General features: G+C 72.7%; 93 protein-coding genes (1 of these 93 only partly in view). 48 read left to right on the forward strand and 45 right to left on the reverse strand.

What is annotated here, in order from left to right:
- Nucleotides 1-48 precede the first annotated feature (48 nt).
- Nucleotides 49-708 (forward strand): DUF1707 domain-containing protein, encoded by a 660-nt coding sequence (locus tag ABZ836_RS12330; RefSeq protein WP_361141599.1) that lies wholly within the window; start codon nt 49-51, stop codon nt 706-708.
- Between the two features lie 267 nt (nt 709-975).
- Nucleotides 976-2,271, forward strand: coding sequence for a globin domain-containing protein (locus ABZ836_RS12335; RefSeq protein ID WP_361141601.1), 1,296 nt, complete (start codon nt 976-978; stop codon nt 2,269-2,271).
- Between the two features lie 185 nt (nt 2,272-2,456).
- Here the strand turns inward: ABZ836_RS12335 and ABZ836_RS12340 are convergent, their stop codons facing one another.
- Complete coding sequence (locus ABZ836_RS12340; protein WP_361141603.1) at nt 2,457-3,224, reverse strand: GNAT family N-acetyltransferase; 768 nt, start codon at nt 3,222-3,224, stop codon at nt 2,457-2,459.
- 498 nt (nt 3,225-3,722) lie between these two features.
- Here ABZ836_RS12340 and ABZ836_RS12345 point away from each other — a divergent pair, with 498 nt between their 5' ends.
- The 5 genes from ABZ836_RS12345 to ABZ836_RS12365 all read left to right on the forward strand — a co-directional run bounded on the left by ABZ836_RS12345 (nt 3,723) and on the right by ABZ836_RS12365 (nt 8,988).
- Nucleotides 3,723-4,646 carry an SDR family oxidoreductase gene (locus ABZ836_RS12345; RefSeq protein ID WP_361141605.1) on the forward strand — a complete coding sequence of 308 codons (924 nt, stop codon included), beginning with the start codon at nt 3,723-3,725 and terminating at the stop codon, nt 4,644-4,646.
- A 160-nt stretch (nt 4,647-4,806) separates the two neighbouring features.
- Nucleotides 4,807-5,295 carry an SRPBCC family protein gene (locus tag ABZ836_RS12350; protein ID WP_361141607.1) on the forward strand — a complete coding sequence of 163 codons (489 nt, stop codon included), beginning with the start codon at nt 4,807-4,809 and terminating at the stop codon, nt 5,293-5,295.
- Between the two features lie 110 nt (nt 5,296-5,405).
- The gene (locus ABZ836_RS12355) at nt 5,406-7,043 is read left to right on the forward strand and encodes an NAD(P)/FAD-dependent oxidoreductase (protein WP_356129482.1); all 1,638 of its coding nucleotides are present in this window, start codon (nt 5,406-5,408) and stop codon (nt 7,041-7,043) included.
- A gap of 207 nt (nt 7,044-7,250) precedes the next feature.
- Nucleotides 7,251-8,249, forward strand: a complete 999-nt coding sequence (locus tag ABZ836_RS12360; RefSeq protein WP_356129480.1) for a dihydroxyacetone kinase subunit DhaK — start codon at nt 7,251-7,253, stop codon at nt 8,247-8,249.
- 19 nt (nt 8,250-8,268) lie between these two features.
- Nucleotides 8,269-8,988, forward strand: coding sequence for a DAK2 domain-containing protein (locus tag ABZ836_RS12365; protein WP_361141609.1), 720 nt, complete (start codon nt 8,269-8,271; stop codon nt 8,986-8,988).
- 144 nt (nt 8,989-9,132) lie between these two features.
- Here ABZ836_RS12365 and ABZ836_RS12370 read toward each other — a convergent pair whose 3' ends face one another.
- A complete protein-coding gene (locus ABZ836_RS12370) occupies nt 9,133-9,288 on the reverse strand; it encodes a DUF6131 family protein (protein ID WP_356129476.1) in 156 nt (51 codons plus the stop codon).
- 72 nt (nt 9,289-9,360) lie between these two features.
- The gene (locus tag ABZ836_RS12375) at nt 9,361-10,740 is read right to left on the reverse strand and encodes a deoxyribodipyrimidine photo-lyase (protein WP_361141612.1); all 1,380 of its coding nucleotides are present in this window, start codon (nt 10,738-10,740) and stop codon (nt 9,361-9,363) included.
- 329 nt (nt 10,741-11,069) lie between these two features.
- Here ABZ836_RS12375 and ABZ836_RS12380 point away from each other — a divergent pair, with 329 nt between their 5' ends.
- Nucleotides 11,070-12,191 carry a winged helix DNA-binding domain-containing protein gene (locus tag ABZ836_RS12380; protein ID WP_361141614.1) on the forward strand — a complete coding sequence of 374 codons (1,122 nt, stop codon included), beginning with the start codon at nt 11,070-11,072 and terminating at the stop codon, nt 12,189-12,191.
- A gap of 50 nt (nt 12,192-12,241) precedes the next feature.
- Here the strand turns inward: ABZ836_RS12380 and ABZ836_RS12385 are convergent, their stop codons facing one another.
- Together ABZ836_RS12385 and ABZ836_RS12390 are read right to left on the reverse strand one after the other, a co-directional pair.
- On the reverse strand, nt 12,242-12,616 hold the full coding sequence (locus ABZ836_RS12385) for a hypothetical protein (RefSeq protein ID WP_361141750.1): 375 nt from the start codon (nt 12,614-12,616) through the stop codon (nt 12,242-12,244).
- A 151-nt stretch (nt 12,617-12,767) separates the two neighbouring features.
- On the reverse strand, nt 12,768-13,343 hold the full coding sequence (locus ABZ836_RS12390; RefSeq protein ID WP_361141752.1) for an MFS transporter: 576 nt from the start codon (nt 13,341-13,343) through the stop codon (nt 12,768-12,770).
- Here ABZ836_RS12390 and ABZ836_RS12395 point away from each other — a divergent pair.
- From ABZ836_RS12395 to ABZ836_RS12425, 7 genes are all read left to right on the forward strand, one after another.
- Nucleotides 13,320-13,928, forward strand: a complete 609-nt coding sequence (locus ABZ836_RS12395) for a TetR/AcrR family transcriptional regulator (protein ID WP_361141616.1) — start codon at nt 13,320-13,322, stop codon at nt 13,926-13,928. The two genes, ABZ836_RS12390 and ABZ836_RS12395, sit on opposite strands and share 24 nt — an antisense overlap.
- Before the next feature lie 752 nt (nt 13,929-14,680).
- Nucleotides 14,681-15,655 (forward strand): phosphotriesterase, encoded by a 975-nt coding sequence (locus ABZ836_RS12400; protein WP_361141618.1) that lies wholly within the window; start codon nt 14,681-14,683, stop codon nt 15,653-15,655.
- A 50-nt stretch (nt 15,656-15,705) separates the two neighbouring features.
- The gene (locus tag ABZ836_RS12405) at nt 15,706-16,662 is read left to right on the forward strand and encodes a phosphotriesterase (protein ID WP_356129464.1); all 957 of its coding nucleotides are present in this window, start codon (nt 15,706-15,708) and stop codon (nt 16,660-16,662) included.
- Nucleotides 16,663-16,788: 126 nt separating this feature from the next.
- Complete coding sequence (locus tag ABZ836_RS12410) at nt 16,789-17,979, forward strand: NAD(P)/FAD-dependent oxidoreductase (RefSeq protein WP_361141620.1); 1,191 nt, start codon at nt 16,789-16,791, stop codon at nt 17,977-17,979.
- Nucleotides 17,980-17,984: 5 nt separating this feature from the next.
- A complete protein-coding gene (locus tag ABZ836_RS12415) occupies nt 17,985-18,908 on the forward strand; it encodes an alpha/beta hydrolase (RefSeq protein ID WP_361141622.1) in 924 nt (307 codons plus the stop codon).
- Nucleotides 18,909-18,929: 21 nt separating this feature from the next.
- Nucleotides 18,930-19,868: an MBL fold metallo-hydrolase gene (locus ABZ836_RS12420; RefSeq protein WP_361141624.1), complete on the forward strand. Its 939-nt coding sequence runs from the start codon at nt 18,930-18,932 to the stop codon at nt 19,866-19,868.
- 75 nt (nt 19,869-19,943) lie between these two features.
- Nucleotides 19,944-21,671 carry a CocE/NonD family hydrolase gene (locus ABZ836_RS12425; RefSeq protein ID WP_361141626.1) on the forward strand — a complete coding sequence of 576 codons (1,728 nt, stop codon included), beginning with the start codon at nt 19,944-19,946 and terminating at the stop codon, nt 21,669-21,671.
- A 98-nt stretch (nt 21,672-21,769) separates the two neighbouring features.
- On the opposite strand, the gene ABZ836_RS12430 is transcribed toward ABZ836_RS12425, so the two are convergent.
- The 3 genes from ABZ836_RS12430 to ABZ836_RS12440 form a co-directional block, all read right to left on the reverse strand.
- Nucleotides 21,770-23,029: a hypothetical protein gene (locus ABZ836_RS12430; protein ID WP_361141628.1), complete on the reverse strand. Its 1,260-nt coding sequence runs from the start codon at nt 23,027-23,029 to the stop codon at nt 21,770-21,772.
- A 195-nt stretch (nt 23,030-23,224) separates the two neighbouring features.
- Nucleotides 23,225-24,313, reverse strand: coding sequence for an acyltransferase (locus ABZ836_RS12435; RefSeq protein ID WP_361141630.1), 1,089 nt, complete (start codon nt 24,311-24,313; stop codon nt 23,225-23,227).
- Nucleotides 24,314-24,453: 140 nt separating this feature from the next.
- The gene (locus tag ABZ836_RS12440) at nt 24,454-24,774 is read right to left on the reverse strand and encodes a GNAT family N-acetyltransferase (protein WP_356129450.1); all 321 of its coding nucleotides are present in this window, start codon (nt 24,772-24,774) and stop codon (nt 24,454-24,456) included.
- Nucleotides 24,775-25,085: 311 nt separating this feature from the next.
- On the opposite strand from ABZ836_RS12440, the gene ABZ836_RS12445 reads away from it, so the two are divergent.
- On the forward strand, nt 25,086-26,387 hold the full coding sequence (locus tag ABZ836_RS12445) for a low temperature requirement protein A (RefSeq protein ID WP_361141632.1): 1,302 nt from the start codon (nt 25,086-25,088) through the stop codon (nt 26,385-26,387).
- Between the two features lie 97 nt (nt 26,388-26,484).
- Here the strand turns inward: ABZ836_RS12445 and ABZ836_RS12450 are convergent, their stop codons facing one another.
- The 9 genes from ABZ836_RS12450 to ABZ836_RS12490 form a co-directional block, all read right to left on the reverse strand.
- The gene (locus ABZ836_RS12450) at nt 26,485-27,282 is read right to left on the reverse strand and encodes a hypothetical protein (RefSeq protein ID WP_361141634.1); all 798 of its coding nucleotides are present in this window, start codon (nt 27,280-27,282) and stop codon (nt 26,485-26,487) included.
- Nucleotides 27,282-28,820, reverse strand: coding sequence for an MFS transporter (locus tag ABZ836_RS12455; RefSeq protein WP_361141636.1), 1,539 nt, complete (start codon nt 28,818-28,820; stop codon nt 27,282-27,284). Before ABZ836_RS12455 ends, ABZ836_RS12450 begins: the two co-directional genes overlap by 1 nt.
- Before the next feature lie 93 nt (nt 28,821-28,913).
- Complete coding sequence (locus ABZ836_RS12460) at nt 28,914-29,615, reverse strand: HAD family hydrolase (protein ID WP_356129443.1); 702 nt, start codon at nt 29,613-29,615, stop codon at nt 28,914-28,916.
- The gene (locus tag ABZ836_RS12465; protein WP_361141638.1) at nt 29,612-30,580 is read right to left on the reverse strand and encodes a pseudouridine-5'-phosphate glycosidase; all 969 of its coding nucleotides are present in this window, start codon (nt 30,578-30,580) and stop codon (nt 29,612-29,614) included. The genes ABZ836_RS12460 and ABZ836_RS12465 overlap by 4 nt, the downstream gene beginning before the upstream one ends.
- A gap of 17 nt (nt 30,581-30,597) precedes the next feature.
- Nucleotides 30,598-31,278, reverse strand: coding sequence for a transglutaminase-like domain-containing protein (locus ABZ836_RS12470; protein WP_361141640.1), 681 nt, complete (start codon nt 31,276-31,278; stop codon nt 30,598-30,600).
- A gap of 15 nt (nt 31,279-31,293) precedes the next feature.
- A complete protein-coding gene (locus ABZ836_RS12475) occupies nt 31,294-32,427 on the reverse strand; it encodes an acyl-CoA dehydrogenase family protein (protein WP_356129437.1) in 1,134 nt (377 codons plus the stop codon).
- A gap of 53 nt (nt 32,428-32,480) precedes the next feature.
- Nucleotides 32,481-32,855, reverse strand: a complete 375-nt coding sequence (locus ABZ836_RS12480) for an ectoine synthase (protein ID WP_356129435.1) — start codon at nt 32,853-32,855, stop codon at nt 32,481-32,483.
- A 109-nt stretch (nt 32,856-32,964) separates the two neighbouring features.
- Nucleotides 32,965-33,264, reverse strand: coding sequence for a phosphopantetheine-binding protein (locus tag ABZ836_RS12485; protein WP_361141643.1), 300 nt, complete (start codon nt 33,262-33,264; stop codon nt 32,965-32,967).
- Nucleotides 33,261-34,748, reverse strand: a complete 1,488-nt coding sequence (locus ABZ836_RS12490; protein WP_361141645.1) for an AMP-binding protein — start codon at nt 34,746-34,748, stop codon at nt 33,261-33,263. Before ABZ836_RS12490 ends, ABZ836_RS12485 begins: the two co-directional genes overlap by 4 nt.
- Nucleotides 34,749-35,132: 384 nt before the next feature.
- On the opposite strand from ABZ836_RS12490, the gene ABZ836_RS12495 reads away from it, so the two are divergent.
- On the forward strand, nt 35,133-36,344 hold the full coding sequence (locus tag ABZ836_RS12495; RefSeq protein ID WP_361141647.1) for a transposase: 1,212 nt from the start codon (nt 35,133-35,135) through the stop codon (nt 36,342-36,344).
- Here ABZ836_RS12495 and ABZ836_RS12500 read toward each other — a convergent pair.
- Nucleotides 36,305-38,311, reverse strand: coding sequence for a helix-turn-helix domain-containing protein (locus ABZ836_RS12500; protein ID WP_361141649.1), 2,007 nt, complete (start codon nt 38,309-38,311; stop codon nt 36,305-36,307). The two genes, ABZ836_RS12495 and ABZ836_RS12500, sit on opposite strands and share 40 nt — an antisense overlap.
- A gap of 255 nt (nt 38,312-38,566) precedes the next feature.
- Between ABZ836_RS12500 and ABZ836_RS12505 the strand changes: the two genes are divergently transcribed.
- Together ABZ836_RS12505 and pabB are read left to right on the forward strand one after the other, a co-directional pair.
- Nucleotides 38,567-39,298, forward strand: coding sequence for a methyltransferase domain-containing protein (locus tag ABZ836_RS12505; RefSeq protein ID WP_356129426.1), 732 nt, complete (start codon nt 38,567-38,569; stop codon nt 39,296-39,298).
- A 175-nt stretch (nt 39,299-39,473) separates the two neighbouring features.
- Nucleotides 39,474-41,576, forward strand: coding sequence for an aminodeoxychorismate synthase component I (gene pabB / locus ABZ836_RS12510; RefSeq protein ID WP_361141651.1), 2,103 nt, complete (start codon nt 39,474-39,476; stop codon nt 41,574-41,576).
- An 88-nt stretch (nt 41,577-41,664) separates the two neighbouring features.
- Here pabB and ABZ836_RS12515 read toward each other — a convergent pair whose 3' ends face one another.
- The 3 genes from ABZ836_RS12515 to ABZ836_RS12525 form a co-directional block, all read right to left on the reverse strand.
- Nucleotides 41,665-42,570, reverse strand: coding sequence for a transaldolase family protein (locus tag ABZ836_RS12515; RefSeq protein ID WP_356129422.1), 906 nt, complete (start codon nt 42,568-42,570; stop codon nt 41,665-41,667).
- A gap of 210 nt (nt 42,571-42,780) precedes the next feature.
- Nucleotides 42,781-43,134 (reverse strand): hypothetical protein, encoded by a 354-nt coding sequence (locus ABZ836_RS12520; protein ID WP_356129420.1) that lies wholly within the window; start codon nt 43,132-43,134, stop codon nt 42,781-42,783.
- Nucleotides 43,135-43,230: 96 nt separating this feature from the next.
- A complete protein-coding gene (locus tag ABZ836_RS12525; RefSeq protein WP_356129418.1) occupies nt 43,231-43,998 on the reverse strand; it encodes an SDR family oxidoreductase in 768 nt (255 codons plus the stop codon).
- Between the two features lie 93 nt (nt 43,999-44,091).
- Between ABZ836_RS12525 and ABZ836_RS12530 the strand changes: the two genes are divergently transcribed.
- Nucleotides 44,092-44,703: a TetR/AcrR family transcriptional regulator gene (locus ABZ836_RS12530; RefSeq protein ID WP_356129416.1), complete on the forward strand. Its 612-nt coding sequence runs from the start codon at nt 44,092-44,094 to the stop codon at nt 44,701-44,703.
- A 174-nt stretch (nt 44,704-44,877) separates the two neighbouring features.
- Here ABZ836_RS12530 and ABZ836_RS12535 read toward each other — a convergent pair whose 3' ends face one another.
- The 6 genes from ABZ836_RS12535 to ABZ836_RS12560 form a co-directional block, all read right to left on the reverse strand.
- The gene (locus tag ABZ836_RS12535) at nt 44,878-45,369 is read right to left on the reverse strand and encodes a MarR family transcriptional regulator (protein WP_361141654.1); all 492 of its coding nucleotides are present in this window, start codon (nt 45,367-45,369) and stop codon (nt 44,878-44,880) included.
- Between the two features lie 101 nt (nt 45,370-45,470).
- The gene (locus ABZ836_RS12540) at nt 45,471-46,388 is read right to left on the reverse strand and encodes an NADP-dependent oxidoreductase (protein ID WP_361141656.1); all 918 of its coding nucleotides are present in this window, start codon (nt 46,386-46,388) and stop codon (nt 45,471-45,473) included.
- 87 nt (nt 46,389-46,475) lie between these two features.
- On the reverse strand, nt 46,476-46,868 hold the full coding sequence (locus tag ABZ836_RS12545; protein WP_361141658.1) for a cupin domain-containing protein: 393 nt from the start codon (nt 46,866-46,868) through the stop codon (nt 46,476-46,478).
- Nucleotides 46,865-47,662, reverse strand: a complete 798-nt coding sequence (locus tag ABZ836_RS12550) for a cupin domain-containing protein (protein WP_361141660.1) — start codon at nt 47,660-47,662, stop codon at nt 46,865-46,867. Before ABZ836_RS12550 ends, ABZ836_RS12545 begins: the two co-directional genes overlap by 4 nt.
- Nucleotides 47,659-48,915, reverse strand: coding sequence for a sedoheptulose 7-phosphate cyclase (locus tag ABZ836_RS12555; protein ID WP_356129406.1), 1,257 nt, complete (start codon nt 48,913-48,915; stop codon nt 47,659-47,661). The genes ABZ836_RS12550 and ABZ836_RS12555 overlap by 4 nt, the downstream gene beginning before the upstream one ends.
- A gap of 417 nt (nt 48,916-49,332) precedes the next feature.
- Nucleotides 49,333-49,776 carry a MarR family transcriptional regulator gene (locus tag ABZ836_RS12560; RefSeq protein WP_356129404.1) on the reverse strand — a complete coding sequence of 148 codons (444 nt, stop codon included), beginning with the start codon at nt 49,774-49,776 and terminating at the stop codon, nt 49,333-49,335.
- Nucleotides 49,777-50,192: 416 nt separating this feature from the next.
- Between ABZ836_RS12560 and ABZ836_RS12565 the strand changes: the two genes are divergently transcribed.
- From ABZ836_RS12565 to ABZ836_RS12585, 5 genes are all read left to right on the forward strand, one after another.
- On the forward strand, nt 50,193-51,260 hold the full coding sequence (locus tag ABZ836_RS12565; protein WP_361141662.1) for a VOC family protein: 1,068 nt from the start codon (nt 50,193-50,195) through the stop codon (nt 51,258-51,260).
- A gap of 207 nt (nt 51,261-51,467) precedes the next feature.
- Nucleotides 51,468-52,211 carry a hypothetical protein gene (locus ABZ836_RS12570; protein WP_361141664.1) on the forward strand — a complete coding sequence of 248 codons (744 nt, stop codon included), beginning with the start codon at nt 51,468-51,470 and terminating at the stop codon, nt 52,209-52,211.
- Nucleotides 52,212-52,422: 211 nt separating this feature from the next.
- Nucleotides 52,423-54,147 (forward strand): FAD-dependent oxidoreductase, encoded by a 1,725-nt coding sequence (locus ABZ836_RS12575; protein WP_361141666.1) that lies wholly within the window; start codon nt 52,423-52,425, stop codon nt 54,145-54,147.
- A gap of 105 nt (nt 54,148-54,252) precedes the next feature.
- Nucleotides 54,253-55,509 (forward strand): acyltransferase, encoded by a 1,257-nt coding sequence (locus ABZ836_RS12580; protein ID WP_361141668.1) that lies wholly within the window; start codon nt 54,253-54,255, stop codon nt 55,507-55,509.
- Between the two features lie 123 nt (nt 55,510-55,632).
- Entirely contained in the window at nt 55,633-56,862 is a 1,230-nt protein-coding gene (locus tag ABZ836_RS12585; RefSeq protein ID WP_361141670.1) for an MFS transporter, read from the forward strand.
- 76 nt (nt 56,863-56,938) lie between these two features.
- On the opposite strand, the gene ABZ836_RS12590 is transcribed toward ABZ836_RS12585, so the two are convergent.
- The 9 genes from ABZ836_RS12590 to ABZ836_RS12630 all read right to left on the reverse strand — a co-directional run bounded on the left by ABZ836_RS12590 (nt 56,939) and on the right by ABZ836_RS12630 (nt 67,007).
- Nucleotides 56,939-57,841, reverse strand: a complete 903-nt coding sequence (locus ABZ836_RS12590) for an alpha/beta fold hydrolase (protein ID WP_361141672.1) — start codon at nt 57,839-57,841, stop codon at nt 56,939-56,941.
- 69 nt (nt 57,842-57,910) lie between these two features.
- Nucleotides 57,911-58,882: an acetamidase/formamidase family protein gene (locus ABZ836_RS12595; RefSeq protein WP_356129390.1), complete on the reverse strand. Its 972-nt coding sequence runs from the start codon at nt 58,880-58,882 to the stop codon at nt 57,911-57,913.
- Nucleotides 58,879-59,205, reverse strand: coding sequence for an extradiol ring-cleavage dioxygenase (locus ABZ836_RS12600; protein ID WP_361141674.1), 327 nt, complete (start codon nt 59,203-59,205; stop codon nt 58,879-58,881). Before ABZ836_RS12600 ends, ABZ836_RS12595 begins: the two co-directional genes overlap by 4 nt.
- 13 nt (nt 59,206-59,218) lie before the next feature.
- A complete protein-coding gene (locus ABZ836_RS12605; RefSeq protein ID WP_356129386.1) occupies nt 59,219-60,085 on the reverse strand; it encodes a hypothetical protein in 867 nt (288 codons plus the stop codon).
- 29 nt (nt 60,086-60,114) lie between these two features.
- Entirely contained in the window at nt 60,115-61,878 is a 1,764-nt protein-coding gene (locus tag ABZ836_RS12610) for a hydantoinase B/oxoprolinase family protein (RefSeq protein ID WP_361141676.1), read from the reverse strand.
- A 14-nt stretch (nt 61,879-61,892) separates the two neighbouring features.
- Nucleotides 61,893-63,986, reverse strand: coding sequence for a hydantoinase/oxoprolinase family protein (locus tag ABZ836_RS12615; protein WP_356129382.1), 2,094 nt, complete (start codon nt 63,984-63,986; stop codon nt 61,893-61,895).
- 204 nt (nt 63,987-64,190) lie between these two features.
- Nucleotides 64,191-64,931, reverse strand: coding sequence for an IclR family transcriptional regulator (locus ABZ836_RS12620; RefSeq protein WP_356129380.1), 741 nt, complete (start codon nt 64,929-64,931; stop codon nt 64,191-64,193).
- Nucleotides 64,932-65,183: 252 nt separating this feature from the next.
- The gene (locus tag ABZ836_RS12625) at nt 65,184-66,713 is read right to left on the reverse strand and encodes a UDP-N-acetylglucosamine 1-carboxyvinyltransferase (RefSeq protein WP_356129378.1); all 1,530 of its coding nucleotides are present in this window, start codon (nt 66,711-66,713) and stop codon (nt 65,184-65,186) included.
- 102 nt (nt 66,714-66,815) lie between these two features.
- Nucleotides 66,816-67,007 (reverse strand): DUF4236 domain-containing protein, encoded by a 192-nt coding sequence (locus ABZ836_RS12630; RefSeq protein WP_356129376.1) that lies wholly within the window; start codon nt 67,005-67,007, stop codon nt 66,816-66,818.
- 303 nt (nt 67,008-67,310) lie between these two features.
- Between ABZ836_RS12630 and acnA the strand changes: the two genes are divergently transcribed.
- The 10 genes from acnA to ABZ836_RS12680 all read left to right on the forward strand — a co-directional run bounded on the left by acnA (nt 67,311) and on the right by ABZ836_RS12680 (nt 82,744).
- Nucleotides 67,311-70,028 carry an aconitate hydratase AcnA gene (acnA, locus tag ABZ836_RS12635; RefSeq protein WP_356129374.1) on the forward strand — a complete coding sequence of 906 codons (2,718 nt, stop codon included), beginning with the start codon at nt 67,311-67,313 and terminating at the stop codon, nt 70,026-70,028.
- Nucleotides 70,029-70,456: 428 nt separating this feature from the next.
- Entirely contained in the window at nt 70,457-71,923 is a 1,467-nt protein-coding gene (ngcE, locus tag ABZ836_RS12640) for an N-acetylglucosamine/diacetylchitobiose ABC transporter substrate-binding protein (protein ID WP_356129372.1), read from the forward strand.
- Nucleotides 71,924-72,022: 99 nt separating this feature from the next.
- On the forward strand, nt 72,023-72,949 hold the full coding sequence (locus tag ABZ836_RS12645; RefSeq protein WP_356129370.1) for a sugar ABC transporter permease: 927 nt from the start codon (nt 72,023-72,025) through the stop codon (nt 72,947-72,949).
- A gap of 5 nt (nt 72,950-72,954) precedes the next feature.
- Nucleotides 72,955-73,902, forward strand: coding sequence for a carbohydrate ABC transporter permease (locus ABZ836_RS12650; protein WP_356129368.1), 948 nt, complete (start codon nt 72,955-72,957; stop codon nt 73,900-73,902).
- A gap of 162 nt (nt 73,903-74,064) precedes the next feature.
- On the forward strand, nt 74,065-75,267 hold the full coding sequence (locus ABZ836_RS12655) for an ROK family transcriptional regulator (RefSeq protein ID WP_356129366.1): 1,203 nt from the start codon (nt 74,065-74,067) through the stop codon (nt 75,265-75,267).
- Between the two features lie 127 nt (nt 75,268-75,394).
- On the forward strand, nt 75,395-76,498 hold the full coding sequence (locus tag ABZ836_RS12660) for a substrate-binding domain-containing protein (RefSeq protein WP_356129364.1): 1,104 nt from the start codon (nt 75,395-75,397) through the stop codon (nt 76,496-76,498).
- Nucleotides 76,499-76,770: 272 nt separating this feature from the next.
- Complete coding sequence (locus ABZ836_RS12665; protein WP_356129362.1) at nt 76,771-77,562, forward strand: ATP-binding cassette domain-containing protein; 792 nt, start codon at nt 76,771-76,773, stop codon at nt 77,560-77,562.
- Nucleotides 77,559-78,857 (forward strand): sugar ABC transporter permease, encoded by a 1,299-nt coding sequence (locus ABZ836_RS12670; RefSeq protein WP_356129360.1) that lies wholly within the window; start codon nt 77,559-77,561, stop codon nt 78,855-78,857. Before ABZ836_RS12665 ends, ABZ836_RS12670 begins: the two co-directional genes overlap by 4 nt.
- Before the next feature lie 222 nt (nt 78,858-79,079).
- Complete coding sequence (gene dxs, locus ABZ836_RS12675) at nt 79,080-81,005, forward strand: 1-deoxy-D-xylulose-5-phosphate synthase (RefSeq protein ID WP_356129358.1); 1,926 nt, start codon at nt 79,080-79,082, stop codon at nt 81,003-81,005.
- 230 nt (nt 81,006-81,235) lie between these two features.
- Nucleotides 81,236-82,744 carry an amino acid permease gene (locus tag ABZ836_RS12680; RefSeq protein WP_361141682.1) on the forward strand — a complete coding sequence of 503 codons (1,509 nt, stop codon included), beginning with the start codon at nt 81,236-81,238 and terminating at the stop codon, nt 82,742-82,744.
- A gap of 102 nt (nt 82,745-82,846) precedes the next feature.
- On the opposite strand, the gene ABZ836_RS12685 is transcribed toward ABZ836_RS12680, so the two are convergent.
- On the reverse strand, nt 82,847-83,224 hold the full coding sequence (locus ABZ836_RS12685) for an NTP pyrophosphohydrolase (RefSeq protein WP_361141684.1): 378 nt from the start codon (nt 83,222-83,224) through the stop codon (nt 82,847-82,849).
- A gap of 173 nt (nt 83,225-83,397) precedes the next feature.
- On the opposite strand from ABZ836_RS12685, the gene ABZ836_RS12690 reads away from it, so the two are divergent.
- A complete protein-coding gene (locus tag ABZ836_RS12690) occupies nt 83,398-84,486 on the forward strand; it encodes a hypothetical protein (protein ID WP_361141686.1) in 1,089 nt (362 codons plus the stop codon).
- Between the two features lie 358 nt (nt 84,487-84,844).
- Nucleotides 84,845-88,696 carry a bifunctional glycosyltransferase family 2 protein/CDP-glycerol:glycerophosphate glycerophosphotransferase gene (locus ABZ836_RS12695; RefSeq protein WP_361141688.1) on the forward strand — a complete coding sequence of 1,284 codons (3,852 nt, stop codon included), beginning with the start codon at nt 84,845-84,847 and terminating at the stop codon, nt 88,694-88,696.
- 1 nt (nt 88,697) lies between these two features.
- Here the strand turns inward: ABZ836_RS12695 and ABZ836_RS12700 are convergent, their stop codons facing one another.
- A complete protein-coding gene (locus ABZ836_RS12700) occupies nt 88,698-89,615 on the reverse strand; it encodes an endonuclease/exonuclease/phosphatase family protein (RefSeq protein WP_356129348.1) in 918 nt (305 codons plus the stop codon).
- A gap of 104 nt (nt 89,616-89,719) precedes the next feature.
- On the opposite strand from ABZ836_RS12700, the gene ABZ836_RS12705 reads away from it, so the two are divergent.
- Entirely contained in the window at nt 89,720-91,213 is a 1,494-nt protein-coding gene (locus ABZ836_RS12705; RefSeq protein ID WP_361141690.1) for a hypothetical protein, read from the forward strand.
- A gap of 91 nt (nt 91,214-91,304) precedes the next feature.
- Nucleotides 91,305-92,441 carry a hypothetical protein gene (locus ABZ836_RS12710; RefSeq protein WP_361141692.1) on the forward strand — a complete coding sequence of 379 codons (1,137 nt, stop codon included), beginning with the start codon at nt 91,305-91,307 and terminating at the stop codon, nt 92,439-92,441.
- 101 nt (nt 92,442-92,542) lie between these two features.
- Here ABZ836_RS12710 and ABZ836_RS12715 read toward each other — a convergent pair whose 3' ends face one another.
- From ABZ836_RS12715 to ABZ836_RS12735, 5 genes are all read right to left on the reverse strand, one after another.
- On the reverse strand, nt 92,543-94,672 hold the full coding sequence (locus ABZ836_RS12715; RefSeq protein WP_361141694.1) for a 3-hydroxyacyl-CoA dehydrogenase NAD-binding domain-containing protein: 2,130 nt from the start codon (nt 94,670-94,672) through the stop codon (nt 92,543-92,545).
- Nucleotides 94,669-95,886, reverse strand: a complete 1,218-nt coding sequence (locus ABZ836_RS12720; protein ID WP_356129340.1) for an acetyl-CoA C-acyltransferase — start codon at nt 95,884-95,886, stop codon at nt 94,669-94,671. Before ABZ836_RS12720 ends, ABZ836_RS12715 begins: the two co-directional genes overlap by 4 nt.
- A 202-nt stretch (nt 95,887-96,088) precedes the next feature.
- A complete protein-coding gene (locus ABZ836_RS12725; protein ID WP_361141696.1) occupies nt 96,089-97,390 on the reverse strand; it encodes an HRDC domain-containing protein in 1,302 nt (433 codons plus the stop codon).
- Between the two features lie 89 nt (nt 97,391-97,479).
- Entirely contained in the window at nt 97,480-98,139 is a 660-nt protein-coding gene (locus ABZ836_RS12730) for a response regulator transcription factor (protein WP_356129336.1), read from the reverse strand.
- A 431-nt stretch (nt 98,140-98,570) separates the two neighbouring features.
- The gene (locus ABZ836_RS12735; RefSeq protein ID WP_356129335.1) at nt 98,571-99,281 is read right to left on the reverse strand and encodes a DUF3000 domain-containing protein; all 711 of its coding nucleotides are present in this window, start codon (nt 99,279-99,281) and stop codon (nt 98,571-98,573) included.
- A 193-nt stretch (nt 99,282-99,474) separates the two neighbouring features.
- Here ABZ836_RS12735 and hemE point away from each other — a divergent pair, with 193 nt between their 5' ends.
- Nucleotides 99,475-100,524 carry a uroporphyrinogen decarboxylase gene (gene hemE / locus ABZ836_RS12740; protein ID WP_356129751.1) on the forward strand — a complete coding sequence of 350 codons (1,050 nt, stop codon included), beginning with the start codon at nt 99,475-99,477 and terminating at the stop codon, nt 100,522-100,524.
- A 66-nt stretch (nt 100,525-100,590) separates the two neighbouring features.
- Here hemE and panD read toward each other — a convergent pair whose 3' ends face one another.
- Entirely contained in the window at nt 100,591-101,010 is a 420-nt protein-coding gene (panD, locus tag ABZ836_RS12745; RefSeq protein ID WP_356129333.1) for an aspartate 1-decarboxylase, read from the reverse strand.
- Nucleotides 101,011-101,436: 426 nt separating this feature from the next.
- Between panD and ABZ836_RS12750 the strand changes: the two genes are divergently transcribed.
- The 4 genes from ABZ836_RS12750 to ABZ836_RS12765 all read left to right on the forward strand — a co-directional run bounded on the left by ABZ836_RS12750 (nt 101,437) and on the right by ABZ836_RS12765 (nt 109,816).
- Nucleotides 101,437-103,632: a discoidin domain-containing protein gene (locus tag ABZ836_RS12750; protein WP_356129331.1), complete on the forward strand. Its 2,196-nt coding sequence runs from the start codon at nt 101,437-101,439 to the stop codon at nt 103,630-103,632.
- A 283-nt stretch (nt 103,633-103,915) separates the two neighbouring features.
- Nucleotides 103,916-106,081: a discoidin domain-containing protein gene (locus ABZ836_RS12755; RefSeq protein WP_356129329.1), complete on the forward strand. Its 2,166-nt coding sequence runs from the start codon at nt 103,916-103,918 to the stop codon at nt 106,079-106,081.
- 83 nt (nt 106,082-106,164) lie between these two features.
- Nucleotides 106,165-107,256, forward strand: coding sequence for a DUF1996 domain-containing protein (locus tag ABZ836_RS12760; RefSeq protein ID WP_361141700.1), 1,092 nt, complete (start codon nt 106,165-106,167; stop codon nt 107,254-107,256).
- A gap of 118 nt (nt 107,257-107,374) precedes the next feature.
- On the forward strand, nt 107,375-109,816 hold the full coding sequence (locus ABZ836_RS12765) for a glycoside hydrolase family 3 C-terminal domain-containing protein (RefSeq protein ID WP_361141702.1): 2,442 nt from the start codon (nt 107,375-107,377) through the stop codon (nt 109,814-109,816).
- Between the two features lie 12 nt (nt 109,817-109,828).
- On the opposite strand, the gene ABZ836_RS12770 is transcribed toward ABZ836_RS12765, so the two are convergent.
- Nucleotides 109,829-111,151, reverse strand: a complete 1,323-nt coding sequence (locus ABZ836_RS12770) for an ROK family protein (RefSeq protein ID WP_356129323.1) — start codon at nt 111,149-111,151, stop codon at nt 109,829-109,831.
- Nucleotides 111,152-111,344: 193 nt separating this feature from the next.
- Between ABZ836_RS12770 and ABZ836_RS12775 the strand changes: the two genes are divergently transcribed.
- The 4 genes in view from ABZ836_RS12775 to ABZ836_RS12790 are tightly spaced (at most 57 nt apart) and all read left to right on the forward strand, a layout consistent with a single transcriptional unit that may run on beyond the window.
- Complete coding sequence (locus ABZ836_RS12775; protein WP_356129321.1) at nt 111,345-112,661, forward strand: extracellular solute-binding protein; 1,317 nt, start codon at nt 111,345-111,347, stop codon at nt 112,659-112,661.
- A gap of 14 nt (nt 112,662-112,675) precedes the next feature.
- Entirely contained in the window at nt 112,676-113,668 is a 993-nt protein-coding gene (locus tag ABZ836_RS12780) for a sugar ABC transporter permease (protein WP_361141705.1), read from the forward strand.
- A 28-nt stretch (nt 113,669-113,696) separates the two neighbouring features.
- On the forward strand, nt 113,697-114,536 hold the full coding sequence (locus ABZ836_RS12785; RefSeq protein WP_361141754.1) for a carbohydrate ABC transporter permease: 840 nt from the start codon (nt 113,697-113,699) through the stop codon (nt 114,534-114,536).
- 57 nt (nt 114,537-114,593) lie between these two features.
- Nucleotides 114,594-115,343, forward strand: the 5' portion of a protein-coding gene (locus ABZ836_RS12790; protein WP_361141707.1) for a GH1 family beta-glucosidase. Its footprint extends 606 nt past the window's final position; the window shows 750 of its 1,356 coding nt (coding positions 1-750); its start codon is at nt 114,594-114,596; the stop codon falls past the right edge of the window.

Consider the following 115,343-nt stretch of genomic DNA (forward strand, 5'->3'; position numbering starts at 1 on the left):
CGGCGCCGCACGCGCCGCACGCAGTTCGACAGGAACGGGACGGAAAGCATGTCGGGAGAGATCTCGTCCACGGGGGAGTCCGGTCGCACCGGGTCCGGACCGGCGCCCGAGGTGCGGGCCTCGCACGCGGACCGGGACCGGGTGGTGGACGTGCTGCGCGTCGCGGCGGGTGACGGCCTGCTGACCGCGGAGGAGCTGGACGAGCGCCTGGAGGTCGCCCTGTCCGCCCGTACCCTCGGTGAGCTGTCCGGCCTCACCGCCGACCTGCCGCCCGTGTCGGTCACCGGCGGCGCGGTCCGGGGCGAGGTCAAGGACCTGGTCCGGATCGAGCAGGCGTTCAGCGGCGGGGTCGAGCGCGAGGGGCGGTGGGTGGTGCCGCGGACGCTGGAACTCGCCGTCACCTTCAGCGACGTGACCCTCGACTTCACGGACGCGGTGATCACGCACGACACCCTGCGGATCGACCTCCGCATGACGGGCAAGACGCTCACGCTGATCACCCGTCCCGGCATCGAGGTCGACACCGACGAACTGCAGCTGGTGCACAGCCGGGTCAGCCGCCGCCGGGCCGCCACGGCCCCCTACGCGCCGGTCGTCCTGCGCGTGGAGGTGACCGGCCAGAAGACCCACGGCCGGGTCGTGATCCGGCCGCGGCGGCGGACGTTCACCCAGTGGCTGCTGCGGAGACCGGCGGCCGACGGTTCCTGAGCGGGCGGGTCCGGCTCGGGGCGGACTGCCGCCGGCCGGGGACCTCCGGCGGACGACGAGGGACCTTCGGCAGGTGACGGAGGGACCATCGGCCACGCCGGCCCACCTCCCGCTCATGATCGTATTGCGCCCGGGAAGCCACGCGCACATGCAGGGAAGTGATGACATGCGTCCGCCCATCTGGCCGCCGTCCGCCCGTCCGGGCAGGGCGAACCGCGCCGAGCAGGGCCTTTCACCCACCGGTGGACCCCGAGGGGCGGACGGGCGGTGAAGGACTACCACGCCCTGCTGGCCCGCCAGGAGGCCATGCGGTTGCGACAGCAACTCCTCGCCCCGTCCGGCCCGGCGGCATCGGGCGACGACGGCCGCCACGGCCCGGACCCGGACCTCTACGACGGCGCCGCCGACCAGGCGCTGATCGTCCGCGACCTGCCGCTGGTGACGCCCCTCGCGACGCTGATCGACCGGCTCTACGAGGCGATGTTCACCCGCCACCCCTATCTGCGGCAGCTCTTCCCGGAGTCGATGGCGTTCCAGCGCACCCACTTGGAGCGCGCCTTCCGGTTCTCCGTGGAACACCTCGACCGGCCCGCGGAACTGGCCGACTTCTTCAGCCGGCTCGGCAGCGGCCACCGGCGCCTCGGCGTGCTCCCCGCCCACTACCAGGTCTTCGAGGAGTCCCTGGTCGAGGCGCTCCGGACGACGGCCGGGGACGCCTGGCCGGTGGAGACCGAACAGGCGTGGGTGCGCATGCACCGGTTCGTCACCGCCGCTATGGTCGACGGGGCCGCCCGGACCGCCCGTGAACCCGGCCGGTGGCGCGCCACGGTCGTGCGGCACGAACTGCGCGCCCCCGACCTGGCGGTCCTGCGGCTGCGCCCCGCCGAGCCGTTCCGTTTCCGCGCGGGCCAGTACGTCCCCGTGCAGAGCCCGGTGCTGCCGCACACCTGGCGCCCCTACACCGTCGCCGGAGCCCCGGCGGGCGACCTCGAACTGCACGTGCGGTGCGTGGCGGCCGGCGGGGTGAGCGAGGCGCTGGTGGCCCGCACCGCGGCGGGCGACGACCTGTCCCTGGGCCGCCCCGAGGGCAGCACCGTCCTCGACGACGACCTCGACCGCGACGTGCTGATCGTGGCCGGCGGCACCGGCTGGGCGACGGCGAAGGCGCTGCTGGAGGAGCTGGTCCGCCGCCGCCCCCTGGGCCGCAGCGCCCACGTCGTCGTCGGCGCCCGCAGCGCGGCCGAGTTCTACGACGACACGGCGCTGGCCCGCCTGGAGGCCCGGGCCCCGTGGCTTCGGGTCACCCGCGTCACGGACGCCGACGGGCCGGGCTCCCTGCTCGCCGAGGTCGCGCGGCACGCGGACCGGGGCGGTGTCACGGCCTACCTGAGCGGTCCGCCCGGGCTGGTCGCCGCCGGGGCCGCGGTCCTGCGGCAGGCCGGCGTCCCGGGCCACCGCGTGCGGCACGACCCCTTCCCCGTGGGCGCAGGCGCGGAGGGCGCGGGCCCGGTGGCACCCCACTTCGGAAGGCCGTCGGACCTGGTGGGCCACCGGGCGCGCTGACGACCGGACCGGAGCCGCCTGGAGCCACCCGGTGCTGCCCGGTGCCGTCTGGAGTCACCGGGAGCCGCCCGGAGCCGTCCGGCGCCGCCTGGTGCCACCCGGAGCCGCCTGGAGCCGTCCGGTGCCGCCCGGAGGTACTCGCTAGCCGCCCGGAGGTCCCCGGGCGGCCGGAGGGCCGGGCGCGGTCAGTCCCGCTCGGCCGTGGGCAGCGAGACGTACAGCCGGGTGCCGCGCGGGCGGAAGCCGACGCGTTCGTAGACGCGGCGCGAGCCCTCGCCGGAGTACTCCAGCCAGACGGACCGCGCGCCCGCCTCGAACATCGTCCCGGCCAGGGAGGCGGTCACCGCGGCGGCGACGCCGTGGCCGCGATGGGCGGGCCGGGTGCCGACCCCGCTCAGCTCGGCCGTGCCCTCGGCCGGCGCGGAACAGGACGCCCCGCCGGCCACACCGCCGTGCGGGTCGCGCACGAAGCGGACCGCGCCGCCGCCCTCCTGGGTCCGGCGCAGGCGGGCGGCGCCCTCCGCGGAGGGCGGGAAGAGTCCGCCGAACGCCTCCGCCAGAGCCGCGTCGAGCCGCAGGAACTCCTCGTCCGTCGCCGGGGTCTCCACCCGCGGCGACCCAGCGTGCCGGGGCGGCGCCAGCGTGTCCGGTGCGCACACCAGGTACTCGTGCACCGCCTCGGTGGTGAACCCCGCGGCGCGCAGGGCCGGTTCCACCTCCGGTGCGGCCTCCGGCGCGAACTCCAGCCGGGGCAGCAGACCGCGCTCCCGGAAGAGCCCGATCAGCGCCGTGACGTCCTGCCGGGTCGGCCGCGCACCGGGCAGCGGGGTGGCGTAGTTGATGTAGGGGCTGTCGGTGCCCGGGACGAAACCGGCGACGAACCCGCCGGCCTCGACGGTCTCGGGACGGCGGCGGAGGTTGGCGACGGCAAAGCTCTGGACCTGCATGTCCATGGTGGTGGTGACCTCACGGAAGTCTCGGAGAAGCCCTCGGCGCACAGGGACCTGCGGTCCGGCGCGGGGCGCGGGAGAGCGGCGATGCCTCGGGCATCGCGTCGTGGGGCCGCCGTGCGGAAGGACCGTACGGGAGCGTGTCAGGCGGAGCCGGGGCCGGACGGCCTCGGGCTCAGTGCCGACGGCGGCCGCTGCGGGACGCCGAGAACAATGGCTTTCGTTCCTCACCGTGGAAGCGCCCGCGGGAACGCGGACGCGGGCCACCCTCCCACGCCGCCCTCCCCGCGGGCAAGCCGCCGACGGTGCCGCGCGGGCCGCCCCGGTGCCGGCCCGGCGGCCGGTGGCGCTGCGCACCGGAACGCGGCCCATCCGGGCCCGGCCGCCGCTTGGTGGCGGGGACGCGTGGTCGCGGATCGCGCGGGAGGTCGCCGGAGGGGACCGGTGCCCGGGTGCGTAGGCCGCCGTCCGCGGGGGACCCGGGCGGCGGAGGCGAGGCTCGTGGAACAGTCCTTGCGGTACGGAAGACGGCGGCCCGGTGCCCGCAGGCCGCTCGAGGGCAGGATCGCGGTGGTGACCGGTGCCGCGCGCGGCGTCGGAGCCGCGCTGGCGCGGGACCTCGCGGGGCGCGGCGCCCACGTGGCGCTGCTGGGACACGGCCGGGAGCGGCTGGAGCGCCTGGCGCGGGAACTGCCGACCCCCGCGCTGCCGGTGGAGACGGACGTCACCGACGACGCCGGCATGGCCGCGGCGGCCCGTGAGGTGCGGGAACGGCTCGGGCCGCCGTCCGTGGTGGTGGCCAACGCCGGGATCGCGGAGGGCGGGCCCTTCGTGACCTCCGACCCCGCGCTGTGGCGGCGTGTGATCGACGTGAACCTCACCGGCAGCGCGGTCACCGCGCGGGCGTTCCTGCCGGACCTGCTCCGCACCCGCGGCTACTTCCTGCAGGTCGCCTCGCTGGCGTCGTTCGGCTCCGCGCCCATGATGAGCGCGTACTGCGCCTCCAAGGCGGGCGTCGAGGCCTTCGCGCACAGCCTGCGCGCCGAGCTCGCCCACCAGGGGGTGGGGGTGGGCATCGGCTATCTGAACTGGACCGACACCGACATGATCCGGGACGCCGACAGGTACCCCGTGCTGCGGGAGCTGCGCGGGCACATGCCGGCGCCGGCCCGGAAGGTGTACCCCGCCCCCGAGGTCGCCCGGCGGCTCGGGGACGCGGCGGAGCGGCGTCGTGCCACCACCTACATCCCCGTGTGGCTGCGGGCCGTCCAGGGGATCCGCGCCGCGCTGCCGGCCGTGGTCACGGCGGTGTCCCGGTACGAGTTGCCGCGGCTGGAGGCGGAGGGGCCGCTGGAGCCCACCGGCCCGCTCGGGGCCGGCGGCGCGGCCGACCGGGCCGCCCGGCCACCGGCACGGGGCGCCTGACCCCACCGGTCCCGCCACCCGCGCCCCCGGCCTTCCGCAGCCCGCACCCGCGCCCGCCGCCGGAACCGCCCGGGTTCGTCCCCCGCGCTACGGGGCACCCGGCCCGCGACCGTCGGCAGCAGGGGGACGGACCGAACAGGACGCGGAGGCGGGAGACGGCATGGCCAAGCGGCACCGGTTGATCAGGGCGACGCCCGGACAGGTCTGGGAGGTCCTCGCGGACGGCGAGCGGTACGCGGACTGGGTGGTGGGCACCTCCCGTTCGAAGCCGGTGCGGGGCCAGTGGCCCGAGGTCGGCGCGGCGATCTCCTACGAGGTGCGCATCGGCCCGGTCCGGCTGCACAACGAGACCGTGGTGCGCCGCTGCGTGCCCGGCCGCGAACTCGAACTCGAGGCGAAGGCAGGGCCGCTGGGCACCGCGCGGATCGCCATCGACGTCCGCTCCTGGGGCGACGACAGCCTGGTCGTCGTCGACGAGCACCCCCTCCAGGGGGCCGGCGGGAAGATCCACAACGTGGGTGTGGAGGCGCTGATCCAACTCCGCCACCGGGAGATGCTCCGGCGGCTGGAGGAGGTCTGCGAGGAGGCCCGCCGCCACCCCGGCGGCGGACGGTCCGCACCGGGCCGGCCCGAACCCGCCGGAGCGTGACAGCGGCGGAGCCCGCCGGAGCCGCCCGCTAGCGGCGGAGCCCGCAGGAGCGTGACAGCCGCGGAGTCCGCGGGCCGGAGCCCGGGAGCCGGGCCGGAGGAAGGAGTGCCATGCCCGACGCCGTGGTGATCGGAGCCGGCCCGAACGGGCTGGTCGCGGCCAATCTGCTGGCCGACGCCGGCTGGAGCGTCGTCGTCCTGGAGGAGCAGCCCGAGCCCGGCGGGGCGGTGCGGCACGACCGGGGCGTCGACCCGGAGTTCGTGCACGACCTGTTCAGCGCGTTCTACCCGCTCGCCGCCGCCTCCCCGGTCGTGGAGAGCCTGCGGCTGGAGCGGTACGGGCTGCGCTGGCGGCACGCCCCCCGGGTGGTCGCCCACCCGCTGAGCGACGGCCGGTGCGCCGTGCTCGGCCGGACCCTCGGGCAGACCGTCACCTCCCTGGAGGCTTTCGCGGAGGGCGACGGCGAGGCCTGGCGCGAGCTGCACACCGTCTGGGACCGGCTGCGGCCCGACCTGCTGGACGCGCTGTTCACCCCGTTCCCGCCGGTCAAGGCCGGCGCCCGGCTGGCCTGGAAGCTCCGCGGCACCGGCGGGCTGCGGATGGCGCGCAGCCTGGTGCTGCCGGTACGGCGGCTGGGGGAGGAGGAGTTCGACGCCGAGGGCGGCCGGCTGCTGCTGGCCGGCAACGCGCTCCACGCCGACCTGGCCCCCGAGGCGGCGGGCAGCGGCGGCTTCGGCTGGCTGATGGCCATGCTGGGCCAGAGCTACGGCTTCCCGGTGCCCGAGGGCGGCGCCGGCGGGCTGATCGCCGCCCTGGTGGCACGGCTGGAGGACCGCGGCGGCGTCGTGCGCTGCGGGGAGCGCGTCGCTGAGGTCGTGGTGCGGCAGGGCACCGCCGTCGCCGTGCGCACCGCCGGGGGCGACACGGTCGACGCCCGGCGCGCGGTGCTGGCCGACGTCTCCGCCCCCGCCCTGTACGGCGGGCTCGTCGCCCCCGAGCACCTGCCCGGCGAACTGCTCGAGGACCTCAAGCGTTTCCAGTGGGACTTCGCCACGGTCAAGGTCGACTGGGCGCTGGACGGCTCCATCCCCTGGACCTCGCCCGAGGCGGGGCTCGCGGGCACGGTGCACCTGGCGGACGGCGTGGACGAGCTCACCCGGTTCGCCGCGCAGCTCGCCATGGGCCGCGTCCCGGACCGGCCGTTCTGCGTCCTCGGCCAGATGACGACCACCGACCCGACCCGCTCGCCGGCCGGCACCGAGTCCGCGTGGGCGTACACCCACGTGCCGCACGAGGTCCGCGGCGACGCCGGCGAGGAGGGCATCACCGGCGCCTGGGACGCGGGCGAGGGGGAGCGGATGGCCGACCGGATCGAACGCGAGGTGGAGCGCTTCGCCCCCGGCTTCCGCGACCGGATCCGCGCCCGCCGCGTGCTCACCCCGCCCACCATGGAGGCCATGGACGCCAACCTGCACGGCGGTGCCATCAACGGCGGCACCACGGCCATGCACCAGCAGCTGGTGTTCCGCCCGATCCCCGGCACCGGACGTCCGGAGACGGCCGTGCGGCGGCTCTACCTGGCGTCCGCGGCCGCCCACCCCGGCGGCGGCGTGCACGGCGCGCCCGGCGCCAACGCGGCCCGCGCCGCACTGCACGGGCGGCGCCCCGCGGGCACGGCCCGCGCCCAGCGGCTGCTGACCCGGCGGAACCGCAAGGGCGAACGGAGCCCCGTGCCGGACGAGTGGTGAGCGACGGCGGAGGGACGGCGGTACGGCGCGGCGCAGCGGCGGCCGTCCCGATTGCCCGCGGTGGGCCGCGGGTGCCCGCGGTTGCCGGAGGCCCGGCAAGGATCCAGCATGAGGGCGGGCCTGTCCGGGCAGGATGGCTTGGGCGGGTCCGCCCGCCCGCGGGCGGACCGCGGGCCGAGGCGCGGCCCGTGAGGAGGGAGACCCCCGATGGCCGCGTACTTCGGCAACGCCGCCGAGGACCTGGTGCCCGACGCGCTGGCGGGCTTCGCCCGGGCCCACGCGCACTTGGTCACCTACGACTCCCGGCACGGATACCTGCTGGCCCGGGACACCGCGCCCGGTCGCCGGGTCGCGCTGCTCTCGGGCGGCGGCTCGGGGCACGAGCCGATGCACACCGGGTTCGTCGGGCGCGGGATGCTCGACGCCGCCGTGCCCGGCCGCGTGTTCGCCTCGCCGCACAACCGCTCCGTCCACGAGGCGTCGGTGGCGGCCGCCCGGGAGGAGGGCGTGCTGCACATCGTGAAGAACTACACCGGCGACCGGATCAACTTCGGCATCGCCGCAGAGCGCCTGGCCCGCCGCGGCATCCCCTGCGCCCGGGTCCTGGTCGACGACGACCTCGCCTCGGACTCCGAGGACATCCGCGCCGGGCGGCGCGGCACCGGCGGCACCGTGCTGGTCGAGAAGATCCTCGGCGCGGCCGCCGACAGCGGCCTCGGGCTGAAGGAACTGGCCGAACTGGGCGGCGAACTGGTGTCCCGCTGCCGCACCCTGGCGGTCGCCTCGCGGGCCCACACCGCGCCGACCACCGGGCTCCCGGCCTTCGAACTCGACCCGGACCGACTGGAGTTCGGCGTCGGCATCCACGGCGAGCGGGCCGACCGCGCCCGCGCCCACGGGCCGTCGCGCGAACTCGTGGGGGAGATGACCGCCGCCCTGCTCCAGGCGCTCGGCGCGGCCCGCGGCGACACGGTGATCGCCCTCGTCAACGGCCTGGGTTCGGTCACCCCGCTCGAACTCTACGGCGTGTACGGCGAGTTGGGCCGCCTGCTGGACGACCGGGGCATCACCCTCGCCCGCTCGCTGGTGGGCGACTACGTCACGGCCCTGGACATGCGGGGCTTCTCGATCACCCTGATGGTGGCCGACCCCCAGGCACTCGAGCGGTACGACGCCCCCGTGCGCACCGCCGCACTCAACTGGTGACCCCTCCGGGAGGCAAGCGATGACCACGGCCCCGCACGACGGCGCCCCGCACGACGGCGCTTCGTTCGACGGCGCGTTCACCGACGGCTGGCTGCGCCGCTTCGCGGACGCGGCGCGCGCCACCGAACCCGAACTCACCGCCCTGGACCAGCAGTCCGGGGACGGCGACTTCGGGGTGAACCTCAACGCCGGCACCACCGCCGCCCTCGTGCGCCTCGACGCCCTGGACGAGACCGGCCGCGGCCCCGCCGCCGGTCCGCTGGACGCGGCGGCGTCCGCCTTCCTGGACGAGGTCGGCGGCACCAGCGGCCCGCTCTTCGGTCTCCTCCTGCAGTCGCTCGCCGCGTCCGCCGAGGCTGCCGGAGCCTCCGACGGCCGGCTGACGACGCCCGCGCTGGCCGAGGGCGTCGCCGAGGGCCTGGCCGCGATCCGCCGGGTCGGCGACGCGGAACCGGGGGACAAGACGCTGGTCGACGCGCTCCACCCGGCGGCTGGCGCGCTGGCCGCCGCGGGCCCGGACACCCCGCCCGACGAGGCCCTCCGGCATGCCGCGGAGGCCGCGTGGCAGGGCGTGCGGGACACCGCCGGGCTGCGCGCCCGCCAGGGGCGCGCCAGCTACCTGCGGGACCGTGCCACCGACGTGCCCGACCCGGGCGCCGTCGGCGTCGCGCTGTTCCTCACCTCGGCGGGGAGCACGGTCACCGCGCTGACCCCGTACCTGTCGCCCGCCATGAGCTGAACCGCGCCGAGTCGCCGAGTCGCCGAGCCGTGGTGCCGCCGAGCCGCCGGGCCGTGGGGCCGCCGGGCCGTGGGGCCGCATGGCCCCGCCCCGCCGGCCCCGAACGGTGGGCCGGCGGGCGTCGCGCGGCGCCCGGTCACGGCGTCAGAAGTAGTGCTTCCGGCCGCCCACCGCATGGCCCAGGGCGCCGGCGATCCACAGCGCCACGCCGACGACCAGCAGGATGATGCCGATCGTCCAGAGGATCGACAGATCGACGAGGGCGCCGATCACCAGGAGGATGATGCCGAGGAGGATCATGACCGCCTCCGTTGGGGAAGATGGTGCCCTTCCAGTGTGCGCCCGCGACCGGCGGAACGCAGTCCGGCCCCCTCAGCCCTCGTCCCGCCCGCGTGCCCGGCGGAAGCGGGCCAGGCCGTCGGCGAGGTCGACCAGCGGCGGCGGGTAGCCGAGGGCGACGCGGCGCTCCTCGGGGAGCCGCCACGGCTCGTGCACGAACCGGTCCTCCACCTCCCGCAGCTCCGGAACCCACCGCCGCACGTAGGCGCCGCGCGGGTCGAACCGCCTGCCCTGCACCACCGGGTTCAGCACCCGGTGCGGCCGGGTGTCCGTCCCCGTGCCGGCGACCCACTGCCAGTTCATCTGGTTGTTGACGATGTCGCCGTCCACCAGCAGGTCGAGGAAGTGGCGCGCACCGATCCGCCAGTCCACGTACAGGGTCTTGGTCAGGAAGCTCGCCGCCGGCAGCCGCGCCCGGTTGTGCGTCCAGCCCTCGTGGCGGAGCTGGCGCATCGCCGCGTCGACCAGCGGGTAGCCGGTGCGGCCCTCCCGCCAGGCGGCGATCTCCTCGTGGGCCTCGTCCTCGCCGCGCCACCGGTCGCCGCGGGTGCGGTAGTCCCGGAACGACGCGTCGGGGCGGGCGGCCAGCACCTGGTGGTGGAAGTCCCGCCAGCACAGCTGCCGGACGAACGCCTCCGCGCCCGGACCGCCGTGCTCGCGGGCCCCGCGGACCAGCTCCACCGGGGAGAGGGCGCCGAAGTGCAGGTACGGCGACAGCCGCGAGGTGGCGTCCCCCGCCAGATCGTCCTGGCGTTCGTGGTAGGCGTCCAGCCCTTCCCGCAGCCACCGCGCGAGCCGCTCGCGTCCCGCCGTCTCACCCCCCGGCGGCAGCCCCGGCGAGACGCCCGCCGTCCCGTCGCGCGACGGCAGCGGTTCGCCGCGTACCGCGTCCGGGACCCGTACGGAGCGCGGCGCGGGGAGGACGTCGCGCAGGCCCTCGGTGGACCAGCGGCGGAAGTAGGGGGTGAAGACCGCGTAGTGGTCGGTGCCCGACGGGGTGAGGGCACCGGGCGGGACCGCCGTGGTCACCGCGCCGTGGGCGCGCACCTCCACGCCCCGTCCGCGCAGCGCCTCCCGCAGCCGTTCCTCGCGCCGGTGGGCGTACCCGGTGACCCCGGCCGCCAGGTGCACCTCGGTGGCCCCGCACTCCGCGGCGACCGCCGCCACCTCCCGCTCGACCGGCCCGGACCGCACCACCAGGCGCCCGCCGCGCCGGCGCAGCGAGGCGTCGAGGTCCGCCAGGCAGTCGGCGAGGAACGCGGCGCGGTTGGGCACGTCGAACCCGGCTGCCGCCACCCCCGGGTCGCGGACGAAGAGCGGCACCACCTCGTCCGCCGCGGCCCTGGCAGCGGCGAGCGGGGGATGGTCGTGCAGGCGCAGGTCCGCGGTGAACAGGACGACCGCCACGGTCATGTTCGTATCCCTCCCGGGTGTCCTCACGTCACCACCGGGTGCCGCCGCGCGGCCCGTCGCCCGCGTGCCCACCCGTCCCGGCGAGCATCGCCGCGTGCGCCGCGGGAGCACGGACGCCACGCCGGACGGACGCGGAACCGACGGGCCGGTCCAGCCCCGCGCCGCCCGCAGGGCGCCGGCGGGAGGAGGCGCGGCAAGGGACCGGGGGAAGCCGGCGGCGCATTGAGGACGGAAAGTGGCCGCAAGGGCCCCTATCGTCGAGGAGAGGAAGAGGGAGAAGGCGCGGGACGGCTCCCGTCGCGACCCACGGCTGAAGAGGACGGCACCGCATGGCGATCACCTCGACGCGTCCGGACACCCTGTCCCGGCGGGCCCTGAACCGGGCCTTCCTGGCCCGCCAACTGCTGCTGGAACGCTCCCCGCTGACCACCCTCGAGGTGCTGGAACACCTCACCGGCCTCCAGGCACAGGCCCCGCAGGCCCCCTATGCCGGCCTGTGGACCCGGATGCGCGCCTTCGCCCCCGACGACCTGTCCGCCCGGCTGCTCGACCGGTCCGCGGTGCGCATCGTCCTGATGCGCGGCACCGTGCACCTGGTGACCGCCGGGGACTGCCGATGGCTGCGCCCCACCGTGCAGCCCGCCCTCGACCGGGCGCTGGGCCCGCGGTGCTGGCGGACCCTGGAAGGGGTCGAGCCCGCCGAGCTGGTGGCGGCCGGGCGGGCCTGGCTGGACGAGGCGCCGCGCAGCGCGGCCGAGTTGACCCGGCTGCTGGAGGAGCGGTGGCCGGGCCGGGACCGGTCCCTGCTGACGAACGCGCTGCGGGTGCTCGTCCCCATGGTGCAGACCCCGCCGCGCGGAGTGTGGGGGCGTTCCGGGCAGCCGGTGTACGCGACGGCCGAGACCTGGCTGTCGGCGCCGCAGGCGTCCGCCGCCGACCGGGCGTCCCTGGTGCGGCGCTACCTCGCCGCCTTCGGCCCCGCCTCGGTGGCCGACGTGCAGACCTGGTCCGGGCTCACCCGCCTGCGCGAGACCGTCGACGCCCTCCGCCCGGAGCTGCGGGTCTTCTCCGACGAGGCCGGGACCGAGCTCTTCGACCTCCCCGACGCCCCGCGCCCCGGCCCCGACACCCCCGCCCCGGTGCGGTTCCTCGCCGAATTCGACAACGCGATCCTCTCCCACGCCGACCGGACCCGGATCATCGGCGCCGCGGAGCAGCGGCGGATCATGACCAGGAACGCGGTGATCCCCGGAGCGGTCCTGGTGGACGGCTTCGTCCGCGGCGCCTGGAGCAAGGTCAAGGAGGGCGGGACGACGCGGCTCGCCGTCACCCCCTACGCCCCGCTGTCCGCGCGGGAACGGGCCGAGGTGCGGCGCGAGGGAGCCGCCCTGCTGTCCTTCCTCGCGCCGGACGCGGGGGAGGAGGACGTCATGATCCTCCCGGCACGGTGACCCGCACCGCTCACCCGCCCCGGGCGACCGGGAGACGGCGAGACCTCCTCTCAGCCGAAGACGAGGCCGACGTCCTTCTCCACGCAGTACCGCAGGACGGCGACCAACTGACGCAGGTCGTCGAGGTGTTGCCGGACCACGGGGTCGCTCTCGTCGGCGGGGCGCCCGTCGAGAAGCGCCTCCAGACGCGGCAGCATGGCCGCGCAGCGGTCGGGTGCGAGATCGGGGCCGCCGTCGTCCGGGTGGTGGAGCAGCGGCGTCAGCGTGGTGGAGACGTCGTTCCACCGGCGCTCCCCGCCGAAGCCGTCCATGTCGGCCAGCGCGAACCCCTCGGTCCGGGCCAGCCACCGCCTGAACATGCCGAAGCCGGTGAAGGACCAGGAGACGTCCGGGCTCGCCACGTCACCGTCGCCCGGGAAGAGCATCAGTCCCACCGTGTCCCCCTTGACGCCTTGCCGCCTTGCCGCCGCAGACCGAGCGTGTCCCGTCCCCGCAGGAGACGCACCCACGCGGTCGTCGCCCTGATGGTAGGCCCGGTGCGGTGCGGGTGGATCGGGTATTCCGGCCGGTTCCCGGTCAGTGCACGGCCTCATGGGTGCGGGCGGTCCGGATCGCCAGGGCGGCGAGCAGGGCGCAGGCGCCACCGAGCCGGAGCACGCCGTGCAGCGTGAGCGTGTCGACGACGATGCCGCCGGCCAGCGCGCCGAAGCCGATGGACAGGTTGAACACCGCGACCCACAGCGAGGAGGCCGCCTCCACCGCCTGCGGGGCGGCCTTGATCATCCAGGTCTGGAGGCCCACGGACACACCGCCGAAGGCCAGCCCCCAGACGATCAGCAGGACCGCGCCGCCGGTCGGGGTCCGGCCCAGGAGGAGGAAGAGCGGCATCGCGGCCGCCATGGCCACGGCGACCACCAGCACGCTGCGGTGCACGCGGCGGGAGAGCGCCGCACCAGCCGTGAAGTTGCCGATCATGCCTGCCGCCCCGAACCCGAACAGCAGCGGACCGACATGGCGCTCGTCGATCCCCGACAGGTCCTGCAGCGCCGGGCTGACGAAGGTGTAGGCGGCGAAGTGCCGTCGACCGAGCGGCCTCGGTGTCCGGGGGCCGCCGGTAGGATCCTGGCCATGGCGAACCTTCGTGAGGCGCAGAAGCGGATGACGCGCCGGCTCCTGCTGGAGTCAGGGCTCGAGCTGTTCAAGGCGAAGGGGTACGCCGCCACCACGGTCGACGACGTCGCGAAGGCGGCGGGCACCACCCGCGTGACCTTCTACGCGTACTTCCCGTCCCGCAGCCGGCTGATGAAGGCGCTGATCGACGAGCAGCTCAACGAGTCGCTGCAGCGCGTCCGTTCGCCCGAGCACGGGTCCACCGCCCAGGACCTGGTGGCCACCGTCGCCGAGGGCACCCCGGAGGCGATCGGCGCCTGGCTGCGGCGGACCGCCGAGGCGTGGCCCGCGATCCGGCCGATCATCCGGATCGGCCGGGAGGCCGCGGTGATCGAGCCGGACCTCGAGGACCTGGTGGACCGCTGGCTGGAGGAGGCCATCGGCGACATCGAGGACGGCCTGGAGCGGGCCGGCCGCTTCGAGCCCCATCAGCGCCGGTTCCGCGGCGTCCTGGCCATGGCCGAGCTGGACTTCGTCGCCCAGCACTGGGACGGATCCGACTGGAAGCTCACCCGGGACCAGATGCTGGACGAGCTCGCCGCGAGCTGGGTGCGCCTGCTGACCTGAGCCGCCCCCGCGTGCGGCGGCGGCGTCGGAGCGCTCCCGGACGACGTCCAGGAGCGGCGCCCGGAGCCGCTTCGCGAAGTACCGGTCGGCCGGACGCGGGTTCCACGCCATGTCGCCCCCGGCCGGCCTGGTGCGGGGCGCGCCGCTCGGCCGGCGCCGACGGGGCGGCTGGGCGGTGAGCGGCAGGCCGAGCGCACTCGCCTCCGGCGGGATGTCCGGGCCGCGGGGTGCCCGGGCCGGCGGCAACGGGCTGACGAGTCATGCGCCTGACGTGCACGCGCTGACGAGTCCGCGCTGACGTGCACGCGCTGACGTGCACGCGCTGACGTGCACGCGCTGACGTGCACGCGCCGGCTGTGCGGTGACGGGCCCGTCGTCCGGTGGTGCGCGGGCGTGCCCCTGACCCCGCGCCGGCCTGCGGGCCCACCACGAAGGCCGTGCTGGTGGCTGCGACGGTCACGGCGGCGCGATCGGCACCCCGCGCCCGCGGCCGGTCGTCGAGCGGGCCCCGTGCCGCACCCTGCGGCCGTGCGCCATCGCGGTCACTTCCCGCCGTACCCGCGCGAGCGGCTCGCAGTCGGGGGACCGGGGTGCGCGCCCCGTGAGTGCTGACGAACCGTGTTCAGGCAACCCCTGGACAACGAATTTTTCGTGGCGTTCATTTCATTGACTCACTGTAAAGCGAATGGCTAGCGTGACGGCAGCCACAGGGTGCGGCGCTGCGCACCCCACACCGGACACGTGAGGCAGGCATGAGCGTCAGTACCCCCACCGTGAACACCGTCCTGGGACCCGTGCCGGCCGACGAGCTCGGGGTCGTCCAGGTGCACGAGGCGCTGCTGTCGGTGGTCCCGGGCGCCGAGCACGCCTTCGACATCACCCTCGACCGCGCCGAGATCTTCGAGATCCTCGCCGCCAGGCTGACGGACTTCCGCGCGCACGGCGGCGGCACCGTCGTCGACAGCACCGGCATGTTCCACGGCCGCGACGTCCGCCTGTACGAGACGCTGTCCCGCGCGACCGGAGTCCACATCGTCGCCTCCACCGGCCAGGGACCCGAGGAGCTGCTCGGCGGCTACTTCCTCACCCCGCAGACCGATCCGCCCACGCCCTGGCCGGCCGACCGGTTCGCCGAACTGTTCACCCGGGAGATCACCGAGGGCATGGTGGTCCCGCGCGTGGAGCGGCGCGGCGCCGCCGGCCTGGTGGCCACGACCGCCACCGCCGAGGGCATGACCGCCACCGACGAGAGCCTGTTCCGTGGTGCCGCCCGCACCGGCCTCGCCACCGGCGTGGCCGTCTCGATCCGCTACGGCGGCGACCCCCTCCACGGCCTCGAGGTCGTCCTGGACGAGAAACTGCCCGCCGACCGCGTGGTCGTCGGCGGCCTCGACCGCAAGGACGCCGTCGCCGCCGGCGCCCCCCTGGAGACCGCCCGGCGCGGCGCCTACGTCGCCCTCGACCACGTCGGCACCGAGGACGCGCACCATGTCACCGACGCCGAACGTGCCGCCCTGGTCGTCGAGTTGGTGCGCGCCGGGTTCGGCGGCCGGCTGCTGCTCTCCTGCAGCGCGACCGGTGTCGCCAAGGGCCACCCGGCCAACGACCTGCCCTACAGCCACGTCCTGACCGACTTCGCCCCGCTCCTGCGTGCCCGGGGCCTCGGCGAGGAGGACGTGCGGCGGATCCTCGTGGAGAACCCGCGCGACCTGCTGTCGGTGCGCTGAGCGCGCACGTCCGAGCAACCCCCAACCCCTTTTTCCCTTAGGTGAGTTCTGTGTCGCGAGTGAACACCGTCCTGGGGCAGGTCCCGACCGAGGAGCTCGGTCCGGTGGCCGTCCACGAGCACATCGGCTACGGCATGCCCGGCTCCGAGCTGGACACCACGTGGTGGAAGACCCCCGAGCAGCGGTACGAGGAGACCGTCCCCAAGCTGCGCGCCTTCCACGAGTACGGCGGCGGCACCTTCGTCGACGCGACCGGCATCTGCAACGGCCGCGACATCGACTACTACCGCTCCCTCTCCGCGAAGACCGGCGTCCACATCGTCGCCTGCACCGGCTTCGTCGGCGGCGACACCGCCCTGCCGCACTTCGCCCGGGCCGACGTCGACTACCTGATGCGGCAGTTCGTCCACGAGATCACCGTGGGCATCGGCTCCACCGGGGGCCGCGCCGGCGTCATCAAGGTCGGCGTCAGCCGCGGCGGCCGCATGACCGAGCTGGACAAGCGCATCTACCGCGCAGCCGCCCGCGCCGCGCTGGCCACCGGCGCGCCCATCCTCACGCACCTCGCGATCGACGCCGAGAACGCCGTCGCGATCTTCCACGAGGAGGGGCTGCCCCTCGACCGCGTCCTCTTCGGCCACGTCGACGACGGCGTGAACGCCGACCGGACCCGCGACGTGTGGATCGCCGAACAGGGCGGCCGCATCGGCTTCGACACCTTCGGCTACGAGACCGAGCTGCCCGACCCGCCGTTCTGGGCCCGCCCCCGCCGGGAACGCCTCGACCACTTCCTGCGGTTCGTCGACGGCGGCCGCCGCCTCCACCAGGTCCTCGCCTCCGCCGACGCCAACTGCAGCCCGCTGGGCTGGCCGGGCGTCAAGGGCCACACGGTCAACTACATCTTCGAGGACCTCATCCCGGACCTCCGTGCCGCCGGTTTCGACGAGGCCGCCATCCGCACGATCTTCGTCGACAACCCCGCCGACTTCCTCACGCTCCAGAAGTAGCGCCGCCCTGCCCCGTACCGCCCCGCCCTGTACCGCCCCGCCCTGTACCGCCCCGCCCCGTACTGCCCGTCCCGCCTCACCACGCCTCGCCTCGCCCCTCGTTCCGCCGAAGCAAGAGAGACCACCATGCAGTCATCGGACCTGAGCAACCTGAAGATCGCCGTCGTCGGAGCGGGGTACGGCGGCGCGGCCGCGGCCAAGGCCCTGAGCCTGCTCGGCGCCGACGTGACCGTCTACGAGCAGGCGAGCCGGATCCGGGAGGTGGGCGCCGGCATCGGCCTGCGGCCCGCCACCATGAACCGCTTCCGCGAGTGGGGCGTCTTCGACGCGATCGCCGGGGTCAGCTCGCCCAGCCGGTACTTCGAGATCCTGACGGCCGACTGCGCCCCCGTGCTGAAGGAGGCCTGGCCCGCCGACGGCGAGCAGGTCCACACCCACCTCGTCCACCGCGGCGACTTCATCGACGCCCTCCTCGGCGTCCTCCCCGAGGGCATGGTGCGGCTCGGCCACCGGCTGGAGACCGTCGAGGACAAGGGCGACGGCGCCGTCCTCACCTTCGCGGGCGGCCGCCGCGTCGAGGCCGACCTCGTCGTCGGCGCCGACGGCATCAGGTCCGTCGTGCGGCGGCAGCTGTTCAGCGACGCGCCCCCCGTCTTCTCCGGCGAGCACGCCTACCGCGCCGTCATCGACGTCGACGCCGCCCACGGCATGGTCACCGACGACAACCTGCGGATGTACATCGGCCGCGGCACCAAGGTCTACCTGCTGCCGCTGCGCCACCGGAACCAGGTCTCCTTCGACATCACCGCCCTGTGCCCGGACGGCACCTGGACGCCCGAGGTCACCAAGGACGACCTGCTGGCGACCGTCGAGGGCTTCGACGAGCGCCTGGTGGCCATCACCCGCGACCTCGACATGGACACCGTGAACATCCGCGCCGTCTACGACATCGACCCGGTCGGCACCTGGCACTCGGACTCCGTCGTCCTGGTCGGGGACGCCGCCCACTCGATGCTCCACCACCAGGGCCAGGGCGCCAACTCCGCCATCGAGGACGCCGGGGCGCTCGCCGACGCCCTCCGCGAGGCCGCCACCCTGCCCGAGGCGCTCGCCCTCTTCCAGGCCACCCGCAAGCCGGTCACCGACGCGCTCCAGCGCATCTCGCGCCAGGGCTGGAGCGAGGACGAGATCGACGACGTCTTCCCCGGCCAGAAGCCCGCGAGCCAGACCTCCGCCGCCCCCGCCGACTCCGCCGCCCCTGCAGCCTCGGCGGTCCCCGCCGCCCCCGCCGCAATTCCCGCCGCCACCGAGGAGTGACACCCATGCCGCTGCACCCCGAGATCGCCTCGTTCCTCGCCACCTTCCCCGCCCCGCCCGAGGGCCCGCTCGACCCCGTAGCCATGCGCGCCGGCGACGAGGCGCACGTCCCGCCCCTCCAGGAGCGCCTGCCGCTGCACGCCGTCGAGGACCTGACCGCCCGGACCGCCTCCGGCGCGGTCCCGGTGCGGATCTACACGCCCAGCGCGGCCGACTCCCACGGCGTGATCGTCTACTTCCACGGCGGCGCCTTCTTCCTCGGCAGCCTGGAGACCCACGACCACGTCGCCCGCTCGCTGGCCGCGGAGACCGGGCTGAAGGTCGTCTCCGTCGGCTACCGCCTGGCGCCCGAGGCCGCCTTCCCGGCCGGCCTCGACGACTGCCACGCGGTCGTGCGATGGGTCGCCGAACAGGGGGAGACCCTCGGCTGGGACGGCCGGACCCTGGCCGTCGCCGGCGACAGCTCCGGCGGCAACTTCGCCGCCGCCGTGGCCGCCCGCGCCCACGACGAGGGCTTCGACCGGATCACCCACCAGATCCTCTACTACCCGTCCCTCGACCTCGACTTCGACGTCGACCGCTACCCCTCCCTGCGGGAGAACGCCGTCGGCAACGGCCTGGAGACGGCCGGGCTCAAGCCCTTCAACGCCTTCTACCTCGACAGCGGCGCCGACCCGGCCGACCCGCTGGTCTCGCCGGTCAAGCGCCCCGACCTCACCGGGCTCCCGCCCGCCCTCGTCGTCACCGCCGAGTTCGACCCCCTGCGCGACGAGGGCGAACTCTACGGGCGGCGCCTGCGGGAGGCCGGCGTGGACGCGACGGTCGCCCGCTACCCGGGCGCCGGCCACGGCTTCGTCCAGCACTTCTCCTGGATCCCCGAGTACCACGAGGTCTTCGCGCGCACGCGGGACTTCCTCGCCGGGCACTGACGCAGGAAGGCCACGACCCCGATGACGCACACCGTCGACGTCCACCCCCTGGTCTCGCCCTGGGGACGGTTCGGTCTCTACAGCTTCTACGTCGACGCCCCCGAGCCGGCGATCGTCGACACCGGCATCGCCTCCTCGCCCGCCGACGGCATGGCGCCGGCGCTGGAGGCGATCGGCCGGCGCATCGAGGACGTGCGCTGGATCCTGCTGACGCACGGCCACATCGACCACGTCGGCGGGGCCCACGCCCTGTGGGAGATGACCGGCCGGCGGGCCCGCGTCGTCATCCACGAGGCCGACGCCCCGATGCTCCGCTCGCGCGGGGCCCACGTGGAGGAGTACCGCGAAGGGCGCGGGCGGTACCTGGCCGACCCCGAGGGCGAGGCCAAGGTGACGGCGGCCGCGAACACCGTCGTCTCGGGGGAGATGGAACCCTCCGTGCTGCTGCGGGGCGGCGAGTCCATCCCCCTCGGCGGTGGCGTCACCGTCACCGCCCACGCGGTCCCGGGCCACACCCCCGGATCGGTCGCCTACGTCCTCGACGGCCAGGGCGCGGTCTTCACCGGCGACGCCGTCCAGGTCCACGGCGCCGCCAACGGCTTCCCCGGCTACACCGACCCGGCCGCCTACCGCCGCAGCCTCCTGTACCTGCGCGACGAGATCCGCCCCCGGCGCCTCTACCTCGGCCACCCCTACCGCCGCGCCGACGGCACGCCCTACGGCGTCGAGCTCGACGCGGCGCAGGCCGCGGAGGCCCTCGACCAGAGCCTCGCCGCCGAGGGCCGCGTCACCGACGCCGCCTGCCGCTGCCTGGAGGCGGGACCGCGGGAGAGCGACTCGCCCTACTCGCCGTTCGCCCCCGTCGCCGAGGAACTCGGCTACACCGGCGACCCCACCCTCGAGCCGTCCCCGTTCTTCACCTCCCTGCACGGCTACCGCACACAGCGGCAGCGGACCTGACGGCCTTCACGGCCGACGCGGCCCTCACCGCCTCACGATCCTCTCGACCTTCCTGAACCCGGGAGCACGCCCCCCATGACCGACCCGCACACCATCCGCGCCGGGAAGCGGACCCTCACCGTCCGCAAGGACCTCCGCGTCCCGATGCGCGACGGCGTCACCCTGGCCGCCGACGCCTACGCCGGCACCGACGACACCCCCCGCCCCGCCCTGGTGGCCCTCAGCCCCTACGGCAAGGAACTGCAGGCCCTCGCCCTGACCACCCCGCCGCAGCGTCGCCCCAGCCCCCTGTGGGACGGCTGCATCGAGGCAGGCGACATCGCCCGCGTCGTCGAGGAGGGGTACGTCCACGTCATCGGCGACCTCCGCGGCTCCGGCGCCTCCGAGGGCGAGCACATCGGCAACTACAACGCCGGCGGCGTCCCCCTCGGCCAGGACGCCTACGACTTCATCGAGTGGGTGGCCGCCCAGCCGTGGTGCGACGGCAACGTCGGCATGATCGGCATCTCCTACTTCGGGTCCATGCAGGTGCTCGCCGCCGCCGAACGGCCGCCGTCCCTCAAGGCGATCTTCGTCAGCGGCGGCCACTACGACTTCTACGAGACCACGTACCACGGCGGCGTCATGTGGTTCATGCCGCGCGCCGCCCGCGAGGGCCGAGGCGGCGACTCCGGCTGGGCGTTCACCGACAGGGTGAGGTCCCGCATGCTGGAGACCTTCTCGCCCGAGGAGATCGAGGAGAAGGTCGCCCGGCGCCTGGCCGACCCGGACGTGGCCGCCTGGCCCAACCTGGTCCACGTCCTCAACTACCCGCAGAACCACGAGGCCTGGTTCGACATCGTGATGAACGAGGTCGACGGCGAGTGGTACGAGGAGCGCAACCCCGTCACCCTCGCCGCGGCCGTCGACATCCCGGTCTGGCTCCAGATCGACCAGGGCCGCGGCTGGACCCTGGACGGCACCCTCGAGCTCTACCACCGGCTCAAGGGGCCCAAGAAGCTGGACATCGGCCCCTACCCGCCCATGCAGTCGCGCCCCTTCGTCGAGGAGCACGACAAGATGTTCCGCTGGTACGAGTACTGGATCAAGGGCGTCGACAACGGGATCATGGACGAGCCCGCGGTGACCGTCCACGTCGAGGGCTCCCGCGCGACCGTCACCGGCGCGCAGTGGCCCCCGAAGCCGGTCGAGCACCGGGCGCTGTACCTCCGCCCCCGCGGCGCGCTCTCCACCGAGCCCGAGCCGCTGGCCGCCGAGTACGCCGCCCCCGACGGCTTCTACCAGGCCCCGCTGACCGTCACCGACCAGGTCCGGACGCTCACCTGGTCCACCGCCCCGTTCACCGAGCCCACCGAGCTGATGGGCCAGGGCGCCGCCCACCTCTTCGCCGAGATCGACCAGCCGGACACCAACTTCATCCTCCGCCTGTGGGACGAGGCCCCCGGCGGCAGGCGACAGCTCGTCACCTCCGCCTACCTCAAGGCCTCGCACCGCGAACTGGACGAGGCCCGCACCACCGAGGGCGACCCGTACCACCCGCACACCCGCGCGGTGCCGGTCGAGCCGGGGCGGATCGAGGAGTACGTCCTGCGGGTCTACCCCTTCGCCGCGGCCTTCCTGCCCGGTCACCGGCTCGTCGTCGAACTCTCCAACGCCGAACCGCTCGCCGACGAGCACAACTCCCTGCTCCCGCCGGACGCCTTCCACCTCCCGGTCGGCCGCCCGGTCACCCACAAGATCTACCGCGACGCCGACCACCCGTCCCGGCTGGTCCTGCCGTTCACGACGACACCGGCGGAGTAGCGGCATGCCGACGGATCCGCGGCCCGCGGTCGCCGGGAGAGAGATGCGGGCGCCCCTCCCGGCGACCGCGGGCCGCGCGGGGGAGGGGCGCCCCGGCGTCACCAGTTCTTGTACTGCGTGACCCCGAGACCGCAGAAGGTGCAGCCCTGGCGCAGGAAGTCCGTCGTGCGGCGGAACTCCTCGTCGGCCAGGTGCCACCGCAGCCAGGCGGTGATGATGTGCTGCCCGTTGCGGGTGGCGGCAATGTGGTCGGTGCCGTTCAGGACGTTGAACCACACCGGCACGTCGGTGTTGGCGTAGTCGCGCTCCACGTTGGAGGTGGCGAAGTCGTCGTCACCGCCGATGTACAGGGCCGGGTTGCGGAGGTTGTCCGGGCCGTTGCCGTCGAAGGAGCCGCCGGCGACGTGGACGGTGGTCTCCAGGCGCGGGTCGTCGGCCACGTCGAACGTGCCGATCGAGCCGCGGGAGTGGCCGCCGAAGGCGATCTCGGCGGTGTCGACGTCCTGGTACAGCGGGCTGCTCGGGGCGGCGTTCTGGTCCTCGATCCAGTCCAGCGCGTCGACCATGTAGGCGCCGCTGCTGGAGGACACCTCGCTGTAGACCACGAACCCGTGCGAGGCCCACTGGCGCAGCATGTCCTCGTAGGCGGCCGGGTCGGACCCGGCGCCCGGACCCCAGACCAGGACCGGGTGGTCCACGCCGTCCCGGCCCGCGTCCGACGGGTACACCAGCCACCCGTCGTCGCCGGGACCGGCGGTGGTGTCGACGGTCACCGCGTACGGCCCCGGCGCGGTCACGTCGGTCACCGGGGGCAGCGAGCCGCCCGGGGGATCGGTCGGGCCGCCGCTCCCGCCGCCCTCGGCCTGCACGAGGACGTCGTCGACGGTCAGCGTCTCCAGGACGCTGCTCGCGTCCAGCGAGAACCGCAGCCGCACGCTGCGGCCGTCGACGGACGACGGCAGCCGGAACGACGCCGCGCCGGAGGCGGTGCGCGAGGACTCCAGCGTGGTGAACGCGCCGCCGTCGACGGAGTAGGCGACGGTGAACGCCTCGCCGAGGTCCAGCCCGGATGCCGTCCGGGTGTACGAGACGGAGATGCCGCTGTAGCCGGCCAGCGGGACGGACGCGGAGGTGAGGGTCGGGTCGGACAGCAGCGATCCGCTCAGGCGGGCGGCGCCGGTGCTCGCGCTGACGGAACCGGTCGGGGTGAAGGTGCCGAGCCCGCCGGAGAAGTTCTCGGCGTAGACCGGGGTCGCGGCGGAGGCGGGGGCGGAGAGGACGCCGGTGGCGCCCAGGGCCAGGAGGCCGGCGGACGCGGCGCCGAACAGGCGCAGGCGCCGACGGAGGCGGGACGACATGCGGGGATCCCTTCGTAGTGCCGGACGCCCGCGCGTGAGTGCCGCGGCCGGGCGTCGGAGGTCGGTGAGGAATCGGTACACGTCGAGTCAAGCGGGGCCGGGCGGGGTGCGAATCCGTGAAATCACCGGCCGCCGCGAGCGGTGCGGCCCCCGCGTCATGCCCCGAGGCCGCGCCCCCGCGCCCCGCGGCCTCGGTCAGCCGAGCAGGCGGCGCAGGTTCAGCCTGCCCCACAGCAGGCTCGCGGTGAAGGACAGGGTGACGACCGTCGCCAGGAGGGCGACCAGCAGCAGCCCGGCCGCCGGGCCGCCGAGGTCCGGCGACACCAGTGGCCGCACGATCTCCTCGACGAACAGCACGTGCACCATGTACGCGCCGAGCGCCGCGTCGGCCAGCGTCCGCAGCCGCGGGCGCCACGCCGCGGGCACCCGGACCCTGCTCACCAGCAGCAGCACGCAGACGGTCATCGCGGCGACGAACAGGTGCGCGTTGGGCAGCACGTAGTGGACCTGCGTGTTGTACCAGAGCGCCCCGGCCATGGTGCACGGCAGCAGGACGGCCAGGGGCCACCGCTTGCGCACGGCACCCGCCGGGAGGGCGAACAGCAGCGCGCCGCCGACCGCGTACACCAGCGAGTACGTGCCGAACCCCCAGGCCGCCGACGGTGTCCCGTGGCCCGTCACCTCGGCGATCGTGGTCAGCCCGCTCGGCAGCACGGCGATGGCGAGCAGCGCCGCGCCGAGCCCCCACGGGCGCTGCCCCGCCCTGACCAGCACCGCGAAGGCGAGCAGCATGATCACCGGGATGTAGGTGTACATGAACCACAGGTGGTAGGCGGGCTGCACCGAGGCGAAGAGCGAGTTCGCCGCCAGCTCCGTCACGGGCCGGTCGTTGCGGTCCCGCAGCCACGCCCAGACCAGGTAGACCGCCGTCCAGGCGAAGAGCGGGACCACGTTGCGGACCACCCGCCGCCACATGCGGGAACCGTCCCGGGGCGGCGCGCCGACCAGCACGGCCCAGCCGGCGATGGCGAAGTACATGGGGACGGCGAAGGCGTTGACGCCTTCGGCGAGGTGGCCCGCCCAGTACGCACCGGCGCCGTTCCCGGGGTCGTTGCCGGTGGCGTGGATGAACTGGGCGCCCACGTGGCCCAGCATGACGGTCGCAGAACAGATCAGCCGCATCAGATCGATGTCGAAGCGGTGTTCGCGCGCCGGGGCGGTGGGCTTCTCGGAGGTGACGCTGCCCCGTTGGAGCGGCATGCGTACGGCGGTGTCGTTCTGCACCGCGCAACTCTCGACGGAGCCGGTGTACGGGAGTTGACGTCGGGATGACGCCGCCGTGGCCGCTGGGTTGTCGGTCGGCCGTCCGCCGTTCACCCGCCGCGCACGGGTGGGGCGGCGGGGACGGGAGGTGCGCCGGGGAGTCAGTCCACCACGGAGCTGCGGCTCGTGTAGCGCAGGTCGTGGTACTCGGGGTGACGGTCGATCCAGCCCGCGTAGAACGGGCAGACGGGGAGCACCTTCTTGCCCTGGGCCCGGGCGTCGTCCAGGGAGGCGCGCACGAGCGCCGACCCGATGCCCTGTCCCTCGTAGGCCGGGTCGACCTCGGTGTGCGTGAAGGCGATCATGTCCGGCGTGCGGATGTACCGGGCGAGCCCCGCGACCCGCGTCCCGCCGTCGGCGTGGGCCTCCCAGCGCCCCTCCGGCCCCTCGGTGTCGGGGACGTTCCTGGTCTCGACGTGCATGGGAGCTCCTGGGTGCGTGGCGGACGGGCGGCCGGGTGTGCCGGGGCGACTGTACGGGACCGTCCCGGTGACCCGCCCGGCCGGTCCCGGACGTGCCGCCCGTCACAGGCTCGGCGCCCGGTCCCGCGTCCGCAACCGCACGGCGCCCGGCAGGGCGTGCGCGGGGCCGGGACGCGCATCCGTCCACGGTGCTGCGCCGGGCCGGGACGCGCATCCGTCCACGGCGCGCCGCGCCGGGTGCGCGCACCCGTTCGCCCGGTCCGTCCTCTGCCGGGAGGCCGGCGAACCGGACATCGTGCATCATCCTGCACATGAGCGACTCCGTGCCCCGCGGCGGCCCGGGCGGCGGACGGGCCCGCCGCCGGGTGACCGTCCACCGGGAGCGGATGACGGGCAGGGATCCGGCCGAGCCGGGCCGGACCGCCACGCCGCTCGAACTCCTGTTCGACCTCACCTTCGTGGTCGCGGTGGGCACGGCCGCCTCGCAGGTCGCCGAGATGCTGGCCGAGGGGCACCTGGGGGACGCGGTGACCGCGTTCGCGCCCGCGATGTTCGCGATCGTCCTCGCGTGGATCAACTACAGCTGGTTCGCCTCCGCCTTCAGCACCGACGACTGGCTCGACCGGGCGCTGACCATGGTGCAGATGACCGGGGTCGTCGTCCTCGCCCTCGGGCTGCCGGTGCTCTTCCACTCCGTCGAGGAGGGCGCCCACCTCGACCTGCGGCCGATCGTCGCCGGGTACGTCGTGATGCGCCTCGCCATGCTCCTGCAGTGGTGGCGCGCCGCCCGGGAGGCCCCTCGCTACCGGCGGGTGGCGCTCACCGACATGCGCTGGACGGCGCTCGTCCAGGTCGGCTGGGTCGCCCTCGCCCTCACCCGCCCCTCGCTCGCCGTCGCCCTGGCCGCCTTCGCGGTCCTCGCGGCGCTGGAGCTGCTGGTGCCGGTGTTCGCGCAGGGCGGCGCCGGCGGCACTCCCTGGCATCCGCACCACGTCGCCGAACGCTACGGACTCTTCGCCATCATCACGCTCGGGGAGGGCGTGGTCGGCACCGTCGCCTCGTCCGGCGAACTGCTCGGCGGCGCCGACGGCACGCACTGGACCGGTGACGCGGTCGCCGTCGTGATCGCCGGCGTCGGACTCACCTTCGGCATGTGGTGGGTGTACTTCACCGTCCCGTTCGGCGAGATCCTCGCCCACCGCCGCGGGCGTGGCTACCTCTTCGGCTACGGCCACATCCCGCTCTACGCGGCCGTCGCCGGGACCGGCGCGGGCCTGCACGTGGCCGGTCTGTCCCTCGACCACCACGCGAAGACCGGCGAGACGGCGGTGGTCCTGCTCCTGGCCCTCCCGACGGGCGTCTACCTGCTGACGATCCATGTGCTGCGCGCCCTGCTGCTGTCGTCCTGGGACCGGTTCCACCTGCTGCTGACGCTGCTGACCCTGGGCGTCCTGGCCGCCGCCGTCCTGCTGTCCGCGCTCGGCGCGGGGGTCGCCACCTGCCTGCTGGTGGTCATGGCGGCCTCCTTCGTCCCCGTCCTCGGCCACGAGACCACCGGCCGGCGCCACCGAGGCGGCCGGCTCCACCGCATCGACGCCGACCGCACGCCCTGACACCACCGCCCTGACACCACCGCACGGGCACCACGGCACGGGCATCACCGCACACCACCCCGCACACCGCCGGAGCGGCGGGCGGGGTGGCGCGGCGTCAGGGGAGCGGACGGGTGAAGAGGCTGCCCTGGCCTGCCGTCCCGGTGCCCGGTGCGGCGTGGCGCAGCCCGTACCAGAGGACGGCCTGGTTCGACGTGACGACCGGGACGCCGAGTTCCTGTTCCAGGGGCACCACGGCGGCCCGGGCGGGGAAGCCGCTGCCCGGTACGAGGACGCCGTCCGGGCGCGGGTGGTCCGGGTCGTGGAAGGCCTTCACGACCTGCTGGTGCACCTCCGCGGAGTCGATGGTCCAGTGGGCGCCCTCGTCGAAGGCGTTGTAGCGGGCGACGCCGTCCCACTCGGGGCCGAGCTCGAACTGCACCAGCCTGGTCCGTTCGACGCCCACCTCGCGCAGGTAGTCCCGCGTGGCCCGGAACGTCGGCTCGGTGAACCACGGGGGCATCACCAGCAGCGGTCGCCGCACACCGGACGCCCGCAGCGCGGCCGTGATGGCCGTCGCCGCCGTGTGGACGGGCGTCCCGTGCGCGTGGGCGGCGGCCGCCGCGGCGAACTCGGTGTCGAACGCGGGCCCCCCGAAGAAGCTGCTCGACCCGAAGCAGAGCGCGACGCTGTGCACGCCCAGCCGGCCCAACTGGTCCAGGCCGCGGACGACGTCGGGCGCGTTCGCGAGAGCCGCGGCGGGGCTGCCGACGTACTCGGTGTCGGCAGGCCGCGGGCACTCGAAACGGGCGGTGTGGACGGAGACCCCCTCCGGGGCCATGCGCCAGATCTCGGTCTCGGGCACCGGGTCGTTGTGGATGACGAGGATGCCCAGGCGGGCGGCGGCCGCGGCCATCAGCTCTCACCCGCCTTGGCGGGGGCCCGGACACCGTCCGCCCGGCCGCCCTCCACGGGGGCGCCGACCGCGCCGGCGCCGTCCGCGCCGCTCGCACCCGCCGCCGCGGCGCCGCCCGCCGGCTCGGCGTCCCGGTCCGGGGAGGCCGCGGCGTCCTGCCCGCCCGGCGTGAAACCCAGCCAGGCGAGCACCGCGCCGGCCACGGCGATCCCGCCGGCCAGCAGGAAGCCCGTACGGAAGGCCCCGTCGCCCGGGTCCGTGCCCAGGACGAGGACGAGGGCCGCCACGCCGAGGGCTCCGCCCGCGTACTGGGTGGTGGTCATCAGCGCACCGGCGACGCCCTGGTTGCGGTCGTCCACGTCGCGCGTGCCGCCGACGAACATGGTGGTGTAGATCATGCCGTGGCCGAGGCCGCTGACGATCAGGCCGGGCAGCATGCCCGTGAGGTAGCCGTGGTCGCGGGCGGAGAGGCCCAGCAGCAGGAGCCCGACCGCGCCGATCACGAAGGCCAGCGTCAGGCAGCGGCGCACGCCGAGGGGCCCCACCAGCTTTCCGGCGATCATGTTGCCGAAGGTGATGCACGCGGCGAGCGGCAGGAACGCGACGCCGGCGGCCAGCGGCGTGTAACCGCGGCCGTCCTGCAGGAGCAGCGTCACCAGGTAGAACTCGACGCCCGCCACGCTCGCCATGTACAGCGCCGAGGAGCCGCAGCCCATGACGAGGCTGCGGGTGCGCCGCAGCACCGGATCGACCAGCGGCTGCCCGCTGCCGCGCTCCCGCAGCCCGAACAGGACCAGCAGGACGGCCCCGGCGGCGAAGGAGCCCAGGGTCGCCGGCTCGGTCCAGCCGATGTCGGCGGCCAGGGTGAGGCCGAGGACGGAGACCAGCACCATGGCGGTGCACAGCACGGCGTTGAGGACGTTGAGGGCCGAGTGACGGCCGCCGTCGCTCCTCCCCGGCAGGAAGCGGGGGGCCGCCAGCACGCACAGCACCGCGAAGGGCAGGTTGACGAGGAACGTCCACCGCCAGGAGAGGGTGGTGAGCAGGCCGCCGATGACCACGCCGGCCGCCAGCCCGCTGGCGCCGACCGTGCCCCAGACCGCGAGCGCCCGGGTGCGCTCCCGTCCCGCCGGGAAGGTGGTGTTCACCAGGGCCAGCACCGACGGCTGGAGGCAGGCCGCGGCGACGCCCTGGGCGCCGCGGGCGATCAGCAGCAGCGCCGCGTTCGCCGCGATGCCGCCGAGCAGCGAGGCCACGCCGAAGAGGACCAGCGCGGCCATGAACAGCTTGCGGGCGCCGATCCGGTCGCCGACGCGGCCGCCGACGATCAGGAAGCCCGCGAAGAACACCGAGTAGGCGCTGACGACCCACTGCATGGCGCTGCCGGACAGCGTCAGCTCGGACCCGATCTCGGGCAGGGCGACGAAGATGATGGAGAAGTCGAGCGCGATGAGGAACTGGGCCGCGGAGAGGGTGATGAGGCCGCCGACGGGACTGCGCGTCGCCGTCGGCGCGGAGGACGGTGAGGGAGTGGACATGGGATCGATGACCGCCTGGTTCTTGTGTTCGTCTCGGGTGTGGGGAGGAGGGGGCGGGCCCGGGGAGCCGGTCGGCTCGCCGGGCCCGCCCGGTCAGGAGGGTGCCGGAGCCGTCGGGCGGAGGCGGACGGCCAGCGCCTGTTCCAGCGCGCCGACCGTGTCCGCCACCAGCCCGGCGCCCGCCTCGGTCAGCTGCCGCTCGGAGGCCACCCCGTAGGAGACGCCGACCGCCGTCATGCCGGCCGCCGACGCCATCCGCATGTCGTCCACGGCGTCGCCGACGACCAGGCACCGCTGCGGCGCGATGCCGACCGACCGGGCCGCGAGCAGCGCGAGGTCGGGGTGGGGCTTGCCGCGCGGAGCCATGCCGTGGCAGACCACGGCGTCGAACTCCCCGGCGAGACCGGCGGGTTCGAGGAGCTCCAGGGCGCTGGACCGGATCTTGCTGGTGCAGATCGCGGTCCTGGTGCCCTCGGCGCGCAACCGGCCCAGCAGCTCCGGCACCCCGGGGAAGACCAGGTCGGCGGCGTGCGGCACCACCTCCTGGCGGAACATCTCGCGGAAGAGCGCGACCGCCTCGGCCACCCGCGGGTGGTCCTCGGGCCGCCCGGTGAGGGCGGCGAAGACGGCGGTGAGCGGCCGGCCGACGGTGGCGCGCACCCGGTGCTCCGGGACCGGCGGGTGGCCGGTGAGCTCCAGCACCCGGTGGAGCACCCGGGCGATGGCGCCCGGGGTGTCCAGCAGGGTGCCGTCGAGGTCGAACAGGACGGCGGCGGGTGTGCCGTGGCGCGTCATGCCCGGGCTCCCGCCCGCTCGGCGAGCTCGAGGGAGAACTGCGTGGCGAACTCGCCGGCCAGGGCCGCGGTCGACAGCAGCACGGACCGGTTGGCGTCCGCGGTGCGGCCCTGGGTCGCCTGCGCTATCGCCTTCAGGATGTACGGGGTGATCGCGGGGCCGGTGACGCCGGCGGCCTTCGCCCGGGCCGTGGCGTCCTCGAGGGCGGCCTCGATGTCCGCGGAGGGGATGCCGTCGGCCTCCCGGATCGGATGGGTGACCAGGGCCGAGGTGGCCGTGCCGGTCCGCCAGTGGTTGAGGACGACGGCGGCGATCTCCCGCAGGTCGTCCAGCCGGTGCGGGTTGCGCACCCCGCTGCTGACGCTCAGGTAGGCGGGGAAGTCGTCGCAGCGGTAGCCGATCACGGGGATGCCGGCCGTCTCCAGCCACTCCAGGGTCCAGGCGGGGTGCAGCATCGACTTGGCCCCGGCGCAGACCACGGCGACCCGGCTCCGGGTGAACTGCACCAGGTCGGCGGAGATGTCGAAGCTGTACGGGGCGTCGCGGTGCACACCGCCGATGCCCGCGACCGCGAAGACCGGGATGCCCGCCAGCTCCGCCGCGACCAGGGAGGAGGAGACGGTGGTGGCGCCGAGGCCGCCGCGCGTCAGGGTGAGGGACAGGTCACGGGTGCTGACCTTGGGCACGTCGGGGGAGGAGGCGAAGAGCTCGAGCTGTTCCTTGGTCATGCCCACCCGGATGCGGCCGTCCAGGACCGCGACCCGGGCGGGGACCGCGCCGGCCGAGCGGACCTGCGCGTCGATGTCGAGCGCCAGGTCGAGGTTGGCGGGGTACGGCAGTCCGTGCGGGATGGCCGAGGACTCCAGGGCGACGACCGGCCGCCCCTCGTGGAGCGCCTCGCGCACCTCCTCGTCGATGTCCAGCAGGGCGGGGTCGGCGGCGGGCGCCGTGGCGGTGGTGTTCATGGGGGCTCCTCGACGGGTCAGTTGCTCAGGACGGACGGGGGGACGGCCTCGGAGGCGAGCGAGCCGCCGGAGACGGTGCCGGTTCCCTCGAGGAACCGCGGGTGCGCCCGGCGCATCGACGTCATGACGAACTCGTACGGCAGGTCGTCGAAGGCGCCGTGGTCCTTGAGGAACTCCATGGCGCCGCCGTTGCCGTGCGGGTGGTGGAGGCTGTCGGACAGGCCGTCGAACTCCAGGGGCCGCATGCCGTACAGCCGGCAGAGCAGCTTGTTGAAGACGGGGGTGGCCTTCACCCAGCGGCCCTCCAGGTGGATCTGGGTCAGGCCGTGGAAGAAGACCTCGCCGCCGATGTGCTCGATCAGGCGGGGTGAGGCGAGGTGGTTGCGGACGTCGCCGTACACCAGCCGGGACGGGATGCCCAGGGCGCGGACGGCGGCGGCGAACAGGACCGACTTGTGCAGGCAGAAGCCGGACCTGAGGGTGGCGGTGCTGGACGCCTTCAGTCCCTCGCGGGACAGGTCGGCGCCGTACACCTCGTAGTGGACGGTGTCGCGGACCGCGTAGTACAGCTTGACCGCGTTGAGGCGGCGGTCGGCCGAACGGTCCTCGACGACCTCGTCGATGAAGTTCTGCACCGCCTCGGACTGGTGGTCGAGGAACTCGGTCGGGGCGGTGAGGTGGCTGAGCAGCTCGGTCATGTGCTCGTTCCCTGGTCAGAGGCCGAGGAGGCTGGCGATCCGGGTGCGCTGGATCTCGCTGGTCCCGGAGTAGATGGTCCCGGCGACGGAGTCGCGCAGTGCGCGCTCGACGCCGTGGCCGGTGAGCACACCGCGTCCGCCGTGGATGCGGACCGCGTCGAGGGCGTTCTGCACGTTCGCCTCCGACACGACGGTCTTGGTGGCGGCGAGGTCGACGGCGGCGTCCTGCCCGGACTCCACCTTCCTGCCGGTGTCGCGCAGCCACTTCCGGGCGGTCTCGGTGCGGATCTGCATGTCGGCGATCTTGTGGGAGATCGCCTGGTACTTGCCGATGGGCCGGCCGAACTGCTGCCGCGCCCTGGCGAAGCGGATGGTCTCCTCCAGCCGGCGCGTCATCTCGCCGAGCGTGATGGAGAACGAGAAGAGCACTTCCCGCTTCATGACGTGGTCGAGGGCGAGGAATCCGGCGCCCTCCCCGCCGACCCGGTGGGTGACGGGCACCCGCAGGTCCTCGAAGGCGAGCGTGCCGACGGGGCTGGTGCGCAGCCCCATCTTGTCCATGGCGGGGCCCACCACCAGGCCGGGCGTGCCGGCCTCGACCAGCAGGCAGGTGAGGCCGAAGGGACCGGGCGCGCCGGTGCGGACGTAGAGCAGGAACAGGTCCGCGACCGGCGCGTTGGTGATGAACATCTTCCCGCCGTTGACGACGTAGTGGTCGCCCTCGCGCACGGCGGTGGTGGAGATGTTCATGGCGTCGGAGCCACCGGACTCCTCGGTGATGGCGTGCGCCGTGATCAGGTCGCCGGAGACGATCTTCGGGAGGTAACGCTCCTTCAGCTCGTCGGAGGCGAAACGTTCCAGCGGCACGCCGACGGACACGATCTGGGTGGAGACCGAGAAGGACAGGCCGGAGTCGCGCGAGACCCGGCCCAGTCCCTCCAGGGCGAGCATGGTGTCGGTCAGCGACCTGCCGTGCCCGCCGTAGGCCTCGTCGAAGGGGACCCGCAGGATCCCGGTCTCCTGGACGGCGGACCACTTGCGCCGGGAGAACTCGGCCCGGCCGTCCAGTTCCTCGACGTCGGCGTTGAGCCGCTCGGCCCAGGGAGTCGTCAGGTGCAGGAGGTCGTGCTGCGGTGCTCGGTCGGACATGGGCGGTACTCCTCTGTACTCCTCGAAGCGGGGCCGGTGGCTCGGTGCCGGGATCAGTACTGCGAGAAGCCGTCCTCGGACAGGGTGTGGCGCTCGTTTCCGACGATCGGCGGGTTGAACACCGAGACCAGGTGCAGGTCCTCGTAGTCCGAGGCGATGAGGTAGTGCGGGTCGTGCTGGTCGAGGACGTAGATCGTGCCCGGAACGATCTTGTGCCGGGTGCCGTCCTTCTCGACCACCTCGCCGGAGCCCTCGACGCAGTAGCAGGCCTCCAGGTGGTTGCGGTACTGCAGGGCGCTCGTGGTGCCCTGGCGCACCAGGGTCACGGCGAAGGCGAAGCCCATACGGTCGGCCTCCACCAGGAGACGGTGGCTGGTGCCGTTGCCCCACTCGACGGGAACGACGTCGTCGACGCTACGGGTGAACACAGGAACTCTCCTTCGGTGTTGGTGTTGGTGTGCGGTGCTGGGTGCGGCGTACGGGGTGGTGCGTGCGGGTCGTGGGTACGGGGTGGTGGGTGGCGCTGCCGGGTGGGTGTCAGGCCGCGACGGGCTTGGCGTGCCGGCGGATCAGCCCGGTGATCGCGGCGATGGTGCGGAAGTCGTCCGGCGCGATGTCGATGTCGTCCATCGGCACCCGGTAGGCGGTCGCGATGTGCGAGACCAGCCGGACCAGGCCGAGGCTGTCGATCACCCCGGCGGCGGCGAGGTCGTAGTCGTCGGTGAGCTCCGAGACGTCCTCGCCCGCCAGGAACTCGGCGGCGATGTAGGCGCGGATCTCGTCGGCCGTGCGCCGGTCGTCGGTGTGCCGGTCGTCGGTGCGCTGGGGGGTGGTCATGCGGTCGTGGTCTCCTTCATGCGGTCGGCCCGGATCCGGTTGCGGTCGGGCTTGCCCGTGGACGTGCGGGGCAGAGGGTGGTCGGTGATGTGGACGGACGCCGGAACGGCGTGCCGGGGCAGCCTGGCGCCCGCGAAGGCGCGCAGGCCGAGTCCGGTCAGCGTGGTGACGGGGCGCCGGGTCACCACGGCGTGCAGCCGGACGCCGGCCCGCTCGTCGGGAAGGGCGACGACGACGGCCTCGGCCACCTCGGGGTGCGCCCCGATGACGGCCTCCACCTCCTGGAGGTTGGTGCGGATGCCGCGCACCTTGACCTGCCAGTCGGCGCGCCCCTCCAGACGGACCAGGCCGTCCGCGGACCGGACGACGAGGTCACCGGTCCGGTAGTAGGTCCGGCCGTCGATCTCGGTGAACGCCGCCTCGTTGAGGGAGCTCTGGAGGTAGCCGTCGGTCTGGAACGGCGTCGACACCAGCAGCTCCCCGTGGCCCGGGCCGTCCAGGACGGCTCCGTCGGCGTCGACGACCAGGGCGCTCACCCCGGGCAGCGGGCGGCCGATCGGCATCCGCTCCCCGGCCCCCGCCCCGGCCCCGTCGCGGGAGACCTCGTGGGCGAACGAGTCGTTGGTCTCCGTGCAGCCGAACACGTTGTGCAGCCTCGCTCCGGGGAACGCGGCGAACACCGCGGGCAGCAGATCGGCCGGCATGGCCTCCCCGGTGAACACCGCCTGCCGGACCGCCGGATACACGCCGTCGGCGTCCCGGGCCAGCAGCCGGTGCAGCAGGGGCACGCCCTGGACGAAGCTGACGCCCCGTTCCGCGACCAGCGAGCGCAGGTGGCGGGCGTCCGCGGCGTGCTCCTTGCCGACGAGCACGACGTGGGCGCCGAGCCGCAGGAACGTCCACAGGTCCAGCAGCGCCAGGTCGAAGTTGAGGGGGGCGTAGGAGAGGGCGACGTCGTCGGCGCCCAGGCCGAAGGCGTCGGCGGCCCAGTCGGCGAACGCGGTGAAGCCGTCGACGGGGATGGGCACGATCTTCGGAGTTCCGGTGGAGCCGGAGGTGGTGAGCAGCAGCCGGGTGCGGGCGGGGTCGGGCACCGAGAATCCCGCCGCCTCGGCCTCGTCCGGCTCGACCGGCTCGGCCGTCAGGCCGGCCCGGTCGTCGGCCCGGAGCAGCAGGCGGGACCGGGCCCGCCTGCTCAGCCGGGCCAGCGCCTCCACGCCGAGGTCGGGCGAGGGGACGAGCGCGACCAGCCCCTGCCGGAACACCGCGAGGAGCAGGGCGACGGTCTCCGGCGACTTGTGCGCCGGCACGCAGACGGTGGCGCCGGCTTCCAGCGGCAGTCGCCGCAGGTGTTCGGTGAACGTCCGGGTGAGGTCGTCCAGCTGCCGGTAGGTGAGGCTCCGGTGACAGCAGGACAGGGCCACCCGGTCGGGATGTCTGTCTCGGTGCGCGCCGACGGCGTCGGCCAGTTGCGGTGACGGCACGGGGGCTGCCTTCCGACGGTGGGGGACGAGGGATGCGGCCGGCTGCGAGGGTCCGCTGTCGGGACCCGAGCCGGGCGTTGACCACGGCCATCACTGTGTGGATCGGGCAGGGATGTCACAAGCGCCGTTCCGGATCCTCATCAGGTCCACGACAGTCCGTCAGGTCGGCGAGGCGCACGGCCGTGCGGGGACGCCGCGGTGGTGGCCGGCCCACCACCCGGGACCCCGTCGGAGCGGGCGCCACCGGTGTCCGACGGCGGGGTGACGGTGGTCCGGCCACCACCGCGGCGGCCCGAGAGGGTCCTGGTGACACCTCCTCGCGGAGGGCGGTCACTGGGCAGTCTGGGACGCGTCGGAGTCGGCCGTGCGAGAGGCAGGGTGACCATGAGCGCAACGTTTCCCGGTGGAGCCTGGGCGGACCCCGGGTGGGCCGCCGTCCACGAGTCGACGGACGTCGTCGCGGAACTGTCCGCCGCCCTCTTCCCGGGGGCGTTGCGCAGGAAGGACCAGCGCTGGTGGGCCGAGCAGTACGTGCGCGGGCTGCTCCGCGCCGACGGCCGCAAGTCGGTGCGCCGGATCGCCTCCGCCGTCGGCGGCGGTGCGGCCGAGCAGAGCCTGCACCACCTCATCTCCGCCTCCACCTGGACGTGGACGCCGATGCGGGAGGCACTGGCCCACCACCTGCAGGAGGTCGTGCCGCCGACCGCCTGGGTGGTGCAGCCGATGGTCATCCCCAAGGTGGGCGAGCACTCGGTGGGCGTCGGCCGGCACGTCGCGCCCGGCCCCGGCCGGCCGGACAACGGCCAGCAGGCGTTCGGCCTGTGGTTCGCCTCCGAGCGGTCGAGCGCCCCCGTCAACTGGCGGCTGCACCTGCCGGGCGGCTGGCTCCGCGACCCGGAGCGGCGCCGGAGGGCCGAGATCCCCGACGGGACGGCCGAGGAGACGCTGGAGGAGTGCGCGGCGGCGGTCGTGCGGGACACGCTGCGGTGGGGGCTGCCGCGCCTGCCCGTGGTGCTGGGGGCGACGGGCCCCGACCCGGGCGCGACGTTCCGGCGGTACCAGGCCGCCGGGGCGCCGCTGCTGGTGCGGATCCCGGGCTCCGCCCCGGTCACCGTGCGCGAGCCGTCGCTGCCGGGCTACGGCGCGGGCCCACTGAGCGCGCAGCGCGTCACCGACTCGGTCAGAGCGCTGCGCCGCCCCGTGCGCTGGACCGACCCGTCAGGCGGTCAGGAGTCCGTGCGCCATTCACTGGTGGTGGGGGTGCCGGTGGTCCTGCCCCGGACCGGCGAGCACCGCGGACGTCCGGGGCTGCTGCTCGGCGAGTGGAGCGACCCGGGCCGGCCGCCGACGGAGTTCTGGCTGACCGACCTGGAGGGCACCCCGCCCCCGGTCCTGCTGCGCCTGGCCAAGCTGGCCCGGCGGGCGGCCTGGGACTGCGCCACCACGGGGTCGGAGGTCGGGCTGCGGGACTTCGTGGGCCGGTCGTTCAACGGCTGGCACCGGCACACCACGCTGGCCTCGGTGGCCTACGCCGCCCGGGTGCTCGCCGACGCGGACTACGGGGTGCCCGAACCGGTGGAGGCCCACAGCGCCTGACCGGGCGCCGCGGCGCCGTCGCCCTCGGCCAGCAGGTGCCGGGTGCGGTGCAGCCGCAGCGCCAGCTGCACCTCCAGCGCCCGGGCGGGCTCCTGCCAGTGCGGGCCCAGCAGCTCGGTGATCCGCTCCAGCCGCCGTGACACCGTGTTCGGATGGACGTGCAGCAGCTCCGCCGCCCGCGTGGGACTGCTGCCGGAGGCGAAGTACGCCTCCAGCGTCCGCACCAGCTCCGTCGACTGCTGGCGGTCGTACTCCAGCACCGGCCCGATCGCCGAGCCGACGAACCGCGCGACGTCCTGCTTCTCGGACAGCAGCAGCCCCAGGAAGCCGAGTTCGTCCGGCGAGGCGGTACCGCCGGTGCCGTCCAGCGCGGTGAGCGTCTCCAGGCACCGCTGGGCCTCCCGGTAGACGTGCCGGACCTCGTCCGGCGCGGCGGTGGGCCCGGCCGCGCCCGCCGTCACCGGATGGCCGAGCACCGCGGACAGCTCCCGCTGCACCGACCGGGCCGCGCCGGCCGGATCGTCACCGGGGAGCAGGAGCACGATGTGGCCGCCGTCGACGTACTTGAGCCCCGACAGCCGCTGCGCGTACGCCGCCGCCCAGGCGTTGGCCCGGCTCTGCGAACCCCCCTCGGGCCGCGCCACGACGACGACGTGCGGCTCGCCGAGGTCGACCGCGAGGCGGCGGCCCCGGGCCGCGAGCTGGCCCCGCGGCAGCTGGGAGACGTGCAGCAGGTCGTGCAGCAGCTCGTCCCTGACCTGTCCCTCGGCCACCGCCGTGCCGCGCTGCAGCAGCAGGTGGACGGCGACGGCCTGGGCGGCCAGGTCCAGCAGCCGCTCCTGCTCCTCGGACGGGGCCCGCGCACCGCACAGCACCAGGGTGCCGAGGTTCTCCGTACCGCCGGTGACCGGGCCGGCCAGCAGCACACCGCCCGCGCCGTCGTCACCCCTGACGAGCCCGTCGGTGGCCCGCGCGTCCAGGCAGACCCGGTCGACCGCGGGGTGGTCTACGCGAGTTGAGCCGGGGCCCGAAAAAAGAGCCGGGAGGTCCGGCGTGTGCGCGAGGTGCTTGTCGACGGGATCGCGCAGCAGCAGCGCCCCGCCCAGTTCGGCCGCCGCCCGCTCCATCAGGGCGTCCAGGTCGCCCCCGCCCAGCGCCTGGTGGAGCAGGCTCCGGTGGACCCGGTGCAGCCGGTGCGCCGCGGTGGAGGACTCCTCGGCCCGCGTGACCTCGCCCGCCAGCGAGGCGACCTCGGTGCGGGTCCGCTCCAGCAGCCGGGTCCGCTCGATGGCGACGGCCGCCAGGTCGGCCAGCGAGGTCATCAGCGAGATCTCGTCGGGCAGGAAGTGCCGGACGTTGCGGTCCGCGCCGTAGAGCACGCCCATCGTCGCGTTCTCGTACCGCAGCGGGATCGCCATCACGGCCCGCAGCCCCTCGGACCGCACGACGTGGTCGATGGCCTCGTCGTGGGTGAAGGTGTCGTCCCTCATGTAGTCGGGCGTCCAGAAGGGGGCGACCCGCTGCCGGGCCTGCCAGCCCACCCCGCCGCCGCTCGACACCAGGAACCCGACCGTGATCGCCGAGGCGTACCCGTCCGCGGCCTGCACACGGGAGGACCCGTCCTCGGCGAGCATGCTCACCCAGGACATGTCCAGGCCCATCAGCAGGCGGGTCCTGCGGGTGATGACGGTCAGCAGGCTGTCCAGGTTGTAGGGCTGCGTCAGGTCGCGGGCGGTGTCGACCAGCGCGGACAGCCCGGCCTCGCGCTGCTGACGCCGGGCGAACAGCTGCCTGACCTCCAGCGAGCGGTTCTTGGCGGCGGTCACCGACGCCAACGCGTCCTCGCCGGCGCCCTCCCGGGCCGCCTCCCGGACCAGCTCCTCGAAGTGCTCGACGGGCGCCTCCCTGGCCAGCAGGTCGAGCATGGCGAGCGCGTACCTCTCGAGCAGTCCCTCACTGGCCGGCATCCTGCGGCTCCCCCCAGGCAAAGGTGCGAGATCGAGGGAAAGCTAGATCAGATGCTTGTCAGGGGTCAACCGGACCTCTGCCCCTCACGGGGATAAGGCCAGTTCACGCGCACGACGGTGGCGCGATCACCCCCGTGGCCACCATCCGTTGTCGTCCGGGCACCTTCCGTCACTCACCTCCCTCCCGTCAGGCTCGGCACCACAGGCGTCGCACGGTGCGACGCCACCGAACGGAACGGAACAGTGGAGACCCTCATGCCGAACACATCGCAGGTGCAGGACTACCGGCGTTCGCTCGAGCGCAGCCGCCAGTCCCTCGTCCGCGCGGACCGGCCCTCCGTCTTCACCCTTGCCGGGCGGCAGTGGGACCTCCTCGACGAGGTGTTCGCGCCCCTGTACTCGCCGTCCACCGGCGTCGCCCTGGACCTGCTCGGACTCACCGGGCCCACCGGCGACCGGACGCACCGGGGCTCGTTCCTGGAGATCGGCTGCGGCACGGGCGCCATCGCGGTGACCGCGGCGCTCTCCGGCCACGGCCCCGTCGTCGCCTCGGACATCAACCCCCAGGCGGTCCGCAACGCCGCCGTCAACGCGCGCCGCCACGAGGTGACCGACCGGGTCACCGCCGTGCACGGCGACCTGTTCTCCGGGCTCGCCGACGACGAGCGGTTCGACACCGTCTTCTGGAGCTCGAACTACGTGCTCGGCCCCGACCACTACCAGTACGAGTCGGACCACGAGCGCGCCTACGTCGACGCCGGATACCGGTCGCACCGCGGCTACCTGGAGCAGGCGCCGCTGCGGACGACGCCCGGCGGGCGGGCCCTGCTGCACTTCAGCAGCCGGGGCGACCACTCCCTGCTGTCCCGCATGGCCGCCGAGGCCGGCCGCGAGCTGCGCCTGCTGGACAGCCGCACGGTCCGGGAGGGGGAGTACGGCGACGACCTCGTCGAGCACGTGCTCCTGCAGATCGTGCCGGCCGCCTGACCGGCGCCTGACCGGCGCCTGACCGCCGCCCGACCGCCGACCGGTCCGGCCCGATCCGGCCCGGGCCGACCTGATCCGGCCCGAGCCCTCAGCCGACCTGAGCCGACCTGAGCTGACTCGAATCGACCGACTCGACCCCACCGACTCGACTCGACCCGACGAGGGAATCACGTCCATGCGCACCCTGCTCGTCGACAACTACGACTCCTTCACCTACAACCTGGTCCACCAGATCGCGCGCGTCACCGGCGAGGAGCCGACGGTCGTCCGCAACGACGATCCGCACTGGCACCCCGGTCTGCTCGCGGACTTCGACAACGTCGTCGTCTCACCGGGACCCGGCACCCCGGAACGCGCCGCCGACTTCGGCATCTGCCGGGAGATCGTCGAGCGCGCCGAGCTCCCGCTGCTCGGCATCTGCCTCGGCCACCAGGGCATCGGCCTGCTGCACGGCGCGAGCGTCGGCCGCGCCCCGAGACCCCGGCACGGGCAGACCTCGCCCGTCCTGCACGAGGGCGCCGGGCTCTTCGCGGGACTGCCCTCGCCGTTCGAGGCGGTGCGGTACCACTCGCTCGCCGTGACCGGCCTCCCGGAGCACCTGGAGGTCACCGCCTGGACGCCCGACGGGGTGGTCATGGGCCTGCGGCACCGCGAACGGCCGCTGTGGGGCGTCCAGTTCCACCCCGAGTCCATCTGTTCCGAGTACGGCGACGAACTGCTGGCGAACTTCTTCGCGCTGTCCCGCGCGGGCGCCGGCCGCCGCCGGGCCCCTGCCACCGGTGCGTCGGCATCCCCGACGGCGCCCGCCGGTGCCGCTGCCGCCACCCCGGCCCGTCCCCTGCGGGTCCTGAGCGCGCGGGTCCCCACCCCCTGCGACGACGAGATCCTCTTCGAGCGGCTGTTCTCCGACGGCGACCACGCGTTCTGGCTGGACAGCAGCCGCCGCGACGAGCAGGGCCGGTTCTCGGTCATGGGCGACGCCTCCGGACCGCTGGCCCGCGTCGCCACGGCCGACGTCGCCACCCGCACCGTCACCGTGCGCTCGGCGACGTCCGAGGAGACCGTCGAGGGCCCGTTCCTCCAGTGGCTCGACCAGGACCTCGCCTCCCTCGACGTCGACGTGCCGGACCTGCCCTGCGACTTCGCCCTCGGCTGGACGGGCTACCTCGGCTACGGGCTCAAGGCCGAGTGCGGCGGGCTGCCCGGCCACCGCGCCGAGGAGCCCGACGCCGTGATGGTCTTCGCGGACCGGGCCCTGGTCCTCGACCACCGGACCGGCACCACCCACCTGCTCGCCCTGGCGGAGGCAGGCGCGACCCGCGACGCCCGGAACTGGCTCGACGACACCCGCCGGCGGCTCGCCGCACTCGCGGGCGCCGCCCCGCCCGGCCGCCCCGAACCCCCCGCCGCCCCGGGCCCGGTGCGGCTGCGTCACGACCGCGAGGCCTACCTCGGCCTCGTCGGCGCGTGCCAGGAGGAGATCGCCGCCGGGGAGAGCTACGAGATATGCCTCACCAACATGGCCGAGGTCCACGGCGACCTCGACCCCTGGCAGGCGTACCGCTTCCTGCGGCACACCAGCCCCGCCCCGTTCGGCGCCCTGCTCCGGTTCGGCGACCTGTCCGTGCTGTCGACCTCTCCCGAACGGTTCCTGCGGATCTCGTCCGACGGGATCGCCGAGTCGAAGCCCATCAAGGGCACCCGCCCCCGCGGCTCCACCCCCGCACAGGACGCCGCCCTCGCCGCGGACCTGCGCACCCACGAGAAGGACCGCGCCGAGAACCTGATGATCGTCGACCTGGTCCGCAACGACCTCGGCCGGTGCGCGGAACCCGGCACCGTGCGCGCCGACCCGGTCTTCGCCGTCGAGAGCTACGCCACCGTCCACCAGCTCGTCAGCACGGTGACCGCCCGGCTGCGCCGCGACAGCAGCGCGGTGCGCTGCCTGCGCGCGGCCTTCCCCCCGGGGTCGATGACCGGTGCGCCGAAGGTCCGGACCATGGAGATCATCGACCGGCTGGAGAACGGCCCGCGCGGGGTGTACTCCGGGGCCGTCGGCTACCTCTCCCTCTCCGGCGCGGCGGACTTCAGCGTGGTCATCCGCACCGCCGTCGCCACCCCCGGGCGGCTGCGGTACGGGGTGGGCGGCGCGGTGGTGGCCCTGTCCGACCCCGAGGCGGAGTTCGAGGAGACCGTCGTCAAGGCGGCCCCGCTGCTCGCGCTGGCCTCCGCCACCGCCCGGGACCTCTCGGACCCGGTGCGCGTCCCCGCGCGGTGACGCCGCCGCCCTCACGCCACCGCGGTGACGCCCCCTCCCTGACGCCACCGCGGTGACGCTCCGCCCCGACGCCGCGGGCCCGGTCCGGTCAGCCGAACCGGGCCCGCAGCAGGTGCGCCCCGACCGCCTCCACGTCCACGTCCCGCTCCGCGAGCAGCCGCAGCGCCAGCGCGGACTGCGCGTGCCGGCCCATCAGGGTGTCGCCCTCCAGGTTGTCCCTGCGGGCCGCCGCCTCCGCGGTCTCCACCGTCATCACGTGCGCGGTGTTCCAGCTGACCAGGGACCGGACCTGCTCGGGCCGCGTCACCGACCACAGCAGCATGGGCGGGCGGGTGCCGGCGTTCCGCAGCGGCTGCCAGTTCCCGCACGACAGCGCCGTCTCCCGCGCCCGGTACAGGAGCCGGGCGGTCGCCAGACCCGCCGTGTCGCGCAGCCCGCTCGCCGCACCGCGGGGGAGCCGGTCGAGCCGGGCGTTCACCTCCGCGTCGAGCAGCCCCGGATCGCTGGAGGCGGCCACCCCGAGGCTCTTCAGTTCCACGCCGCGGGCCAGGGCCCGCTCCAGTCCGGCGCGCTGGGCCTCCAGCACGGCGTCGTACTGCCGCACCGAGAACACCGACGTGCACTCGACACCGATGCCCTCCGCGAGACAGTCCGTCACGGCGGCGATCCCGGCGGGGCTCGCCGGGACGCCGATCAGCAGGTTCGGCCGGTCCACCGCGCTCCACAGCGCCCGTGCCGCCGCCACCCAGGTCGCCGGATCGTCCACCCGCTCCCAGGCCGTGGCGGCGAGGGTCACGAAACCGCCGTCCGCCCGCAGCGCGTCGCACGCGGCGCGGACCGCGCCGTACGCCGCTCCCAGCGGCATCCGGATGCCACGGAAGCCCCACGCCACGGCGTCGAGCACCGACGTGTCGTCCCACGGTGAGACCGCCCACCAGGGCGAGACCCCCTCGGCGGCGAGCTTCCTGAAGAGCCTCCTAGCTTCTACCGTCATCACGCTCCGAAGCTATGCCCGCCCCGGCCGGCAGGTCGATCGCATCCCGCAGACGCTGTCAAGTCCGCCTCACCCTTGTCAGGTCGGGCGGGCGCCGCCGGAACACGGAGGAGCCGCCGCACCCTCTCACCTCCGCGGGAGCGCGGATCGGAGGGGGTACGGCGGCTGGGGGCCGGACGGCGTCCCGGCGGCGCGGGCGGAGCGCGGCCGTCAGGCGTGGAGCAGGAGCTCCAGTTCGGACGGCAGGTCCCTGGCGCCCTCGTGCCGCCGGGGGGCGTCGCGGAGTTCGAAGACCCACCGGTGGGACGGGGCGCAGCCGAACGTCCGCTCGCAGAGAGCGGGGAGGGAGAGTTCGGCACTGACCGCCGAGTCCCAGACGAGGGCGAGCCCCTGGAGGTCCGCCGTGGGTTCCGTGATCCACTGGCCGCTCCGCAGCCCGGGGAACTCGTCGGTGAGCGGACCCGGATCCTCGAGTCGGGCGCCGGCGGTTGCGGACGGGTGCGGTCCCGGTGCGCCGACCGCTGCGGTGCGCCGCTTGTCCCACCAGGCGATGACGACGTGCATGGAGCCTCCAGCTGCAGCCTGTGTGTCGTGCGAGTGAGCGTGGTGTCGCCGTCGACACCCCTGCATGGATGCGGTCCCCCGGCGGGGCGTCGCCGGTCAGAGCTGGGAGCCGCCGGTGGCGTCGACGACCTGCCCGGTCACCCAACGGGCCTCGTCGGAGGCGAGGAAGGCGACCACGTCGGCCACGTCCTCGGGACGCCCGACCCTGCCGAGGGCCGACAGGTCGGCCGCGGCCTTCTCGGCCGCCTCGTTGCCGCGCAGCCAGGCGGCGTTCATGTCCGTGTCGATGATGCCGGGCGCCACCGCGTTGACCGTGATGCCGCGGCCGCCGAGGGCCTTGGCGAGGGTGAGGGTGAAGGCGTCGACGGCGCCCTTGGTCATGGCGTACGCGATGATGTCGGTGAGCGCGATCCGGGTGGCCCCGGAGGAGACGTTGATGATCCGCCCGCCGTCCCGCAGGCGCTTGAGTCCCTGCTGCGTGAGGAAGAACGGCGCGCGCATGTTGACCGCGACGGCCTCGTCGAACGCCTCGACCGTGGTCTGGTCGATCTCGCCCCGCGGCGTGATGCCGGCGTTGTTGACCAGGATGTCGAGGCCGACGTCGCCGGAGTGCTCCAGGATCTGGCGGTCGAATCCCTCCCAGAGGGTCTCCACGTCACCGGGGCTGCCCAGCTCGGCGCGGACCGCGAACGCGGTTCCGCCCGCGGCGCGGATCGCGCCGACGGTCTCCTCGGCGGCCGCGGTGTCGCGTCCGTAGTGCACGGCCACCACCGCGCCGGCGCCCGCGAGCCGTTGGGCGATCGCCCGCCCGATCCCCCGGCTGCCACCCGTCACCAGTGCCGCCTTGCCCGCAAGCGCACCCATGACCTCTCCTTTTCCCCTGTCGAAGTTTTTTGTAGCGATGACTACGCAAATACTCTACATCAATTCTCTAGCGATCGCTGTAAAATTCAGGTCATGACGACGACGGCGAAACGCGGCAGGCCGCGCAGCTTCGACCGGGAGGCGGCGCTCGTACGGGCCACGCTGATGTTCTGGCAGCACGGGTACGAGGGCACGTCCATCTCCGACCTGACCACCGCCATGGGGATCTCACCGCCGAGCCTGTACGCCGCCTTCGGCGACAAGCGCGCGCTCTTCGCCGAGGTCGTGGAGCGCTACGGCGGCTCCTTCGGCGCGTTCATGGAGAGCGCGCTGGACGGGGAGGACGACCCCCGCGCGGGCTTCGCGAGGATGCTGGACGAGGCGGCGGTCTCCTACACCTCTCCGGAGCACCCCGCGGGCTGCCTGGTCATCAGCGCGGCGACCAACTACTCCCCGCAGACGGCCGACGTCGAGCGGACCCTGCGCGAGCGCCGGGTGGCGAACGTGCGCTCCTTCGAGACGCGGCTGAAGGACGCCGAGGCCGGTGGATCGCTCCCCGAGGGGACCGACACCCGGGCCCTGGCGGTGTACTTCGCCGCGGTCGTCCAGGGGATGTCGCAGCAGGCGCGGGACGGGGCGACCACGGCCGAGCTGCGGCGCGCGGCCGAGTACGCCATGGCGGCCTGGCCCGAGCCCTCGGCCTGAGGCATCCCCGCCCGCCGCCGGGCCACCGCCGGGCCGCCCGCCGGCCGGGGCACCGCCCAGGCCGGGGCCCGGGTCGCCGCGAGGGCGGCGGCCGTACGCCGGCCCGCACCCCCGGCTCCTCCCGGCTCCCCCCCCGGCGCTCGGCTCCTTCCGGCGCGTCCCGGAAGGTCCGCGTCACTCGGCGGACGGGTCCTGGTCCGCCTCCGTCCGGCACAGGCGCGCCACGAGGTGCGCGTACCTCTCGTCGAACCGCAAGGTCCCCAGGGAGAGCGACAGCTCCCGGTGGAGCGTGTGGCAGGCCCGGTTCCACAGGTCAAGGCCGGTCTCGGTGACCGTGGCGCGGCCGGCCCGCCGGTCGCACGGCCAGGCCACCCGGACCGCCCGTCCCGTGCGTTCCAGCTGCGCGAGCATGCGGCTGGCCGCCGAGACGCTCACCCCGAGCCGCCGGGCGAGACCGCTCACCGACACGGACCCCGGATGCTCCCTCGCCAGCGCCCCCAGGGCCATCAGCTGCCCCAGGCCGATTCCGTGCCGGCGCTTCAGCGTGTGGTCCAGCCTCCCCTCCAGCAGGGAGAACATGGGCACGATCCGCTCCCACAGCCGTGAGGCGGTCTCCGCGTCGGAGTCGGTCACTTCGTTGTCGTGCGGCTCGGTCAGCTCGGTCACGGGTCACTGTCCTCGGTCGTCACGTTCCGTCGTCCGGTCGGCGCCGGAGTCACCAGGACACGTCAGGGCACGTCGTCAGGGCACGGCGTCAGGACACGTCTTCAGGGCACGTCGGGCAGCAGGAGCAGCTTGCCCCGCACACCGCCGGCCGCCAGCCGGCGGTGCGCCTCGGACGCGTCGTCGAAGGCGAACTCCCGGGCGGTGCGCAGCCGCAGCTCTCCCGCGTCCACCAGCGCGGCGAGCTCGGCGAGCCCTGGGCCGTCCTGCTCCACGTGGGACACGGCGACCCGGACGCCGCGTTCCGGCACCGGCGCCCTGGTGGGAACGATGGAGACCGCGCGTCCGCCGTCCCGCACGGCGCCGATCGCCCCGGGCAGCCCGGCCGTCTCCAGCAGGCCGTCGAGGTCGGCCACCGGAAGGTTCGCCCCGTCCACCACCCGGTGCGCGCCCAGGGCGCGCGCCTGCTCCTCGTCCCGGGCGGACCGGACCTGGGCCACCACGGTCAGACCGCGCCGCCGCGCGAGCTGCACCGCGAGGCCGCCGACCGAACCGACGGCGCCGGTGACCAGCACCGAGCTTCCCTCGGGCAGGGCGAGGCGGTCGAGCGCCTGCCGGGCGGTCAGGCCGGCCAGCGGCAGCCCGGCCGCGACGGTGAGCGGCACGGAGGCCGGGGCGTGCGCGACGATGTCCGCCGGCAGGGCCACGACCTCGGCGTAGGTCCCGCGGCCGGTGGCCATCTGCGCCGACATCGCCACCACCCGGTCGCCGACGCGGAAGCCGGTGACGGCGCCGCCCACGGCGGTCACGGTTCCGGCGAGGTCCCAGCCCAGGACCATCGGCGGGTGGACCGCGCTGTGTCCGGCGTGCAGGCCGGCACGGGTCTGCAGGTCGACGGGGTTGATCGCGGCCGCGGCGGTACGGACGAGAACGCCGTCCGGGTCCGGAGCGGCCGGTTCCGGCAGCTCGGAGACCGACAGCCCTTCCGGGCCGCCGTACGTGGACAGGACTACGGCGCGCATGGGCCTGCTCGCTTTCGTGGGGGTGTGCGGGTACGGGGGAAGCGGTGCGCGCGGCGCGCCACGGCGGACCGTGGCGCGCCGCGTCCTTCACCGCGGGACCAGTTCGGGGACGCGGGGTGGCAGCCGGTCGGCGACGGAAGCGGCGAGCACCCGCACGGTGATCAACCGGACCTCGGTGCGGTCCGCCGCGAGCCGCGCCGTGCGGCCGTGCGGCACCAGTGCCAGTTGCCCCGCACGTACGGCGCGGTCGCCGGTCTCCGTGGTGAGCCGCAGCTCGCCCTCGAGCACCAGCAGCGCCTCCTCCACCCCGTGCCGCGGGGTCGCCGCCAGCACGGCGCCGCGCGGGAGCACCCAGTGCTCCACCGCCTCGCACTCGCTGTGCAGCATCCCGCGGCGCACCAGGCACGTCCACGCGGCCGTGGCGGTCGTGTCGAGGCCGACCGCGCCGTGCACCGGCTCGTCCACCGTGGAGACGATCACGACGCCTCCTCGGGGCGCGGGGGAACGGCCAGCGTCACGATCAGCAACCGCAACGCGGACGTCGCCGAGACCGTGGTGGAGGTGCCCGCTCCCAGGGTGACGCAGGTGTCGGACGACAGGGCGGCCGTGGCGTCCCCGGAGGCGGCCCGGCCCTCGCCCTCGTGCACGAACACCGCCAGTTCCGCGTCGGGCGCGCCCAGTACGGTGCGCCCGCCGGGCTCGAGCTCGACGGCCTCCACCTGGCGCAGCGGGCCGGTGAAGACGCCGTCGGTGGAGACGGCCCTCTCCTTGAAGAGATCGTGGATGACCACATCGCCCATGGCGGGAACTCCCGGGTGGATGGAGGCGGCACCGGACAGGACGGCGTCGGTGCCGGGTGCGAGCGTTTCGATGACCCACCAGTCGAGGTCGGCCTCGCCCGTGTTGCGCAGCCCGTGCACGTTCCCGGGGCGCGTCAGGGCGAGCGAGCCCGGACGGACGGGGTGGGGAGTGCCGTTGAAGAGGAACTCGCCCCGTCCGCGCAGGACGAGGTAGATCTCCTCGGTGCGGGTGTGGCGGTGCTCCCCGCTCAGGCCTCCCGGAGGGACGGAGGCCCACTCGACGGCCTCGGTGGGGGAGGCCAGCTGACGGCGGCCGGCGAAGCACTTCCAGTGCGTGCGCCCGGCGGCTCCGTGCACCCCGTGGACCGTCGCGGCGCCCGCGACCGTGCCGATCGAGCGGAAGGGGCGGGGGGCGCGGTCCGCCGGGGGGACGGTGGCGGCCGCCCCTGGGCGGGTGGTGGAGGCGACGCTCATCGCGTGACCCCGGAGGACAACAGCCCGAGCGCGTCGGCCGCGGCGCCGAGCTCGGCCTCGGTGACGTCGTTGACGAAGACGGCGCTGCCGATGCCGACCGGAAGCGGCAGCCGCTGCTTGCCGTCACGGTGGCGCACGGTGTCGCGCAGCGCCGCCCCGAGCAGCTCCGACGTGCACAGCGGATGCCAGGTCGGCAGGCCCAGCCGCTCCATCACCCGCAGGACGCGGTCACGCTGGTACCCGCTGACGAGTCCGCGGCGCTCGGCCATGACGGTGGTGAGCGCCATGTCGACGGCCACGGCCTCCCCGTGCAGCAGCTCGGGCAGGGCGTGCATCTCGATGGTCGGGCTGAACGTGTGGCCGTAGTCGACGACGCGCTCGAGCACCTTCTCCCAGAGGTTGGGCTGGAGTTCCTCCAGCATGCCCTGGATGGCCCGCTCGACCACCTCGGTCGCGGGATCGAGGTGCAGGCCGCGCGCCGCGAGCCGCTGGTCCACCGGCACCTCGGCGGGGGTGGGACCCGTGGCCGCGGGGCTCTGCAGCTTGGCCTCCAGCAGGTCGGCGCCGTGCTGCTCCAGCAGGTCGAACAGGCGGGCGTCCTTGATCAGGGCGATCTTCAGGATCTCGGACAGGCCGTTGCTGATGTGCCGTGCGTCGAGGGTGGCCAGGAAGGACCGGTCCAGCAGGGTGCGGTCCGCGGGGAAGTAGGTGCCGAGCCGGTTCTTGTGTCCGTTGTGGTTGACCCCGGTCTTGGCGCCGACTCCCGCGTCCACCAGGCCGATCAGGGTGGTGGGTATGCGGATGAAGGGCGTGGAACGCCGGTAGAGGCTGGCGGCGAAACCGACGATGTCCATCAGGACGCCGCCGCCGATGGCGATCACGGGCTCACGCCGGCGATCGACGCCGAAGGCGTCGAGGGCTTCGGTGACCCGCAGCACCGCGTCCATCGACTTGTGGGTCTCGCCCTCGTCGAGGACCAGCACGCGGTGTTCGACGCCGTGGTGCTCGAAGTACGCGCGGACCCGCTCACCGTAGAGGGAGTCGACCACGCGGTCGGTGACGATGAAGCGGCGGCGGCGTCCGCCGTCCGAGGCGTCCTCCAGGATGGTGAGGTTCTCCGGGGCGAGCAGGTTCTCGCAGGCCCGGATCTCGTACTGCACCGGCTTGCTGGTCTGCACCGACCAGTGGGTGACCGGGCTGCCCACCGCGAAGAGGCCGTCGTTGCTCTCTGGGGTCTGGGTCTTCTGCTGCATCGGCTTCTGCCTCCGTCGAGGAGTCGATTCAGGCGCACTGCGCATCCGGTCGGGGCAGTTCGCTCCCGTGCCCGCCGTACGGCTCGTGGGCCGCAGGGCCGCCGGCACGTGTCGTTGGCCACCGCGTCGTGGCCCGCCCCCGTTCCGTCGGCAGAGACCCTGACACATCGTTCATTGCGCACGCAAGGACATCAGGGGGTGGCTGGATGGGGTTCTGTCCGAAAACGGGGCCAGGAGCGAGGCGTTCAGCAGCTCGACCTGTGCATCTGTCGTGCTTTCGGGCCGCCGGGATGTCCGGAAGGGCGCGCGGATTTCATGCCGTCGCAAGAAGGCCGGCCCGCCGCGGCGGCGCCCGGGTGGCCGGAGACGACGAAACCCCCCGCCTGTTGACGGAGGGTGTGACCGGAGCCGACCGGGTCAGTGGTCACCGGTGGGGGCGTAGCGCAACCTGGCCACGACCGAACTGGTCCGGCTGTCCATGGAGGCGACCTCCAGGGCCATGCCGACCTCGCGCCGGAAGAGGCCCCCTATGTCGGCCACCAGGGTGCGGCCGGCGTCGGTGACGCGCACCACGACACCCCTGCGGTCCGTCGCGTGCGCCGCCCTCTCGACCAGCTCCCGGGCTTCCAGCCGCTGGACGGCACGGGTGGCCGACGACTGGTTGAGGCCGAGGAGCTGGGCGAGTTCGTTCATGCGGATGCCGACCGGATCGCCGTTGCAGAGCGCCCGCAGGGCGAGGAAGTCCGTGAGCCCCAGGTCGAAGTCCTCGGACAGTCTCCTGTCCAGCGCGGTCCCGACCTCCGCGACGAGAACCGACAGTTGACTCCACAACTCGACGCTGTCTTCTTTGCGCGTTCGCATGATGCCGCCTTCTTCAGGTGCCCGAGGGTTCCGCCGGCCACCAGGACCCTTCCGAGCGCGGTGGGGGGAGCAGGCTCGATCCGGATCGGAGGAGATGGCCGGACCCTGCCCAGAATACGAAACGGCAAGGAGCAAGGAAACCCTCCGGTTCCCCGCCGTTTACATGCCTTCACAAGGAGATCCGCAGGTGCTTGCCGGGTGGAACGTCCTTCCGGTCCTTTCCGGCCCGAGGACACCCAGTTCACGCCGTCTGTGGGGCGGCGTCCCGCACGCTCTGCACCACGGGAGGTTCTTGCGCGCGCAATGAAGTTGTCCTACTGTCCCCTCGGTCGGTCCCGGTCGCCACGGGAGCCGATGTCCGGGCATCCGTGTGCCGTGGTGTCACCGGCACACGCCGCACCGATTCAGGGGGAATCATGCGCAAGGCCGTCTCGGTGGCGTCGCCGTCGCCGACATCCTCAGGACTGCCCACGGCACGGGCCGTCGACCACCACGCCTTCACGGTGCCGCGCCTCGACGAGGCCGTCGCCTTCTTCACCGGGGTGCTGGGCGGCGAACTCTGCTACCGGGAAGGGCCGGTGGAGGACTCCTCCGGCGACTGGATGACCCGGAAACTGGGCGTGCATCCACGCGCCCGGGCCCAGGTGGCGCTGGTCAGGCTCGGCGCCCACTGCAATCTGGAGCTCTTCGAGTACGCCGCTCCGGGGCAGATCACCTCACCGCCCGGCCCGAACGACGTCGGCGGCCATCACCTGGCCCTGACGGTGACCGACCTGGGCGCGGCCGAGGAACACCTGCGCCGGTCGGGCGCCGTCCGCCTCGGGCCGTCGGACCGTGACGGGTCGCGCCGCTGGTTCCTGACCCCGGTGGGGATGCTGCTCTCGCTCGGCGGCCCCGGCCGGCGGGACGGCAGGCGCTTCGTCCCCACGCCCCGCCCCCGCCCCAACGCCGCGGAGCGCTCGCTGGGACTGCTGGGGGTGGAGCACGTGAGCTACACCGTCGCCGACCTCGACGCCGCCACCGCCTTCTTCACCGACGTCCTCGGGGCCGAGGTGGTGGAGGGCCGCGAGGACGCGGCGGACGGGCCGGACGGGCACTGGCCGCCCGGAGCCGAGCGGTGCCGCCGGGTCCTGCTGCGCACCGGCCCGACCGCCAACGTCGAACTGAGGCAGAGCGGCAGGGGCGCCACGCGCTCCCGGCCCCCGCTCAACAGCGACGTCGGCGGCCACCACCTGGCCTTCTTCGTCGACGACGTGGACGCGGCCGCCGCCCACCTGCGCCGACAGGAGGGAGTGACCCTGATGGGCGAGCCGGAGACGATCACCGAAGGCCCGATCGCCGGTGACCGGTGGCTCTACTTCGGCACCCCGATCGGCATCCAGATGGAGATCATCAACATGCCGGACGGGTCGCTGCCCTACGAGGCGCAGACCACCGCCCGGCGCGCCACGCCCGGGGCTCTGCGCTGGCACGACCGTCCCTGACCTGACCTGACCTGACCTGACCTGACCGGATCGGACCCGACCCGACCCGACCCGGCCGGCGACGGTCGACCGCACCGCCTGAACGTTTCCTCACAGCATGCCGGCCTCGGCCGCGGGCAGCCCGCGGGCAGCCAACTCCCGCTTCCCGCCGTGGCGCGCCGCCGCACGTCCTTGCCGGCCGGTATCCCCTCCGAAGAGGTGACCCCGATGAACACGCTCAGTCCCTTACCGACCCGTCCCCTCGAACTGCCGTGCGGAGCCGCGGCGGAGGCCGAACTCTGGCTGGACCGCCGCCGTACCTCCCGCGAGCCGGCCGCCGCCCTCGCCGACGCGGCTCCCGCCGTCCACGACACGCTGCCGCCCGCCGTCGACGGTGCACCGGGCGGGGACCGGTCCGCGCGAGGCGTCCTGGTCGTCGGTCCCGTCCACGGACCGGCCGGGTACCGGCGCCTGATGCGCACCTTGCTGTCCGCGGCGGAGGCCATCCCCGGGGCGGGCCCGGTCGTCGTCGAATACCCCGTCGCCACGGTGGACGCCCTGGTCAACGCCCGGCTCGACCGCATCGGCGGCTGGGAGGCCAAGGCCATGCTGGACCGCGCCGGAATCGCGGGGGCGCATCTGCTGCACGACGCGCTGCGGCGCGACCTGAACTCCCCGGACTGGGCCCGTGCCCTCGACCGCGGCGTCCCGGCACCGCGTCTGCTGTGGTCCACCCGGCCCCCGGCCGGCCCCGACCGGGGAGCCGAGTACGCGGAGCGGTGCCTGCTCCCCGGCACGGCCGTAGCTCTGTCCCCCGAAGCCCTGTCGGCCTTCACCCGGCGCGCCGCGGTCACCGGCCCGGCCACCCCCGACCTGGCGGAGGCCCGTCGCGTCGCCGGGATCCTCGACTGGTTCGGCATTCACCTCGACGCCCTCGACAGCCCCGCCGCGCGGGGCCGGACGTCCCCCTGACCCACCCGGGCGCCTCGCCCTCCGCACTCAGCCCACGCGCCCAGGGGCCACGCGCCCAGGGGCCGTGCGGTCGCGGCCCACGTGGCCAAGCGCCCACGTGGCCAAGCGCCCACGCGGCCCCGCGCCCAGGCGCCCACGCGGCCGGCGCCGCCGGCCCGTCCCGCACGTCATCCGGCCCGTCACCGGGTCCCGTCACTCCGAGGAATCACTCATGCCTTCTTCCGCTCCCCGCACCGCGGACACCCACAACTCGCCGGCGGCCGACAGCCCCACCCGGCGTGCCGACCGCACCGGCACGGCGCGCGCGGGGGTCCACCGCCGGGCGTTCCTGTCCGGCACGGCCGCCGCGGGCGGCGCCCTCGCGGTCACCGCGGCCGGCCTGGGCCCCGCCGTCGCGACGCCGACGGGCCGCGGATCCGCCGCCGCCCCGGCCCCGGCCCAGGCCCCGGCCCCGGTCACCGTGCGTCCACCGGACCGGCGCTACGCCGACCTGCGCCGCGGCACCAACCAGCGCTGGGTCGGCAGCCCGGACCGGATCGTGCTGGCCACCTCCACGGCCGACGTCGTCGCGGCCGTGCAGGAGGCGGTCGACTCCGGCAGACGGCTGGCCGTGCGCAGCGGCGGCCACTGCTACGAGGACTTCACCACCAGCCGTGAGGTGGAGGTCGTCATCGACCTCTCCCGGATGGACGAGATCACCTACGACGAGCACCGGCGGGCCTTCTCCGTGCAGCCCGGGGCCGCGCTCGGCCGGGTGTACGACCGCCTCTACAAGGGCTGGGGCGTGTACCTCCCGGCCGGCAACTGCCCCACCGTCGCTGCCGGGGGCCACATACCGGGCGGCGGCTACGGCTCCATGAGCCGACGTGACGGACTGGCGGTCGACCACCTCCACGGCATCGAGATCGTGGTCGTCCAGGAGGACGGGACCGTGCGCGCGGTCACCGCCACCCGCGAGGCCGACGACCCCCACCGCGAGCTGTGGTGGGCGCACACCGGCGGCGGTGGCGGCAGCTTCGGCGTGGTGACGCGCTACTGGCTCCGCTCTCCCGACGCGACGGGAAGCGACCCGGCCGGGCAGCTCCCCACCCCGCCCCGCGAGGTGTGGCTCAGCGAGGTGGCCTGGCCGTGGGAGGAGCTGACCGAGGCCCGTTTCACCCGGCTCATGTGGAACCACGGTGACTGGCACGCGCGCAACAGCGCGCCGGACTCCCCGTACACCGCTCTCTTCAGCCAGCTCAAGCCCTTCCACAAGTCGGCGGGCGCGGTGGTGCTCGACTCGCTGGTCGACGCCGGCGCGCCCGGGGCCGAACGGCTGCTGCGCGAGTACATCGCCGAGGTCGGCGCCGGCGTCGGGGTCAGGCCCCAGGTCCGCCAGTACCGGCGGATGCCGTGGCTGCACGCGACGCAGTGGCCCGGGTTCACCGGACCGGACCCCACGGTCAGGTTCAAGGGCAAGTCCGTGTACGCCCGGCGCAACTACACCGACGCCCACATCGCCGCCGCCTACCGGCACCTGACCCGCGACGACTTCCACAACCCCGGCGCCCTCCTCATGATCGCCTCGTACGGCGGAGCGGTGAACCGGGTCGCCCCCGACGCCACCGCGGTGCCGCAGCGGGACTCCGTGCTCAAGTACCAGGTCGTCTCCCTGTGGAACGACGCGGCGGACGACCAGGCCAACATCGCCTGGGTCCGGGAGTGCTACCGCGACATGTTCGCCGCGACCGGCGGTGTGCCGGTACCCGACCAGGACGTCGACGGCTGCTTCGTCAACTACGCCGACGTCGACCTCGGCGACCCGCGCTGGAACACCTCGGGCGTGCCGTGGCACGACCTCTACTACAAGAGCGGCTACCGGCGGCTGCAGAAGGTCAAGGCCGCCTGGGACCCCACCGACTTCTTCCGGCACGCCCAGTCCGTCCGGCCCGTGTGACACCGGGCGCCGGCCGCTGCCGTCCGGTGACGGCCGGCGCCCCGCCCAGGGCCGTGCGCCCACCCGAACCCCGCACGTCAGAACCCACTCGACGAGGTGATCTCCGTGTCCGTTCCTCCGGCCGCCCCGGGCCGCTCGTCCCGGCTGCCCTCCCTCACCGGCATGCGCTTCTTCGCCGCCTTCCTGGTGTTCCTGTTCCACCTGTCGCTGCTCGACGCCTACTCCACCGACGGCGAGGGCCACGGGCCGTTCGCCTCCGCGCTGAAGAACGGCGGATGGGCGGGCGTCACGTTCTTCTTCGTCCTCAGCGGTTTCGTCCTGACCTGGTCGGCCCGCGACGACGACACCCCCGGCGCGTTCCGGGGACGCCGGCTGGCCAAGATCCTTCCCAACCACGTCGTCACCTTCTTCCTCGCCCTGGCCTCCTACGCCTACGTCTCCGCCACCTGGGGACAGGGCATCCCCAACTTCCTGCTGCTGCAGGCATGGGTCCCGCGTGACGACGTCTTCTTCAGCATCAACAACCCCAGCTGGTCGCTCTCCTGCGAGCTGGTCTTCTACCTGCTGTTCCCGGCACTGCACCGACGGGTGTCACGGATCCGCGCCGAGCGGCTGTGGTGGTGGGCGGCCGGCACGGCCGCGGCCATCGTGCTGCTTCCCCTGGCCGTCCAACTGCTGCCCACCGGCGAGACGTTCGGCCCCAACCACGCCAACTCGCCGCTGTACGGCCACTCGATCACCCAGATGTGGCTCGTCTACATCTTCCCGCCCGCCCGGGTGCTCGACTTCCTGCTCGGCATCCTGATGGCCCGGATCGTCCTGTCCGGCCGCTGGATCGGGCTGGGGGCGCTGCCCGCCCTGGCGTTGACGGCGGTCGGGTACGTGGTGAGCCTCGAAGTGCCCTTCCTGTTCTCCCTCAACGCCGTCGTCGTCGCTCCGTTCGCCCTGCTCATCGCCGCCGTGGCGGCGGGCGACGCGCGGGGCCGGAGCAGCGCGGTGAGCGGCCGCGTGTGCGTGTGGCTCGGCGAGGTGTCCTTCGCGTTCTACCTGGTCCACCAGATCCTGCTGTCCGTCGCGCAGGAGCGGCTGGGCTTCCGGGAGGCGGACTCGCCCGCCGAGGCCGTCGGTGCGGCGGTGCTCCTCGCGGCGGTGAGCCTGCTGCTGGCCTGGCTGCTCTACATCGGCGTCGAGCGGCCCGTGATGCGGGCCTGGGCGCGACGGAGCCGCAGGGCACGGGCGACGCCGGCAGCCGCACCGGCGCCCGCGGCCGCACCGGCACCCGCACCGATGGCGGCGCCGGAGCCCACCCGCCCGGCGCACGACGGCGACAGCAGCCGGTCCGTGACCGTGGGCACCAACTGAGCCGTCACGTTCCACCGCCTCCTCCCGTCCCCGGCGGGGACCCCGCCGGGGACCTCGCCGGGGGAAACCGCCGGGGACCCCGCCGGGAAACCGCCGGGGCGACCACGAAGGAGACCGTCCGCCATGCCGCTCCCCGTCTTCGCGATGATGGCCTGCACCTTCTGCATCGGCACCGCCGAGAGCGTCATCGCCGGCATCCTGCCCTCCATCGCGCGGGACGTCGGTGTCTCCTTCACCGCCGTCGGCACGCTCATCAGCGTGTACGCCCTCACGGTCGTCCTCGCCGGGCCGCTCGTCACCGCGGCGACGATCCGGCTCCGGCTCCGCCGGGCCGTCCTGATGCCCGCCCTCATGGGCGTGTTCGTCCTCGGCAACGTGCAGGCGGCACTCGCTCCCGGATTCGGCTGGCTGACGGCGGGCCGGGTGGTGAGCGCGCTGGCCCACTCCACCCTCATCGCGGCCTTCGTGGCCGCGGCCCGGGAGATGGCGCCCGCGGACCGCCGGGCCGCCTGGGGGGCCAAGGTCACGCTCGGCATCGGCCTGTCCAGCGTGGCCGGCGTCCCCGTCGGCACCCTGATCGGGGACGCCCACGGCTGGCGCTCCACCTTCTGGGCCCTCGCCGCGTCGAGCCTGGCCGCCACCCTGCTGCTGATGCGGTGCACCGTCCCCGAGGCCCCAGCGGCGACCCCCCGCCGGCCGGAGGCGGCCGGCCCCGGCCGGCGGACGCCCGCCCTGCCGTGGCCGGTGCTGCTCGTCGCCCTGGTGATCACCCTGGGCACCGCGGGGGTGTTCACCCTCTACACGTACGCCTCGCCCTACCTCACGCAGACCGTGGGCTTCGCGCCGCGGACCGTCACCGTCCTGCTCCTCCTCTTCGGCCTGGGAGGCATCGTCGGCAACACGGTCGGCGGCCGTGCGGCGGACCGTCTGCCGTACGCGGCCGTCCCCGTGACCCTGGGCACGGCGGCGGCGGGTCTGCTGCTCCTGGCCCTCCCGCCGGGTGACCGGTGGGCCGTGGCGGGTCTGTTCTGCCTGCTGGGGGCCGCGTACTTCGCCTCCATCCCGGCCCTCAACTCCAGCATCGTGGCCGCCGCGGGGGCGTCCTCACCCACCATGGCCCTGACCGTCAACAACTCCGCCTTCTGCGTCGGCATCGCGCTCGGCAGCTGGCTCGGCGGCCTGCTGCTGGCCGACGGTCACCCGCTGCCGTCGGTGGCGGCGGCCGGCGCGGCGCTCGCGGGAGCCGCCCTGCTGCTCTCCCTCGCCCGCCCGGACCGCCGGCGCGCGGTCCGGACGGCAACTGTCGCCCCCGCTCCGGCCGACGCCGGCCGGAGCACCGCCGCGACGCCCTGACCACCACCCGCGTGGCGAACGCCGGTCCGTACGACATCGGGGGTCCGCGCGGTGGCGGTGCCCGGGCGGTCGGGCCTCACCGAGGGCCGGCCCCACGCCCGGAAGGGCTCGCTCGGATGTGCCCGCTCCGGTGCCTGCGCAGGTATTGGCCCACGACCTCGTTGAACTCCTCGGCGCGTTCCACCTGTGACCAGTGGCCGCACCGGCTGAAGAGGTGCGCGTCGGCGTGCGGGATGGTGTGCAGGAGTTCCCAGGTCCGTGAGACCGGGATGACCACGTCCTGCATTCCGTGGATCAGCAGCAGAGGGATGTCCAGTTCCGCCAGGGCGCCGAGGTCGAGCGGCAACGCGTCCCGGTCCCGGTCGCGGGCCGCCACGACCTCCTCCAGCCGGCTCGACGCGCTGTCGTTCAAGGCCGCCCGGTAGCGCAGGTCCACGAGTTGGTCGGTGACCAACTCCTTGTCCACGACGAACTGCTCGAGCGTGCGACGGATGCCGGCCGGGGACAGTTCGGGCTTGGCGTGGCCCGCCAACGCCGCGGTCCTCTTCGCGCCTCCCGTGCCCATCGAGACGATGCCCAGGATGCGTTCGGGCGCGTCGATGGCGAGCTGCAGGGCCACCCAGCCGCCGATCGAGTTGCCGATGATCCAGGTCCTGTCGATGCCCAGCGCGTCGAGGACGCGGAGCGCGTGCCGTCCCCATTCCCGGATTCCGTACTCGGTGCCCGGTGCCACGACGGTCTGCCCGTAGCCGACGGAGTCGATGGCGACGCAACGGCCGTGCCGCGCGAGGTGCGGCAGGTTCAGCCACCAGTTCGCGGCGGCGGTGACCCCGGTGCCCGAGCCGTGCAGGAAGAGGAGCGGGGTTCCCTCACCGATCTCGTGGTAGTGGGTGAGCTCACCGTCGGCGGTGGGCAACCACTTGTCCTGGAGACCGAAGAAGGCGTCGGTCCGGTACTCCGGGATCTCGACGGTGGTCATCGGCATTCCTTTCTCGTTCCTTCCCCCGTGGTGTCCGCGCCTGACGACCCGCGACGACCGGGGCACCGGTCACGGCCGGCGGGTGAGCTTCTCGATGACGGCGTGCACGCCCACGACGTGGTTCACCATCTGGGTCACGCGGACGTCCGCGGCGATGGAGCAGAGGCTGTACGCCTCGTCCGGGCTCAGTCCCTCCTCGGTCAGCCAGTTCACGAGGTCGTCCACCGCGTCATGAGCGGCGTCCTCGAGGTTCTTCCCGAAACCGGTGGAGACGAAGTGGGTCTCCGTCTCGGCCCGGGGAGTGCGCAGCCGCGCCCCTCGCTCCAGCGTGAACCGCAACCGGACGTGGTCCATGCCGGTCTCGACGGCGGTCTGGTTCACCTCGCCGTCGCCTTGGACCGCGTGGCCGTCACCGCAGTAGAAGCCGGCGCCCTCCCGGAAGACGGGGAGCTTCAGGCGTGCGCCCACGACCAGGGCGGAGAGGTCCATGTTGCCGCCGAAGCAGCCGGGTTCCACCGTGCTGCGGGGACCGTCCTCGGCCGGGGCGACGCCCATGATGCCCAGGAACGGCTTGAGGGGCACGCGCACCTTGCCGCCGAGCGTGGTGGTCATCGTGGCCCGGTCCAGCGCGAAGTGGCGGATCGTGCCCTCGGGGAACCGGTCCCGCAGGACGCCCCGGCCCCGGGGTTCGGCCACGACCAGGTTGAACCCGTGGGCCGCGGGTGTCAGCGCCAGCACGTCCACCACCAGCGCGTCGCCGGGACGGGCTCCGCGCACCTGGATGGGGCCGGTGATCGAGTGCGGCCCCAGGGCGTCGGGGAAGGCCGCCCGAAGGGCCGGGAAGTCCTCCATGACCGTGTCCGGGGTGACGCGGTTGCCCCAGTGGCCCCAGGTCGACAAGGTGACCTCGTCGCCGGGGTCGATCGAGAGCACCGGCGGCGCGCCCGGGTCGATCACCCCGACCCGGACGGTCCCGGGACCGGCGGGGAGGTCGTGGACACGACCTCCCCCGGCCGTCGACGGGGCGTTCTCCCGCGTCACGCGCCACCCGCTTCGGCGTCGCCCGGCAGCGGTTCCCGACGGATCGAGGCCAGCAGGTGCTGCACGGCGCCGGTAGCACCGGACTTGTTGTTGGCGAACAGGATCCTGGCGAACTGAGCCCCGAGGTAGGGGTGGAACCCCAGGTCGTACAGGGTGCGGAAGTCCCGCTCCTCGATGGCGGTGCGCTCGGCCCCGGTCAGCTCGTAGCGGTCCAGCACGGCCGCCTCGTCCTCGGCGAACTCCTCGCGAAGGCCGGCGTTCCATTTCAGGTCCTGCACCAGGTCGTGCGAGACCAGGGCCCTGTTGATGCCTTCCAGACTCATGGTGCTCCCCTTCTCAGCGCCCGGCCGGCGCCGACGTCATGTCCCAGCTGACGGCGCCGATGCCGCAACGCCACTTGTCCCAGGCGGTGTAGCCGAGGACGTCGCAGCGCCGCTCGCCGATCGCGCCCATGACGAGGATCCAGCTCAGCAGCTCCCCGGTGCCGCCGGTTCCGGCCTGGTCCAGCCGCTCCAGGGTTACTTCCGCCAGCACCTTCTCGTGGTCGCCGTCGGCGAGCAGACCGAGGAACCAGTTGTCGAACTCCTCGTCGATCCAGAAGTCCCGTACGCCGCCGGGCTCGTGGCTCATGCCGCCGGTGGCGAAGAGCCCGACGCGCAGATCGGACGGCAGGTCGTGCTCGATGAGATCGGCGAGCTGCCGTCCGATCTCGTAGCAGCGGTGCTGGTCGGGGAAGGGCGGGACCGTGACGTTCTGGAGGAGGGGCACGATCGGGACGCCGCTCGCCTCGATGCCGGTCCTGACCACGGGCACCGAGATGTTGTCGTCGAAGTTGAGGTTGTCGCGGGTCGCCGACACCGGAACGCCGCGCCGGTTGAGGCCGTTGAGGATCTTCTCCGCGATGTCGGGGCGCCCCGGTATCCGGTACTCCCCGCATCCCAGCCAGTCCTTGAAGAACTCGGCCGGACCGCGGTGTTCGGGCGCCATGCCGACGATGAAGTCCGGGTACGTGCGGATGCGGTTGTTGGCCATGTGGTCGTTGGCCACCATGAGGATCACGTCGAGTTCGGTCTCGCGGATCTGCCGGGCCAGGGAACCGTAGGCGGAGGTGACCATCCGCTGTGACGCTTCGGGCGCCTGGTCGAACATGCCGATCAGGCCGGGGGCGTGGCTCGCCGCCACGGCGAGGCTGATGTGGGCCATTGGTGAGTCTTCCTTCGTCGGGCCGGGGGTCAGGCGGTGGCGCGCAGCTCGCGGGTCTCGTCCTCGCGGACGCCGAGGGTGTCCGTGTCGATGGAGACGCCGTAGACGGTGCGGGCCGCGTCGATCGAGACGACGCCCTCGCGGACGTCGCGCAGCACCAGTTCGACGGGGCGCAGCCGCGGATCTCCGAACCCGCCGCCACCGCTCGCGATCACCTCGACGACGTCGCCCTCGTCGAGGGTGTAGAAGGAGTTGGAGTCCATCTCGACGGGCTCGGCTCCGGCGCGCGTCAGGATCAGGCGCTGGACGATGCCGGGCCGTCCGCCGAGGAGACCCACGGGAGCCGTCTCGGGCATGAAGCCGCTGCCGTACGTGGCGCAGGCGATGCCGTCGGCCAGGACGCGCCACCGGTAGCGCACGCCCAGACCACCGCGCCACCGACCGCCGCCCGCGCTGTCGGGGAGGTACTCGAGTTCCTCCAGCAGGTACGGGGTGTCCAGTTCGTGCAGCTCGGGGTCCGGGGCGCGCAGTCCGCCCAGGGTGTTCGACGGGGAGAGGTGGTCCCAGCCGTCGAAGCCCTCGGTGGCCCCGCTGCCGCCCTTGCCCAGGAAGTGGAGATCGCCGAAGTGGCGTCCGGTGCGCGGGTTCACGCCCATCGTGGCGGGCGTGCACCAGCGGGCCCAGCCGGCGTGCGCGCGGCTGGGCACGGCCTGGGAGAGGGCCACCCAGACCGCCGAGGCGATGGCCTCGCAGGTCGGGACGGTACAGGCGGCGACGGGCGCGGGGGCGTGCGGGTGGGTGAGCGAGCCGGCCGGCGCGATCACGTCGATCGGCTCGATCGCACCGTCGTTGTAGCGGATGTCCGGGTCGATGCACCCGAAGAGGGCCAGGTGGGCGGAGGAGACCGTGTTGGCGATCGTGCTGTTGATGAAGCCCTTGGCCTGCTCGTCGCTCTCGCTGAAGTCGAAGGTGAGGTGCTCGCCCTCGACCCTGATCGTCAGGGCGACCCGGTAGGAGCGGTCCCTGTCGATGCCGTCGTTGTCGAGCAGCGCGTCGGCGCTGTACTCGCCGTCGGGAATCGCCGCGATCTCGGCGCGGACCTGGCGTGCGCTCGCCCTCAGCAGTTCGTCGGTGGCGGCGCCGATGGTCCGGGCACCGTACTTCGCCAAGAGGCCCTTGAGGCGCCGTTCACCGATGGCGGTGGCGCCGATCTGGCAGTTCAGCACGCTCTCCACCAGGGCGCGCATCCGCACGTTGGAGAGGATCAGCTCCCAGGCGTCCCGCCGCGGCTCGCCCTTCGCGACGACGCGGGTCGGTGGGATCACGATGCCCTCCTCCTGGACGTCGCGCGCCGCGGGGTTGAACCCGACGACGCCGCCACCGCCGACATCGGCGTTGTGCCCCTTGGTCGTGGCCCAGAAGACGAGTTCGCCCTCCCAGAAGACCGGCCGGGCGATGGTGATGTCGGGCAGGTGCGAGCCCCCGTTGAACGGGTCGTTGTGGATGAAGATGTCGCCGTCGTGCACGTCGTCGCCGAAGAACTCGGCGATGGCGCGCAGGGCGAACGGCGTCGCCCCGCCGATGACCGGGATGTAGTGGGTCTGGGCGAGCAACCGGCAGTCGGCGCTGAAGAGGGAGGTGGCGAAGTCCCGGGCCTCGACGAAGATGGGCGACCGCGAGGTACGCAGCATCGTCTGCCCCATCTCGCCGGTGATGCCGTCCAGGGCGCTGCCGATCACGGCGACGAGGATGGGATCGGCCGTGGACTGCGTCGTGGTCGTCTGCTGTGTCATCTGCTCGATTCCCTTCAGGCCGGCTGGTTCGCCGGTTCGATGACGTAGTTGCCCTGCGCGTCCACCGTCATGACGTAGCCCTCGACGAGGACGACGGTGGTCGTGGGCTGCTCGATGATCGCGGGGCCGACGACGCGGTTGTCGCGGCGCAGGGCGAGGCCGTCGTAGACGTCGGTGCGGACGGTGCGGCCGGAGAAGATCGCGTCACGGGCGCCCTTGCGGGCGGGGCTCGGGTCCGTGCCCGCCGAGGGTTCGTCGGCGAGGGCGGGCTTGGCCGTGCGGCCGAGCGAGGTGAGACGTACGTTGATGAGTTCGGTGGGCTCGCCCGGCATGGCGTACCCGTTGAGTGCCTCGTGCTTCGCCTCGAAGTCGCCGACCAGCTGCTTCAGCGACTCCTGGGTGAGCTCGCCGTCGAAGGCCACGGGGACCTCGATCTCGGTGAACTGGCCGATGTAGCGCACGTCGGCGCTGAAGACCAGGTCGATCGCGTCGTCCGCGACGTTCTCCGAGCGCAGCGTCTCGACGGCCTCGTCCCGCATCTCGCGGTACAGCTTGCCGACCCGGTCCAGGTCCAACGTGTCCATGTCGGAGACGAAGGTGCGCGCGTACAGGTGCTTGAGATCGGTCAGGAGGGTGCCGACCGCACAGAACACCGACGACTCGCGCGGCACGACGATGCGGTTGATGCCCAGTTCCTGAGCGATCGGCACGGCGTGGATCGGCCCCGCGCCGCCCGCGACCACGACGGTGAACTCGCGGGGGTCGACACCGCGCTTGACCGACACGGCACTCACGGCCTCGGCCATGGTCGCGTTCACCACGCGGTAGATGCCCTCGACCGCCTCGGTGACCGAGAGGCCGAGCGGCTTCGCCACCTTCTCCTCCACGGCCCTGCGCGACGCCTCGACGTCCAGGGTGAAGGCGCCGTCCCCGAACATGTCCGGGTTCAGGTAGCCCATGAGGAGGTCGGCGTCGGTGGTGGTGGGGTTCTCGCCGCCGCGGCCGTAGCAGGCGGGCCCCGGATTGGCGGTGGCGCTCTGCGGGCCGACCCGGAGGATGCCCCCCGAGTCCACCCACACCAGCGAACCACCGCCGGCGCCCACGGTGTGGATGTCCAGCATGGGAAGGGCCACCCGGTAGCCGGCGATCTCGCTGTCGCCCGTGAGCAGTGACTCCCCACCGCGCACCAGGGCGACGTCGAAGCTGGTGCCTCCCATGTCGACGGCGATGACGTCCTCGGCGCCGTGCCGACGGGCGTACTGGAGGGCCGCGCCGGGTGCCGCCGCCGGTCCCGACATGAGCGCGTTGACCGCCGACCTGCTGGCGATCTCCGGCGACATCACACCGCCGTTCGACTGGACGATGAGCAGCGTCCCCGAAAAGCCCCGGTCCGCCAGCTGCCGTTCGATGTTCGCCAGGTAGTTCTGCAGTTTGGGTCCGACGAAGGCGTTCAGCACCGTGGTGCTGTGCCTTTCGTAGGCGCGAATCTGGGGCACCACGTCGCTGGATATCGTGATGAATACGCCGGGGAGTTCCTCGCGCAGGATTTCCGCGGTGCGCTGCTCGTGAGCGGCGTCCACGAAGGACCACAGATAGGAGACGGCGACCGCCTCGACGCCCTGCTCACGGAAATGCCGTGCCGCAGCGCGCACGTCCTCCTCGTTGAGCGCCACGATCTCGTTGCCGGACACGTCGACGCGTTCGCGGACCGTGGCGACGAGTTCCCGGGGGACGAGGGGGAGCGGCGGCGCGTACTTGGAGTCGTTCTGTCGCTCGCGGATGCCGCGGCGCATGTTCAGCAGGTCGCGGAAGCCGTGCGTCGTGACGAAGCCGGTCTTCGCTCCTTGGTGCGTCAGCACGGCGTTGGTGGCGATCGTCGTGCCGTGCACGATCGTGGACACCGCGCCGAGGAAGTCCTCCAGCGACTCCCCGAAGCTGTCGGCGGCCTTGGCCAGGCCGTTCAGCAGTCCGACGGACGGGTCGTGCGGGGTGGTCGGGGACTTGTAGATCCGGGACTCGCCATTCCCTTCGACAACGAAGAGATCGGTGAATGTGCCACCGATATCGATTCCGATCCGCCGACTAGCCTTGTTACTTGCCTTCGTCATCGAGGAAACTCCATTGCTGTGAACCGAAAGGGCGCGCAGGAGGGGGGTGCGGCACATCGACGCAACATTGGAATGCGTGAATGGCGCGGCCGGTGCGAACCGAATTTCGAGATTTACAGGAAGGTGCGGTGTTTCCTGGACCGTAGTACCTCGTACATGTACCGACAACGAACTGTTCGGCTCAGCCGAACAGGGCGGCCCGGGTCACGGCGCGCGCTCGGAGAGCCGCCGAGCCGCCTCGACCACGGCGCGGGCGTACGTGTCCCCGTGCGAGGACAGCCGGTGCGCGACGAAGCTCATGCTCAGCGCCCACGTGACGTCGCCGTACCTGTTGCTGACCGGCGCCGCGACACAGCAAACGCCCTCGACCGCCTCCTCGGCGTCCAGGGCGTACCCGCGTTCGCGCACCATGGACAGCTCCGCCTCCAGCGCCGGGAGCGTGGTGAGGGAATGATCCGTGAGAGAGGTCAGCGCGTCGTGGCCGTAGATGTCGCGCAGTTCGCGGGGGGAGAGGTAGGCCAGCAGCATCTTGCCGGGCGCCGTGCAATGCGCCGGCAGGCGTTCGCCGACCCGGGTCGCGTTGACCCGCACCCCGTCGTGGGGCGCGAGCTTCTCCAGGTAGACGACCTCGGTGTGATGACGTGACGACAGCTGCACGGTCTGGTGGTGGGCGGCGACCAGGGCCCGCATCTCCACCCAGGCAGGCTCGGAGATCTCCGAGGTCATCCGGGCGCGCAGGCCCAGTTGGAAGGCGCGCCAGCCGAGCCGGTAGCGGCCGCGCCCCGTGCGGCGCAGCAGGCCGAGCGCGACCATGGACTGCATGTGGTCCCAGGTCGTCGTCTTGGGGAGGTCGAGCGCGCGGCACACCTCGCTGACCGTCCGCTCGGGAGCGTCGGAGGAGAAGAGGTCCAGGATCCGCACGGCCCGCTCGAGCCCGTCGATCATTCCGCAGCCCTTGCCCACATGAGCGACAGGATAGGGGGGTGCCTCCCCCCGGTGACGGGCACCTGCTCGCCGGGCCACCGGGAGACGGCACGAGATGCTCCCGGCGGCGCGCCGTCATCGCGGGCCGATACCGCCGACCAGGCCGGCGAGGAGCTGCGGACCCACAGCTCCGGAGAACCCCCGCAGATGCCGCCGCACCCCTCTGCGATGCGTGTAACCGCAGGTGGGAGTGGGTGCGGCGGCATCGCCGTATCAAATGTCGCGGAAGATCTCGATCTGCGCGCCCACCGAGTTGAGGCGGGCGGCGAGGTCCTCGTAGCCGCGGTTGATGACGTAGACGTTGCGCAGCACCGACGTGCCCTCCGCGGCCATCATCGCCAGCAGCACGACCACGGCCGGACGCAGCGCCGGCGGGCACATCATCTCGGCCGCGCGCCAGCGGGTGGGGCCGTCGACCAGGACCCGGTGCGGGTCGAGGAGCTGGAGGCGGCCGCCGAGGCGGTTGAGGTCGGTGAGGTAGATGGCCCGGTTGTCGTAGACCCAGTCGTGGATCAGGGTCTGGCCCTGCGCCGAGGCCGCGATGGCGGCGAAGAACGGCACGTTGTCGATGTTCAGGCCGGGGAACGGCATCGGGTGGATCTTGTCGATCGGCGCCTCCAGCTTGGAGGGCCGGACGGTGAGGTCCACCAGGCGGGTGCGGCCGTTGTCGGCGCTGTACTCGGGGGAGCGGTCGTGGTCGAGGCCCATCTCCTCGAGGACGGCCAGCTCGATCTCCAGGAACTCGATCGGCACCCGCTTGACGGTCAGCTCCGACTCCGTGACCACCGCGGCGGCCAGCAGGCTCATCGCCTCGACCGGGTCCTCGGAGGGGGAGTAGTCGACGTCCACGTCGATCTCCGGCATGCCGTGCACCGTGAGGGTGGTGGTGCCGATGCCCTCGACCTTGACGCCCAGCGCCTCCAGGAAGAAGCAGAGGTCCTGGACCATGTAGTTCGACGAGGCGTTGCGGATGACCGTGACGCCGTCGTGGCGGGCGGCGGCCAGCAGCGCGTTCTCGGTCACCGTGTCGCCGCGCTCGGTCAGCACGATCGGGCGGCCCGGGGTGATCGTGCGGTCCACCTGGGCGTGGTACAGGCCCTCGGTCGCGGCGATGTCCAGGCCGAAGCGGCGCAGCGCGATCATGTGCGGCTCGATCGTGCGGGTGCCGAGGTCGCAGCCGCCGGCGTACGGCAGCTTGAACTCTCCCAGGCGGTGCAGCAGCGGGCCGAGGAACATGATGATCGAGCGGGTGCGGCGGGCCGCGTCCGCGTCGATCGACGCCATGTCGAGCTCGGCGGGCGGCACGATCTCCAGGTCCACGCCGTCGTTGATCCAGCGGGTCCGTACGCCGATGGAGTTGAGAACCTCCAGCAGGCGGTAGACCTCCTCGATCCGGGCCACCCGTCGCAGGGTGGTGCGGCCCTTGTTGAGGAGCGAGGCGCACAGCAGCGCCACGCAGGCGTTCTTGCTGGTCTTGACGTCGATGGAGCCGGAGAGCCGGCGCCCGCCGACCACCCGCAGGTGCATCGGGCCCGCGTAGCCGAGGGAGACGATCTCGCTGTCGAGTGCCTCGCCGATGCGGGCGATCATCTCAAGGCTGATGTTCTGGTTGCCGCGCTCCACCCGGTTGATCGCGCTCTGGCTGGTCCCCAGGGCTTCTGCCAACTGCGCCTGTGACCAGCCACGATGCTGTCGCGCGTCACGGATGAGACGGCCGATGCGTACGAGATAGTCGTCTGCCATGTGACTGAGGCTATCTCAGATATGAGATGACGCATGTCGGGGGTGGGGGTCGCAGGGCCGTCCGGGTGACGACGGCGCCCCGACCTTGGTGGCGCCCGGACCTCAGCGGCGCCGGGTGGTGTGCCGGTAGCCGAACGGGCCGGGCAGGTCCATGGAGGTGGTGCGGCGGCCGGTCGAGCTGTAGGTGTGGCGCGGGCCCGTCCCGTTGCCGAAGGTCAGCGACCAGGACTTCTTGTTGATGTTGAGACGGACGCCCGGGAATATGCGGAAACTCTTGCGGAAGGTGAGCGGCACGGTTCGATCCTCTCTCCAGGTCCGGCGGTGCGCCTTTTGGACTCGTCTCCGAGCGGATACCCGGTGGCGGGGCTCGCATGGCTCCCGGAACCGTGGCGGCGCATGCCGACCGGGGCCGGGGCATGACCGTGCCGACCCTATGTACTAGAGTTATCTCGACATCGAGATATCTGTCGGAGGAACGCCGCTGCTGCCGCTCTAGTAAGGCTTACCTAACTTAGCCTTGCGCGTGGCGGATCGCCAAACCGGTGTGGCGGCACCAGGCGGCGCGGTGGTACGCGCACATAAATGAAGGAGACTGTCGTGTCGGCGAACAGCTTCGACGCCCGCAGCACGCTGCAGGTGGGCGACGAGTCGTACGAGATCTTCCGGCTGGACAAGGTGGAGGGCTCGGCCCGCCTGCCGTACAGCCTCAAGGTCCTGCTGGAGAACCTGCTGCGCACCGAGGACGGTGCGAACATCACCGCCGACCACATCCGTGCGCTCGGCAACTGGGACTCGCAGGCGCAGCCCTCGCAGGAGATCCAGTTCACGCCGGCCCGCGTGATCATGCAGGACTTCACCGGCGTGCCCTGTGTCGTGGACCTCGCCACCATGCGTGAGGCCGTGAAGGAGCTCGGCGGCGACCCGTCGAAGATCAACCCGCTGGCCCCGGCCGAGCTGGTCATCGACCACTCGGTCATCGCCGACAAGTTCGGCACCCACGAGGCGTTCTCGCAGAACGTCGAGCTGGAGTACGGCCGCAACCGCGAGCGCTACCAGTTCCTGCGCTGGGGCCAGACCGCGTTCGACGAGTTCAAGGTCGTCCCGCCGGGCACCGGCATCGTCCACCAGGTGAACATCGAGCACCTGGCCCGCACGGTCATGGTCCGCGGCGGCCAGGCCTACCCCGACACCCTGGTCGGCACCGACTCGCACACCACCATGGTCAACGGCCTCGGCGTCCTCGGCTGGGGCGTCGGCGGCATCGAGGCCGAGGCCGCCATGCTCGGCCAGCCGGTCTCCATGCTGATCCCGCGCGTCGTCGGCTTCAAGCTGACCGGCGAGCTGCAGCCCGGCACCACCGCCACCGACCTGGTGCTCACCATCACCGAGATGCTGCGCAAGCACGGCGTCGTCGGCAAGTTCGTCGAGTTCTACGGCGAGGGCGTCGCCGCCACCTCGCTGGCCAACCGCGCCACCATCGGCAACATGTCGCCGGAGTTCGGCTCCACCGCCGCGATCTTCCCGATCGACGACGAGACGCTGAACTACCTCAAGCTCACCGGCCGCAGCGAGCAGCAGGTCGCGCTGGTCGAGGCGTACGCCAAGGAGCAGGGCCTCTGGCTGGACCCGTCCGCCGAGCCGGACTTCTCCGAGAAGCTCGAGCTGGACCTGTCCACCGTCGTCCCGTCGATCGCCGGCCCGAAGCGCCCGCAGGACCGCATCGTCCTGGCCAACGCCGCCGAGCAGTTCGCGTCGGACGTCCTCAACTACGTCAACGACGAGATGGAGGCGAGCAAGGAGTCCTTCCCGGGTTCCGACGCCCCGTCGACCATCCCGGACGGCATGCCGTCCAAGCCGGTCACCGTCACCGCCCCCGACGGCTCGACCTACGAGCTGGACCACGGCGCCGTGACCGTCGCCGCGATCACCTCCTGCACCAACACCTCGAACCCGTACGTCATGGTCGCCGCCGCGCTGGTGGCCAAGAAGGCGGTCGAGAAGGGCCTGACCCGCAAGCCGTGGGTCAAGACCACCCTCGCCCCGGGCTCCAAGGTCGTCACCGACTACTTCGACAAGGCGGGCCTGACCCCCTACCTCGACAAGGTCGGCTTCAACCTGGTCGGCTACGGCTGCACCACCTGCATCGGCAACTCCGGCCCGCTGCCGGACGAGGTCTCCCAGGCGGTCAACGAGCACGACCTCGCGGTCACCTCGGTGCTCTCCGGCAACCGCAACTTCGAGGGCCGGATCAACCCCGACGTCAAGATGAACTACCTGGCGTCCCCGCCGCTGGTCGTCGCGTACGCCATCGCCGGCTCCATGAAGGTGGACATCACCAAGGAGGCCCTGGGCGCCGACCAGGACGGCAACCCGGTCTTCCTCAAGGACATCTGGCCCTCCGAGGCCGAGGTCAACGAGGTCGTCGCCTCCGCCATCGGCGAGGACATGTTCTCCAAGTCCTACCAGGACGTCTTCGCGGGCGACGCCCAGTGGCAGGCGCTCCCCATCCCCACCGGCGACACCTTCGAGTGGGACGCCGAGTCCACCTACGTGCGCAAGCCCCCGTACTTCGAGGGCATGACCATGGAGACCACGCCGGTCGAGGACATCACCGGCGCGCGTGTCCTGGCCAAGCTGGGCGACTCGGTCACCACCGACCACATCTCCCCGGCCGGCGCCATCAAGGCCGACACCCCGGCCGGCAAGTACCTCACCGAGCACGGTGTGGAGCGTCGTGACTTCAACTCCTACGGCTCCCGCCGAGGCAACCACGAGGTCATGATCCGCGGCACGTTCGCCAACATCCGCCTGCGCAACCAGATCGCGCCGGGCACCGAGGGCGGCTACACCCGCGACTTCACCCAGGAGGGCGGCCCGGTCGCCTTCATCTACGACGCCTCGCAGAACTACCAGGCCGCCGGCATCCCGCTGGTCGTCCTGGCCGGCAAGGAGTACGGCTCCGGCTCGTCCCGCGACTGGGCGGCCAAGGGCACCGCGCTCCTGGGCGTCAAGGCCGTCATCGCCGAGTCGTACGAGCGCATCCACCGCTCGAACCTCATCGGCATGGGCGTCCTGCCGCTGCAGTTCCCGGAGGGCCAGTCCGCGGCCACCCTCGGCCTCACCGGCGAGGAGTCCTTCTCCTTCACCGGCGTGACCGAGCTGAACGAGGGCACCACGCCGCGTACGGTCAAGGTCACCACCGACACGGGTGTCGAGTTCGACGCGGTCGTCCGCATCGACACGCCCGGTGAGGCGGACTACTACCGCAACGGCGGCATCATGCAGTACGTGCTGCGGAACCTGATCCGCAAGTAGTCACGCGGTCACCCCGCCCGACGGCCGGGTCGCGCCTTCCCCCCTGGGGACGGCCGACCCGGCCGTCGTGCGTTTCCGCGGGGGTTCGGCGAGGGGTGGGGGTGGTGGTGCCGGGGGGTTTCCCGGAGGTCTCAACTAGGAAAAGACCCGTCGCGAACCCTGCGCACGATCTTGTCCACGCGCGGCGAGTGGACTATACCTGTCGCTCAATCGTCCGGATCCCGGACGGGGGAGGGGCGGCGGCAACACACCGAGGCGCCACCGTTCCGCCCCCGCCGGGCTCCTGACGCTGTATGTGTTTCTCGCACCACCGCACCACCGCACCACCGCACCACCGCACCACCCCTGCACGACCCAGCTAGACCGACCGCGGTGCCGGGGAGGATCCGGTTCACCGCCTGAGTCCTGGAGAAGGCGAGGACTTGCGCATGGGATCCACTTCCGCCGATGCCGAGAACAACAAGAGCGGCGCGGTCGACGGCGTCGGACGCCGTGACCTGATCAAGCGGTCCGCCGCGCTCGGCCTGGCCGCCGTGCCGGCCACGGGCTTCCTCTCCGCCTGCGCCAGCGGCGGCGGGGACGACACCGACCGGCCCGCCCAGGGGTCGAAGACGGCGAAGAACCCGCTCGGCGTCAGCGACAGCGCGCCGATGGAGTTCGTCCTCTTCAACGGAGGCTTCGGCAAGGAGTACGGCGAGGACGCCGTCAAGATCTACGAGAAGAACTTCCCGAAGTCCAAGGTGACCTTCACGGCCACCCAGAAGATCCAGTCCACGCTGCAGCCCCGCTTCAACGGCGGCACCCCGCCGGACCTGATCGACAACTCCGGCGCCGAGCAGATGGACATGGGCGTCCTGGTCGGCCAGAAGCAGCTCACCGACCTCACCCCGCTGCTGGACGCCCCGTCCTACGACGACCCGGCCAAGAAGGTGCGGGACACCCTGCGCCCGGGCATCGTCGAGATGGGCCAGTTCGACGGCAACCCCGTGTGGATCATGTACTACGCGTACACCACCTACGGCGTCTGGTACTCCAGGAAGGCCCTCGAGGAGCTCGAGGTGGAGTACCCGGAGACCTGGGACGACATGCTCGCCGTCTGCGCGAAGGCGAAGAAGAAGGGCATCGCGGGCTGGACCTACCCCGGTCAGTACCCGTACTACATCCCCTTCTCGCTCTACGCGATGATCGGCAAGGTCGGCGGCGCGGACGTGCTCAAGGCCATCGACAACCTGGAGCCCAACGCCTGGAAGGACCCGGCCGTCAAGGCCTGCTTCGAGGCGTACTACGAGCTCTACAGGAAGGGGTACATCCTCAAGGGCACCCCGGGCCTCTCGCACACCCAGTCGCAGGCCGCCTGGGGCCAGGGCAAGGCCCTGTTCATCCCCAACGGCTCCTGGGTCGAGAACGAGTCGGCGGCGGACATCCCGGCCGACTTCGGGGTGTCGATAGGAGCCCCGTCCGGCCTGGACAGCTCCGACAAGATGCCCTTCGGCACCCTGTGGGCGTCCGGCGCCGAGCCCTTCATCGTCCCGGCGAAGGCGAAGAACCCGGCCGGCGGCATGGAGCAGTTGCGCATCATGCTCAGCGAGGAGTCGTCGAAGAACTTCACCTCCAAGGTGAAGTCGCTGTCCGCGCTCAACGGCGGCACCGACGGCATCGAGCTCACCCCCGGCCTCGAGTCGGGCGTGGCCGCGCTGGAGAAGGCGGGCGACAACATCCTCAACCCGCGCATCCAGGACTGGTACGTCGCCCTCCAGAAGGAGAAGATCGGCACGGCCGGCATCGGCGAGATGATGGCGGGCCGGATCACCCCGGCCGAGGCGATCAAGAAGATCCAGGGCTTCGCCGACGAGGCGGCCAAGGACGACTCCATCAAGCACTACAAGCACGCGTGAGTCCGCCCGCCGGGTGCGGCCCGTCCTTCCGGGGCGGGCCGCACCCGGCGGAGCCGACCACCGTCGCACCCACCGCCGCACAGATCGGGTCACCAGCGGATGCAGCACGGTAAGTACCGGTTCATCGTGGGGTTCCTGACGGCCCCCCTGGCGTTGTACGCCATCTTCGTGATCTGGCCGTTCGTCCAGTCGATCTTCTACTCGTTCACCAACTGGTCCGGGCTGAGCCCGGAGTTCTCGCTGGTGGGGCTCGACAACTACACGCGGATGCTCGAGGACGACATCTTCTGGAAGTCGCTCTGGCACAGCGTGCTCTTCGCGGTGCTGGTGCCGCTGGTGACCATCGGCCTGGCGCTGTTCCTGGCCTTCATGGTCAACGTCGGCGGGCGCAAGCGGCGCGGTGGTCCGGCGATCACCGGTGTCCGGGGGTCGGCCGCGTACAAGATCCTGTACTTCTTCCCGCAGGTGCTGTCGATCGTGATCGTCGCCCTGCTCTTCCAGTTCATCTACAACCCGAACAGCGGCGCGATCAACTCGGCGCTCGACGCGATCGGCCTGGGCGCGGTGCAGCCGCTGTGGCTGGGCGACCCGGACCTGGCGCTGTGGTGCGTGATGGCCGTCGTCGTCTGGGCCACGGTCGGCTTCTTCGTGGTGCTGTTCTCGGCCGGCATGGCCTCCATCCCCGCCGAGCTGTACGAGGCCGCGCTGCTGGACGGCGCCAGCAGGTTCACCACCTTCTTCAAGGTGACCCTGCCGCTGCTCTGGGACACCGTGCAGTCCGGCTGGGTGTACATGGGCATCCTCGCCCTGGGCGCCGAGTCGTTCGCCGTGGTGCAGATCATGACGGTCGGCCCCGGCGGTCCCGACTACTCGACCACCGTCATGGTGCTGTACGTCTACCAGAAGGCGTTCCGTGACGGTCAGGCGGCCTACGCGACCACCATCGGCGTCGCCCTGCTCGTCGTCACGCTGGCGTTCGCCGCCCTCGTGACGCGACTGGGACGCCGCGAGCGGCTGGAGTTCTGAGAGAGATGAAGACCAACACCCCGCCGCCCGGCGACGACGCCGTCCTGAGCGGCCCTCCCGGCCCCGCGCTGCTGACCACCGACGCCTCGGACCGTCCGGAACGCCCCGCGCGCCGCCGCGGGCAGGGGGACGGCAAGGTCCTCAACGTGTTCTCGCACGGCGTGCTGGTGATCTGGGCGATCATGGTCACCCTGCCGCTGCTGTGGGCGGTGATGACCTCCTTCAAGGACAACCGGGCCATCTTCTCCTCGCCCTGGTCGCTGCCGGACCGCCTGCACTTCGAGAACTTCGCCCGGGCCTGGACCGAGGCGCAGATCGGCGACTACTTCTTCAACACCGTGGTCGTCGTGGGCGGTTCGCTCATCGGCACGCTGGTGCTGGGGTCCATGGCGGCGTACGTCCTGGCCCGGTTCGAGTTCCCGGGCAACCGCTTCGTCTACTTCCTGTTCGTCGGCGGGATGAGCTTCCCGGTGATGCTCGCCCTGGTGCCGCTGTTCTACGTGGTCAACAACATCGGCCTGCTGAACACCACGCACGGACTGATCCTGGTCTACATCGCCTACTCGCTGCCGTTCACCGTCTTCTTCCTCACGGCCTTCTTCCGCACGCTGCCCACCTCCATCGCCGAGGCCGCCTTCGTCGACGGCGCCTCGCACACCCGGACCTTCTTCCAGGTGATGCTGCCGATGGCCAAGCCGGGACTGATCAGCGTCGGGATCTTCAACTTCCTCGGCCAGTGGAACCAGTACATGCTGCCGACGGTGCTCAACACCGACCCGGAGCGGAAGGTCCTCACCCAGGGCCTGGTGCAGATGACGGCGACCGCCGGGTACCGCAGCGACTGGTCCGGACTCTTCGCCGGCCTGGTGCTGGCCATGCTGCCGGTGCTCGGCGCGTACATCGTCTTCCAGCGCCAGGTCGTGCAGGGCCTCACCGCGGGGGCCCTGAAGTAGGACCCGGCCCCGCCCCGACCCCATATGGCCCCTTTGGGTTCGCCTCCCGTTCAACGATCCGGTTCCACCTCTTGACGCAACGGTCGGGAAACCGGTCAGCTTGGACTTCACTAGTTGGACAAGGCGGGGTCTCACCGGAGCGGCCCCGTGCGGGAGGTCGTCGTGGAGACTCCAGGGTCGCAGTCGTCCCTGCACCGGGCAAACCTGGAGAGAGTGGTCAGAGCGGTACGTCTCGCCGGCTCGCTGACCCAGGCGGAGATCGCCCGGACCACCGGACTGTCGGCGGCCACCGTGTCGAACATCGTCCGGGAACTGAAGGACGCCGGGATGGTCGAGGTGACCCCCACCTCGGCCGGCGGTCGCCGCGCGCGGTCGGTGTCGCTCAGCGGGGACGCCGGGATCGTGGTGGGCGTGGACTTCGGCCACACCCACCTGCGGGTGGCGCTGGGCAACCTCGCCCACCAGGTGCTGGCCGAGGAGACCGAACCGCTGGACGTCGACGTCTCCGCCGACCAGGGCTTCGACCGCGCCGAGCAGCTGGTGCGCCGCCTGATCGACGGCGTCGGCGCCGACCGGGCCAAGATCGCCGGCGTCGGCCTGGGCGTGCCCGGCCCGATCGACCTGGAGTCCGGCACCCTCGGCTCCACGGCCATCCTGCCCGGCTGGCGGGGCACCCGCCCCGCCGAGGAGCTGCAGGCCAGGCTGGGCGTCCCCGTCCATGTCGACAACGATGCCAACCTCGGCGCCCTGGGCGAGCTGACCTGGGGCAGCGGCCGCGGGGTCAAGGACCTCGCGTACATCAAGGTGGCCAGCGGCGTCGGCGCCGGACTGGTCATCGACGGCAAGATCTACCGCGGCCCCGGCGGCACCGCCGGGGAGATCGGGCACATCACGCTCGACGAGTCCGGCCCGGTGTGCCGCTGCGGCAACCGCGGCTGCCTGGAGACCTTCACCGCGGCCCGCTACGTGCTGCCGCTGCTGCGGCCCACCCACGGACCGGACCTCACCATGGAGGCCATGGTGCGCCTGGCCAAGGAGGGCGACCCCGGGTGCCGGCGGATGATCGGCGACATCGGGCGGCACGTCGGCAGCGGCGTGGCGAACCTCTGCAACCTGCTCAACCCCGGCCGCATCGTCATCGGCGGCGACCTCGCCGAGGCCGGCGAACTGATGCTGGGCCCGATCCGGGAGTCCGTGAGCCGGTACGCCATCCCGAGCGCCGCACGTCAACTGTCCGTCGAGCCGGGCGGGTTGGGTGGCCGGGCCGAGGTGCTGGGGGCGCTCGCCCTGGCCCTGAACGAGGTCGGGGACGCCGCCCTGCTGGGGGGTACGCCGCTACGCTCCGTCGCCAACTCGTTCACCTAGAGAACACAAGGCGATGTTGCCAGACCGTTAAGTATTCACTTCTTGACGTCAAACCTGAATTTCGAGTTGACTTCGGTCACTTACCTCGGCCGCGACGGTGCGGCCGCGTCAGGGAGGCACTCCTCTAATGAACGCCAAGATTCGTAGCGTCGTGGTCGGCGCTGCAGCTGTCTCGATGGCTCTGTCCGTGGCCGCCTGTGGCAAGGCGGGGGAGAACGAGGACAAGGGCGGCTCCGGCTCCGGCGACAAGGGCGGCAAGTCCATCGGCCTGCTGCTGCCCGACACTGTCACCGCTCGTTACGAGAAGTTCGACAAGCCGTACTTCGAGGACAAGGTCAAGGAGCTCTGCTCCGACTGCACCGTCGAGTACGCGAACGCGGGTGCCGACCCCAACAAGCAGGCCCAGCAGGTCAGCGACATGATCACCAAGGGCGTCAAGGTGATCGTGGTCAGCGCCCAGGACTCCGCGGCCATCAAGTCCTCCGTCGAGGAGGCCGAGGCCAAGGGCGTCAAGGTCATCGCGTACGACCGCCTGGCCCAGGGCCCGGTCTCCGCGTACGTCTCCTTCGACAACGTCAAGGTCGGCCAGCTCCAGGGCGAGGCGCTCCTCGAGGGCCTCGGCGACAAGGCCACCAAGAAGTCGAAGATCGTCATGATCAACGGCGACGACGCCGACCCGAACGCCGCCCAGTTCAAGGAGGGCGCGCACAAGGCCCTCGACGGCAAGGTCGACATCGCCTACGAGCAGACCGGTCTGTGGAAGGACACCGTCGCCGCGGAGAAGATGTCCGCCGCGATCACCCAGCTCGGCAAGAAGAACATCGCCGGCGTCTACTCCGCCAACGACGGCATGGCCGGTGGCATCGCCAACGTCCTCAAGGGCGAGAAGCTGGGCGACATCCCGCTGACCGGCCAGGACGCCGAACTCGCCGCCATCCAGCGCATCGTCGCCGGCAGCCAGTACGCCACCGTCTACAAGGCGTTCAAGCCGCAGGCCGAGGCCGCCGCCGAGCTCGCCGTGAGCCTGCTCGAGGGCAAGGACGTCAAGTCCCTCGCCACGCAGGAGGTCACCAGCGGCTCCGGCAACAAGGTGCCCGCCCAGCTGCTGACCCCGGTGTCGGTGACCCAGAAGAACATCCAGGACACCGTCGTCAAGGACGGCCTGTACACGATCGACGAGATCTGCGCCGGCGAGTTCGCCGAGGCCTGCGAGAAGGCCGGCCTCAAGTAAGGCGACCCGGGCCGGTCGACGGCTCCGGCCGGACCCCCCACGGGGAGTCCGGCCACGGCGGCGGGACCCGCCCGACCCGCGGATCCCGCCGCCCCCGCCCGGCCCTTGCCCCGTCCCGTCCCCGCCGGGGACGGCACGGGGCAGCGGCCGGTCACGGGACCTCCCGCCCGCCCCCGCGGGCACCATCCCCCCCGAAACATCCTCGTGCGTTCGCACACCCTCCGCGTCCTGTCCCAGAACGCGGCATCCCCGCCGGTCAGGCGGCGAAGGAGATGATTCACGTGTCCGCTACGCCCGTGCTGGCGTTGCGCGGAGCCTCCAAGCGATTCGGTGCGGTCCAGGCCCTCACCGACGTCAACCTGGAGGTCCACGCCGGAGAGGTCGTCGCGCTCGTCGGCGACAACGGCGCCGGAAAGTCCACGCTGGTCAAGGCGATCGCCGGCGTCCACCCCATCGACGAAGGCGTCGTCGAGTGGGAGGGCCGGCCGGTCTCGATCAGCAAGCCCCACGACGCCCAGGAGCTCGGCGTCGCGACCGTCTACCAGGACCTCGCCCTGTGCGACAACCTGGACGTCGTCGGCAACCTGTACCTCGGCCGGGAGCTGCGCCGTCGCGGCGTCCTCGACGAGGTCACCATGGAGCAGAAGGCCCGCGAGCTGCTCAGCACGCTGTCCATCCGCATCCCCAGCGTCCGCATCCCGATCGCCGGACTCTCCGGCGGTCAGCGCCAGGTCGTCGCCATCGCGCGCGCCCTGATCGGCGACCCCAAGATCGTCATCCTGGACGAGCCCACCGCCGCCCTCGGCGTCGAGCAGACCGCCCAGGTCCTCGACCTGGTCGAGCGGCTGCGCGAGCGCGGCCTCGGCGTCATCCTCATCAGCCACAACATGGCCGACGTCAAGGCGGTGGCGGACACCGTCGCCGTGCTGCGCCTGGGCAAGAACAACGGCACCTTCCCGGTGAAGGACACCAGCCACGAAGAGATCATCGCCGCCATCACGGGCGCCACGGACAACGCCGTGACCCGTCGCGCGGGGCGTCGCACCACGGAGGCGGCCAAGTGAGCGACACGACCAAGACCCCTTCCCCGGCCCCCGCCGAGGACCCGACCGCCGCCGCGGTGGCCACGCCCGCCGTGGACCCCCGCCTGCTGGTGCGCGAAGAGGGCTTCAAGGGCTACATCACCGAGTTCAAGCGCAAGGTCAAGGGCGGTGAGCTGGGCTCCATCCCGGTCGTCGTCGGCCTGATCGTCATCGCGACGATCTTCCAGCTGAACAACGACCGCTTCCTCAGCGCGGACAACCTGTCGAACATCGGCTACTACATGGCCGCCACCGGCATGCTGGCCATCGGCCTGGTGTTCGTGCTGCTGCTCGGCGAGATCGACCTCTCCGTCGGCTCGGTCAGCGGCCTGGCCTCCGCCGTCTTCGCGGTGGTCGTGGTCAGGAACGGCATGGACGCCTGGCTGGCGCTCCTGCTCACCATCGTCACCGGTGTCGCCATCGGCGCGCTGCACGGCTGGTTCTTCGCCAAGATAGGCGTGCCCGCCTTCGTCGTCACCCTGGCCGGCTTCCTCGGCTGGAACGGCCTGATGCTGTGGCTGCTCGGCTCCAGCGGCACCATCAACATCCCCTCCGACGAGGGCCCGGTGCGCCTGCTGGGCAAGAACTCCTTCCTGCTCGACCAGGACATCGTCGGCGCCTACCTGCTGGCCGGCCTCGCCGTCCTGTCCCTGCTGGTGGGCTCCGTCATGGACCAGCGCCGCCGCCGCGCGGCCGGCGTCCCGTTCCGCCCGACCAGCGAGATCGCCCTCCGCGTGGGCGCCCTCGCGGTGGTCTCCTTCGCCGCGGCGATGGTGTTCAACAACTCCGCGGGCGTGCCCAACGCGCTGGTGATCTTCCTGATCTGCCTGGTGGTCGTCGACTTCGTCCTGCGCCGCACCTCGTTCGGCCGCAAGGTCTTCGCGGTCGGCGGCGGCGTCGAGGCGGCCCGCCGCGCGGGCATCAACGTCGAACTGGTCCGCATCACCGTGTTCGCCATCGCCGGCGGTTTCGCCGCCATCGGCGGCATGTTCTTCGCCGGCCAGACCTCCAGTGCCACCATGATGGCGGGCGGCGGCAACACGCTGATGCTGGCGATCGCCGCGGCGGTCATCGGCGGCACCAGCCTCTTCGGCGGCCGGGGCACCGTGTGGTCGGCCCTGCTGGGCATGCTGGTCATCCAGTCGATCAGCACCGGCCTGTCCCTGCTGAACATGGAGGCCTCGATCCAGTACATGATCACCGGCGCCGTCCTGCTCGGCGCGGTCGTCATCGACTCCGTCTCCCGGCGGAGCCAGAAGGCGGCGGGCCGGGCGTAACGCCCGAACCCGCACCCGGTGCCCGGCATCCCCGCGATGCCGGGCACCGGGCGTTTTCCCCGGCCGCCGCGCCCGGCGGCGCCGCGGGCCACCGGGGAACCGCTGCCCGCGTCCGGGCGTTCAGACCTCGGGACGCACGGGGCCGTCCTGCGGGAGCGGGAGCGGAACATTAGACTCGACAGGCCCCGCAACGCTCAACAGCTCTACTGCAAGGAGGCACGGGTGCCGCTGCTGACCCGCATCAGGGGACCGCGCGATCTGGACCGGCTCACCCCGGCGCAGCTTGACCAGCTGGCGGAGGAGATCCGGACCTTCCTCGTCGACGCCGTCTCCAAGACCGGCGGCCACCTCGGCCCCAACCTCGGCGTGGTGGAGCTCACCATCGCACTGCACCGGGTGTTCGAGTCCCCGAGGGACAAGATCCTCTGGGACACCGGTCACCAGTCCTACGTCCACAAGCTGCTCACCGGCCGGCAGGACTTCTCCCGCCTGAAGATGAAGGGCGGCCTCTCCGGCTACCCCTCGCAGGCCGAGTCCGAGCACGACGTCATCGAGAACTCGCACGCCTCCACGGTGCTCGGGTGGGCGGACGGCCTCGCCAAGGCCAACGAGATCCTGAAGAAGGACGACCACGTGGTCGCCGTCATCGGCGACGGCGCCCTCACCGGCGGCATGGCCTGGGAGGCGCTGAACAACATCGCGGCCGCCAAGGACCGCCCGCTGGTGATCGTGGTGAACGACAACGAGCGTTCCTACGCCCCCACCATCGGCGGCCTCGCCAACCACCTGGCCACCCTGCGCACCACCGACGGCTACGAGCGCTTCCTCGCCCGGACCAAGGAGGTCCTGGAGCGGACCCCGGTGGTCGGCCGCCCCCTCTACGACACGCTGCACGGCGCGAAGAAGGGCCTGAAGGACTTCATCGCGCCGCAGGGCATGTTCGAGGACCTCGGCCTGAAGTACGTCGGCCCGATCGACGGCCACGACATCGAGGCCCTGGAGTCGGCGCTCTCCCGCGCCAAGCGCTTCAACGGCCCCGTCATCGTGCACTGCCTCACCGAGAAGGGCCGCGGCTACCGCCCGGCGCTCGAGGACGAGGCGGACCGTTTCCACGCCGTCGGCAAGATCCACCCGGACACCGGCCTGCCGGTCGCCACCGCCGGGGCCGACTGGACCTCGGTCTTCGGCGAGGAGATGGTCGCGCTCGGCAAGGAGCGCCAGGACGTCGTCGCCATCACCGCCGCGATGCTCCAGCCGGTGGGCCTGGACAAGTTCGCCCAGGAGTTCCCCGAGCGGGTGTTCGACGTGGGCATCGCCGAGCAGCACGGCGCGGTCTCCGCGGCCGGCCTCGCCACCGGCGGGCTGCACCCGGTCTTCGCGGTCTACGCGACCTTCCTCAACCGCGCCTTCGACCAGGTGCTGATGGACGTCGCCCTGCACAGGTGCGGCGTGACGTTCGTGCTGGACCGCGCCGGTGTCACCGGCACCGACGGCGCCTCCCACAACGGCATGTGGGACATGTCGATCCTGCAGGTCGTCCCCGGTCTGCGGCTCGCCGCCCCGCGCGACGCCGACCAGGTGCGCGCCCAGCTCCGCGAGGCCGTCGAGGTCGACGACGCGCCGACCGTGGTCCGCTTCTCCAAGGGCGCCGTCGGCCCCGCCGTACCGGCCGTGGGCCGCGTCGGCGGGATGGACGTGCTGCGCGAGGCGGGCACCGACAAGCCCGACGTGCTGCTGGTCTCCGTGGGCGCGCTCGCCCCGATGTGCCTGGAGATCGCCTCCCTGCTGGAGAAGCAGGGCATCTCCACCACCGTCGTCGACCCGCGCTGGGTCAAGCCGGTGGACGAGCGGATGGCCCCGCTGGCCGCCGGTCACCGGGTCGTCGTCACGGTCGAGGACAACTCGCGGGTCGGCGGTGTCGGCTCGGCGATCGCCCAGGCGCTGCGCGACGCGGGCGTCGACGTCCCGCTGCGCGACTTCGGCATCCCGCCGCAGTTCCTCGACCACGCGTCCCGCGCCGAGGTCCTCGCCGAGATCGGGCTCACCGCCCCGGACGTCGCGCGCCAGGTCACCGGGCTGGTCTCCCAGCTCGACGGCCGCGAGGGCTTCGACCCCGCGCCGGCCAAGGCGGCCTCCCGCCGCAGCTGACGCCCCCTCCCGCCCGGCCCCGGCAGGCTCGCCTGCCGGGGCTTCGGCGTCCTCCGGGTCCTCCGCCCGCCCTCGCCCCCTTCCGGCGGTCGCGCAGGACGACTGGGCCGGTTCCGTCACCGCCGTCGCCCGTCCCGGTGACACGACCGGTCCGAGCGCCCCGGGGCAGCGGAATCGGGGAAGGGGGATGGCACCCTCTCGACCGCGTCGGGGACCCATGGGAGGAATCCATGAGCAGCAAGAGCCTCTTCAGGACGAAGAAGGTCGAGCACTCCATCGAGGGCACGGAGGAACCGGAGCACCGGCTGAAGAAGACGCTCTCCGCGTTCGACCTCACCGTCTTCGGCGTCGGCGTCATCATCGGCACCGGCATCTTCGTGCTCACCGGCCAGGTCGCCAAGGAGAACGCCGGGCCCTCCGTGGCCATCGCCTTCGTGGTGGCCGGCGTGGTCTGCGCCCTGGCCGCGCTCTGCTACGCGGAGTTCGCCTCCACCGTCCCGGTCGCCGGCTCGGCGTACACCTTCTCCTACACCTCCCTGGGGGAACTGCCCGCCTGGATCATCGGCTGGGACCTGGTCCTGGAGTTCGCGCTCGGCACGGCGGTGGTCGCGGTGGGCTGGTCCGGCTACATCCGCTCCCTCCTGGACAACGCGGGCTGGACCATGCCGACCGCGCTCTCCGGCCGGGACGGCGCCGAGGGCTTCGGCTTCGACCTCTTCGCCGCGCTGCTGGTGCTGGTGCTCACCGTGGTGCTGGTCGTCGGGATGAAGCTGTCCGCCCGGATCACCTCGGTGGTCGTCGCCGTCAAGGTGGGCGTGGTGCTGCTGGTGATCGTCGCGGGGGCGTTCTTCGTCAAGGCCGAGAACTTCAGCCCCTTCATCCCGAAGTCCGTCCCCCAGGAGGCGGGCGACGGGCTGCACGCCCCGCTCGTCCAGCTCATGTTCGGCTTCGCCCCCGCCAACTTCGGCGTCCTCGGCATCTTCACCGCCGCCTCCGTCGTCTTCTTCGCGTTCATCGGCTTCGACGTCGTCGCCACCGCGGCGGAGGAGACCCGCAACCCGCAGCGCGACATGCCGCGCGGCATCCTCGGCTCGCTGCTCATCTGCACCACGCTGTACGTGCTGGTGTCGATCGTGGTCACCGGCATGCAGCACTACTCCCGGCTCTCCGTCGAGGCGCCGCTCGCCGACGCGTTCAAGGCCACCGGGCACCCGTTCTACGCCGGGGTCATCAGCTTCGGCGCGGCGGTCGGCCTCACCACGGTCTGCATGATCCTGCTGCTCGGCCAGACCCGCGTCTTCTTCGCGATGAGCCGCGACGGGCTGCTGCCGCGCTTCTTCTCCCGCGTCCACCCGCGCTTCAGGACCCCGTACCGGCCGACCATCCTGCTGGGCGTGGTCATCGCGGTGGTCGCCGGGTTCACGCGGCTCAGCGAGCTGGCGGAGCTGGTGAACATCGGCACGCTGTTCGCCTTCGTGGTGGTCGCGCTCAGCGTGATCATCCTGCGGCGCACGCGGCCTGACCTGCCGCGGGCGTTCCGCACGCCGCTGGTGCCGGCGCTGCCGATCCTGTCCGTGCTGGCGTCGCTGTGGCTGATGCTGAACCTGCCGGCCGAGACGTGGATCCGGTTCGGGCTGTGGATGGCGCTGGGCGTCGTCGTGTACTTCGCGTACAGCCGCCGCCGGAGTCTTCTGGCCCCCGGCCGCGAGGCCGAAGCCCACGCCGCCCACCAGTCCTGACCCCCACGGGCCCCGGCTCCCCGGCCAGCTCGGACACCCCGGGCGCCCCCGGGGGCGCCCGGACGGGTCGCTCCACGGGCCCCCGCCTCGCGGGCCGGGGGGTCAGGGGGTGGGAGGGCGGGCGGTGCGGGGGCCCGTGACCCGGGCGCCGAGGGCGGTGACGCGGAGGCGGAGTCCGCGGTCGGCGGTGACCACCAGGCACTCCCGCGCGGGCCGCACCCCGGCGACGAGCTCGACGATCCGGTCGTCCCCGCTGCCGCCCGCGGACTCCACCCGCACCCCGGGGACGGACTCCACCCCCCGCGCCGCCCCCTCGACCACCAGGACGATCTCCACCGGCCCCTCCACCGCCGGCAGGCCCTCCGCCGCCAGCCGGTCCCGCAACCGCTCGGCCGCGCCGCGCCGGTCCCGCCACCACCCGTCGGGCACGGAACCGACCACGTTGGCGGCGTCGACGATCACCAGCAGCGCAGAGCTCATGGGGCCAGGCTCTCACGCGGGCTCCCAGGCACTCCGGCCTGGCGGATCTCCCGCACGGCAGGCATATGATGTGGCCGATCGATGAGCATCACCTGTACAGGATGCGGCGGTTCTCGGGAAGGTACATCCAGGCCATGCGGAGAAGGCCGCCTGCAGCGGGCGCTGATCAGCACATGCGGTCCGGGCGGGGCGGCACCGGCACGCTCCGTGGCCCGGCGGCGGACGCCGCGTACGGCAACTGGCTCACCCTCGGCAAGGACGGCCGCCTCAGCCTGTACGCCCCCGCCGACGACGGCGTCGTCCGCTGGACGGAGACCGCGGTGGGCGGACCCGCCTGGAGCGGCCCGCACCTCCACCCCGTGGAGGGGATGACGCACCTCACCGTGGCCCAGGGCGCGGACGGCTACGTGCACCTCCTGGGCCGCCGCGAACGGGTCGTCGCCACCGGCGAGCGCGGGGTGGAGATCCTGCACGCCATCCAGTACCAGACGGGCAGGGCCCTCGCCGACTGGCGGTCGATCGGCAACCCGCACTACAAGCACTGGGAGCAGGGCCTGGGCATCGGGCAGCCGACGGGCGTCGTCGCCCGGGACGGCACCCTGCACGTCCTCGTGCGCTCCTCCGGCGGCGGACTCGCGCTGCGCCGGGAGGACGCGAACGGCAAGTGGCGGCTGTGGGAGTCGTTGCGCCAGGGCGGCGGAGTCGACCCGATGCCCGCGGCGGTCGCCCTGAACAGTGGACGGGTCGAGATCGGCGCGGTCACGGACGCCGGCCTGGCGGTCTGGCGCCAGACCCGGCCGGGCGGCGACTTCGAGGGGCCCCACACCGTGCCCCTGCACCCGCGGCGCGGCACCATGGCGGCACTGGAGACCGGCCCGGACCGGGCCACCTTCCTCTGGGCCGACCCCGCCGCCGGGGGCGGTGCCGCCTGGCGGCCGGGGGGCTGGCCGGTGCCCCTGGGCGGCTCGGTCCCCGAGCACCCGTACGCCCTGCTGCGCACCACGCTGGACGGCTACGACTACGTGGTCGTCGCACACCGCGACGCCGAGGGCCATGTGGTGCTCGGCGTCGGCGCCACCGAGAACGAGGCGCAGGGCTTCTGGTGGTACGTGCTCCCCGAGCGCTGCCTCGGCTCACCCGCGCTGGCGCACGACGGGGAGGGCAGGGCCGTCATGGCGCTGGTCGCGCCCGACGGCCGGCCGCGGGTGGCCCGGCAGGAGCCCGGGGGCGGGCTGACGTTCGCCCGCTGGGACACCCTCTGACCCGGAAGCCCTCTCGTCCGGGCACCCCCTGATTTCGGCCACCCACTGATCCCGGACGTCCCCCGAGCCCGGACGTTCCGCGTTCCCGCACGTCCGGCCGGGTTCCCCGGAGTTGGGAACGTCACTTCGGGCGTGTCGCTTTTGGGTCACTTGTGTCGTTCGTGAGCCCACGTCTGACCTTGACCGGCTGTAAGCGTGACATAGGATGTGGCGAAAATGTGCACTCGCGGGGCAGGGGAGGCCGCCGTCGAGTGAACGCATGGTGTCCGGCCGGCTTTCCGGGCGGATGCCGCAGGGGGGATGTTCACGCCGGCCGAAGGGTTCCAGGCGGACAGGGGAACTTCGTAGGAGTGAACTAGTGGCGGACCATCCGCGTCTGAGCGTCGTCGTGCCTTTCCAGGACGTCGAGGTCTATCTGGCCGAATGTCTCGAATCGATCGCGCGGCAGACGTTCCGCGACTTCGAGGTCATCCTGGTCGACGACGGTTCCACGGACTCCTCGACACGGATCGCCGCCGAGTTCTGCGCCGCCGACCCCCGGTTCAAGCTGATCCGCCAGGAGTCGCACGGACCCGGTCACGCCCGCAACACGGGCCTGCGCGCCATGCACCCGCAGGGGGAGTTCCTCGCCTTCATCGACGGGGACGACGTCATCCCCGAGTACGCGTACGAGCTGCTCATCCGGACCGTGGAGGAGTCGGGCTCGGACTTCGTCTCCGGCAACGTGCAGATGATGAACTCCACGAAGAAGTGGCAGTCCCCCCTGCACGCCGGCCCGATGCGGAGCAACCGCCGGGGCACCCACATCACCCGGTTCGAGGCGCTCATCTACGACCGCACCGTGTGGAACAAGATGTTCCGGCGGTCGTTCTGGGACTACCACTACATCGAGTTCCCCGAAGGCGTGCTCTACGAGGACTCCTGGGTGAACATGTACGCCCACTTCCGGGCCGCCAAGGTCGACGTCATCACCGACATCGTCTACTTCTGGCGGCGCCGCGAAGGCGGGGCGGCGCCCTCCATCACCCAGCGCCACACCGAGCTCTCCAACCTCCGGGACCGCGTCGCGGCCGTCCGGTCGGTCAGCCGGTTCCTCGGCGAGCGCCGCTCGCGCCTCTACGAGGAGAGCAAGCGCAAGTACGACCTGGCCTGCCTCAAGTCCGACCTGATGCTGCATCTGAAGGTCCTGCCGGACGCGGACGAGGAGTACCGGGAAGCCTTCATGCAGTGGGCGAACGAGTTCCTCGACGAGGCCGACCCGACCATCGTCGACGAACTTCCCGCGGACGCCCGCGTCAAGTGGCTGCTGGTCCGCGAGCGCCGGCTGCCCGAGCTGCTCGACGTGATCGAGTTCGAGCGCAAGGGCGGCCCCATGCCCGTGCAGCGGCGCTTCCACCGGTACCTCAACTACCCCTACCTCGGCGACCGCAAGGTCGGGCTGGACAAGAAGGTCTACCGGCTCGACAAGGAACTCTCCCTCCACGGGTCGCTCACCAACGCCCGCTGGACCTCCGACACCCAGCTGACCCTGACCGGCACGGCCTACGTGCGCTTCATCAACGTGCACAAGAAGCACATGTCGGTGAAGGCCATCGCGCTGCGCAACAAGAAGCAGGACCGGATGCTGATCAGCCCGGCCCGCACCGTGTACGCGCCCGAGGCGACCGAGCGCTCCAACCAGAGCCGCTACTGCTACGACTGGTCCGGCTTCGAGACGAAGATCGACACCAGCCGGCTGATGCGCAAGGGCAAGTGGGTCGAGGGCACCTGGGACGTGGCGGCCGGTGTGCTCAGCCGCGGTCTGTTCCGCTACCGGGGCATCGACCGCGGCGGCGCCGGCCCCGCGGCCAACCCGCCGTACCGTTATGTCGACAAGAACACCCGGGTGCTGCCGCTGTTCCTCCAGGGCAAGCTCAAGCTGCGCGTCGAGGTGGTGCGCTGCCGGATCACCGGGCACCGCCTGGTGGGCGACCAGCTGGAGCTGCGCGGCGTCTACCTCGGCCCGGCCGTGCCGGAGTGGGGCAAGTTCCGGGTCACCAGCATGAGCGGCGCCGGCCGGCACGAGGCGCGGGTCTGGTTCACCCCCGGCGGTGAGGGGTGGTGCACCTTCGCCACCCGGATCCCGCTGCGCGCCCTCGTCCCCGGCCACCGCGCCGACCTCCAGGCGGGCAAGGAGGTCCCGGCGTCGTGGAGCATGGGCAGCAACGGCTGGAAGACCACCTTCCACGTCGAGGGCCGCAGGATGACCATCTATCCGGTCATGGCCGAGGAGACCGCGGACGGCCACTACCGCGTGCCCAGGGGCCTGCAGACCCGGGAGGGCGACCGTGAGGTCGTCGTCCACCGGAACGGCTCCGGCTACCTCGTCCTCTTCGAGCGGGCCACGCTGCCCCGGGTCACCCGGTACGGCTGGTACGAGGACGGCTCCCTGGAGATCACCGGCCGCTACACGGCCGCCGACACGCTGACCGAGACCGAGTACCGCGACACCCACGTCGTGGTCCGCTCCCGTGCCCACGGGGCCGAGCGCGCGGTGCCGGTCGACTGGAACGGCAACGAGTTCCGCTGCGTCGTCACTCCCGCGGCGATGCGCACGCTGGCCGGTGACGTCCCCCTCGCCGCCGGCCGGTGGGACTTCTTCCTCCGGCGGCAGGACCACTCCTCGGTCGCCCGGGAGGACCGCCTCGAGGACCTGATGCTCAAGGTCGAACAGGATCTTGTAGAAACGTTTCCTCAGGAACACCGGGAGAACGGCCGGGGCTACGAGCTGCAGGCCGAGGCCTACGACCGGCTCTCGCTGCTGGTGCACTCGGCGATGCCCGACAACGCCCGGGGCCCGTACCGGCAGAAGATCCTGCGCACCAAGGAGTACCAGGCCGCCCGCCGCCGGCCGGTGCGCCCGGCGGTGCTCTTCGACGCCTTCAAGGGCACCCAGTACTCCGACAGCCCCCGGGCGCTGCACGAGGAACTGGTGCGGCGCGGCGCCGACCTGGAGCACCTCTGGGTGGTCCGCGACGACCAGGTGCAGGTGCCGCCCACGGCCGTCCCGGTGCGCATGTGGTCGCCGGAGTGGTACGAGGCCCTCGCCACCAGCCGTTACGTCGTCGCCAACAACCACCTTCCCGACTGGTTCCAGAAGCGTGAGGGCCAGGTCGTCGTGCAGACCTGGCACGGCACCCCGCTGAAGAAGATCGGCCACGACATCGAGGCCATCCACTTCGCGGACAAGCGCTACCTCGAACGCGTGGAGAAGGAGGTCCAGAACTGGGACATGCTCGTCTCGCCCAACAGCTTCTCGACCCCCATCCTCCAGCGCGCCTTCGGCTTCCCCGGGGAGATGGTCGAGAGCGGCTACCCGCGCAACGACATCCTGCGCAGGGGCGGGACCGAGCGGCGTGAGCAGGCGATCCGCGCCCGGATCGGGATCCCCGACGGCAAGCGGGTCGTGATGTACGCCCCGACCTGGCGCGACGACCAGTTCTACTCGCCCGGCAAGTACAAGCTGGACTTCCGGATCGACCTGGAGGACGCCCGTGCCCGGCTGGGCGGGGACCACGTCCTGCTGGTGCGCCGCCACCCGAACGTGGTGGACCCGGTGCCCGGGGCCGGCGACGGCTTCGTCTTCGACGTCTCCGACTACCCCGACATGGCGGACCTGTCGCTGATCACCGATGTGATGATCACCGACTACTCGTCCCTGATGTTCGACTACGTCAACACCGGGCGCCCGATCCTGTTCTTCACCTACGACCTGGACCACTACCGGGACACCCTGCGCGGGTTCTACTTCGACTTCGAGTCGAGCGCGCCCGGACCGCTGGTGTCCACCTCGGAGGAACTGGTGGCGGCCGTCCAGGACGTCGACCGGATCCAGCACGTCTACGCCGAGCGGTACCGCTGGTTCCAGCGCGAGTTCTGCGACCTGGACGACGGGTTCGCCTCGGCCAGGCTGGCCGACCGGATGCTGGTGGCCGGCGGCGACCTGCGGCCCGAGGACGCCCGGGCGCCGCGCGTCGGCACGGTCGACACCCGGCACGCCGCGCGGCCCATGACGCCCGTCCACCGGGCGCCCGAGTGGTTCACCCCGCGGCAGCGGGTCGTCCACCCCGGACAGTCCGGAGCCCAGGGCGGTCCGTGGGGCCGGCCGCACGCCGGGGAGGCCGTGCCGGACCACGGCGGAACCAGGCCGCCCATGGGCGTGGTCGTGTGAGTCAGTCCCCGCCGGTGCGGACCGTCATCAGCAGGGCCCGATGATCCGAGGCTCCGGTGTCGGACACCTCGCAGCCCGCGAGGGGAAGTCCGCTGAAGAGGTGGTCCAGCTTGTGGCCGGACACGTGGGTGGGGCGCCCGCCCGCGGCGGAGGCGGCCCGGTCGCACTCCCGGTACGCGCGGGCCGCGGCCGGCCACACCCAGGAGGCCGGGTCGCGCGCGCCCGGGGGCGCCACGTTGAGGTCGCCGCCGAAGACCGCGCGCCGGCCGTCCTGGGCGGCGAAGAGCGCCTGGAGCTGGTCGTCGCGGTACTCCCGGCCGGGGTGGGCGGTGTCACCGCCCGGAACCGTGAGATGCGCGGTGCAGACCTGGACGTCGTGGGCGGGGACGTCCGCGCACAGCAGGCCCCGCTGCACCCCCACGGCCGGCTGCGGCGACCGGACGACCCGCGCGGCCTCCAGCGGGTACGCCGAGAGCACGGCATAGCCGGCTTCGCCGCCGCCCGGGCCGTCGCAGCGCACGGTCGTCACGCGGCCGGAGGCGGCGCGCCAGGTGTACGCGCGGAACTCCGCGTGCCACGTGGCGCCGAGCCGCGCGCGCACCGCCTCCAGGTCCGCCGCGCAGACCTCCTGCAGCAGCAGGACACGGGCGCCGTCACCGCCCGCGGTGAGCTCCTCCAGCGCCTTCCGCTTGGCCGCCGTGTCACCGGTCGCCTCGCAGTTCCACTGCCGTACGCCGCACATGTTCCAGGTGGCGACCGTCAGGAGCGGCCCCGGCCGCTCGGCGGGCGGCCCGGCGTCCGGAGCGAGGAGCGCGCGGGCGCCGAAAGCCGCCGCGAGCAGCGCCGCCACGGCGAGCGCCGTCCGCAGAGCGGTGCCGCCGCGGCGGGATGCCTCGCGCCGACCGCCGTCCCGTGTCACCCCGGCATCATCTCCGGCCGGGCGACCGGTGGCCAAATCCCCTGTCCTCCCCCCGGGCGCCGGCGGCAGTGCGCTCGCGCACGCCGATGAGAGTGGTTCCGCAGATGTCCAACGCCGCCGCGCCGAAGGGGCGCCAGCTGATCCAGGGGATCGACGCCTCGGGCGCCTTCCCCGTCGAGTACCGCTTCGCGCACGCCAAGTCCGGCAACCGCCGCCTGGTGGTGGTGTTCGCCAACTTCGCCGCCCCCCAGGACTACGGCTGGTCCAACGGGGTGCTCGACCAGGTGCGGGCCAACATCCTCTGGATCCGCGACCGTTTCGACGGCATGAACTCCTACTACCTGTGCAAGGACATGGACTTCTCCCTGGAGAGGTCGGTGGCCGGCCTGATCTTCAAGGTGATGCGGGCGCTGGAGATCACCGCGGACGACGTGACCGTGTGGGGCGGCTCCAAGGGTGGCAGCGCCGCGCTCTTCTTCGGGCTGCGGTACGGCTTCCGGAACATCGTCTCGCTGGTTCCGCAGTTCGCCGTGGGCACCTACGTGCGGACGGTCCATCCCCAGGTGGCCCGCTTCATGCTCGGGGAGGGCGTGCCCCCGGAGAACGTGCGGGCGGTGGACGCGATCCTGCCCGACCTGGTCCGGTCGGGAACGCACCGCTCCGCCAACGTCTACCTGCTCTCGTCACCGCAGGACCAGCAGTACACCAGCCAGGTGGAGCCCTACCTGGGGCTGTTCGCCGGCTACGACAACTTCAACTTCATCTACAGCGAGTCGCCCTTCATCACCGACCACACCCAGGTCACCCGGCGCAACGTCCCGGCCCTGCTGGGGCTTCTCAACCTCCTGGCCGACGGCATCGCCCCGCGGCTGGGTCACGTGCGCAACGGCTACGAGGAGCCGGACCGCGACCGCTCCGGGATCGACGCGATGCTGGCCGCCGACGCGGTGGTCAAGGACGCCTCCGTCTTCCCCCCGCCGGTGGTCACCGGCCCCGCCCCCGGCGGTCAGGTCCCGGTCACCGGCTCCGTGTTCACCGGCCTCGCGCCGGGCGCGGCGCGGGTGAGCCTGTGGGAGAACGGCAGGTTCCTCGCGAACGTGCCGGTCGGGGCCGACGGCTCCTGGGTCTGGGAGCCCGCGCAGTGGTCCCCGGGCCGGCACCTGGTGCGGCTCTACGCCGCGGACGGGGCCGGCTTCCAGTCGCCCAGGACGCAGATCGAGTTCACCGCCGCCGCGGCCGGCGCCGCGGCCCCGTCCCCGCCGGTGTTCCCCTCCGGCCCGGCCCTGCCCGCCGCGCCGGTGGTGGGGACGCCCGCGTCCTACCAGGAGGTGCCCGCGGCGGGGACGCCGTTCAGCGGCTTCGCGGCGGGAGCCGCGCGGGTGCGGTTCCGGGAGGCCGGGATCGACCTGGGGGCCTGCCCCGTGGCGCCCGACGGCGGGTGGGCCTGGCACCCGGGCCGCCCCTGGCTGCCCGGGCCGCACCTGGTCGAGGTGGTGGCGGCGGACCACCACGGGGTCGAGGGGCCGCCCACGGGGGTCGCCTTCACCGCCGTCGACACGTCCGCGTCCCTCGGGTACCACGTTCCGCCGGGACGCTGACGCTGACCGCCCCGCCCCGCCGGGACACCGACCGCCCCGCCCCCCAGGGGACCGCCGCCCACGCCCGCACCGCAGAAAGCCGAAGCCGACCATGCCCACCACCCGCCGCACCTTCACCGGAATCGACGCGTCAGGCCCGTGCCCGGTCGAGTACCGCTTCACCCACTCCAAGAGCGGGAACCGCCACCTGACCGTGGTGTTCGCCAACCTCTTCGCCCCCGACGACTACGGCTGGGGCACCGGCGTCCTCGACGGTCTGCGCTCCAACATCCTCTGGATCCGCGACCGGTTCGACGGCGGCAACACCTACTACCTCTGCCGGGGCATGGACTTCTCGGTGGAGAGGTCGGTCATCGGGCTGATCAACCGCGTCGCGGGGGCGCTGGGGCTGACCCCGGACGACGTCACGCTGTGGGGGAGTTCCAAGGGCGGCAGCGCGGCGCTGTACTACGGGCTGCGGTACGGCTTCCGCAACATCGTGGCCAGCGTCCCCCAGTTCGCCGTCGGTACCTTCGTCCGGGACGTCTATCCGGACATCGGGCGGCACATGCTGGGCGAGGACCTGGCCCCGGAGAACGTGGCCGTCCTCGACCGCATCCTCCCCGACCTGATGGCAGCCGGCGCCAACCCCCGGGCGAACATCTACCTGGTGTCCTCCCCGCAGGACGAGCAGTACGCCACCCAGGTGGAGCCGTACGTGGGCATGCTCCGGCGCTACCCCAACTTCAACTTCATCTACAGCGAGTCCCCGCACATCACCGACCACGGCAAGGTCACCCTGCGGAACGTCCCCCCCCTGCTGGCGATCGGCTACCTGCTGGCCGAGGGCATCGCGCCGAAGTTCGGCGTGACCCGCCACAACTACGAGGAGCCGGACCACGACACCTCGCCCGTGGAGGCGTTCCTCGCGGCCACCAGGGTGCACCGCGACGCGGCCGAGTTCCCCGCCCCGGTGATCCTCCACCCCGCGCCCGACTCCCTGCAGCCGACCACCGGTGTGCGCTTCACCGGCAGCGCCGCGGGCGCCGTGCGGGTGAGCGTCTGGGAGAACGGCAAGTTCCTGGGCACGCCCGCGGTCGGACCCGACGGCGGCTGGTCCTGGGAGCTCGACCGTCCGTGGCCGGCGGGGCCGCACCACGTGAAGGTGTTCGCGGTGGACCAGGCCGGGTTCCAGTCGCCGCGCGCCGAGGTCGTCTTCACCGCGGCGGCCCACGCCGCGGCGGGCTGACCCGCGGCCCCCGCACCGGCAGCCGGGACGCGGGTACGCGGAAGGGCCCGGGACGCTCGGCGTCCCGGGCCCTTCCGCGTGGTGTGCCTACCGCGGCGGTGTCACGCCGGCACCGACGCCACGCCCGGCGCCAGGAACCGCTTGCCGTTCACCCGCTCGGAGACGCCCTCGCGGTCCAGGTACGGCGTGATGCCGCCCAGGTGGAAGGGCCAGCCGGCGCCGGTGATCAGGCACAGGTCGATGTCCTGGGCCTCGGCGACGACGCCCTCGTCGAGCATCAGGCCGATCTCCTGGGCGACCGCGCCCAGCACCCGCTCGCGGACCTGCTCCTCGGTGAGGACGACGTCGCCCTGCTGGAGGAGGGCTGCGACCTCGGGGTCCAGCTCCGGCTTGCCGGAGTCGTAGACGTAGAAGCCGCGCTTGCCGGCCTCGACGACCCGCCGGAGGTTGGCGGAGACGGTGAAGCGGTCCGGGAACGCGCGGTTGAGCGTCTCGGAGACGTGCAGGCCGATCGCCGGGCCGACCAGCTCCAGCAGCACCAGCGGGGACATCGGCAGACCCAGCGGCTCGACCGCCTTCTCCGCCACGGCCACCGGGGTGCCCTCGTCGATCACGTTCTGCACCTCGCCCATGAAGCGGGTGAGGATGCGGTTGACGACGAACGCCGGGGCGTCCTTCACCAGCACCGCGGTCTTCTTCAGCTTGCGGGCGACGGCGAACGCGGTGGCCAGCGAGGCGTCGTCGGTCCGCTCGCCGCGGACGATCTCCAGCAGCGGCAGGACGGCGACCGGGTTGAAGAAGTGGAAGCCGACGACCCGCTCGGGGTTCTTCAGCTTCGACGCCATCTCGGTGATCGACAGCGAGGAGGTGTTGGTGGCGAGGATCGCGTGGGCCGGGGCGACCGCCTCGACCTCGGCGAACACCTGCTGCTTGACGCCCATCTCCTCGAAGACGGCCTCGATCACGAAGTCCGCGTCCGAGAAGCCCTCGGCCTTGTCCAGGACACCGGTCACCAGCGCCTTGAGGCGGTTGGCCTTGTCCTGGTTGACGCGGCCCTTGGCGAGCAGCTTGTCGATCTCGGCGTGGACGTAGCCCACACCCTTGTCGATCCGCGTTTGGTCGATGTCGGTCAGCACGACCGGCACCTCGAGGCGGCGCAGGAAGAGCAGCGCCAGCTGCGAGGCCATCAGGCCGGCGCCGACGACGCCCACCTTGGTGACCGGGCGGGCCAGCGACTTGTCCGGGGCGCCGGCCGGGCGCTTGGCGCGCTTCTGCACCAGGTTGAACGCGTACAGGCCCGAGCGCAGCTCGTCGCCCATGATGAGGTCCGCGAGGGCCTCGTCCTCGGCGTCGTAACCGGCCTGCAGGTCGCCGTCCTTGGCGTCGGCGATGATCTGCAGCGCGCGGTAGGCGGCCGGGGCCGCGCCGTGCACCTTGGAGTCGGCGACGAACCGGCCACGCGCGACGGCCTGGTCCCAGGCCTCGCCGCGGTCGATCTCCGGGCGGTCGACGACGATCTCGCCCTTGAGGACGGCCGCCGTCCACACCAGCGACTGCTCGAGGAAGTCCGCGCCCTCGAACAGGGCGTCGGCGATGCCGAGCTCGAAGACCTGCTTGCCCTTGAGCTGGCGGTTCTGGCTCAGCGAGTTCTCGATGATCACCGAGACGGCCTTGTCCGCGCCGATCAGGTTCGGCAGCAGGGTGCAGCCGCCCCAGCCGGGGACCAGGCCGAGGAAGACCTCGGGGAGGGAGAACGCCGGCAGCGCGGCCGAGACCGTGCGGTAGCGGCAGTGCAGGCCGACCTCGACGCCGCCGCCCATGGCCGCGCCGTTGTAGTACGCGAAGGTCGGGACGGCGAGGGCGCCCAGACGCTTGAAGACTTCGTGGCCGCCCTTGCCGATCGCCACCGCGTGCTCGCGGTCCTTCAGCGCCTCGACGCCCTTGAGGTCCGCGCCGACGGCGAAGATGAACGGCTTGCCGGTGATGCCGACGCCGACGATCTCGCCGGCCGCGGCCTCACGCTCGACCTGGTCGATCGCCAGGTCCAGCTTGGCCAGCGACTGCGGGCCGAAGGTGTTCGGCTTGGTGTGGTCGAAGCCGTTGTCCAGGGTGATCAGGGCGAAGCGGCCCGCACCCAGGGGGAGGTCGAAGTGGCGTACGTGCGCCTCGGTGACGACCTCGTCGGGGAAGAGCGCGGCGGCGCCCTTCAGCAGCTCGGCGACGTTGCTCACTTGTTCCCCTCGAAGTTCGGGTTCTCCCAGACGACCGTGGCGCCCATGCCGAGGCCGACGCACATCGTGGTCAGGCCGTAGCGCACGTGCGGCTGGTCCTCGAACTGGCGGGCCAGCTGGGTCATCAGGCGCACGCCGGAGGAGGCCAGCGGGTGGCCGTAGGCGATGGCGCCGCCGTACTGGTTGACGCGGGCGTCGTCGTCGGCGATGCCGTAGTGCTCCAGGAAGGCGAGGACCTGGACGGCGAAGGCCTCGTTGATCTCGAACAGGCCGATGTCCTCGATGGACAGGCCGGCCTTGGCGAGGGCCTTCTCGGTGGCCGGGATGGGGCCGTAGCCCATGACCTCGGGCTCCACGCCGGCGAAGGCGTAGGAGACCAGGCGCATCCGGACCGGGAGGCCGTTCTCGGTGGCGAACTCCTCGGAGGCGAGGAGGGCGGCGGTGGCGCCGTCGTTGAGGCCGGCGGCGTTGCCCGCGGTGACGCGGCCGTGGACGCGGAACGGCGTCTTCAGGTTCGCCAGGTTCTCCAGCGTGGTGCCGGGGCGCATCGGCTCGTCGGCGGTGACCAGGCCGAAGCCGGTCTCGCCCGCGTCGGCGTTGGTGCGGCGGACCGAGATCGGGACCAGGTCCTGCTGGATCTTGCCGTTGGCGTACGCCTTGGCGGCCTTCTCCTGGGAGGCGACGGCGTACTTGTCCGCGCGCTCCTTGGTGATCGCCGGGTAACGGTCGTGCAGGTTCTCGGCCGTCATTCCCATGAACAGGGCGGACTCGTCGACCAGCTTCTCGCTGACCAGACGCGGGTTCGGGTCCACGCCCTCACCCATCGGGTGGCGGCCCATGTGCTCCACGCCGCCGGCGATGACGGCGTCGTAGGCGCCGAAGGCGATGGAGCCGGCGGTGGTGGTCACCGCGGTCATCGCGCCCGCGCACATGCGGTCGATGGAGTAGCCGGGGACGCTCTGCGGCAGACCCGCCAGGACGCCCGCCGTGCGGCCCAGGGTCAGGCCCTGGTCACCGATCTGGGTGGTCGCGGCGATCGCGACCTCGTCGATCTTCGCCGGGTCGAGGTTCGGGTTGCGGCGCAGCAGCTCCCGGATCGACTTCACCACGAGATCGTCGGCGCGGGTCTCGTGGTAGATGCCCTTCGGGCCCGCCTTGCCGAACGGGGTACGGACGCCGTCGACGAAGACGACGTCCCTGACGGTACGAGGCACGATGGCTCTCCTCCAGGGGTGTGCGGGGTGGCACTGCGGCACGCTGTGCGAGCGGACGACTGAGCGCCCGCTCACCCGAGTCATGCTACTCGCGGGTAACCATTGTGCCCACCCCGGGCGGCCGACGCGTCGAACGTCACACCCCGGCCGTGTTGCCGGCCGTGTCCCCGGGCGGCGCGGGCCGGGCCGCCCGGACCGGCGGTCACCCCTTCGCGGCGAGGGCGGTGAGCAGCAGGGGCGTGACCTGCTCGACCTGCCAGGGGCGGGCGCCGTGCGCGGCGAGCGCGGCGGAGACCGAGGACTCGTCGACCGTGGCGGGCGGCGCCCAGCAGACCCGCCGCACCGTGTCCGGCGCGATCAGGTTCTCCTGCGGCATCCGCAGCTCCTCCGCCCGCGCCGAGACCGCCGCGCGCGCCGCCGACAGCCGGGCCGCGGCCGCCGGGTCCTTGTCCGCCCACGCCCGCGGCGGCGGAGGCCCGGCCACCGCCTGCCCCGGCAGGGGCAGCGCGCTCTCCGGCAGCGCCTTGGCCCGGTCGACCGCCGCCTGCCACTGCTCCAGCTGGCGCCGCCCCATCCGGTTGCCGAAGCCGCTGAGCGCGGTCAGCGCCTGCACGTCGCCCGGCAGCGCCAGGGCCGCCTCCACGATGGCGCCGTCCCCGAGCACCTTGCCCGGGGAGACGTCACGGCGCCGGGCGATCCGGTCCCGCGCCTCCCACAGCTCCCGCACCACGGCGAGCTGCCGCCGGCGGCGCACCTTGTGCATGCCGGACGTGCGCCGCCACGGGTCCTTGCGCGGGGCGGGCGGCGGGGCGGTGGCGATGGCGTCGAACTCCTGGAGGGCCCACTCCAGCTTGCCCTGCCGCTCCAGCTCCTTCTCCAGCGCGTCGCGCAGGTCGACCAGCAGCTCCACGTCGAGCGCCGCGTACCGCAGCCACGGTTCCGGCAGCGGGCGGGTCGACCAGTCCACGGCCGAGTGCCCCTTCTCCAGCGTGAAGCCCAGGACGTTCTCGACCATCGCGCCGAGCCCGACGCGGGGGAACCCGGCCAGGCGCCCGGCCAGCTCGGTGTCGAAGAGGCGGCTGGGGACCATGCCTATCTCGCGCAGGCAGGGCAGGTCCTGGGTGGCCGCGTGCAGCACCCACTCGGTGCCGGCGATCGCCTCGCCGAGGGCGGAGAGGTCGGGGCAGGCCACCGGGTCGATCAGCGCGCTGCCGGCGCCCTCGCGGCGCAGCTGCACGAGATAGGCGCTCTGCCCGTAGCGGTAACCGGACGCCCGCTCGGCGTCGACGGCCACCGGACCGGTCCCCGCGGCGAAGGCGGCGACGACGGCGGCCAGGCCGTCCGCGTCGGCGATCACCGGGGGGATGCCCTCACGGGGCTCCAGGAGGGGAACCGGCTCCGCCGCCCGGGAAGCAGAAGTCCCGCCGGTTCCGCCGTCGTCCGGAGGGGCGCCTCCGGTGGTTCGCAGTGGACTGTCTGCTGCGGTGTCATGGGCGTCGGTCACCTGTCAAGGGTATCTGTGTACCGGGCACATGCACCGCGCCCGCCGAGGGAACGTTCCCTCGGCGGGCGCGGTGATCGAGTGATCGTGGATCAGTGGATGATGCCGGTGCGCAGCGCCACCGCGACCATCCCGGCCCGGTCGCCGGTGCCCAGCTTCCGGGCGATGCGGGCCAGGTGGCTCTTGACGGTCAGGGCGGACAGGCCCATGGAGACGCCGATCGCCTTGTTCGACTGGCCCTCCGCCACCAGCCGCAGGACCTCGACCTCACGGCCGGAGAGCTCGCGGTAGCCGCCCGGGTGGCTCGGGGCGCCCGGGGGACGGCGGTGCATGCGGTGGGCCCCGCCGAGCGGGGCGGCCCCGGGGCGGCCGGGGAGGCCGATGTTGGTACGGGTGCCGGTCACGACGTAGCCCTTGACACCGCCGGCCAGCGCGTTGCGCACGGCGCCGATGTCGTCGGCGGCGGAGAGGGCCAGACCGTTGGGCCAGCCGGCGGCCCGGGTCTCGGACAGGAGGGTCAGGCCGGAACCATCCGGCAGGTGGACGTCGGCGACGCAGATGTCACGGGGGTTGCCGATGCGGGGACGAGCCTCCGCTACGGACGAGGCCTCGATCACGTCACGCACGCCGAGCGCCCAGAGATGACGGGTCACGGTGGAGCGCACACGCGGATCGGCCACGACGACCATGGCGGTGGGCTTGTTCGGGCGGTAGGCGACCAGGCTTGAGGGCTGCTCGAGGAGAACGGACACCAGGCCTCCTGGGTGGGGGACGGAGCCGGCTCACGGGGGATGAAGCCGGGACGAACCGTGCTTGCTAGGTCACTGTCTGCTTCGGCACCGGACCCGTCCGCCTTTAGGGGGTGATCACGATTAGGTGAGGGGAAATCGGGGCAATTCGGACGCGCGATCGATCATCCGAAGAACGGGGCGAGTCGAATCCTGTCGACGGCCGGTCAGGCGAGGTCGGAAAGTGTCCGTATCGACAAAACCGCACGCGCGTCGCGGCGCGCCCCGCGTCGCGAGGGGAGGGGGCGCGTCAACAGCGGCGGGCGCGGCGGGCCCGGCGGGCACGGCGGACGATGCGGCGCGGCGGGGTGCGGCAGGCGGCGCGGCGCGGGCGGCACGACGCGGCGCGGCACGGGCGCCGGGCCGTGCGGAGGCCGGAGTGCGGCGGGCGGAGTTCAGCGCTGGGGGCGGGGGCCGCGGCGCTGGGGGAGGGGGACGACCGGGGCGGCCGGGGCCGCCGCGGGGCCGTCGGCCACGGTGGGGCCCGCCGGGGGCAGTCCGGTGACCTGGGCCAGCAGGTCGCACCAGGCGGCCAGGTGGCCCGCGGTGTCCGGCACGCCACCCAGGCCCTCGGTGGGCGTCCAGGAGGCCCGGATCTCGATCTGCGAGGCGTTCGGGCGGTCCGCCAGCGCCCCGAAGTAGTGGGAGCCGGCCCGGGTGACCGTGCCGCCCGCCTCCGCGTAGCCGAGGCCGCGGGCGTCGAGCGCCCCGGTCAGCCACGACCAGGAGACCTCCGGGAGCAGCGGGTCGGCCGCCATCTCCGGTTCGTGGAGCTCGGCGCGGACCAGGGTCACCAGCCGGAAGGCGCCCCGCCAGGCCTCGTGCCCGTCGGGGTCGTACAGCAGGATCAGGCGCCCGTCGGCGAGTTCGTCGCCCTCGTCGTCCAGCACCGCCGCCTCCAGGGCGTACGCGTAGGGAGCCAGCCGCCGGGGAGGGGCCACCGGCTCGAGTTCCACCCGCGGCCTCGGCCGCGCGGCCCGCAGCGCGTCGACGGCGGCCCGGAAGGGCAGTGGCGCCCAGGCGTCCGCATTCAGCTCCCGCTCCCCGTCCTTCCCGTCGCCCGCTCCACCGGCACCGTCCGTCAGTCGTCCCTGAGCCGCAGCCATGCGCCGAAGATACGGCTCGGCGGGTCCCCGCGGCGTGAAGGACACCCCCGCACCCGCGGTGCGGCCGCATCGCGCTGCGCGAACAGCTTCGAGGTTTGCCCGACGGGTCGTCCGGTCCTGTCCGGTCCCGGCAGGACCACCCCGGGGCGGTGTCGCGGGAGACGCGCCGTGGGACAATCGCCGCGTGAGTGTCATGGAGAAGCCCGAGAACCCCGCCGTCGCCGATTCCGCCTTCCTCAAGGCGTGCCGCCGAGAGCCGGTGCCGCACACGCCGGTCTGGTTCATGCGTCAGGCCGGGCGCTCGCTGCCCGAGTACCTGAAGGTGCGCGAGGGCATCCCGATGCTCGAGTCGTGCATGCGGCCCGAGCTGGTCACCGAGATCACCCTGCAGCCGGTGCGCCGGCACGGGGTGGACGCGGCCATCTACTTCAGCGACATCGTCGTCCCGCTCAAGGCGATCGGTGTCGACCTGGACATCAAGCCGGGCGTCGGCCCCGTGGTGGAGCAGCCGATCCGCTCCCGCGCCGACCTCGAGCGGCTGCGGGACCTGACGCCGGAGGACGTCTCGTACGTCACCGAGGCGATCCGGATGCTCACCGCCGAGCTCGGTCCCACGCCGCTGATCGGCTTCGCCGGCGCGCCGTTCACGCTGGCCAGCTACCTGGTCGAGGGCGGCCCGTCCAAGAACCACGAGCACACCAAGGCGCTCATGTACGGCGACCCGCAGCTCTGGGCCGACCTGCTGGACCGCCTCGCGGACATCACCGGTGCCTTCCTCAAGGTGCAGATCGAGGCCGGCGCCTCCGCGGTGCAGCTCTTCGACTCCTGGGTGGGCGCGCTGGCCCCGGCCGACTACCGGCGCTCGGTGCTGCCGGCCTCGCGCAAGGTGTTCGAGGCGGTCGCGCCGTACGAGGTGCCGCGGATCCACTTCGGCGTCGGCACGGGCGAGCTGCTCGGGCTGATGGGCGAGGCCGGCGCGGACGTCGTGGGCGTCGACTGGCGGGTCCCGCTGGACGAGGCCGCGCGGCGGGTCGGCCCCGGCAAGGCGCTGCAGGGCAACCTCGACCCGGCGGTGCTGTTCTCCACGCCCGAGGCGGTCGAGACGAAGGCGCGCGAGGTGCTGGACGCGGCCTCCGGGCTCGAGGGCCACATCTTCAACCTGGGTCACGGGGTGCTCCCCACCACCGACCCCGGCGCCCTGACCCGCCTCACCGAGTACGTCCACGAGCAGACCGCCCGCTGACGTACCGCCCGCCGAGGGTGCGCGGCCCCGCTTCGGCGGGGCCGCGGTGTTTCCGCCGCCCGGGGGTCAGACCTCGACGGCCTGCGGGCTGCGCCGCTGGTCGGTGCCCGGTACCGGCGCGGAGGCGTCGGAGCCCAGCGCCACGATGCGGTTCGCCTCGTCGACGTGCACCACCCGCGGCTTCATGCTCCGCGCCTCGGCGTCGTCGACCTGGGCATAGCTGATGAGAATGACCAGGTCACCGGGGTGGACGAGGTGCGCGGCGGCGCCGTTGATCCCGATGACCCCGGACCCCCGCTCGCCCTCGATGGTGTAGGTCTCCAGCCGGGCGCCGTTGGTGATGTCGACGATGTGCACGAGCTCGCCGGGCAGCAGGTCCGCTGCCTCCAGCAGGTCGGCGTCGACCGTCACCGATCCCACGTAGTGCAGGTCGGCCTGGGTCACCGTGGCACGGTGGATCTTGGACTTGAACATCGTACGCAGCATCGGGGTACTCCTGGAGGTAGGCTCCCTGCCTGCGTTCTTGCAGGTCAAGGGCTGTTTTTTCACCTTACAACGTGTCGCACGTGCGGGTGGCTCTTCCAAGGTTCTTCGGGACTCGTGCCGACCACCTGCTGATCTCGCCGACGCTTCGTCAGGTGGGTGGAGGTCGGCTCTCCCGACCTGCCGGGGCGTCGGCACAAGCCTACGCAGCCCTGCCCCGGAGGTGTCCCGTGAGGACCGTCACTGGCGGCCGGGGCGGAGCGGACCAGTTCCGGACCGGTTTCCGAGCAGAGGGACCCAGCGTATCGCGCGGTCTTAATGAAAGACGAAAGATAAGTGGTGACGGATCCTTGACGGTCCCCTCCCGTGGCGGGCAAGGTTCCCGAGAGCGCTCGCTCGTTCCCCCTTTCGTGCCCAAGGAGCCCCCGCATGGCTGTAGTTGGCATACCGTCACTGGCGCCGCCGCCACCCCGCAGACTCGTACGCCGAGGCATCGTCGGCGCGGTCGTCACCGCTGTCGCCGCAACGCTGCTCACCATCGCACCCGCCCAGAAGGCCGAGGCCGCGCCCGTACTGCTCTCCCAGGGCAAGCCGGTCACCGCCTCCAGCGAGGAGAACGGCGGCACGCCGGCCACCGCCGCCGTCGACGGCAACTCCGGCACCCGCTGGTCGAGCGCCCACTCCGAGCCGCAGTGGATCCGCGTCGACCTCGGTGCGACCACCAAGGTGAGCCAGGTCGTCCTGAACTGGGAGACGGCGTACGGCAAGGGCTACCGCATCGAGCTCTCCACCAACGGCACCGACTGGTCGACGGCCTACCAGACCGCCACCGGTGACGGCGGCACGGACACCGTCACGGTGACGGGCGACGCCCGCTACGTGCGGATGTACGGCACCGCTCGCGCCACCCAGTACGGCTTCTCGCTCTGGGAGTTCCAGGTGTACGGCGAGAGCGGCACCGGAGGCCCGCAGTTGCCCGGCGGTGGCGATCTCGGCCCGAACGTGCACGTGTTCGACCCGTCGACGCCGAACATCCAGGCGAAGCTGGACGAGGTGTTCCGGCAACAGGAGTCGGCGCAGTTCGGCAACGGCCGGCACGCGTTCCTCTTCAAGCCGGGCACGTACAGCAACCTCAACGCCCAGATCGGCTTCTACACCCAGATCGCGGGTCTCGGCCTGAAGCCCGACGACACGACCATCAACGGCGACGTCACGGTCGACGCCGGCTGGTTCAACGGGAACGCCACGCAGAACTTCTGGCGGGCGGCCGAGAACCTGGCGTTGAACCCGGTCAGCGGCACCAACCGGTGGGCGGTCTCCCAGGCGGCGTCCTTCCGCCGCATGCACGTCAAGGGCGGGCTGAACCTCGCGCCCAACGGCTACGGCTGGGCCAGCGGCGGCTACATCGCCGACTCCAAGATCGACGGCCAGGTCGGCAACTACTCGCAGCAGCAGTGGTACACGCGTGACAGCGCCATCGGCGGCTGGTCCAACTCCGTCTGGAACCAGGTCTTCTCCGGCGTCGAGGGCGCTCCGGCCACCAGCTTCCCCGAGCCCCGCTACACGACCCTGAACACCACCCCGATCTCCCGCGAGAAGCCCTTCCTCCACCTGGACGGCAACGAGTACAAGGTCTTCGCGCCGGCCAAGCGCACCAACGCCCGCGGCACCACCTGGGCGAGCGGCACCCCGCAGGGCGAGTCGATTCCGCTGAGCCGGTTCTACGTCGTGAAGCCGGGAGCCACCGCCGCCACGATCAACCAGGCGCTCGCCCAGGGCCTGCACCTGCTGTTCACGCCGGGCGTCTACCACGTGGACCGGACCATCAACGTCGACCGGGCGAACACGATCGTCCTGGGCCTCGGCCTTGCCACGATCATCCCCGACAACGGGGTGACCGCGATGCGCGTCGCCGACGTCGACGGCGTGCGCCTGGCCGGCTTCCTCATCGACGCCGGCACCGTCAACTCCCCGACGTTGCTGGAGGTCGGACCTCAGAACGCCTCCGCCGACCACGCCGCCAACCCCACCACCGTCCAGGACGTCTACATCAGGATCGGCGGCGCGCACGCCGGCAAGGCCACCACCAGCATGGTGGTCAACAGCGACGACACCATCATCGATCACACCTGGGTCTGGCGTGCCGACCACGGCGACGGCGTCGGCTGGGAGACCAACCGCGCCGACTACGGCGTCCGCGTCAACGGCGACGACGTCCTGGCCACCGGCCTGTTCGTCGAGCACTTCAACAAGTACGACGTCGAGTGGTACGGCGAGCGCGGCCGCACGATCTTCTACCAGAACGAGAAGGCGTACGACGCGCCCAACCAGGCGGCCATCCAGAACGGCTCCACCCAGGGCTACGCCGCCTACCGCGTCGACGACTCCGTCGACACCCACGAGGCGTGGGGCCTGGGCAGTTACTGCAACTACAACGTCGATCCGTCGATCCGGCAGCACCACGGCTTCAAGACCCCCGTCAAGCCGGGGGTGAGGTTCCACAGCCTGCTGGTGGTGTCCCTCGGCGGCATGGGCCACTACAACCACGTCATCAACGACACCGGAGCGTCCACGGTCCCCGCGGGGACCACGACCGTGCCGTCGATGCTCGTGTCCTTCCCCTGACACGCCGATCACCCGCTCGCCGGACGATCCGGCGAGCGGGCAGGCAGTGACTCCCCTCCGGTCCGGGTGACAGCCCGCGCCCCGGCCCGGAGGGGCCCGCGGCCCCGGCGGCCCGAACGCGGCGCCCGGCTCCCCCCCCGCACACCTCCGCACCCCCGTACGACCCGCTGCGACCGCGCCGGTCCCCTTCCGGTACGCCGCGCCGCGGCCACGCGCCGAACAGGGACCGGGGACCCCCTGGAGAGCGCTCCCCGTCCGGCACTCCGACCTGCCAGGAGCAGAAGTGTCCAGACTCTTCTCACCGGCCGTCCCGGCCCGCCGCGCCGGCCTCTCCCTGCTGACCCTCGGCGCGTTGACGGCCTCGACCCTCGGCCTCGCCGCACCGCCCGCCCAGGCGGCCGAGACCCTGCTCTCGCAGGGGCGGCCCGCCACCGCCTCGTCCCAGGAAGGCGCCGGATACGCCCCCTCGGCCGCTGTCGACGGCAACCTCACCGGCACCCGCTGGGCCAGCTCGTGGAGCGACCCGCAGTGGTTCCAGGTCGACCTCGGACAGCGGTCCGACCTGAGCCGCGCCGTGCTGACCTGGGAAGGCGCGTACGGCAAGAGCTACCAGATCCAGGCATCCGACAACGGCACGGACTGGCGCACGCTGCGGAGCGTGACCGGCGGCGACGGCGGCACCGACGAGGTCGCCGTATCCGGCTCCGGCCGCTACGTCCGCATGCTCGGCACCGAGCGCTCCGGCGGCTACGGCTACTCCCTGTGGGAGTTCCAGGTCTACGGCACCACGGGCGGCACACCGCCCGCCACGGGCGCGGTCAAGGTCACCGGCTCCCAGGGCGACTGGCGACTGACCGTCGGCGGACAGCCGTACACCGTGAAGGGCCTGACCTGGGGCCCGGCCATCGCCGACGCACCCCGGTACATGCCCGACGTGAAGTCGATGGGCGTCAACACGATCCGTACCTGGGGCACCGACGGCGGGACCAAACCGCTGCTCGACTCGGCGGCGGCCAACGGCATCCGCGTGATCAACGGCTTCTGGCTCCAGCCGGGCGGCGGTCCGGGCAGCGGCGGCTGCGTGAACTACGTGACCGACACGACGTACAAGAACACCATGCTGACCGAGTTCGCCACCTGGGTGGAGACCTACAAATCGCACCCGGCCACGCTGATGTGGAACGTCGGCAACGAGTCGGTGCTCGGCCTGCAGAACTGCTACGGCGGCGTCGAACTCGAGGCCCAGCGCAACGCCTACACCACCTTCGTCAACGACGTCGCGAAGAAGATCCACTCGATCGACCCGGACCACCCGGTCACCTCGACCGACGCCTGGACGGGAGCCTGGCCCTACTACAAGCGCAACGCGCCCGACCTCGACCTGTACTCGATGAACTCCTACGGCGACATCTGCGGGGTCCGGCAGGACTGGCAGGAGGGCGGCTACACCAAGCCGTACATCATCACCGAGGGCGGACCGGCAGGTGAATGGGAGGTGCCGGACGACGCCAACGGTGTGCCCGACGAGCCGACCGACGTGCAGAAGGCCGAGGGGTACACCAAGGCGTGGGACTGCGTCACCGGGCACCGGGGCGTCGCCCTCGGCGCCACCCTCTTCCACTACGGCATCGAGCACGACTTCGGCGGTGTCTGGTTCAACCTCCTGCCCGACGGCCTGAAGCGGCTGTCCTACTACGCCGTCAAGAAGGCCTACACCGGGTCGACCACCGGCGACAACACGCCACCGGTCATCACGAACATGACCGTCAGCCCCGCCTCCTCCGCCCCCGCCGGCGGCGAGTTCACCGTGCGCGCCGATGTACGCGATCCGGACGGCGACGCGATCACGTACAAGGTCTTCCTCAGCGGCAACCACGCGAACGGCGACAAGCGTCTCGTCGAGGCCCGCTGGCGCTCCACCGGCAACGGCGCCTTCGCGGTGACGGCGCCCGAGAAGCTCGGCGTGTGGAAGGTGTACATCCAGGCCGAGGACGGACGCGGCAACGCCGGCATCGAGACGAGGTCGGTCAAGGTCGTCGCCCCGCCGGTCACCGGCACCAACGTGGCGCTGAACAAGCCGACCACCGCGTCCTCCCACCAGGCGTCGTACGGCGACTGCCCCTGCGAGCCCGCCAAGGCCACCGACGGCAGGGCCGACACCCGCTGGGCCAGCGACTGGAGCGACCCGCAATGGATCCGCGTCGACCTCGGCGCCTCCACCGCCGTCCGCAAGCTCCAACTGGTGTGGGATCCGGCCTACGCCAAGGCCTACGAGGTCCAGGTGTCCGACGACGCCAACACCTGGCGCACGGTCCACTCCACGACGACCGGGAACGGCGACGTCGACACCATCGACGTCGCCGCGACGGCACGGCACGTCCGTCTTCACCTGACGTCCAGGGGGACGGGCTGGGGCTACTCGCTCCACGAGTTCGGCGTCTACAGCTGACGCACCACGCCAGGCCCCCGGCGGGGGCGGCGCTCCAACCCCTGCCGGGTCCCCACCCCCCACTCCTGGGCTGGAGGCCCTTCATGACATGCCGTTCGAAGCAACTCCCCGCGCTCCTTCTCGGCACCGCCCTCGTCGCATCGGTGCTCGGCCTCGGCACGGTCGCCACCGCGGCAGGCTCCGGTGACACCCCGGCCGCGTCGGCCGTCGGGCACACCGGGCACACCGGGCACACTGCGGCGGTGTCCACCCGGGCTTCCGGCGACGACCCCGACGGCGACGGATACATACCGGCCGTCCCCCCGGTCACCGACGTGACCCCGTCCCAGGCCACCCCGCCGCCGCGCTACCACAAGGAGTTCCAGGCCAACTGCGCCGTCACGCACACCGCGCCGGACGACCCGATCGTGTACCCGGGCCAGCCGGGCAAGTCCCACGACCACACCTTCATGGGCAACAGGACCACGCACGCCGGCAGTACGACGGCGAGCCTCTACGGGCGTGACACCACCTGTCTCGCGCCGGCCGACGCCTCCGCATACTGGATGCCCTCCCTGTACAAGGGGGACCGGAAGATCTCCCCCGTCGGCCCGCAGGTCATCTACTACAAGGCCGGCGTCACCGACTACACGAGCGTGCGCCCCTTCCCCAAGGGCCTGCGGTTCGTGGTGGGCGATCCGATGCAGAGCGCCCAGCAGTTCCGCGGCCACAAGGGCTTCGTCGAGGGCTGGGAGTGCGGTGACAGCTTCTTCAACACGGACATCCCGGCGACCTGCCCGAGCCGGCCCGACGTCCAGCTCAACCTCCGTATGCAGGCCCCCAGCTGCTGGGACGGAAGGTACCTCGACACCCCGGACCACAAGAGCCACATGGCCTACCCGGTGGTCAAGCCCGGCACAAACGACAACATGTGCCCCGCCTCCCACCCGGTCGCCCTGCCGATGATCGAGTTCAAGATGGCCTGGCCGGTCAACGGCGACATGAGCGACGTCCGGCTGGCCGGCGGACGCGGCTACTCCTTCCACTACGACTTCTTCAACGCGTGGGAGGAGCGGACCCTCAAGGCGCTGGTCGACCAGTGCATCGTCGGCGGCTTCCAGTGCGACGCGCGCGGCTACGACCTGTACCACCCGGAGCGCGCCGCGGTCCTGAACGCGGACTACCGACTGACCTGACCGGCCGGTGCACCGGGGCCCGGCCGCTCCCGCGCACGCGAGACCGGCCGGGCCCTCCGCCCTGCCCGGCGGGCATCGGCAGGGCCTTGACCGATTCAGCTGTCAGAGAGGGCGGGACATGGACGACAGGACGCCGGACGGGTACCTCGGCAAGCTGACCCTGGAGCAGAAGGTACGCCTTCTCACCGGCGCGACGACGTGGCGCACCGCGGGCGAGGCAGGCATCGGACTGCGGGAGATCGTCCTGTCGGACGGCCCGGCCGGCGTCCGGGGCGAGGCGTGGGACGAGCGCCGTACCTCCGTGCTGCTGCCCTCCGCCTCCGCCCTGGGAGCCCTGTGGGACGAGGCGCTGGTGGAGGAACTCGGCGGACTGCTGGCCGCGGAGGCCGTGCGCAAGGGCGTCGACGTGGTGCTGGCCCCGACGCTCAACCTCCACCGGTCCCCGCTCGGCGGCCGGCACTTCGAGTGCTTCTCCGAGGACCCGGAGCTGACCGGCCGTACGGGCGCCGCACTGATCCGCGGCATCCAGGCCCGCGGGGTGGCGGCCACGGCCAAGCACTACGTCGCCAACGACTCCGAGACCGACCGGCTGACCGTGGACGTCCGCGTGTCCGAGCGGGTGCTGCGCGAGGTCTACCTCGCGCCTTTCGAACAGGCCGTCGAAGCGGGCGTGTGGCTCGTCATGGCGGGCTACAACTCCGTCAACGGCACGACCATGACCGCCCACCCCCTTCTCGCGGAACCCCTCGCGGGCGAGTGGGGCTTCGACGGAGTCGTCGTGTCCGACTGGGGCGCCCTGCGGTCGACCGAGGAGCCGGCCCGCGCCGCCCTCGACCTGGCGATGCCCGGCCCGCAGAGCCCCTGGGGCGCCCTCCTGGTCCAGGCGGTGCGGGACGGACGGGTCCCGGAGGCAGCCGTCGACGACAAGGCCAGGCGGCTGCTCCGGCTCGCCGGCCGGGTGGGCGCCCTCACCCCGTACCGCCGGCGCCTCGTACCGGTGGGCCGCTCGCAGGGGACCAGGACGCTGCTGCGCCGGGCGGCCGCGGCCGGCTGCGTCCTGCTCGGCAACCGGGGAGTACTGCCGCTCGACCCGGCGGAACTCTCCACCGTCGCCGTCATCGGAGCGCACGCCACGTCACCCCGCGCACAGGGCGGCGGCAGCGCCGGTGTCTTTCCCTCCGGCGTGGTGACCCCCCTGGCCGCCGTCCGGGCCCGGCTGCGCGGCCGCGTCCGGGTGGTGCACGTCCCCGTGCCCCTCCCGGACGCCGCGGCCCCGCTCGACACCGACCGGTGCGACGACCCGAGGTCGGGCGCTCCCGGGGTGCTGCTGCGCGTCCTGGACGCCCAGGGGCGGGAACTGCACGCCGAGCACCGCCTCTCGGCCCGTCAGCTGGAGCCGGAACTCCCGCCGGGCGCCCACACGGTGGAGATCAGCGCGCTGCTGCGGCCACGGCAGCGGGGCACCTGGACCTTCGGCGTCGGGGGTTTCGGCCGGATGTCCCTCACCGTCGACGGACGCACGCTCCTGGACGGTGTGTTCCCCCGCGAGACCGACGACCCGGCGGTGGTGCACGTCAACCCGCCCGTGCGCGAGGCCTCCACGGAACTGTCCTCGAAGCGGCCCGTGCACGTGGTGGCACGACGGGAACTGGTCGAGGACAGCGGTCGCGCCACCGTGGTCACCGCGGCGCCCCCGCAGCCCGGCGCGCGGGACGCGGTGGCCGCCGCGGTGCGGGCGGCCCGGGAGGCGGACGCCGCGATCGTGTTCGTCGGCACCACGGAGCACGACGAGACCGAAGGCCACGACCGGAGGGAACTGTCCCTCGCCGGGTGCCAGGACGACCTGGTGCGGGCGGTGGCGGCGGTCAATCCGCGCACGGTGGTGGTCGTCAACAGCGGCGGCCCGGTCGAGATGCCGTGGCGGGAGGAGGCCGGCGCCCTGCTGCTCGCCTGGTTCCCGGGGCAGGAGGCGGGCGCCGGGCTCGCCGACGTGCTGTTCGGACTGCGGGAACCCGGCGGCCGGCTTCCGACGACCTGGGGCGCCCGCCTCGCGGACGCGCCCGTGACGCGCACGCGGCCCGTGGAGGGCGGCCTCGACTACGCCGAAGGTCTCCACATCGGCCACCGGGCCTGGCTGCGGGCCGGCCGCGCGCCGGCCTACTGGTTCGGCCACGGACTCGGCTACACCACCTGGGAGTACGAGGAGGTCGAGGCGCCGGCGAAGGCCACGGCGGGTGAGGCGTTCACCCTGCGGGTGCGCCTGCGCAACACGGGAGCCCGCGCCGGGCGGGAGGTCGTCCAGGTCTACGCGGCACGGCCGGAGTCGGCCGTGGAACGGCCCGTACGCTGGTTCGTCGGGTACGCCGCGGTCCGCGCGGAGGCCGGCCGGACGGTGACCGCCGAGGTCGAGGTGGTGCCCCGTGCCCTGCGCCACTGGTCGCAGGAGGAGCGCGCCTGGGTCACGGAGCCCGGGCCTTACCGACTGATGGTGGGCAGGTCGGCGGGGGACCCGCGGTGGGAGGGCGAGGTGACGGTCGAGCGGCGGGAGGTCACCGGCTGAGGGCCGGGTTCCTCACTGCGCCGCCCGTTCGCGCAGGCTGGTCTGCCACACAGGGCTCTGCCGCTCCGGGTCCTCCTCGGCCCTGCGGCCGCCGCGGGCGAAGAAGTCGGCGAGCGGCAGTATCGCCGCCCCGACGGTGACGGCGTCCGGTCCGAGGGTGCCCAGGTCGATCTCGACGCGCCCGCCCGGGTACTTGAGCGAGTACGCGGCGGCGTACGTCCGCACCGTGTCGAGGAAACGCCGGCCGAGTTGGAGACCGGCCCAGCCGCCGACCAGGATGCGTTCGGGCTGGAACAGATTGATCAGGTCGGAGAAGCCCGCGCCGAGGTACTCGGCGGTCTCCTCCAGGACGGCCAGAGCGGTCGTGTCGGCCGGCGCGGTGGTTCCCTCCGCACCGGGGACGGGGTAGGCGGCGGCGAGCATCGCGGTCAGCGCGGTCTCCTCGTCCACGCCGGCCGGCGGCCGCCCGCCGGCCTCCGCCCAACGCTGCAGAAGCGCTTCGGCGCCGGCGTACGCCTCCAGGCAACCGGTCGCGCCGCAGCGGCAGTTGCGGCCCCTCACCCGTACGGTCAGATGCCCCCACTCCAGGGCCACGCCGGACCGCATGTCGTCGGTGACGACGCAGGCGCCGACACCGGAGCCGAAGAGGACCACCACCGCGTTCTGCGCGCCCCGGCCGGCCCCGAACCACATCTCCGCCTGACCGAGCGTCTTGGCGCCGTTGTCGATGTAGTACGGCACGGTCTCGGGCAGCAGCCGGGACTCCCGCAGCAACCGCTCCAGGGGAACGGCGTCCCAGCCGATGGTCTGGCCGTGCACCACGGCTCCGTCCTGCGCGCTCCTGGCGACGATGCCCGGCACGCCGATACCGACGCCCATCAGCCGCTCCGCCGGGATGCCCGCCTGCTCCAGGACCTCGGGGATGCCTTCGCGGAGGTGACCGACCACGACCCCGACGTCGTAGCGGTCCACGCGCCGCAGCGCGTCGGTCTCCAACGGACGTTCCACGCGCGCGAGTTCGGTGAGGGCCAGGTCGAACAGCTCGATCCGCACCCGAGTCTCGCCGATGTCCACGCCGATCATGTAGCCGCTGTCCGCGCTGATGCGCAGCAGCGTACGGGGGCGGCCGCCGGCCGAGTCCACGCTGCCGGCCTCCTCCACCAGTCCCTCGGCGACCAACTCGGACACCACATTGCTCACCGAGCCCGAACTGAGCCCGGTCACCGGACCCAGCGAGAAACGGCTGAGGGGCCCGTCGAAGTACAGCCGTTCGAGCACCGCTGTGCGATTTTCCCGCCGCAGGTCACGCACCGTACGGCCGCTGCGCATCTTCACCGTGCCCCCTCGTCTTCGATGTCCTGCACGCAACTTACCTCGGGCCGAGGCCTTGACGCGACCTTCGCTTGAGGTTTAACTCACACCGTGAATTAAGCGGGGGGCGCTTCAGGGCTCGAACGCGGGACGCCATGTGTGTCGCACCCTCCCCACAGACGAAGTCCGTCAACCTTCCGGAAGGGCCTCCGAAGTCATGCGCAGAATCAGAGCCGCGGCCGTCGGCGCCGTCACACTCTCCCTCGTTCTCACCGCGGCCGCCTGCGGCGGGGGCTCCACCAGCTCGGAAGGCACCAACGCACAGCCGAAGACGCTCACGTACTGGGCTTCGAACCAGGGCGCCAACCTCGAGGTCGACAAGAAGGTCCTCCAGCCCGAACTCGACAAGTTCGAGAAGCAGACCGGCATCAAGGTGAAGCTGGAAGTCGTGCCCTGGTCCGACCTGCTCAACCGGATCCTCACCGCCACCACCTCCGGCCAGGGCCCCGACGTCCTCAACATCGGCAACACCTGGTCCACCTCCCTCCAGGCCACCGGCGCCCTGCTGCCCTGGGACGCCGGGAACATGGAGGCGATCGGCGGCAAGGACCGCTTCGTGGAATCGGCCCTCGGCTCCACCGGCGCCCAGAACCAGGACCCCGCCGCCGTGCCGCTGTACTCCATGGCCTACGCGCTGTACTACAACAAGAAGCTGTTCGCCGAGGCCGGGATAGAGAAGCCGCCGGCCACCTGGGACGAAGTGGTCGACGCCGGCGAGAAGCTCACCGCCCAGGGCAGGAACGGCCTCGGCGCCGAGGGCTCCAACCTCTCCAACAACATCCACCAGGTGTTCGTCCTCGGTAAGCAGCACGGCGCCGACTTCTTCACCCCCGACGGCAAGCCCGACTTCACCTCCGACGGCGCGGTGGCCGCGGTCAAGCAGTACGTCGACCTGATGGCCGAGCACAAGATCATCGCCCCGGGCAACGCCGAGTACGCCCAGAACCAGTCCCTGAGCGACTTCGCCAAGGACAAGACGGGGATGGTGCTGTGGCAGACCGCCTCGGCCACCTTCACGTCCCACGGCATGAACGAGGACGACTGGGGCGTGGCCCCCGCTCCCGTGCAGTCCGGCGAGCCCGGCCAGGGCACCGCCACCAACTCCATGGTCGCCGGCATCAACCTGGCCGTCTTCAAGAACACCAAGAACATCGACGGCGCCAAGAAGTTCGTCGGCTTCATGACCAGCGACGAGGAGCAGGTCGTCCTCAACAAGGCCTACGGCTCCATCCCGCCGGTCAAGGCCGCCCAGCAGGACCCCGCCTTCGACACACCCTCGCTCACGGTCCTGCGCGAGACCCTGGCGACCAGCGCCGCCGCCCTCCCGCAGGTGCCCGAGGAGTCCCAGTTCGAGACCGTCGTCGGCACCGCGGTGAAGGAGCTCTTCGCGGACGCCGCCGCGGGACGGCCGGTGACCACCGAGTCGGTGAGGGCCAAGCTCGAGAAGGCCCAGCAGCAGATGCCCACCAAGTGAGTACGGACTCCTCCATGACTCTCACCGCTGCCCCTGGCACAGGCGAGCGGAAGGCACGCGAGGAAGCCCCCGGAGCGCCGCGCAAGCGCCGCTCCGGGCGGCTGCGCCGCATCGGCCTGCCGTACCTCCTGCTGCTCCCCGCCCTCGTGCTCGAACTCCTGGTCCACCTGGTGCCGATGGTGATCGGCATCGCCGTCAGCTTCAAGGAGCTCACCCAGTTCTACATCCGGGACTGGACCACCGCTCCCTGGGCCGGCTTCGACAACTTCTCCCTCGCGGTCGACTTCGACGCCCCCGTGGGCGAGGCACTGCTCAACTCCTTCCTCGTCACCTGCCTGTTCACCGTGCTGTCGGTCGGGCTGTGCTGGCTGCTCGGGGTGGCCGCCGCCATCTTCCTGCAGGAGGGATTCCGCGGCCGCGGCTTCCTGCGCACGCTCTTCCTCGTCCCGTACGCGCTGCCCGTCTACGCCGCCGTCATCACCTGGTCGTTCATGTTCCAGCGCGACAACGGCCTGATCAACCACGTCCTGCACGACCAGCTGGGGCTCACCGACACCCCGCCGTTCTGGCTGATCGGCGAGAACAGCTTCGTCGCGCTGCTCGTGGTCTCGGTGTGGAAGGGCTGGCCCTTCGCCTTCCTGATCGTCATGGCCGGCCTGCAGAACATCCCCCGGGAGATCTACGAGGCGGCCGCCCTCGACGGCGCGGGCGTGTTGCAGCAGATCCGCCGCATCACGCTGCCGGCGCTGCGCCCGGTCAACCAGGTCCTCGTCCTGGTGCTGTTCCTGTGGACGTTCAACGACTTCAACACCCCCTTCGTCCTCTTCGGAGAGGCGGCGCCGGAGTCCGCGGACCTGATCTCCCTGCACATCTACCAGTCGTCGTTCCGGACCTGGGACTTCGGCACGGGCTCCGCGATGTCGGTCCTGCTGCTGCTGTTCCTGCTCGTGGTGACCGGCGCCTACCTCATGTTCACGTCCCGGGGAAGGAAGGCCGGCGATGTCTGACCAGTTCCGGAGTCAGGTCCGCTCCCCGATGGCCGCCCCGCAGTCCTTCCTGTGGAGCCGGCGGATCTTCCTGACCCTCCTCTCCGGCTTCGTGCTGCTGCCGGTGTACGTGATGATCTCCAGTTCGCTGAAGCCGCTGGAGGACGTCTCGGGGAAGTTCTCCTGGATCCCCTCGGGCCTCACCGTCCGCCCGTACTTCGACATCTGGGAGACGGTCCCGCTCGCCGACTACTTCGTGAACTCGCTGATCGTGGCGGGCGCGGCGACCGTCTGCTCCGTCACCATCGCGGTGTTCGCGGCCTACGCGGTGAGCCGTTACTCCTTCCGCGGCAAGCGCGTCTTCACGGTCACCGTGCTGTCCACCCAGATGTTCCCCGGCATCCTGTTCCTGCTGCCGCTGTTCCTCATCTACGTCAACATCGGCAACGCCACCGGCATCGCGCTCTTCGGCTCGCGCGGCGGCCTGGTCCTCACCTACCTCACCTTCTCGCTGCCGTTCTCCATCTGGATGCTGATCGGCTACTTCGACTCGGTGCCCAAGGACCTCGACGAGGCGGCCAAGGTGGACGGCTGCGGACCGCTCGGCGCCCTGTTCCGAGTCATCGTGCCCGCCGCGATCCCGGGAATCGTCGCCGTCGCCGTCTACGCCTTCATGACCGCCTGGGGCGAGGTCCTCTTCGCCTCCGTCATGACCAACGACACCACCCGCACCCTCGCCGTCGGCCTCCAGGGCTACTCGACCCAGAACGACGTGTACTGGAACCAGATCATGGCGGCCTCCCTGGTCGTGAGCGTGCCCGTCGTCGCCGGCTTCCTGCTCCTCCAGCGCTACCTCGTCGCCGGCCTCACCGCCGGCGCCGTCAAGTAGCGGCCGCACGCGCCCTTCCGTCACCGCACCACCGCGCCCACCCCAGAAAGGCCCCCTGTGTCCGAAGCGATAGACCTCGCCGCCCTTCCCCCTGACTTCGTGTGGGGCACGGCAACCTCCGCCTACCAGATCGAGGGCGCCGTCGCCGAGGACGGCCGGGCCCCGTCGATCTGGGACACCTTCTCCCACACCCCGGGGAAGATCGACAACGACGACCACGCAGACGTGGCCTGCGACCACTACCACCGGTGGCCCGAGGACATCGCCCTCATGAAGGAGCTGGGCGCCGGCGCCTACCGCCTTTCCATCGCCTGGCCCCGCGTCGTCCCCGGCGGCGACGGCCCCGTCAACGCGGCCGGTCTCGACTTCTACGACCGTCTCGTCGACGGCCTCCTCGACGCCGGCATCACGCCCAACATCACTCTCTACCACTGGGATCTCCCGCAGAGCCTCCAGGACCGGGGCGGGTGGACCGTCCGCGAGACCGCCGAGCACCTCGCCGCCTACACCTCCGTGGTCGCCGAGCGGCTGGGTGACCGGGTCACCCGCTGGGCCACCCTGAACGAACCGCTGTGCTCCGGGTGGATCGGTCACCTCGAAGGCCGGATGGCTCCCGGACTCACCGACCTCACCGCCGCCGTGCACGCCTCGTACCACCTGCTCCTCGGCCACGGACTGGCCACGCAGGCGCTCCGCGCGGCCGTGCCGGACGCGCGGATCGGACTCGTGACCAACCACTCCACCGTGGAGGCCGCCTCGACCCGCCCCGAGGACGTCGCGGCCGCCACCCGGATGGACGGCCACACC

It is taken from the genome of Streptomyces sp. NPDC047130, from assembly GCF_040643475.1.
Lineage (GTDB): Bacteria > Actinomycetota > Actinomycetes > Streptomycetales > Streptomycetaceae > Streptomyces.

What these genes read in the sequence shown, in the direction of transcription:
- ABZ836_RS12375 (WP_361141612.1), bottom strand. Translation starts at nt 10,740, where the DNA reads ATGACCGTGGCGGTCGTCCTGTTCACCGCGGACCTGCGCCTGCACGAC.
- ABZ836_RS12370 (WP_356129476.1), bottom strand. Translation starts at nt 9,288, where the DNA reads ATGATCCTCCTCGGCATCATCCTCCTGGTGATCGGCGCCCTCGTCGAT.
- ABZ836_RS12710 (WP_361141692.1), top strand. Translation starts at nt 91,305, where the DNA reads ATGCCCACCACCCGCCGCACCTTCACCGGAATCGACGCGTCAGGCCCG.
- ABZ836_RS12410 (WP_361141620.1), top strand. Translation starts at nt 16,789, where the DNA reads ATGCAGTCATCGGACCTGAGCAACCTGAAGATCGCCGTCGTCGGAGCG.
- ABZ836_RS12605 (WP_356129386.1), bottom strand. Translation starts at nt 60,085, where the DNA reads ATGGCCCACATCAGCCTCGCCGTGGCGGCGAGCCACGCCCCCGGCCTG.
- ABZ836_RS12565 (WP_361141662.1), top strand. Translation starts at nt 50,193, where the DNA reads ATGCGCAAGGCCGTCTCGGTGGCGTCGCCGTCGCCGACATCCTCAGGA.
- ABZ836_RS12530 (WP_356129416.1), top strand. Translation starts at nt 44,092, where the DNA reads ATGACGACGACGGCGAAACGCGGCAGGCCGCGCAGCTTCGACCGGGAG.
- ABZ836_RS12340 (WP_361141603.1), bottom strand. Translation starts at nt 3,224, where the DNA reads ATGGACATGCAGGTCCAGAGCTTTGCCGTCGCCAACCTCCGCCGCCGT.
- ABZ836_RS12570 (WP_361141664.1), top strand. Translation starts at nt 51,468, where the DNA reads ATGAACACGCTCAGTCCCTTACCGACCCGTCCCCTCGAACTGCCGTGC.
- ABZ836_RS12775 (WP_356129321.1), top strand. Translation starts at nt 111,345, where the DNA reads ATGCGCAGAATCAGAGCCGCGGCCGTCGGCGCCGTCACACTCTCCCTC.
- ABZ836_RS12460 (WP_356129443.1), bottom strand. Translation starts at nt 29,615, where the DNA reads ATGACGCGCCACGGCACACCCGCCGCCGTCCTGTTCGACCTCGACGGC.
- ABZ836_RS12690 (WP_361141686.1), top strand. Translation starts at nt 83,398, where the DNA reads ATGCGGTCCGGGCGGGGCGGCACCGGCACGCTCCGTGGCCCGGCGGCG.
- ABZ836_RS12625 (WP_356129378.1), bottom strand. Translation starts at nt 66,713, where the DNA reads ATGGCAGACGACTATCTCGTACGCATCGGCCGTCTCATCCGTGACGCG.
- ABZ836_RS12425 (WP_361141626.1), top strand. Translation starts at nt 19,944, where the DNA reads ATGACCGACCCGCACACCATCCGCGCCGGGAAGCGGACCCTCACCGTC.
- ABZ836_RS12355 (WP_356129482.1), top strand. Translation starts at nt 5,406, where the DNA reads ATGCCCGACGCCGTGGTGATCGGAGCCGGCCCGAACGGGCTGGTCGCG.
- panD (WP_356129333.1), bottom strand. Translation starts at nt 101,010, where the DNA reads ATGCTGCGTACGATGTTCAAGTCCAAGATCCACCGTGCCACGGTGACC.
- ABZ836_RS12350 (WP_361141607.1), top strand. Translation starts at nt 4,807, where the DNA reads ATGGCCAAGCGGCACCGGTTGATCAGGGCGACGCCCGGACAGGTCTGG.
- ABZ836_RS12615 (WP_356129382.1), bottom strand. Translation starts at nt 63,986, where the DNA reads ATGACGAAGGCAAGTAACAAGGCTAGTCGGCGGATCGGAATCGATATC.
- ABZ836_RS12645 (WP_356129370.1), top strand. Translation starts at nt 72,023, where the DNA reads ATGCAGCACGGTAAGTACCGGTTCATCGTGGGGTTCCTGACGGCCCCC.
- ABZ836_RS12575 (WP_361141666.1), top strand. Translation starts at nt 52,423, where the DNA reads ATGCCTTCTTCCGCTCCCCGCACCGCGGACACCCACAACTCGCCGGCG.
- ABZ836_RS12620 (WP_356129380.1), bottom strand. Translation starts at nt 64,931, where the DNA reads ATGATCGACGGGCTCGAGCGGGCCGTGCGGATCCTGGACCTCTTCTCC.
- ABZ836_RS12505 (WP_356129426.1), top strand. Translation starts at nt 38,567, where the DNA reads ATGCCGAACACATCGCAGGTGCAGGACTACCGGCGTTCGCTCGAGCGC.
- ABZ836_RS12680 (WP_361141682.1), top strand. Translation starts at nt 81,236, where the DNA reads ATGAGCAGCAAGAGCCTCTTCAGGACGAAGAAGGTCGAGCACTCCATC.
- ABZ836_RS12475 (WP_356129437.1), bottom strand. Translation starts at nt 32,427, where the DNA reads ATGTCCGACCGAGCACCGCAGCACGACCTCCTGCACCTGACGACTCCC.
- ABZ836_RS12445 (WP_361141632.1), top strand. Translation starts at nt 25,086, where the DNA reads ATGAGCGACTCCGTGCCCCGCGGCGGCCCGGGCGGCGGACGGGCCCGC.
- ABZ836_RS12415 (WP_361141622.1), top strand. Translation starts at nt 17,985, where the DNA reads ATGCCGCTGCACCCCGAGATCGCCTCGTTCCTCGCCACCTTCCCCGCC.
- ABZ836_RS12495 (WP_361141647.1), top strand. Translation starts at nt 35,133, where the DNA reads ATGAGCGCAACGTTTCCCGGTGGAGCCTGGGCGGACCCCGGGTGGGCC.
- ABZ836_RS12540 (WP_361141656.1), bottom strand. Translation starts at nt 46,388, where the DNA reads ATGCGCGCCGTAGTCCTGTCCACGTACGGCGGCCCGGAAGGGCTGTCG.
- ABZ836_RS12590 (WP_361141672.1), bottom strand. Translation starts at nt 57,841, where the DNA reads ATGACCACCGTCGAGATCCCGGAGTACCGGACCGACGCCTTCTTCGGT.
- ABZ836_RS12520 (WP_356129420.1), bottom strand. Translation starts at nt 43,134, where the DNA reads ATGCACGTCGTCATCGCCTGGTGGGACAAGCGGCGCACCGCAGCGGTC.
- ABZ836_RS12515 (WP_356129422.1), bottom strand. Translation starts at nt 42,570, where the DNA reads ATGACGGTAGAAGCTAGGAGGCTCTTCAGGAAGCTCGCCGCCGAGGGG.
- ABZ836_RS12485 (WP_361141643.1), bottom strand. Translation starts at nt 33,264, where the DNA reads ATGACCACCCCCCAGCGCACCGACGACCGGCACACCGACGACCGGCGC.
- ABZ836_RS12600 (WP_361141674.1), bottom strand. Translation starts at nt 59,205, where the DNA reads ATGAGTCTGGAAGGCATCAACAGGGCCCTGGTCTCGCACGACCTGGTG.
- ABZ836_RS12660 (WP_356129364.1), top strand. Translation starts at nt 75,395, where the DNA reads ATGAACGCCAAGATTCGTAGCGTCGTGGTCGGCGCTGCAGCTGTCTCG.
- ABZ836_RS12455 (WP_361141636.1), bottom strand. Translation starts at nt 28,820, where the DNA reads ATGTCCACTCCCTCACCGTCCTCCGCGCCGACGGCGACGCGCAGTCCC.
- ABZ836_RS12440 (WP_356129450.1), bottom strand. Translation starts at nt 24,774, where the DNA reads ATGCACGTCGAGACCAGGAACGTCCCCGACACCGAGGGGCCGGAGGGG.
- ABZ836_RS12610 (WP_361141676.1), bottom strand. Translation starts at nt 61,878, where the DNA reads ATGACACAGCAGACGACCACGACGCAGTCCACGGCCGATCCCATCCTC.
- ABZ836_RS12420 (WP_361141624.1), top strand. Translation starts at nt 18,930, where the DNA reads ATGACGCACACCGTCGACGTCCACCCCCTGGTCTCGCCCTGGGGACGG.
- ABZ836_RS12330 (WP_361141599.1), top strand. Translation starts at nt 49, where the DNA reads ATGTCGGGAGAGATCTCGTCCACGGGGGAGTCCGGTCGCACCGGGTCC.
- ABZ836_RS12760 (WP_361141700.1), top strand. Translation starts at nt 106,165, where the DNA reads ATGACATGCCGTTCGAAGCAACTCCCCGCGCTCCTTCTCGGCACCGCC.
- ABZ836_RS12785 (WP_361141754.1), top strand. Translation starts at nt 113,697, where the DNA reads ATGGCCGCCCCGCAGTCCTTCCTGTGGAGCCGGCGGATCTTCCTGACC.
- ABZ836_RS12395 (WP_361141616.1), top strand. Translation starts at nt 13,320, where the DNA reads ATGGCGAACCTTCGTGAGGCGCAGAAGCGGATGACGCGCCGGCTCCTG.
- ABZ836_RS12385 (WP_361141750.1), bottom strand. Translation starts at nt 12,616, where the DNA reads ATGCTCTTCCCGGGCGACGGTGACGTGGCGAGCCCGGACGTCTCCTGG.
- ABZ836_RS12585 (WP_361141670.1), top strand. Translation starts at nt 55,633, where the DNA reads ATGCCGCTCCCCGTCTTCGCGATGATGGCCTGCACCTTCTGCATCGGC.
- ABZ836_RS12470 (WP_361141640.1), bottom strand. Translation starts at nt 31,278, where the DNA reads ATGACCGAGCTGCTCAGCCACCTCACCGCCCCGACCGAGTTCCTCGAC.
- ABZ836_RS12525 (WP_356129418.1), bottom strand. Translation starts at nt 43,998, where the DNA reads ATGGGTGCGCTTGCGGGCAAGGCGGCACTGGTGACGGGTGGCAGCCGG.
- ABZ836_RS12365 (WP_361141609.1), top strand. Translation starts at nt 8,269, where the DNA reads ATGACCACGGCCCCGCACGACGGCGCCCCGCACGACGGCGCTTCGTTC.
- ABZ836_RS12380 (WP_361141614.1), top strand. Translation starts at nt 11,070, where the DNA reads ATGGCGATCACCTCGACGCGTCCGGACACCCTGTCCCGGCGGGCCCTG.
- ABZ836_RS12550 (WP_361141660.1), bottom strand. Translation starts at nt 47,662, where the DNA reads ATGAGCGTCGCCTCCACCACCCGCCCAGGGGCGGCCGCCACCGTCCCC.
- ABZ836_RS12360 (WP_356129480.1), top strand. Translation starts at nt 7,251, where the DNA reads ATGGCCGCGTACTTCGGCAACGCCGCCGAGGACCTGGTGCCCGACGCG.
- ABZ836_RS12750 (WP_356129331.1), top strand. Translation starts at nt 101,437, where the DNA reads ATGGCTGTAGTTGGCATACCGTCACTGGCGCCGCCGCCACCCCGCAGA.
- ABZ836_RS12560 (WP_356129404.1), bottom strand. Translation starts at nt 49,776, where the DNA reads ATGCGAACGCGCAAAGAAGACAGCGTCGAGTTGTGGAGTCAACTGTCG.
- ABZ836_RS12450 (WP_361141634.1), bottom strand. Translation starts at nt 27,282, where the DNA reads ATGGCCGCGGCCGCCGCCCGCCTGGGCATCCTCGTCATCCACAACGAC.
- ABZ836_RS12500 (WP_361141649.1), bottom strand. Translation starts at nt 38,311, where the DNA reads ATGCCGGCCAGTGAGGGACTGCTCGAGAGGTACGCGCTCGCCATGCTC.
- ABZ836_RS12735 (WP_356129335.1), bottom strand. Translation starts at nt 99,281, where the DNA reads ATGGCTGCGGCTCAGGGACGACTGACGGACGGTGCCGGTGGAGCGGGC.
- ABZ836_RS12780 (WP_361141705.1), top strand. Translation starts at nt 112,676, where the DNA reads ATGACTCTCACCGCTGCCCCTGGCACAGGCGAGCGGAAGGCACGCGAG.
- ABZ836_RS12555 (WP_356129406.1), bottom strand. Translation starts at nt 48,915, where the DNA reads ATGCAGCAGAAGACCCAGACCCCAGAGAGCAACGACGGCCTCTTCGCG.
- hemE (WP_356129751.1), top strand. Translation starts at nt 99,475, where the DNA reads ATGGAGAAGCCCGAGAACCCCGCCGTCGCCGATTCCGCCTTCCTCAAG.
- pabB (WP_361141651.1), top strand. Translation starts at nt 39,474, where the DNA reads ATGCGCACCCTGCTCGTCGACAACTACGACTCCTTCACCTACAACCTG.
- ABZ836_RS12765 (WP_361141702.1), top strand. Translation starts at nt 107,375, where the DNA reads ATGGACGACAGGACGCCGGACGGGTACCTCGGCAAGCTGACCCTGGAG.
- ABZ836_RS12650 (WP_356129368.1), top strand. Translation starts at nt 72,955, where the DNA reads ATGAAGACCAACACCCCGCCGCCCGGCGACGACGCCGTCCTGAGCGGC.
- ngcE (WP_356129372.1), top strand. Translation starts at nt 70,457, where the DNA reads ATGGGATCCACTTCCGCCGATGCCGAGAACAACAAGAGCGGCGCGGTC.
- ABZ836_RS12400 (WP_361141618.1), top strand. Translation starts at nt 14,681, where the DNA reads ATGAGCGTCAGTACCCCCACCGTGAACACCGTCCTGGGACCCGTGCCG.
- ABZ836_RS12705 (WP_361141690.1), top strand. Translation starts at nt 89,720, where the DNA reads ATGTCCAACGCCGCCGCGCCGAAGGGGCGCCAGCTGATCCAGGGGATC.
- ABZ836_RS12665 (WP_356129362.1), top strand. Translation starts at nt 76,771, where the DNA reads ATGATTCACGTGTCCGCTACGCCCGTGCTGGCGTTGCGCGGAGCCTCC.
- ABZ836_RS12465 (WP_361141638.1), bottom strand. Translation starts at nt 30,580, where the DNA reads ATGAACACCACCGCCACGGCGCCCGCCGCCGACCCCGCCCTGCTGGAC.
- ABZ836_RS12430 (WP_361141628.1), bottom strand. Translation starts at nt 23,029, where the DNA reads ATGTCGTCCCGCCTCCGTCGGCGCCTGCGCCTGTTCGGCGCCGCGTCC.
- ABZ836_RS12685 (WP_361141684.1), bottom strand. Translation starts at nt 83,224, where the DNA reads ATGAGCTCTGCGCTGCTGGTGATCGTCGACGCCGCCAACGTGGTCGGT.